Origin of the sequence: Acinetobacter sp. ANC 4805, from assembly GCF_022549495.1 — a bacterium.
Classification (GTDB): Bacteria; Pseudomonadota; Gammaproteobacteria; order Pseudomonadales; family Moraxellaceae; genus Acinetobacter.
Genome location: NZ_JAKZGD010000013.1, coordinates 1 through 104,499, shown reverse-complemented (window position 1 = coordinate 104,499; position 104,499 = coordinate 1). Strand labels below are relative to the sequence as shown.

92 protein-coding genes and 1 pseudogene are annotated in these 104,499 nt (G+C 38.7%); 55 read left to right on the top strand and 38 right to left on the bottom strand.

The features are described 5' to 3' along the window. The first annotated feature begins 121 nt into the window (after positions 1-121). Positions 122-922: a DUF6119 family protein gene (locus MMP60_RS15345; protein ID WP_241337204.1), complete on the top strand. Its 801-nt coding sequence runs from the start codon at positions 122-124 to the stop codon at positions 920-922. Positions 923-980: 58 nt separating this feature from the next. Here the strand turns inward: MMP60_RS15345 and metG are convergent, their stop codons facing one another. Then, the gene (gene metG, locus MMP60_RS15340; RefSeq protein ID WP_241337203.1) at positions 981-3,038 is read right to left on the bottom strand and encodes a methionine--tRNA ligase; all 2,058 of its coding nucleotides are present in this window, start codon (positions 3,036-3,038) and stop codon (positions 981-983) included. A gap of 202 nt (positions 3,039-3,240) precedes the next feature. Here metG and MMP60_RS15335 point away from each other — a divergent pair, with 202 nt between their 5' ends. Both MMP60_RS15335 and MMP60_RS15330 read left to right on the top strand, forming a co-directional pair. Continuing rightward, a complete protein-coding gene (locus MMP60_RS15335) occupies positions 3,241-3,684 on the top strand; it encodes a hypothetical protein (RefSeq protein WP_241337202.1) in 444 nt (147 codons plus the stop codon). A 169-nt stretch (positions 3,685-3,853) separates the two neighbouring features. After that, on the top strand, positions 3,854-4,447 hold the full coding sequence (locus MMP60_RS15330) for a hypothetical protein (RefSeq protein ID WP_241337201.1): 594 nt from the start codon (positions 3,854-3,856) through the stop codon (positions 4,445-4,447). Positions 4,448-4,506: 59 nt separating this feature from the next. On the opposite strand, the gene MMP60_RS15325 is transcribed toward MMP60_RS15330, so the two are convergent. Beyond that, positions 4,507-4,995 carry a hypothetical protein gene (locus MMP60_RS15325; RefSeq protein WP_241337200.1) on the bottom strand — a complete coding sequence of 163 codons (489 nt, stop codon included), beginning with the start codon at positions 4,993-4,995 and terminating at the stop codon, positions 4,507-4,509. Positions 4,996-5,102: 107 nt separating this feature from the next. Between MMP60_RS15325 and MMP60_RS15320 the strand changes: the two are divergent. The 3 genes and pseudogenes from MMP60_RS15320 (at position 5,103) to apbC (ending at position 7,755) form a co-directional block, all read left to right on the top strand. Then, a pseudogene (locus MMP60_RS15320) lies at positions 5,103-5,639 on the top strand (GNAT family N-acetyltransferase). Positions 5,640-5,830: 191 nt separating this feature from the next. After that, positions 5,831-6,367: a hypothetical protein gene (locus MMP60_RS15315; RefSeq protein WP_241337199.1), complete on the top strand. Its 537-nt coding sequence runs from the start codon at positions 5,831-5,833 to the stop codon at positions 6,365-6,367. A gap of 158 nt (positions 6,368-6,525) precedes the next feature. Then, on the top strand, positions 6,526-7,755 hold the full coding sequence (gene apbC, locus MMP60_RS15310; protein ID WP_241337198.1) for an iron-sulfur cluster carrier protein ApbC: 1,230 nt from the start codon (positions 6,526-6,528) through the stop codon (positions 7,753-7,755). A 29-nt stretch (positions 7,756-7,784) separates the two neighbouring features. Here the strand turns inward: apbC and MMP60_RS15305 are convergent, their stop codons facing one another. Further along, the gene (locus MMP60_RS15305; protein WP_241337197.1) at positions 7,785-8,357 is read right to left on the bottom strand and encodes a DUF2062 domain-containing protein; all 573 of its coding nucleotides are present in this window, start codon (positions 8,355-8,357) and stop codon (positions 7,785-7,787) included. Positions 8,358-8,667: 310 nt separating this feature from the next. Between MMP60_RS15305 and MMP60_RS15300 the strand changes: the two genes are divergently transcribed. The 7 genes from MMP60_RS15300 (at position 8,668) to MMP60_RS15270 (ending at position 18,996) form a co-directional block, all read left to right on the top strand. Next, on the top strand, positions 8,668-9,261 hold the full coding sequence (locus MMP60_RS15300; RefSeq protein WP_241337196.1) for a LysE family transporter: 594 nt from the start codon (positions 8,668-8,670) through the stop codon (positions 9,259-9,261). 113 nt (positions 9,262-9,374) lie between these two features. Beyond that, positions 9,375-9,944, top strand: a complete 570-nt coding sequence (gene dcd, locus MMP60_RS15295; RefSeq protein ID WP_241337195.1) for a dCTP deaminase — start codon at positions 9,375-9,377, stop codon at positions 9,942-9,944. Positions 9,945-10,270: 326 nt separating this feature from the next. Continuing rightward, positions 10,271-12,832: a hypothetical protein gene (locus MMP60_RS15290; RefSeq protein WP_241337194.1), complete on the top strand. Its 2,562-nt coding sequence runs from the start codon at positions 10,271-10,273 to the stop codon at positions 12,830-12,832. A gap of 13 nt (positions 12,833-12,845) precedes the next feature. Next, positions 12,846-14,339 (top strand): hypothetical protein, encoded by a 1,494-nt coding sequence (locus MMP60_RS15285; protein ID WP_241337193.1) that lies wholly within the window; start codon positions 12,846-12,848, stop codon positions 14,337-14,339. Positions 14,340-14,416: 77 nt separating this feature from the next. Further along, the gene (locus tag MMP60_RS15280; RefSeq protein ID WP_241337192.1) at positions 14,417-15,175 is read left to right on the top strand and encodes a hypothetical protein; all 759 of its coding nucleotides are present in this window, start codon (positions 14,417-14,419) and stop codon (positions 15,173-15,175) included. Positions 15,176-15,205: 30 nt separating this feature from the next. After that, positions 15,206-17,863: a DUF6160 family protein gene (locus MMP60_RS15275; protein ID WP_241337191.1), complete on the top strand. Its 2,658-nt coding sequence runs from the start codon at positions 15,206-15,208 to the stop codon at positions 17,861-17,863. Between the two features lie 98 nt (positions 17,864-17,961). Beyond that, entirely contained in the window at positions 17,962-18,996 is a 1,035-nt protein-coding gene (locus MMP60_RS15270) for a DUF6160 family protein (protein ID WP_241337190.1), read from the top strand. 41 nt (positions 18,997-19,037) lie between these two features. On the opposite strand, the gene MMP60_RS15265 is transcribed toward MMP60_RS15270, so the two are convergent. Both MMP60_RS15265 and ccsA read right to left on the bottom strand, forming a co-directional pair. Next, a complete protein-coding gene (locus tag MMP60_RS15265; RefSeq protein ID WP_241337189.1) occupies positions 19,038-19,961 on the bottom strand; it encodes a tRNA-dihydrouridine synthase in 924 nt (307 codons plus the stop codon). A 600-nt stretch (positions 19,962-20,561) separates the two neighbouring features. Next, positions 20,562-21,371 carry a cytochrome c biogenesis protein CcsA gene (gene ccsA, locus MMP60_RS15260; RefSeq protein WP_241337188.1) on the bottom strand — a complete coding sequence of 270 codons (810 nt, stop codon included), beginning with the start codon at positions 21,369-21,371 and terminating at the stop codon, positions 20,562-20,564. A gap of 147 nt (positions 21,372-21,518) precedes the next feature. On the opposite strand from ccsA, the gene ffh reads away from it, so the two are divergent. Both ffh and MMP60_RS15250 read left to right on the top strand, forming a co-directional pair. Further along, the gene (ffh, locus tag MMP60_RS15255) at positions 21,519-22,925 is read left to right on the top strand and encodes a signal recognition particle protein (RefSeq protein WP_241337187.1); all 1,407 of its coding nucleotides are present in this window, start codon (positions 21,519-21,521) and stop codon (positions 22,923-22,925) included. 157 nt (positions 22,926-23,082) lie between these two features. Beyond that, positions 23,083-23,670 carry an alpha/beta hydrolase gene (locus tag MMP60_RS15250; protein ID WP_241337186.1) on the top strand — a complete coding sequence of 196 codons (588 nt, stop codon included), beginning with the start codon at positions 23,083-23,085 and terminating at the stop codon, positions 23,668-23,670. Here MMP60_RS15250 and MMP60_RS15245 read toward each other — a convergent pair. Together MMP60_RS15245 and MMP60_RS15240 are read right to left on the bottom strand one after the other, a co-directional pair. After that, a complete protein-coding gene (locus MMP60_RS15245) occupies positions 23,640-24,383 on the bottom strand; it encodes a pantothenate kinase (protein WP_241337185.1) in 744 nt (247 codons plus the stop codon). The two genes, MMP60_RS15250 and MMP60_RS15245, sit on opposite strands and share 31 nt — an antisense overlap. Before the next feature lie 15 nt (positions 24,384-24,398). Continuing rightward, positions 24,399-25,151: a biotin--[acetyl-CoA-carboxylase] ligase gene (locus MMP60_RS15240; protein ID WP_241337184.1), complete on the bottom strand. Its 753-nt coding sequence runs from the start codon at positions 25,149-25,151 to the stop codon at positions 24,399-24,401. Positions 25,152-25,180: 29 nt separating this feature from the next. On the opposite strand from MMP60_RS15240, the gene MMP60_RS15235 reads away from it, so the two are divergent. After that, positions 25,181-25,981, top strand: coding sequence for a sulfite exporter TauE/SafE family protein (locus MMP60_RS15235; protein WP_241337183.1), 801 nt, complete (start codon positions 25,181-25,183; stop codon positions 25,979-25,981). 9 nt (positions 25,982-25,990) lie between these two features. Here the strand turns inward: MMP60_RS15235 and MMP60_RS15230 are convergent, their stop codons facing one another. Both MMP60_RS15230 and MMP60_RS15225 read right to left on the bottom strand, forming a co-directional pair. Beyond that, positions 25,991-26,533, bottom strand: a complete 543-nt coding sequence (locus tag MMP60_RS15230) for an ATP/GTP-binding protein (protein ID WP_241337182.1) — start codon at positions 26,531-26,533, stop codon at positions 25,991-25,993. Between the two features lie 14 nt (positions 26,534-26,547). Then, positions 26,548-27,513 carry a hypothetical protein gene (locus tag MMP60_RS15225; protein WP_241337181.1) on the bottom strand — a complete coding sequence of 322 codons (966 nt, stop codon included), beginning with the start codon at positions 27,511-27,513 and terminating at the stop codon, positions 26,548-26,550. Between the two features lie 351 nt (positions 27,514-27,864). Between MMP60_RS15225 and MMP60_RS15220 the strand changes: the two genes are divergently transcribed. The 4 genes from MMP60_RS15220 to ligA all read left to right on the top strand — a co-directional run bounded on the left by MMP60_RS15220 (position 27,865) and on the right by ligA (position 35,102). Next, positions 27,865-28,560: a GntR family transcriptional regulator gene (locus MMP60_RS15220; protein ID WP_241337180.1), complete on the top strand. Its 696-nt coding sequence runs from the start codon at positions 27,865-27,867 to the stop codon at positions 28,558-28,560. Between the two features lie 10 nt (positions 28,561-28,570). Then, positions 28,571-32,017, top strand: coding sequence for a chromosome segregation protein SMC (smc, locus tag MMP60_RS15215; protein ID WP_241337179.1), 3,447 nt, complete (start codon positions 28,571-28,573; stop codon positions 32,015-32,017). A 1-nt stretch (position 32,018) separates the two neighbouring features. Continuing rightward, complete coding sequence (locus MMP60_RS15210; protein WP_241337178.1) at positions 32,019-33,005, top strand: cell division protein ZipA C-terminal FtsZ-binding domain-containing protein; 987 nt, start codon at positions 32,019-32,021, stop codon at positions 33,003-33,005. A 72-nt stretch (positions 33,006-33,077) separates the two neighbouring features. Then, a complete protein-coding gene (gene ligA, locus MMP60_RS15205; protein WP_241337177.1) occupies positions 33,078-35,102 on the top strand; it encodes an NAD-dependent DNA ligase LigA in 2,025 nt (674 codons plus the stop codon). A 33-nt stretch (positions 35,103-35,135) separates the two neighbouring features. Here ligA and MMP60_RS15200 read toward each other — a convergent pair whose 3' ends face one another. After that, a complete protein-coding gene (locus MMP60_RS15200) occupies positions 35,136-35,666 on the bottom strand; it encodes a TetR/AcrR family transcriptional regulator (RefSeq protein WP_241337176.1) in 531 nt (176 codons plus the stop codon). A 149-nt stretch (positions 35,667-35,815) separates the two neighbouring features. Here MMP60_RS15200 and MMP60_RS15195 point away from each other — a divergent pair, with 149 nt between their 5' ends. Next, positions 35,816-36,736 (top strand): alpha/beta hydrolase, encoded by a 921-nt coding sequence (locus MMP60_RS15195; protein ID WP_241337175.1) that lies wholly within the window; start codon positions 35,816-35,818, stop codon positions 36,734-36,736. A gap of 63 nt (positions 36,737-36,799) precedes the next feature. On the opposite strand, the gene MMP60_RS15190 is transcribed toward MMP60_RS15195, so the two are convergent. Continuing rightward, complete coding sequence (locus MMP60_RS15190; protein WP_241337174.1) at positions 36,800-37,855, bottom strand: aldehyde reductase; 1,056 nt, start codon at positions 37,853-37,855, stop codon at positions 36,800-36,802. Between the two features lie 353 nt (positions 37,856-38,208). Here MMP60_RS15190 and bfr point away from each other — a divergent pair, with 353 nt between their 5' ends. Further along, positions 38,209-38,673, top strand: coding sequence for a bacterioferritin (gene bfr, locus MMP60_RS15185; protein ID WP_241337173.1), 465 nt, complete (start codon positions 38,209-38,211; stop codon positions 38,671-38,673). Between the two features lie 59 nt (positions 38,674-38,732). Here the strand turns inward: bfr and MMP60_RS15180 are convergent, their stop codons facing one another. Next, on the bottom strand, positions 38,733-39,920 hold the full coding sequence (locus MMP60_RS15180; RefSeq protein ID WP_241337172.1) for an ammonium transporter: 1,188 nt from the start codon (positions 39,918-39,920) through the stop codon (positions 38,733-38,735). Positions 39,921-40,283: 363 nt separating this feature from the next. On the opposite strand from MMP60_RS15180, the gene MMP60_RS15175 reads away from it, so the two are divergent. From MMP60_RS15175 to MMP60_RS15160, 4 genes are all read left to right on the top strand, one after another. Further along, positions 40,284-41,303, top strand: a complete 1,020-nt coding sequence (locus tag MMP60_RS15175; RefSeq protein ID WP_241337171.1) for a molecular chaperone DnaJ — start codon at positions 40,284-40,286, stop codon at positions 41,301-41,303. Between the two features lie 146 nt (positions 41,304-41,449). Then, positions 41,450-41,818, top strand: coding sequence for an endonuclease domain-containing protein (locus MMP60_RS15170; RefSeq protein WP_241337170.1), 369 nt, complete (start codon positions 41,450-41,452; stop codon positions 41,816-41,818). A gap of 110 nt (positions 41,819-41,928) precedes the next feature. Continuing rightward, positions 41,929-42,417 carry a hypothetical protein gene (locus tag MMP60_RS15165; RefSeq protein ID WP_168154247.1) on the top strand — a complete coding sequence of 163 codons (489 nt, stop codon included), beginning with the start codon at positions 41,929-41,931 and terminating at the stop codon, positions 42,415-42,417. After that, on the top strand, positions 42,417-43,196 hold the full coding sequence (locus tag MMP60_RS15160) for a caspase family protein (RefSeq protein ID WP_241337169.1): 780 nt from the start codon (positions 42,417-42,419) through the stop codon (positions 43,194-43,196). The genes MMP60_RS15165 and MMP60_RS15160 overlap by 1 nt, the downstream gene beginning before the upstream one ends. A gap of 44 nt (positions 43,197-43,240) precedes the next feature. Here the strand turns inward: MMP60_RS15160 and MMP60_RS15155 are convergent, their stop codons facing one another. After that, positions 43,241-46,141 (bottom strand): valine--tRNA ligase, encoded by a 2,901-nt coding sequence (locus MMP60_RS15155; protein ID WP_241337168.1) that lies wholly within the window; start codon positions 46,139-46,141, stop codon positions 43,241-43,243. Positions 46,142-46,545: 404 nt separating this feature from the next. Here MMP60_RS15155 and MMP60_RS15150 point away from each other — a divergent pair, with 404 nt between their 5' ends. From MMP60_RS15150 to MMP60_RS15960, 4 genes are all read left to right on the top strand, one after another. Next, on the top strand, positions 46,546-47,208 hold the full coding sequence (locus tag MMP60_RS15150) for a hypothetical protein (RefSeq protein WP_241337167.1): 663 nt from the start codon (positions 46,546-46,548) through the stop codon (positions 47,206-47,208). 15 nt (positions 47,209-47,223) lie between these two features. Next, positions 47,224-48,030, top strand: coding sequence for an SDR family NAD(P)-dependent oxidoreductase (locus MMP60_RS15145; RefSeq protein WP_241337166.1), 807 nt, complete (start codon positions 47,224-47,226; stop codon positions 48,028-48,030). Beyond that, complete coding sequence (locus MMP60_RS15140) at positions 48,027-48,734, top strand: adenine nucleotide alpha hydrolase (RefSeq protein ID WP_241337165.1); 708 nt, start codon at positions 48,027-48,029, stop codon at positions 48,732-48,734. The genes MMP60_RS15145 and MMP60_RS15140 overlap by 4 nt, the downstream gene beginning before the upstream one ends. Before the next feature lie 83 nt (positions 48,735-48,817). Further along, positions 48,818-49,822 (top strand): DUF4116 domain-containing protein, encoded by a 1,005-nt coding sequence (locus MMP60_RS15960; protein WP_241337164.1) that lies wholly within the window; start codon positions 48,818-48,820, stop codon positions 49,820-49,822. On the opposite strand, the gene MMP60_RS15130 is transcribed toward MMP60_RS15960, so the two are convergent. The 8 genes from MMP60_RS15130 to sdsA all read right to left on the bottom strand — a co-directional run bounded on the left by MMP60_RS15130 (position 49,811) and on the right by sdsA (position 60,456). Beyond that, positions 49,811-50,248 carry a heavy metal-binding domain-containing protein gene (locus MMP60_RS15130; RefSeq protein ID WP_241337163.1) on the bottom strand — a complete coding sequence of 146 codons (438 nt, stop codon included), beginning with the start codon at positions 50,246-50,248 and terminating at the stop codon, positions 49,811-49,813. The two genes, MMP60_RS15960 and MMP60_RS15130, sit on opposite strands and share 12 nt — an antisense overlap. 8 nt (positions 50,249-50,256) lie before the next feature. Continuing rightward, positions 50,257-50,607 carry a YbjQ family protein gene (locus MMP60_RS15125; protein WP_241337162.1) on the bottom strand — a complete coding sequence of 117 codons (351 nt, stop codon included), beginning with the start codon at positions 50,605-50,607 and terminating at the stop codon, positions 50,257-50,259. 108 nt (positions 50,608-50,715) lie between these two features. Continuing rightward, a complete protein-coding gene (gene adeK, locus MMP60_RS15120; RefSeq protein ID WP_241337206.1) occupies positions 50,716-52,176 on the bottom strand; it encodes a multidrug efflux RND transporter AdeIJK outer membrane channel subunit AdeK in 1,461 nt (486 codons plus the stop codon). A gap of 5 nt (positions 52,177-52,181) precedes the next feature. After that, on the bottom strand, positions 52,182-55,355 hold the full coding sequence (gene adeJ, locus MMP60_RS15115) for a multidrug efflux RND transporter permease subunit AdeJ (protein WP_241337161.1): 3,174 nt from the start codon (positions 55,353-55,355) through the stop codon (positions 52,182-52,184). Between the two features lie 12 nt (positions 55,356-55,367). Continuing rightward, a complete protein-coding gene (locus MMP60_RS15110; RefSeq protein WP_241337160.1) occupies positions 55,368-56,624 on the bottom strand; it encodes an efflux RND transporter periplasmic adaptor subunit in 1,257 nt (418 codons plus the stop codon). Further along, positions 56,611-57,261: a phosphatase PAP2 family protein gene (locus MMP60_RS15105; RefSeq protein ID WP_241337159.1), complete on the bottom strand. Its 651-nt coding sequence runs from the start codon at positions 57,259-57,261 to the stop codon at positions 56,611-56,613. Before MMP60_RS15105 ends, MMP60_RS15110 begins: the two co-directional genes overlap by 14 nt. Before the next feature lie 151 nt (positions 57,262-57,412). Further along, a complete protein-coding gene (locus tag MMP60_RS15100) occupies positions 57,413-59,464 on the bottom strand; it encodes a site-specific recombinase (protein ID WP_241337158.1) in 2,052 nt (683 codons plus the stop codon). Positions 59,465-59,478: 14 nt separating this feature from the next. Then, complete coding sequence (sdsA, locus tag MMP60_RS15095; RefSeq protein WP_241337157.1) at positions 59,479-60,456, bottom strand: All-trans-nonaprenyl-diphosphate synthase; 978 nt, start codon at positions 60,454-60,456, stop codon at positions 59,479-59,481. Between the two features lie 447 nt (positions 60,457-60,903). Here sdsA and rplU point away from each other — a divergent pair, with 447 nt between their 5' ends. Both rplU and rpmA read left to right on the top strand, forming a co-directional pair. After that, positions 60,904-61,215, top strand: coding sequence for a 50S ribosomal protein L21 (gene rplU / locus MMP60_RS15090; protein WP_241337156.1), 312 nt, complete (start codon positions 60,904-60,906; stop codon positions 61,213-61,215). A 19-nt stretch (positions 61,216-61,234) separates the two neighbouring features. Then, entirely contained in the window at positions 61,235-61,489 is a 255-nt protein-coding gene (gene rpmA, locus MMP60_RS15085; protein ID WP_005296333.1) for a 50S ribosomal protein L27, read from the top strand. Between the two features lie 76 nt (positions 61,490-61,565). Here rpmA and MMP60_RS15080 read toward each other — a convergent pair whose 3' ends face one another. Continuing rightward, the gene (locus MMP60_RS15080; protein ID WP_241337155.1) at positions 61,566-62,429 is read right to left on the bottom strand and encodes a pirin family protein; all 864 of its coding nucleotides are present in this window, start codon (positions 62,427-62,429) and stop codon (positions 61,566-61,568) included. A gap of 300 nt (positions 62,430-62,729) precedes the next feature. Here MMP60_RS15080 and lolA point away from each other — a divergent pair, with 300 nt between their 5' ends. From lolA to MMP60_RS15055, 5 genes are all read left to right on the top strand, one after another. Then, positions 62,730-63,428: an outer membrane lipoprotein chaperone LolA gene (gene lolA / locus MMP60_RS15075; RefSeq protein ID WP_241337154.1), complete on the top strand. Its 699-nt coding sequence runs from the start codon at positions 62,730-62,732 to the stop codon at positions 63,426-63,428. A 129-nt stretch (positions 63,429-63,557) separates the two neighbouring features. Further along, the gene (locus MMP60_RS15070) at positions 63,558-64,301 is read left to right on the top strand and encodes an RsiV family protein (protein ID WP_241337205.1); all 744 of its coding nucleotides are present in this window, start codon (positions 63,558-63,560) and stop codon (positions 64,299-64,301) included. A 117-nt stretch (positions 64,302-64,418) separates the two neighbouring features. Continuing rightward, the gene (serS, locus tag MMP60_RS15065) at positions 64,419-65,690 is read left to right on the top strand and encodes a serine--tRNA ligase (RefSeq protein ID WP_241337153.1); all 1,272 of its coding nucleotides are present in this window, start codon (positions 64,419-64,421) and stop codon (positions 65,688-65,690) included. Positions 65,691-65,757: 67 nt separating this feature from the next. Beyond that, positions 65,758-67,131 carry a siroheme synthase CysG gene (gene cysG / locus MMP60_RS15060; RefSeq protein WP_241337152.1) on the top strand — a complete coding sequence of 458 codons (1,374 nt, stop codon included), beginning with the start codon at positions 65,758-65,760 and terminating at the stop codon, positions 67,129-67,131. Between the two features lie 122 nt (positions 67,132-67,253). Beyond that, entirely contained in the window at positions 67,254-67,724 is a 471-nt protein-coding gene (locus tag MMP60_RS15055) for a tRNA (cytidine(34)-2'-O)-methyltransferase (RefSeq protein ID WP_241337151.1), read from the top strand. Between the two features lie 354 nt (positions 67,725-68,078). On the opposite strand, the gene MMP60_RS15050 is transcribed toward MMP60_RS15055, so the two are convergent. Further along, the gene (locus MMP60_RS15050) at positions 68,079-68,462 is read right to left on the bottom strand and encodes a helix-turn-helix domain-containing protein (RefSeq protein WP_241337150.1); all 384 of its coding nucleotides are present in this window, start codon (positions 68,460-68,462) and stop codon (positions 68,079-68,081) included. Positions 68,463-68,579: 117 nt separating this feature from the next. Between MMP60_RS15050 and MMP60_RS15045 the strand changes: the two genes are divergently transcribed. Then, on the top strand, positions 68,580-69,134 hold the full coding sequence (locus MMP60_RS15045; RefSeq protein ID WP_241337149.1) for a flavodoxin family protein: 555 nt from the start codon (positions 68,580-68,582) through the stop codon (positions 69,132-69,134). A gap of 55 nt (positions 69,135-69,189) precedes the next feature. Here MMP60_RS15045 and MMP60_RS15040 read toward each other — a convergent pair whose 3' ends face one another. The 7 genes from MMP60_RS15040 to rpoD form a co-directional block, all read right to left on the bottom strand. Next, positions 69,190-70,593 (bottom strand): APC family permease, encoded by a 1,404-nt coding sequence (locus MMP60_RS15040; protein WP_241337148.1) that lies wholly within the window; start codon positions 70,591-70,593, stop codon positions 69,190-69,192. Positions 70,594-70,845: 252 nt separating this feature from the next. Beyond that, positions 70,846-72,030 carry an iron-containing alcohol dehydrogenase gene (locus MMP60_RS15035; protein ID WP_241337147.1) on the bottom strand — a complete coding sequence of 395 codons (1,185 nt, stop codon included), beginning with the start codon at positions 72,028-72,030 and terminating at the stop codon, positions 70,846-70,848. 1 nt (position 72,031) lies between these two features. Next, a complete protein-coding gene (locus MMP60_RS15030) occupies positions 72,032-72,565 on the bottom strand; it encodes a hypothetical protein (protein ID WP_005161783.1) in 534 nt (177 codons plus the stop codon). A gap of 81 nt (positions 72,566-72,646) precedes the next feature. Next, complete coding sequence (gene lipB, locus MMP60_RS15025) at positions 72,647-73,297, bottom strand: lipoyl(octanoyl) transferase LipB (RefSeq protein WP_241337146.1); 651 nt, start codon at positions 73,295-73,297, stop codon at positions 72,647-72,649. After that, a complete protein-coding gene (locus tag MMP60_RS15020) occupies positions 73,287-73,487 on the bottom strand; it encodes a hypothetical protein (protein WP_241337145.1) in 201 nt (66 codons plus the stop codon). Before MMP60_RS15020 ends, lipB begins: the two co-directional genes overlap by 11 nt. Before the next feature lie 139 nt (positions 73,488-73,626). Continuing rightward, on the bottom strand, positions 73,627-73,914 hold the full coding sequence (locus tag MMP60_RS15015) for a DUF493 domain-containing protein (protein WP_005269633.1): 288 nt from the start codon (positions 73,912-73,914) through the stop codon (positions 73,627-73,629). 129 nt (positions 73,915-74,043) lie between these two features. Then, on the bottom strand, positions 74,044-75,927 hold the full coding sequence (gene rpoD, locus MMP60_RS15010) for an RNA polymerase sigma factor RpoD (protein WP_241337144.1): 1,884 nt from the start codon (positions 75,925-75,927) through the stop codon (positions 74,044-74,046). A gap of 351 nt (positions 75,928-76,278) precedes the next feature. Between rpoD and MMP60_RS15005 the strand changes: the two genes are divergently transcribed. Both MMP60_RS15005 and MMP60_RS15000 read left to right on the top strand, forming a co-directional pair. Further along, positions 76,279-76,485, top strand: a complete 207-nt coding sequence (locus tag MMP60_RS15005; RefSeq protein ID WP_241337143.1) for a hypothetical protein — start codon at positions 76,279-76,281, stop codon at positions 76,483-76,485. Between the two features lie 72 nt (positions 76,486-76,557). Next, the gene (locus MMP60_RS15000; RefSeq protein WP_241337142.1) at positions 76,558-77,082 is read left to right on the top strand and encodes a YecA family protein; all 525 of its coding nucleotides are present in this window, start codon (positions 76,558-76,560) and stop codon (positions 77,080-77,082) included. A 170-nt stretch (positions 77,083-77,252) separates the two neighbouring features. On the opposite strand, the gene tmpT is transcribed toward MMP60_RS15000, so the two are convergent. The 3 genes from tmpT to MMP60_RS14985 form a co-directional block, all read right to left on the bottom strand. Then, complete coding sequence (gene tmpT, locus MMP60_RS14995; protein ID WP_241337141.1) at positions 77,253-77,897, bottom strand: thiopurine S-methyltransferase; 645 nt, start codon at positions 77,895-77,897, stop codon at positions 77,253-77,255. 46 nt (positions 77,898-77,943) lie between these two features. Continuing rightward, positions 77,944-78,555: a DedA family protein gene (locus MMP60_RS14990; protein ID WP_241337140.1), complete on the bottom strand. Its 612-nt coding sequence runs from the start codon at positions 78,553-78,555 to the stop codon at positions 77,944-77,946. Positions 78,556-78,698: 143 nt separating this feature from the next. Next, complete coding sequence (locus MMP60_RS14985; protein ID WP_241337139.1) at positions 78,699-79,631, bottom strand: rhodanese-related sulfurtransferase; 933 nt, start codon at positions 79,629-79,631, stop codon at positions 78,699-78,701. Positions 79,632-79,740: 109 nt separating this feature from the next. On the opposite strand from MMP60_RS14985, the gene MMP60_RS14980 reads away from it, so the two are divergent. Further along, a complete protein-coding gene (locus MMP60_RS14980) occupies positions 79,741-80,232 on the top strand; it encodes a DUF1289 domain-containing protein (protein ID WP_241337138.1) in 492 nt (163 codons plus the stop codon). On the opposite strand, the gene MMP60_RS14975 is transcribed toward MMP60_RS14980, so the two are convergent. Further along, positions 80,229-80,885 (bottom strand): DUF2306 domain-containing protein, encoded by a 657-nt coding sequence (locus MMP60_RS14975; RefSeq protein ID WP_241337137.1) that lies wholly within the window; start codon positions 80,883-80,885, stop codon positions 80,229-80,231. The genes MMP60_RS14980 and MMP60_RS14975 overlap by 4 nt on opposite strands. A gap of 70 nt (positions 80,886-80,955) precedes the next feature. On the opposite strand from MMP60_RS14975, the gene MMP60_RS14970 reads away from it, so the two are divergent. Further along, positions 80,956-81,621, top strand: a complete 666-nt coding sequence (locus MMP60_RS14970; protein WP_241337136.1) for a YARHG domain-containing protein — start codon at positions 80,956-80,958, stop codon at positions 81,619-81,621. Between the two features lie 80 nt (positions 81,622-81,701). On the opposite strand, the gene gltA is transcribed toward MMP60_RS14970, so the two are convergent. Further along, a complete protein-coding gene (gene gltA, locus MMP60_RS14965) occupies positions 81,702-82,976 on the bottom strand; it encodes a citrate synthase (RefSeq protein WP_241337135.1) in 1,275 nt (424 codons plus the stop codon). 901 nt (positions 82,977-83,877) lie between these two features. Between gltA and sdhC the strand changes: the two genes are divergently transcribed. The 10 genes from sdhC to MMP60_RS14910 all read left to right on the top strand — a co-directional run bounded on the left by sdhC (position 83,878) and on the right by MMP60_RS14910 (position 96,548). After that, positions 83,878-84,279, top strand: a complete 402-nt coding sequence (sdhC, locus tag MMP60_RS14960; protein WP_241337134.1) for a succinate dehydrogenase, cytochrome b556 subunit — start codon at positions 83,878-83,880, stop codon at positions 84,277-84,279. Beyond that, positions 84,279-84,644 carry a succinate dehydrogenase, hydrophobic membrane anchor protein gene (sdhD, locus tag MMP60_RS14955; RefSeq protein WP_004908359.1) on the top strand — a complete coding sequence of 122 codons (366 nt, stop codon included), beginning with the start codon at positions 84,279-84,281 and terminating at the stop codon, positions 84,642-84,644. Before sdhC ends, sdhD begins: the two co-directional genes overlap by 1 nt. A gap of 12 nt (positions 84,645-84,656) precedes the next feature. Further along, the gene (gene sdhA / locus MMP60_RS14950) at positions 84,657-86,549 is read left to right on the top strand and encodes a succinate dehydrogenase flavoprotein subunit (RefSeq protein WP_241337133.1); all 1,893 of its coding nucleotides are present in this window, start codon (positions 84,657-84,659) and stop codon (positions 86,547-86,549) included. Positions 86,550-86,563: 14 nt separating this feature from the next. Further along, on the top strand, positions 86,564-87,274 hold the full coding sequence (locus MMP60_RS14945) for a succinate dehydrogenase iron-sulfur subunit (protein WP_023274479.1): 711 nt from the start codon (positions 86,564-86,566) through the stop codon (positions 87,272-87,274). A gap of 754 nt (positions 87,275-88,028) precedes the next feature. After that, entirely contained in the window at positions 88,029-90,869 is a 2,841-nt protein-coding gene (locus tag MMP60_RS14935) for a 2-oxoglutarate dehydrogenase E1 component (protein ID WP_241337132.1), read from the top strand. Further along, complete coding sequence (gene odhB, locus MMP60_RS14930; protein WP_241337131.1) at positions 90,869-92,065, top strand: 2-oxoglutarate dehydrogenase complex dihydrolipoyllysine-residue succinyltransferase; 1,197 nt, start codon at positions 90,869-90,871, stop codon at positions 92,063-92,065. The genes MMP60_RS14935 and odhB overlap by 1 nt, the downstream gene beginning before the upstream one ends. Positions 92,066-92,197: 132 nt before the next feature. Next, positions 92,198-93,631, top strand: a complete 1,434-nt coding sequence (gene lpdA, locus MMP60_RS14925) for a dihydrolipoyl dehydrogenase (protein WP_241337130.1) — start codon at positions 92,198-92,200, stop codon at positions 93,629-93,631. A gap of 146 nt (positions 93,632-93,777) precedes the next feature. Next, positions 93,778-94,944: an ADP-forming succinate--CoA ligase subunit beta gene (sucC, locus tag MMP60_RS14920; protein ID WP_018676968.1), complete on the top strand. Its 1,167-nt coding sequence runs from the start codon at positions 93,778-93,780 to the stop codon at positions 94,942-94,944. A gap of 12 nt (positions 94,945-94,956) precedes the next feature. Continuing rightward, positions 94,957-95,847, top strand: coding sequence for a succinate--CoA ligase subunit alpha (gene sucD / locus MMP60_RS14915; RefSeq protein ID WP_018676967.1), 891 nt, complete (start codon positions 94,957-94,959; stop codon positions 95,845-95,847). A gap of 302 nt (positions 95,848-96,149) precedes the next feature. Continuing rightward, a complete protein-coding gene (locus MMP60_RS14910) occupies positions 96,150-96,548 on the top strand; it encodes an immunity protein YezG family protein (protein WP_241337129.1) in 399 nt (132 codons plus the stop codon). Positions 96,549-96,665: 117 nt separating this feature from the next. Here MMP60_RS14910 and MMP60_RS14905 read toward each other — a convergent pair whose 3' ends face one another. From MMP60_RS14905 to trpS, 3 genes are all read right to left on the bottom strand, one after another. After that, positions 96,666-98,375, bottom strand: a complete 1,710-nt coding sequence (locus tag MMP60_RS14905) for a flotillin family protein (protein ID WP_241337128.1) — start codon at positions 98,373-98,375, stop codon at positions 96,666-96,668. A gap of 32 nt (positions 98,376-98,407) precedes the next feature. Continuing rightward, positions 98,408-99,052 (bottom strand): YqiJ family protein, encoded by a 645-nt coding sequence (locus MMP60_RS14900; protein ID WP_241337127.1) that lies wholly within the window; start codon positions 99,050-99,052, stop codon positions 98,408-98,410. Positions 99,053-99,469: 417 nt separating this feature from the next. Continuing rightward, entirely contained in the window at positions 99,470-100,483 is a 1,014-nt protein-coding gene (trpS, locus tag MMP60_RS14895) for a tryptophan--tRNA ligase (RefSeq protein ID WP_018676945.1), read from the bottom strand. A 189-nt stretch (positions 100,484-100,672) separates the two neighbouring features. Here trpS and MMP60_RS14890 point away from each other — a divergent pair, with 189 nt between their 5' ends. From MMP60_RS14890 to MMP60_RS14880, 3 genes are all read left to right on the top strand, one after another. Further along, positions 100,673-101,596: a DUF808 domain-containing protein gene (locus MMP60_RS14890; RefSeq protein ID WP_241337126.1), complete on the top strand. Its 924-nt coding sequence runs from the start codon at positions 100,673-100,675 to the stop codon at positions 101,594-101,596. 38 nt (positions 101,597-101,634) lie between these two features. Further along, positions 101,635-102,528 (top strand): neutral zinc metallopeptidase, encoded by an 894-nt coding sequence (locus tag MMP60_RS14885; RefSeq protein ID WP_241337125.1) that lies wholly within the window; start codon positions 101,635-101,637, stop codon positions 102,526-102,528. A gap of 261 nt (positions 102,529-102,789) precedes the next feature. Next, positions 102,790-104,289 carry a cation:proton antiporter gene (locus tag MMP60_RS14880; protein ID WP_241337124.1) on the top strand — a complete coding sequence of 500 codons (1,500 nt, stop codon included), beginning with the start codon at positions 102,790-102,792 and terminating at the stop codon, positions 104,287-104,289. Positions 104,290-104,499: the final 210 nt, after the last annotated feature.

Genomic DNA, 104,499 nt, shown 5'->3' with positions numbered 1-104,499 from the left:
TCGTTTGAATTCCTTATCATTAAATCGTGTTAAATTTTCATATCTCATCTGATCAGTATAAAACATTTCTTACTTTCGCAAGAGATCTATTATTTTTAGATTTAATGAATATAATTATGAGTTGATTTTTAAACAAGGACGAAAAGAAGTTGCAAAACTTGATATAGGAAATAGTTTAGATATTGTAAAAATTTCAAACTTTTTGAAAGAAAATAAAATAAATAATCTTGATGATGTAAAAGTAAAACTCAAGCGCGAAGAAACTAGTAGATTAACTAAAGACTTAAAAGAACTTTTAGATTTTTATACAGAATATGAGGGATATAATTATTTTCTAAAAAATGGAAAATGGTTTAAGTTTAATCAAACATTTATGGATTATTTAAAAAGATCATTGGTAGGGATTGAAATGGTTCGCAGTGATGATCTAATTGAGAAAGAATATTTAGATTGGAAATCACAAAAAGAAAAAGAAATAGCTGATGACACTGGTTCTGATAAGTTAAAATATCGTGAATATTACTTTAATAAAAAAATGAGCGATGTTAATGGATATGAGTTGTTAGATCGTCAATTGGAAATAATACGATCATTAGATCCAGATGGTAAAAAATATAAAATAGAAGTAGCTGATTTGCTTAAGGATGAGGAAATAATTTCTGTGAAAATTCCAAGTACTACTCAGGATTTAATTTATAATATTGAGCAATCAAAAAGCTCACTCGAGTTAATTAAACAAAATATAATTTCACTTCATTGTGAATTAAAAGCAGTGGCATTATGGATTGTTTATGAGAAATCTATTTCATCTATCATTGAAATAAATTCTATTCAATTTTTGTTAGCTCTTGATTCATGGAAAAAACGTGTAGAGTTTTTTGGCTTAAAACCTAGAATATATATTTCTAGACATATTAAATAGTGGAATTAATTAAAAGCCCCTACAACGTAGAGGCTCTTTCTTATTTAAGAACTAAATCTTAAGACACTTTATCGCCAGCTTTAGCACCAGATTCAGGTGAAATCACCCACACACCTTCGCCATTACCCGCTGCAAGTACCATACCATTAGAAATACCAAAACGCATTTTACGAGGTGCAAGGTTAGCAACCATCACCACCAATTTGCCTTTTAAGTCTTCTGGTTGATAATACTCACGAATACCACTAAACACATTGCGTGGTTCAACTTCACCTACATTTAAAGTGAGTTGAAGTAATTTATCAGAACCTTCTACAGTTGAAGCTTCTAAAACTTCAGCTACACGTAGGTCAACTTTCATAAAGTCTTCAATACCAATTATTTCAGCTTCACCTACTTTTGGTTCAGGCTTCTTCTCGGCTTTCTTCTCTTTTTTCTTTTCTACTTTTGGCGCTTCTGCCGCAGCGGCTAAAGAATCTTTCGATGCATCTACCATTGCTGCAACTGCTTTAGGATCAACACGCTGCATAAGTGGTTGGAATTGAGCAATTTCATGTGCAACTAAGATTTGCTGACGTGATGCAAAATCAAAGCTTTCAAGTTGTAAGAAAGTCTGAACTTGAGTCGCAAGTGTTGGAAGAACAGGAGCCAAGTAAATCGCAAGTTGACGGAATAAGTTAATACCGACTGAGCAAACATCATGAACTTGTTGCTCTTGACCTTCTTGCTTCGCAAGTGCCCACGGTTTTTTCTCATCAATATATTGATTCGCTTTATCCGCAAGTGCCATGATTTCACGAACAGCAGCAGAGAATTCACGTGATTCATAAGCTTGAGCAATCGAATCACCTGCATCAATAAAGCTTTGAACCAATTCAGGCTCAGCACAAGTGTTGGAAAGCGTATTATTGAAATTGCTGTTAATGAATTTTGCACAACGGCTGGCAATATTCACGACTTTACCAACAAGGTCAGAATTCACTTTTTGAACAAAGTCATCCAAATTCAAATCTGAATCTTCAACTTTGTCAGAAAGCTTAGAAGCAAAGTAATAACGTAAATATTCAGGATTCAAGTGCTGTAAATAAGTTTCAGCTTTAATGAATGTACCGCGAGACTTCGACATCTTCTGACCATTCACGGTTAAGAAACCATTCACGAATAAACCTGATGGGGTACGGTAGTTAGCACCTTCAAGCATTGCAGGCCAGAACAGCGCGTGGAAATAAACGATGTCTTTACCAATGAAGTGATAAACCTCTTTATCGCTATCTTTTTTCCAGAAGTCATCAAAGCTTAAATCAGGACGTTTGGTTTTGATGTAGTTTTCAAAACTCGACATATAACCAATCGGTGCATCGACCCAAACATAGAAATATTTGTTTGGTGCATCTGGAATTTCAAAACCGAAATAAGGTGCATCACGCGAAATATCCCAATCGGATAAACCTGCTTCAAACCATTCATCTAGCTTATTGGCGATCGAAACGGGTAAACGACCTTGATCACGCGTCCATTTCTGTAAGTATTCTGAGAAATTCGGAAGTTTAAAGAAATAGTGATCTGATGATTTCTCAACAGGTGTTGCACCACTTAAGGTTGAACGTGGATTTTCTAATTCTGTTGCATTATAAGTTGTACCACAGACTTCACAGGCATCGCCGTATTGATCTTCTGATTTACATTTCGGGCATGTGCCTTTAATGAAACGGTCAGACAGGAACATGCCTTTTTCAGGATCAAAAAGCTGATTTACAGGGCGAATTGCAATATTGCCTGCTTCACGGTTCTTAATATAAATTTCTTCTGAACGCGCTTTGTTTTCGTCACTATTGGTTGAATCATAGTGATCGAAATGTACGCCAAAACCATCAAAATCACGAATGTGTTCTTTCTGAACATTGGCGATTTGTGCTTCAGGGCTGATGCCATTAGCTTCGGCACGTAACATGATCGCTGTACCATGAGCATCATCCGCACATACGTAAGTCACGTCATGACCCATTGCACGCATCGCACGAACCCAAATATCTGCTTGGATATAACCGAGTAAGTGACCCATATGGATAGGACCATTGGCATAAGGAAGGGCATTGGTGACTAAAATTTTACGCACGGATATTGTTCTCTCATTCGTATTTACAAGGCAGATGATTTTACATGACTTAAGAGCGACTTGCACAAGGGAATCGGTGAAATCTTTTTAGCCTGATGGGGAATTATTATTTTCAAACTTCATACAAGCTTCACTTTGGCTTCAACCAAAACACATTTCATTTGTTAATAATAAGTACAATTTCAAAAATAAAGGAATAGAAATGAGGTCTTGGTCTTTAGTCTGTGCATCGTTCTCAGCCAGTTTAGTCTCTGTTTTTAGTTTTGTGATTCCATTCTGTTTGTTCTTAAATTTTCGACAGAATCATCTTATTCATGTGGTCAGTGATGGGATGGAAGTCATGATGTATCTGACCCCAATCCTGATTGTTTTGGCTTTTATCTTTTACTTGATTGTTTTAGTAGTATTGAAATTACCCATGCAGATTTTTGATTTATTGCAGTTTTTAAAAATAAGCCTTGTCATTTTAATTGCTTGGACATTCCTCGTTGCAATGATTCTATTCGAAGATCAGGTGAATCAGATTGATTTCTCAGCTTTAAAGATCGGTATTGTGATGTATTTCATCATGCTACCGATTCTGGCCTTAGGATGTATGAGTGCGAATAGTTGCTATTTTCTGATGTGTAAAAAGCAGTATGTTTGAATTATTCCTAAAAATTATTATTTAAAATTTCACTCAAGCTTCACTTTGGCTTCAATCAAAACACATCGCTGTTCTTGAAAATAGGGTCAAGATTAATTGTTGAGATGATAAGCGTGTTAGAACAAATACACCATTTTTTGAATATTTTTTTAAACTGATTCTTTATATCATGGCTTCTATGCTATTTGGGGTTGTTATTTTCGCTCTTATATTTTTGATCAGGAATGGTCAAACTCGAGATGAGACTAACGAGACGCGCTTGATTGAGAGTCATTCATACGATCAAGAAGTGTTTCCATATTTATTGGATTCTATCTTTTTTTATAAACGAATGCATGTAGGGGATAACGGAAATTGGGTTGTTGTTTATCCTTTAGATACGGCGACGAAACATGAATTTTTAATCAGATATCAACTCGATATAGCGGCTAAAAACAAATTTTTAGCTAAATACCGAGCACAGATAAGTCCTGATAAAACACAAAATATTGAATGTATCCAACCTACGCTAAAAAAACGTTGGAGATCATGGCATTCAAATATTCATTATGTGCAACCAAGTGAATGGGCAAAAGGTCATGATGACTATAAAGTTCATGATTCATTTATTGTGTATGGTTCTGAAAAACATATTAAAATAGTCGAGAAATCATGTGCAGATGCTAAGTTTAAAGTACTTGCTGATCCTGAAAAATTTCCGCATCGCTATTGGGCAATTTCTGAAAAGGAAAATTTACTCTTTAGCGTGTACGATATAAATTAAATGATTCGTCTTTCTTGTATTGGGTTTTCACTATTCAAGAGAATACCCAATATCTATCTTTAAAACTGTTTTACTGTAATGCTTTGCTTAGAGTTCTTTCTTAAAGAGATGATTTTTCCTTTAGACAAGAAATGAATGTGATAGCTCTTTAAGCTGTTGGTTTTTGGGTCAACTGTGATTTCGGCAAAAAGTGGCGTTTGCCAAAGTTCATCACTTCCTAAAGTTCCCAACCAAGCTTGAGCTTTAATTACAGTGGTAAATTCATCTTTAACTTGTAAGTCGCTAATGCTCATTTCGCTGCACCAATGAACAGTTTTCGGAAATTCAACTTTTGAAAATTTCCAACAGATCGAAAGTGCTAGGCTTGATGCAATTCCAGCATAATCATTTTTTTCATGATGAATAGCAGGAAGGAGTTGCTCTGCTAAATCACCTTCAAAAGAATCAATCATGTTCTGGATTCTTTTCTTGCTTGAAAGGATATAGTTCAAACGTTTTTCTTGGGCTTGAAGTTCATTTTGGATGTCTAAGAGTTCATTTTCATTCATATATAAAGCTTTATAAATAAGGTATGGATTCTGATAGCGCAAAAGTATATCTGAACTATTTCTGTATATTGTGAATAGTTTTTAATGAATGACTAATGGTTTTAAAAATGATCGAAACAGCACGACTGACTTTAAGGCAATGGTTGCCCGAAGATTATTCTTATTTCGCCCAAATGAGTACAAATCCCCAAGTGATGCAATATTTCCCTAAATTACTGACCCGAACCGAAAGTGATGCTTTTATTGATAAAGTTAGAGCGATCATTGAGTTACAAGGTTGGGGCTTTTGGGCAGTTGAATTAAAGTCAAATCATCAATTTATTGGTTTTGTTGGCTTACATTCGCAGCCGACACAGTTTTCATTTTCGCCTTGCGTTGAAATTGGTTGGCGTTTAGATCAGGTTTATTGGGGGAAAGGATATGCAACAGAAGCTGCTCAAGCAGTTTTACACCTTGCTTTTAGACGGCTAAAGCTTCAAAAGGTCGTATCATTTACGACTTTGGAAAATTCAAAGTCAGAATGATTGATGCGGAAAATAGGTATGCGAAAAGTGAACGAATTTCAACATCCTGCTTTAGCAAAAGATCATCCACTCAGTTGGCATGTACTTTACGAAATATTAGAAACGAATTTTGTTGAGTAAATGAGAGGTCATTCATTTATATGATTTTTATGGCTGAAAGTTAAAAGCTTTATCAATCCGCAAACATTTTAATCAGACTGTATCCCATTTGTTTCAATTTGCAGAAATTTCGCCAATTTTGAGAATAACCCTGTATAAATAAAGTAGAAAAAGCATCTATCTTTCACAACATAACAATGAGGAATAATACGATGATTAACGATAAAATTGATCAATTAAAAGATTTGGTCGCTAAAGACCTTGCGCAAACTAAAGCTGATTTACAGCAAGCGAAAGATAAAGTCAGCGAGCTTGGAAATGAAATTAAACAAAAAGGTCAGGAAACTGTCGAAGATGTAAAAAACTTTGCAGCAAAAGATCTTGAGCAAACTAAAGCAGATTTGCAACAAGCAAAAGAAAAAGCCAATGAACTGAAACAGAAAGGTGAACAGGCTTTTGATGAAGTCAAAACCAGTGTTGCTGAAAAACACAGTGAAAGTAAAGCTGCATTGGCTGCCAAGACTGATGAAATCAAAGATAAATTGGCTGAGACACAACAATCAGCGAAAGAGAAAATTGAGCATTTAAAAGATGAAGCAAGCAACAAGCTTGATGATGCAAAAGCAAAAGCGACCGAATTAAAAGAAGAAGCTGCTGCAAAGTTTGAGGATATTAAGGTTCAAGCGAGTAGTAAATTGGACGAGTTAAAAAAAGCAGCAACGGATACATTTAACAAATTCAAAGGTTGATTTTTGAATTCGTTTTAACAATTCACGCTTATATTGAGAGAAGAAAATTGCTATAAAAATGAGTAATTATCTTCTCTGATATGAGCGTCGTATCTTCAATACTGATAAACTAGCCAAATTCAGTGATATGTTGATCATCTGTTTTTGGAGTAAATAAAATGTCGTGGCTTTCTTCCTTAAAATCTGTTTTTTCACCAGCACAAGAAGTGAAGGAAGACGAGATTCAAACCGTTTTACAAAATTATGTACTGCCACACTCTGAAAATGGTTTGAAAGATCGTATCAGTCAAGTCAATGTGCAAGGTCGAATTTTACAACTCACGATCAATACGTTCCCTCAAGAAAAAGACCATTTACAACAGATTCACGATGAACTCGCTGAAGCTCTGGAAAAATGCGGTATCCAAGAGTTAAATTTACATATTATTCAACAAAAACATGCAGCGCATGGTGAAGCAGGTCATAGCTGTTCATCTAAACCCAAAGCTGAAAATAGCAATTTACCCCCAGTGATGGATGCATCGCCTAAAGCTGAAGTTGACCCCAATAATCCACCTATTCAAAAAGCTGCGCCACAACAACGTGATGTTGCTGCACACCCTCGTATTCAGAATGTAATTTTGGTGTCGTCAGGTAAAGGTGGCGTTGGTAAATCAACGACAACAGTGAACCTTGCACTTGCTTTACAACAACTTGGTTTAAAGGTTGGTGTTTTAGACGCAGATATTTATGGACCCAGTATTCCAACGATGTTGGGTAATGCAGGCCGTACGCCACAAATTGAAAATGAAAATTTTGTACCTTTAGATGCCTATGGTATGGCGGTACTTTCAATTGGGCATTTAATTGGTGCGCACAATACACCTGTTGCTTGGCGTGGGCCGAAAGCAACGGGTGCTTTGATGCAACTGTTTAATCAAACCTTATGGCCAGATTTAGATGTATTAGTGATTGATATGCCACCAGGTACAGGCGATATTCAATTGACTTTGGCGCAGCGTATTCCTGTGACAGGTGCAGTGATCGTGACGACACCTCAAAATGTTGCACTCATGGATGCTGTAAAAGGAATTGAGCTTTTTAATAGAGTGAATATTCCTGTGTTGGGTGTCATTGAAAATATGTCGACACATATTTGTTCTAATTGTGGTTATGAAGAACAGATTTTTGGTATTGGTGGTGGAGATCAATTGTCTGAGCAATACGATATTCCACTTTTGGGACGTCTACCTTTGGATGCGAAGATTCGTGAGCATGCGGATAATGGAAAACCGAGTGTGATTGCTCAAGATGCAGCGGCAGAAAGTTATCTCAATATTGCCCAAGCTGTGTTGCAACAAATGGGTAAGCTGCCAAAACGTCAACGAGATGAAAATCGTATTTTCTAACTCTAAATGCAAAAGCCTCTAAATAAATTTTAGAGGCTTTTATTAATTTCGTGATTTGAGAGCTGAGCTTGTTTTCTTTTTTTCCACGCGTTCACCACGCTCCAGCGCCAAAGTAAATGTGTAATTAAATAAAAGCTAATCGCAAATAATACCGCTTCAATGACAAGTCCTGACACTAAAATCTTTGCAAGACTAAAATCAATATGACCATGCCCCAAATTTTTAAGCCAATTCAATATTTGATGTAGAACACCCAATAACATGTCTGTATTGATCATATTTACATGATAAATTTTAGTGCCAAACCAAAAGCCTAAGTAAAGAATTGGAACGACAGTTAGGGGATTGGTTAACCATGCCATACATAGTCCAATCGGTAAGTTCACTTCAAACCATAACACCGTCAGAATAATAAATAGGCTATGAAAGGGTACAGGTAATATGCCCCAAAATGTTCCAATAAACATGGCTTTAGCGATCGAACGACGGTTCACATACCAAAGCAAAGGATTTAAGGTACGTTCACCAAAAATTCTCATAAATTTTAGACGAGCGACTTTCTCTGATGAAGGCAGCCACTTATTAAAAAATTTCTTAGGCATAAGCGAAGAAGCACATTGAAAGAAAAAGTGAACGAATGTATATAAAATAACATTATTTACTTATTGAAAACTTAAAATAGCACCAAAGTTTATTTCGGCTCAAAATAGAATATTGCAAATACGTTACATTTCTTCTATTTAAGCCCCTATATTTTGCACTATGACTCTAGAGTAGAATGGGCTTGTAATTGATAAACTATAGAGAAAACATTTGCTTAAATATTCTTTGGTCATAAGTGTTTACAGTTAATTTTTTGCTATCAATACACAATTAGATTAATCTGAGAGTATCTTTTAGTGAGGTCATTCGATGATTTCATGGTTCTTTATTGGTTTAGTCATAACCATTCTGCTGACTCCTGGTCCAACAAATACCTTACTGGCATCTTCTGGTATTCAGGTTGGATTGCGTAAGTCTCTGTTACTGATTCCAGCAGAAGCGATTGGTTATATTCTTGCAATTAGTGCTTGGGGAATGCTGATTGGTAAAGTTTCAGCAACGCTACCTTTGCTACCCACATTTTTGAAATTATTAAGTGCAGGCTATATTGTTTTCCTTGCAATTAAACTATGGCGTACAGCAAACCAAGAAGTTGTTTTAAATCAACCTACAATTCGCCCTAGAGAATTGCTATGTGCAACATTATTAAATCCTAAAGCATTATTATTTGCTTCAGCAATTTTTCCAACAGCAGCATGGAAAAGTCAAGAAATATACATTGTTCATATGAGTAGTTTTGTGGGAATGATTCTTCCGATTGCTTTATTTTGGATTTCTGTCGGTGCAGTATTAGCAACTAATAAAGTCAAATGGTTATCTCAGGCTAAACTACAACGAACAGCATCTGTTGTACTTGTCAGCTTTGCTATTCCGATCAGCTATTCAGCTTTGATTAATTTATAACTATAGCCTTGTTGGCTCAAGATCATTTTGCTAGCAGGGTGCTGTTGTTTCTATTCATGTCATTTTGGGTTAAAGTACTCGTCAATCATTAACTTAGATTTTGGATAAAAGTCATGGCAATAAAATCTGATCGTTGGATTCGTGAAATGAGCGAAAAACACGGCATGATTGAACCTTATGCAGAAAATCAAGTCCGTTTTGATGAAAACGGGGAAAAATTGATTTCTTATGGGGTATCTAGCTATGGCTATGATGTTCGTTGTGCACGTGAATTTAAAGTTTTTACCAATGTTCACTCTGCAATTGTTGATCCGAAAAATTTTGATGATAAAAGCTTTATTGATATTGAATCAGATGTTTGTATTATTCCACCTAACTCGTTTGCTCTAGCACGTACCATTGAATACTTCCGCATTCCTCGTAATGTCCTAACGGTATGTTTGGGTAAATCAACCTATGCACGTTGTGGCATTATTGTGAATGTGACGCCATTAGAACCAGAATGGGAAGGTCATGTCACACTTGAATTTTCGAATACAACAAATTTACCAGCGCGTATCTATGCTGGTGAAGGCGTAGCACAAATGCTATTTTTTGAAAGTGATGAAGTGTGTGAAACCTCTTATAAAGATCGTGGTGGTAAATATCAAGGACAAACTGGCGTTACTTTACCAAGAACATAATTTTTATCTTACATTTTGCAACAATCATAATAAATTTTGATTGTTGCAATGCAAATTATGTATTTAAAATTAACAATATAATATTCATAGATATATTTAAAAAAAAATTGTGCTAGAAATTTGATTCATTCATCGGAAAATAATCCATTTACCTAATATATTTTGCATTTGTGTAAATAATCGGCATAATAAAGAATGAATTTATGTGGGTAAAATTACCTACGTTTGAGTGATGTTTGGATAGCAGTTTCTCGTTTAGGGAATCACTCAAAAGGAAGTTAGAAAAATAACGATGGTGCGGAGCATCGCGTAATGGGAAGGTCAAGATGACTACACTTCATACGGTATCATTTCAAAAAACTGTATTAGCAACTTTGATTGGTTTATGCTTAAGTCAATCAGTTTTTGCATTGCAGGAATTATCTGATGATGGTTTAAGTGAAACCACAGGTGAGGGGATTGCATTACTCCCCCAAGATACTTATATGATTTTCCGTGGCGCAGGTGCTAACGAAGCTACGCCTTTAGCTGGAACTGATGGAATTGCAGGCAATGCGGATGATCGTTTAAATGATACGGGTTATATTCGTTATATTCCTGTTGGTCCATTAACTTCAGAAGCAAGTACAGCTGGCGCTGGTAAAGCCGATTTATTCCTATATGGCTTGGCTGTTTCTAAATCAGATAATAATACCAATACTAGAATAGCAAGTACGGCTGCGAATGCAAGCATCAAAAGTTGGGGAACAGCAAGTAACCCTTGGTTGTTAAAAGCAAGTACTGCTTATAATGTGCCTGATTTTTATGTAAGTGGTACAAATGGCGGTACATCAAAAAGTTCGGTGACCTATCTCTCTGTAGAAGCACCTCTTTATAATGAAAATATTGCAGCATTGACGTCTGATACAGGCTTAGATGCTTATAAACTCAAATTAGGTTTATGGGCTGATGCTTTTGTGCGAGATCCAAGTAAAATTGAAGGGGATGCCAATCAATTCTGTTTGAATGGTTGTACGCGCAATACAAGTTCAGTCAATACAACCCAAATTCCACGTGAAAATCGTTTACGTTTACAAGCGATTTGGAATAATTTTAGTGTAAATGGTAGTAACCTTCAGCTCTTTCAAACTTTAGGCGGAGTTGGATTATCTGGTGATACTGGTATAAATAATGGAATGAGTAAATTCTATAATAATACATTAGGTGCTTCTGGAATATTGCGTTTTAATAGTGGTGATGCAGCGAATGTAAAAGCAACCTATAATGCGGGTGTGTCTTCAAGAACATATAATACCGATCGAAATGCAACAGCTGGATCGGCTGGTTGGTCGAGTACAGATGTATGGAATACGTATGCCAATACCAGTATTTTGGGCGGAGATAATGGTTCTGCTGGTGGCTGTAATGCAGGTGGTGTGCAATTTGGTTCGGTGGCTTGTCAATTCCGTTATAGAGATCGAGCTGTTAAAGACACAGTTTCTGGCGCATCATGGACTGCACCAGATCCAAATGGAAGTAATGTTTTACGATTGAGTACAAGAGAAACTACAAATACTGGTTTATTGTCAACACCTGCTTTGGGTGGTGGAAATGCGCCAACTTTCGCTGCTGATGATGGTATTTTTATTTATAACCCAAATATAAACTTGGTCTTAGGTTCGCTTTATCAACCTGTTGTTTTTGGTTCCGATGGGAAGAATTTTAGTTTAGAAATAGCTCGGATTCCAAATAAACAAGAAATTTATACCAAAATTTATACTCGCTATGCAGGTGATACGGGCGATGCAGGTGTAACTTACTATGGCTCAACCTGTAATGTTTACCAATGTGGTAGTTCAACTGTTGCAGGGTATCAGGGTGGATCAGCTCTGAATGATTATTCATCTACAGCTTTAGCCGGTAAAAAACTTGCAACACATAGTAGTATTAGTTTTGGTACGGTGAAGAGTAATGATGGCGGGCAAACTCTAGTTGCGGATAGTAGTGTTGAAGCATTGGGGATATTTTTTGGAACACCACAAAATAGAACAAATATTTCAGGGACTCAGATTTTCAAAGAAGCTCAATATCAACAACGTCAGCAACGTGTTGATACCAGTTATATTGTGACAGATCGTTATAGACTCACGGTTTCTAATGGTGCTGGTGGGTTTGGCGGCGGTGGAACAGCGACTAGAGCCGATCCATATGGTCAAGCTTCAATTTCTTGTAATTATACTTGGATTAGTGGTTGTTCATCGTCTACAGATCGTTGGTATAACACTTCTGGTAATCATGTTGATTGGGTTTATTTAACCAACGTTGATGCCAGTGGCAATAAAATTTTCGGTAATGATGATGGTACTTATGCTCGTTATTGTACTAATACTACAACAGACTGTTTAACTTGGTATAACGGAGCAGCATTGGGTACTGGTGGTACAGGAAACGGTTATCCTGCGACTGTTACCAATGTGAATCAGATTGTGGGGAATAGCATGGCTAACCCTGGCAGTGGTCAGCGTGGTGCCGATGACTGTTGGCCTGGTGAATCTGGTGGTGCATGTAATGGTAGTTCTGGTAGTACCACAACAGGTGGGTTATATGGATTGTCTCGTTTAAGTGCGGTAAATAATGGTGGGAGTTCTAATACACCAACGCCAACACATGTAAATAATACAAACTGGACGTATGGAACACGTGCAAATGCACCTTGGTTTAGAGTTGCGGGTGGACAGGCAGCTGTCGCATATGGTTCTGGTTTAGGATCTTCAACTGCTATCTCTTCTGATATTGTGCCAACGGCTGTGACAGGTGGTGTGAATCCATCGGCATTAAATAACTTTGGTTCAGCTGTGATTGACGGTTTATTAATACAGCATTTAAAAATTACAACGAAGGGATTATAAGACAGGAGTCATTATGTTTAATTTTAATGTTTTGGGCTTTAGTATTGTTACTGTTTTAGTTAGTCAAGGGCTATACGCATCTTCAATGGTTGATTTGACTGACGATGAGTTATCAAAAGTACAGGGTCAAGCATTGATGAGTCTGTCTTATATTTCACCTGTCGATACTAAGAACTTGGAATCGAACCGTTCAGGAAGTAGCAAAGATATTGGTTTCTATAAATTAGGTATGGAAGCTGAAATTGAATTAAATGCCAATATTAAAAGATTGCAATTAGGTTGTGGTGGTGTGAATGGTATTGGCGATTGTGATATTGATATTGAGAATTTAAGTCTAAGTGGTTTAAAAGTAGATAGTAATGGTAAGCCTGTTGCTATGACGAATGAAGAGCGAGCTGCTTCTTCGGCAAAAATAACCAATCCATTTATTGAATTTGCAGTTAAAAATCCTGAGTCTGCTTCTATGCGTCAAGTTGTTGGATTCCGTTTAAGTGCGGAGAAAGCGATAGGTTTATTAACCGCAGGTACAGAGAACTCAAGTTCTCCCAATGGTATTAATACCATTTCAGGCTATATGAAAGTTCAATCCGATAGTTCAGGAATTATTAAGGGATATGCAACGACAGCCGCTACCAGAGATAATTTGTATGGTACCTATTTAAATCCAAATGATTTGGTGATTACAGGTGCTTTAACTGCATTAGGTTTGAATGGTGCTGACTTTAAAACCTCTGCTGGTGGTTTTAATATCCCACAGATTAATAATAACTACTTTGAAATTCCTGCAATTTTGGTGAATGAAACTCGAGCAAAATCTAAAGTTTTATCAGCTCCAGTAAAGGTTCCAAATATCTATGTAGGTGGACCTGGTGATGCAAACTACCCTGTGAATGGGTCTGTGCAATATAACTCAAGTGGTCCACACGATTCTACTTATCAAGAGCCGACAGGGATTTATACACAGGGCGGTCGAGTTGAAGCAACGGTAACAAGATGTTATGGAATTTCCTGTCTTATTGCTCAGGAGGGAGATGTTTTCCAAAATGTGTATATGAATGGACAAATTTCAAACATCACTGCAAATTTAAATTTAAATCAGTCTTTAGGCTTAATTCATAATTTACCAATTAACTCACCGTTTTCTTTGTCTTTACAGCAGCAAGCATTACAGTGGCCAGGGGCGAAATCGGATGATGTAGCGCAGAAAGGATGGTGGATGTCATTTGCTGACCCTGTGAATATTGGTTATGTAATTCCGCAAGATCCAATTGATATTTCTCCACTTTTTCCACAAATTGCGAGTTCTGTTTCTTATTACCTACGTCGTGGTGGTGGCAATGAAGCAAATACCAGTGATCTTGGAGGTTTATTAGGGTCGGGAGATTTAACGGTGAATATCGGTAATATTGACTTAAAAGATAGTGCTTTAAATTTAAATATTAGTAACCTTAAATTAACCAACCAAAATTTCTCATTCAACTGTTGGGGTGGGTTAAACGCTTGTTGATGTCTATTTTCGGGAAGGAAATCGTAGATTACTAAGTAATAGCTGTTTTGGGATGCTATAAATTAAAGGATATTATAATGAAGAAAATGATGGTTTTGCTCTTATTCAGTACAAGTATTGCTCATGCTGAATTAAAAACTTTAGACAGTCAGGCTCTAAGAGAAGTTGAAGGCCAGGCTGGAGCGGATTTGTCATTAAAATTTTCATTAAATCATACGAGTACTTATCAATTTGATGATGGTGTTGGTGGTGCTTGCGATAAAACAGCGAACGGTAATACTGGTTTAGGTTTTTGTCATTTAGGTATTTCGGTGAATAAGCGGTTTGTTAATAGTCGTGTTCAAGGGGGGAATACTTTTTGGGATGTACCTGAAAGTGATCCAACTGCTGGAAATCCTGCTCGAAAATTATGGTTAGTTTTTAAAGGCATTCAAGGTACTGTCGATATTCAAAAATTAGGATTAGACGGTGTTGATTTAGTTTATAAAAATGATGGCGGTCTTGATCAAATTAAACCTGCTATTCAACTGAGTCTTGATGCAAGCTTACCAATTTTAGTGAGAAATTTTGGTTACAACGCACTTGCGATTGAACAAGATGACTTTACAAGTTATATCGATGCAAGTGGTAAAGTAGTTGAAGGGACACCGAGTACGCCACCAACTAGTGGATATGGATATTTAAAAGCAACAACATATGATGCAACTACTGCCCCTAATTCTTTATATGATCAAGGGAAAGAAACAGGATTTGTTGGAATGCGGATGAATGGTAATCTTGCCTTACAAGGTAAAATTATGATGTTTGGTTGTGATAGTAGTCACCCACGTTGCTAGAGATGATTAAGATATCAAAGGATTGAAGTGATGAAAAAAAATAATCAAAATCACAAGATGGTATGGTTTGCGCTAAATACATTAGCAACAAGTATGCTTCTGATTAATTCTGCATATGCCCTACAAAGTTTAGATGATAGTGCATTGCGTAGTGTCAATGGTCAAGATGGTGTCTATATTTCAACATCTTATGATGAAGTGAATGTTGATAAATTCTATTGGCAAGATAATGCAGGAATAGGTAGTTCAAGCAGAACAAACAATAATTTACAAGCGACTGCTGAGAATTTTAAAATTCAGTCGACCAATGCGAATGTTTCAAGTTTACCTGTTGCGAATCGAACTCCTGGTACTGATTATAAAATTAATATCGGAAGTGGACTTGGTGCTGATGCAGGTAAAACAGGTTTAGACTTGGCAATCTCTACAAATCCATCTTTAATTACAATTGATAAATTTCAAATTTGTGATACTGAGTCAACACAACGTTGTAGTGCTCCGATTGGAAATATGGCAATCCAAACGAGTTCAGTGATTGATATCAGCTTTAAGACCCGTGATGGATTATTTAGCAAAGATAAGCAAGCAATATTAGATTTAGGGCTGAAAAATGCAAATATCTATTTAGGGCAAAAAGATGTCAATAATGAGTTAAACCAATTAATATTTAAAAACTTTAATTTTAACTTTTTAGGTAAAGGCGTCATGTTTGTTGATGCCGTTGGTGGTTTTAGATTGCAAACGAATGCTGATGGCGTAGGTAAGGCAACGATTGCATATAATTCAAATGGCACAATAAACTTAGCATCGAGTACTCAACCAGATGCAACACATGGCTATGTTGATTTTAGAAGAACCACGGATTCTGCTTCTAGTAATTTAAGAAATACTGGGAGTTATGGTAATGGTATTGTCGGTGCTGGTGGTGATACGACAAATGCTGGTTTGAACCTAGAGATTTTATTAAATAAAAATGTAAATCAAAGTTCACCTTATGCACTTGATAATACGAATAGCCCGAGTAATGCTAAGGGGTTAATACGTGTAGGTGCAAGTGGTCGAATGGTTAATGGCTATTTACAGTTACGTGGTTTAAATACAACCAATAAAAATAACCCAGATTATACTGGGGTCAATTACGGTAAATCAGATCAAAGTAATATTGTTGGTAAAACGAATAATTTGAGTACTGATTTATCTATAGCTGCAAATAATCCGATTACCACAACATCTGGCAATAATATTATGGGAAGCACAGGTATTGCTTTCCGTATGGCTGCAGAATTTACAAAAGATAATGACCCAATGCTTGGAGCTGACGGTCAAGCAACAACCTTAGAAATTGGAAGTGCTGGCTTAAATACTTATGGCTTTGAATTTGGGAATTTAACAGGTTTGGTATCAACTGATCGAGGTTCATTCGACAGTGGTAATATTTATATTAACCTTGCTGATACTCGAACAGTCTTATTACCTGCAAATAAGTTATTTCAAACGAGTCGATTTGGTAATGGTAGTTTTCTAACCAATAATAATGACTACATTCAATATATTTATATAGATACTCCAAATGGTATTGGTGCAAATCAAAACCCTTATAGTTTATTAGTTGCAGTTCGTGGTGCTGAGTTCCAAGCAATTTCTCGACGTGGTCGTTTTACCAATAGTGCTCGAACAAATGATGCGACTGGTGCAGCAGTTCCAAATATTGCAGAGCATAATGGGACGAATGAATGGGGGCTTGCATTACCGTTCTATAACCTGAATGCCAATATGGCAATTTTTGGTACTAATGTTGATGCTTCAACAGCTTATGCATATACATCTGATTATAAAGGCTACAATAAATCAAGTACAAATAAGGTTGTTGTAGGTTCTGGTCTAACGCCACGTTTAGGTTTTTCAATGGCGATGAGCACAGAGGGGGTAAGCTCTGATGGTAGCAAAACGACATCTATTATGGTTATTGATGGTAAAAAAATAGGTGCGAATAATCAGCCTGTTGATTACTATATGGGACTACGTAATATTGACTTGTTGTTAAAAGGAACGGGTAATATTGGTGTAGAAAAAGGCAGTCTGAATGTTAGTTTAAAAGATTTGTTAATTGTGGCTGCTGCGCAAGTGGCTGCTGGTTATTTACCAGGAACAACATATCAAAGTTGTGTAGCATCGATTTCGAATGCTGGATGTAGTGCAACCCCAGCAAATAATAAAGTAGCATTGAATAACTTTGCGACTTCGAATGATGTGTTATTCGGTATAAAACTACGTGCTGGTGGTAGCATGGACTTTTCACTTATTCCGAATAGCGAATATCAGTCAGATGGTACGGGTAGTAGTTTGAATATTGTTGGTGATTTTACCTTAGATCCAAAACAAGGGAATACCATTCAAATTAGTGATCCTCTTGATGGTTCTACAATTGGTTTAGATAATTTAACGGGTAAAATGGCATTTAATAATGCAATTGTTATTGCGCCAAAAGCCAATCAAAATGGTGCTGAAGGGATGGTTAGCTTCAACTCATCATTTACATTTAACCCAGATCGAACAACCGATGGCGTATTTCGTGCCAGAGATATAAATCTGTATCCACCGAATACTGGTGCAGGTGCTCGTTTGGGAGAGTTAGCAATCACTGGTGGTCGCTTAACGAGTCAATTTGGTATTATGCCGCGTAATTAATATGTGCTTCATCTGTTTGGTCTAAAAAGAGTTGAATAGATGATTAGCTATGTTAATCTACTGAATATATTTTAAACATTTGTCTACGGATTAGGGCAATGAAAAAAAATAAAAAGCTAGGATGTCTATCTTTATTGCTATTAAGTCCATGTACTATGGCGATGCAACCTATGGATGACCAAAGTCTTGCTACAATGACTGGGCAGGATGGTTTGACTATTCAAGCGCAGGCAAATGTTGAATTCAAACAACTTTCTATGATAGATAATGATGGTTTATCTTATGGAAGTGGCTCTACTTTATATACATCTCCAGACTATACGAAACGAGCAGGTTTAGTGATTGCAGGGCAAACATCTTCTAGCCCTATTAGAATTGTCGGCTTGAATGGTTCTACTGAGACGATTCTTGGTCTTCAAGCTGTAATTGATTCAGATGCTGGAACAGTCGCCAATAAAGGTGCTTTCACAAATATTGCTTTATCTTTTAATAATAATATTACAGGTATTCGTATTTCTCCTTTCTCGGTATATACAGCGAGTGAAAATACGCTTTCTGATATTGTGAGTAATGTATATACAAGAGGAACAATTTTTGATTCTGCAACATTAAAACCTAAAAGTGGTTTAGTCAAAGAATTACTTCGAGTAGGTGGTGCGAGTGGGATTGATATTGCTTTTGCTGCAAATAAACCCACAATGAATATCCAGCTTGGTGCAGCATCACAAGGGCATATGGTTATGTTTGGTGGTGCAATTAATTCTATTTGTGGTACTGGTTCAGGTTGTAATATCGTCGTAGTTTCTGATTATGATGTGAGTAACAATCCTTATGGCGTAAGTTTTGATTTTCAATTCACTGGTTATAATGGTGCTGCATTTGGGCTTACTGGTTTTTATGCAGGAATTGAAGGGAAAAATGGTACAGATACTGGTGGTTTAGTTTTTGGAAATGTTGGAACTTCAGATAAATTTAACTTAAGTTTAAATAACTTGATGATTGGGCAAGCAGGAAGTTCTTCAACAGTATATCCATCAGCTACCTTTAATGGATTACCTAATGCTTCTATTGGAAGTATGGGAGCTATAGGAACATCAGTGACGAATCTAAAAATGAAAGTGAGTGGGATGTAATCTGCTATAAACTGATAAATAGGGAGTTAAACTCCCTATTTTTATTTTAGGTATTGAAGAATAAGTTCGAGTTGTTTTTCTCTTTTTACTTTAGTCCAAAGCTCCTGAGCCTCAGGATAGGCTTTCGTCATCATTCCCAGCCATTGTTTATAACGACCAATCATTCCAATTTCAGTTTTAAATTGACCACTTAAAAACCGTTGTTGGAGTTCAACTAAATCTTGCCAAGAAAGGATTGAATTATCATTATTTTCACGAATACACAAGGTTAAATCTGGTGTAGTCACCGCACCACGACCAATCATAATATCTTGACAGTTTGATTGTTGTAGACATGCCTTAGCATCAGCATTATTCCAAATCTCACCATTCGCAATCACATTGATTTTTAATGCTTCGGTAATCGGTTGAATTTTTTCCCAATATGCAGGTGGAGTATAACCATCTGCTTTGGTACGCGCATGTACGGTAAGCCAATTTGCGCCAGCATCTTCTATCGCATGTGCATTATCTAAAGTGTGGTTTTCATCCAAATAACCCAAACGCATTTTTGCTGAAACAGGAATATGACTAGGAACAGCGTCACGAACTGCTTTGACCAATTGATGTACTGTTTCAGGCTCATCAAGCAATACAGAACCACCACGATGACGATTCACTGTTTTGGCAGGACAACCGAAATTAAGATCAATCGCTGGAGCGCCAAGCTCGACTACTTTAGCTGCATTTGCTGCTAACATTTCTGGGTTATTACCAAGAAATTGAACATGAACTGGTGTGCCAGCCGCGGTCTTTCCCTCATTTTTTAATTCAGGACAAAAACTGTAGTAAATGTGGTCGGGAAGAATGCTGTCAGTAATACGGATAAACTCAGTGACACACCAATCAAAACTGCCAACATGAGTGAGCACATCACGCATAATTGGATCAGTTAAGCCTTCCATTGGAGCGAGCACAAGTTTCACGATGATTATTACCTAATGAAGCGAATACTGCGTTATACGCATTTTCATATAGGCTGTCTACTAATGTTGGAAAAGTGTTTAAACAGATTTAATTGAAAAATTAACCCATAAGTTGTCATCATCAAAATTTTCAACAAAAAGTTTAATTTTTTGTTGAGGGTACATATTTGATGCACCTAGAACAGATTTACAATCTTTGTAGTCAATGAAACCAAAAAATTCTTCATTATATTGAACGTTACTCCTTGAGGATAAAAACAAACAATTTCGGTTTCGATCATTTCCCCGATTTTGAATTTGTTTTTTAATTCGTTCCACCGCTTTAAATATTTAGATATCGACTGATCCCAGAAATTTAAAAATTCTTCTTTTTTTATTGGAGTCAACATATCTAAGCTTTCGGAGAAATTATCTTCGGGTAAGAAGAAATTAGTTTGCTCTATGCTTAAATTTGTATTTATACATTCTGATGAGTTAACAAATATCGACCTTAAACAATAATATTCCTGATCAAATTCATATAAAGTTATCTCCCCATCTGTATCTATATATTTGTAATATGAATACAAAGTTATTCCTCAAATGGCTGAGTAGTATTGTTTAACGTCCCAAAATCATTTCTAAAACAAACTTACTCCCGATAAAACCAATTGCGAGCAAGATAAAACCTGTAATGGTAAAGCGAATCGCTTTACGTCCGCGCCAACCAAACTTGTAATGTCCAATTAGTAGTGCGCCATATAAGAACCATGAAATAATACTAAAGGCAGTTTTGTGAGCAAGGTGTTGTGCGAAGAAGTTATCAATGGTAAAGAAACCAAAGAGCAGGGCTGCGGTAAGTAGACCAAAACCTGTAATAATTAAATCAAAAAGTACTGATTCCATGACCTGAAATGGAGGAAGTAAATTCACCCAAATACGTCGTTTTTGCTTCTTTTTTAATTCACGATCTTGGAACCAAAGTAATACGGCATGAATCGTTGCCATTAACAGCACTGCATAAGAAGATAATGACAGAATAATATGTAAGTCTAAGCCCAAGCTATGTTGTTCAATCACTTGGTTTGGTTGGCTAAAGCCATAGCCTAAAATTAAGCCAAATGCAGCGACAGGTGTTCCAATTAAATTTAAAGGCAAAATAGGGCGAATTAAGCTCAAGATGAGGCTAAGTGCTAACATGAGTCCTGAAGTAAAGGACATCAGGTTAAATACGTCATAATTGATGCCGATTGGTGTCATCATATCTTGATAGAGTACGGTGCTATGTAACACCAACCCTAAAGTAATTAAAAGACCATAACACCAAAGATTTGGAGTACGTTTTGACATCAAACGTATAAACAAATACCAAAAAGAACTGGTATAGGCTACAAGTGCCAAAATTGTGTAAACCAAGGGGAGACTGATCATGTCAAACCTTTTTCAGGGGGTTGAATAATATTCACTATATAAGATGTAAATTCGCTTCGAACTACAGTATCCTATAGCATCTTACGCATAAATTTTCTATTTTAAGAAAGATTTTTTTGCAACTAGCCATTTTAAGCGGATTTCGCAATGTTTGATACCTTAACAGAACGACTCACACAGAGTTTAAGAAATGTTACTGGCTCAGGGCAGCTGACCGAAGACAATATTAAAGATACCTTACGTGAAGTACGTATGGCACTTCTTGAAGCCGATGTGGCATTACCTGTAACTCGTGAATTCATCGCGAAGGTTAAGGAAGAAGCCCTTGGGCAGGAAGTGATGACTCAGCTTTCTCCTGGTCAGGCATTTGTAAAAATTGTCTATGATGAACTCACCAAAATGATGGGTGAGGCAAATGAGACTCTAGATTTAAGTGCAAAGCCACCTGTCGTGGTTTTACTTGCAGGTTTGCAAGGTGCGGGTAAAACAACAACGGCCGCAAAATTAGCGCGTTTTTTGAAAGAGCGCCAAAAGAAAAAAGTGATGACTGTTTCTGCTGACGTATATCGTCCAGCGGCAATTAAACAGTTAGAAACAGTATCCAATGAAGTGGGTGTTGGTTTCATTGCTTCAGAAGCCACTGAAAAGCCAATTGATATTGTTAATCGTGCGATTGAACAAGCCAAAATCCAGTTTGCTGATGTTTTGATTGTCGATACCGCAGGTCGTCTCCATGTCGATGAAGACATGATGGATGAAATTAAAGAATTACACGCTGCTGTTAAGCCAACTGAAACCTTGTTTGTCGTTGATGCAATGACAGGTCAGGATGCTGCCAATACAGCAAAAGCGTTTAATGATGCTTTAGCGTTGACAGGCGTCATTCTGACCAAGACTGATGGTGATGCACGTGGTGGTGCAGCACTTTCTGTTCGTGCGATCACAGGTAAACCAATCAAGTTCTTGGGTATCGGTGAGAAGTTAGATGCATTAGAGCCATTCCATCCAGATCGTGTTGCGCAACGTATCTTAGGTATGGGTGACGTACTTTCTTTAGTCGAAGAAGTTGAACGCAAAATCGACAAAGAAAAAGCCGAAAAAATGGCGAAGAAATTGCAGAAAGGCGGAACCTTCAACTTTGAAGATATGCTGATGCAATTTGAGCAAATGAGCAAGATGGGCGGTATGATGGGCTTCTTGGATAAGTTGCCTGGCATGAGTAATTCGGGTATCCAAGATGCAATTGCACAAGCGAATCCTGAAAAGCAAGTGAAAAAAATGGAAGCGATTATTCAATCGATGACCATTAAAGAACGCCGTAACCCAGATTTGATGAATCCAAGCCGTAAAAAACGTATTGCTGCGGGTTGTGGGATGGACGTTGCTGAAGTGAATAAATTAATTAAGCAACAAGCTCAAATGGCGAAAATGATGAAGAAATTTGCGAATCCATCTGGAATGAGCAAAATGTTGAAGTCATTAGGTAATATGCAAAAACAATTTGGTGGCGGTAACATGGGGCCTTTATTTGGTAGTAATGAACCAAAGAAATAACCTAAAGCTATCTAGAAAAGGCGCAAATTGCGCCTTTTTTGTTAAATTTTTCTTGTGCATCTAAGTATAAATTTAATACAGAAAATCAATATAAAAATAAATTAATAAGGAGGATAATGATATTAAGTATATGTTTTATATCTATAAAGTGTTATATATGTCACATAATTTGAACGGTAAAGTATTTATTTTGCATTGTGAGAATGCGGATCCTGAGCAACATTGGTATTTATGGTTAGAGCAACAATTAAAATCTGAAGGAATTGCAGCTGAACGTATATTCCTTGCGGACTCGAATCATCCAGAAGCTGAAATTTGGCAAACTTGTTTAGAAACACAACTACAAGATTTAAATGAACAGAGTATTGTTGTTGCCCATGGACTGTCTTGTATTGCTGCGGCTCACTTTCTAGCAAAGCATCTGCAACAAACTCAATTGAAAGCATGCTTATTTATTGCGGCTTTTAATGAGCCTATACCTAAATTTTCTGAATATGATGAATTTATTCAGCATTCAAATTTTATGAGTGGCGTAATACGAGCTAATGTTAAAAGACGTCTCGTTTTCTTTTCTACGAATGATCCTATTGTCCCAGTGCCTTTGACTTTTAAATTTTCAAATTTACTGAATGCCCAACTGATTGAAGCTGTTCAGGCAGGGCATTTCCGTACTGAAGATGGATATACAATGTTTCCTCAGCTGTTTAAGATACTTCAAACTTTAGTTAAAGCTGAATTGAGCTGAACATAATTTTTTAATCCTTTCAGCAGTAAGTCAGGTTCAACTTGAGGTTGATAATGGCTGAGAAATTTAGCAAATAAATCAGCATCACCGCCTGTCAAAATTAGACTTTTGGGTGATTGTTGCATAATCTGATCAATGGTACTGATTAGACCAAGTAAAATACCATGATGTACCGCATCGACGGTGTTGTGCCCAGGTTTTAAATTATCAAAAGCTGAATCTGGAATTTTAATGCCCTTGGTATTTTGAATCAGGGAATCACGTTGTAGATATAGATTTGGCAGGATATAGCCACCTAAATGTTGTAAACCTTCGACTAAATCAATAGTTAGGGCTGTACCACAACCAATCACACAAAAGTTTTCATTGGGTTTTGCCATAGCTAACACTTGTAACCAACGATCAATCCCAAGTTGACTCGGTACAGCATAACCACAGTGCAGTCCTGCATATTCGGCATGTACCTTGGCAAAGATAATTGGAATTTCCAAAATATCTAGAATCATTTGAATACGTTGGTTGTTCTCAGCATCTAAAACAGATGAGATCCCCACCTGACTTAAATGCTGATGGCGGAAATGCTGAATCAAGCCCAGTAATAAATCGGCTGGAGACTGTAAGTGTAATTCAGCAGCATGCTCAATCACATGATCATGTTCAGTGATCCAGTATTTTAAGCGAGTATTGCCAATATCTAGCCATAAACTTTTCATCGGATGGTCATTTCCTCAAAGTGAAGCAAGTCGTAAACGTCCTTGATAATATTTTTCTGTTTGTTCGGTTTTGATGAGCACTGCACCATCATTGGAAATGCCTTGAAAGTATCCCTGAATTTTACCTTGGGCATGTTCAAATTCAACGTATTGATTGAGCCATATTGCATGGTGATTAAAGCGTTCTGCTAAATTATAGCTACCATGTTCAAACCATTGAGCCGCTTGTTGAATTGCAGTATAGAGTTCAGCAATAAGTGCCAAACGATCAAGGTGGTTTAGACCTAGCATGTTTAATGAGGTAATGGCTTGATCTGCATTTTCTACAGGTGGGGTATTTAAATTGATCCCGACACCGACAATCGCTTGATGTGCTGAAAGAGGCTCAACCAAAATTCCCCCCCATTTACCTTGTGGACTATATAAATCATTGGGCCATTTGACTTGTAGGCTTAAACCTTGCAAGCTCGGCATTTGCAGAATATTTAAAGCAACTTCAAGTGCAAGGCGACCATCTAAGGCAGTCTTAGTGTGAATCAGCGTACTTAAATAAATATTCCCTTCAGGAGATGCCCATTGTCGTTGATGTTGACCACGACCTTGAGTTTGTTGGGCGCTGCATACCAATCCTGTGGTCATGCCTTTTTGTGCAATTTCACGCATATCATCATTGGTCGATGTTGTCGTGGTTTTGAGCAAGACGATTTCAGGAAATTGATTTTTTGCATTCAGTAATTGCTGAAGTTGGCGAGTTGCTAAATCTTCCATTGTTTTACAAATAGAGTGGTCATGTGTTTATGGAGTTAATCATATATTTGCTGATTGGTGCAATTGCTGGATTTACTGCGGGGTTATTTGGGGTTGGCGGTGGTTTAATTATTGTACCGATTTTATATATTGTCTTTACTCAAATGAATTATGACCCTAATGTCATTATGCATATTGCAGTGGGAACGTCTTTAGCCACCATTATTGTGACTTCAATTAGCTCAGTCACTGCACACCATAAAAAGGGAGCAGTGCTGTGGCAGGTCTTTCGTAATTTAGCGCCTGGATTGGTTTTAGGCTCATTTTTAGGTGCAGGCCTAGCTGATCTGATGTCGGGGCAACATTTGCAATTGCTTATAGGTGTTTTTGCAGTTTGGATGGCATACAAGATGTTTAGGGGAGCGCATGCAGTGATTGACCCAAATCGCCATTTACCATCGGCAGCATTACAGTTTGCAGCGGGTGGAGGAATCGGTATTGCTTCTGCGATTTTTGGGATAGGTGGTGGTAGTTTGACTGTGCCATTTTTAAATCGTCATGGTGTGGTAATGCAAAAGGCAGTAGCAACATCTGCTGCATGTGGTTTACCTATTGCAGTAGCAGGTGCAATTGGTTTTATGTGGTTTGGTGCTAGAGAACACATTGATGTACCGAATACCATTGGCTACGTGCATATTTATGCTTTTCTTGGTATTAGTACGATGAGCTTTATCACAGCCAAGTTCGGGGCAAAAGTGGCTCATCGTTTATCAGCAGCGATGTTGAAAAAATGTTTTGCTGGGTTACTTGTCGTCGTGGGCTGTTATTTTATTTATAAAGGGCTGCTCTAAATCAGCCCTTTAATTTATAAGTCCATAATGTACTTCAATTGTCGCAATTAGTGTTTCAACTAAAAGTAAGACATCATCTTGTTGGCGTGCATCGACAAAGAATAGTGGGTAATTCATGCCTTGTGCTGCCAGCCAATCTCGGTACATCGAAAGCGTTCTTTCTGGTTTGCGGTCAATATGAGTAATTGCAATCACAATATTATTGCCAAAGGGTTTGAACGCTTGTACATACTGTACTAGATCAAGCAGTGGATTTTCAGCAGCATGATCAATCATGACAATCGTCCCAATAGCGCCTTTGCAAATGACAGCCCAAATAAAATCAAAACGATCTTGACCGGGTGTGCCATACAACCCAACTTTGACACCATCGTCTAAAGTAATTTCACCATAATCAATCCCAACGGTTGTAAGCAGTTTCTCGTGCGATTCAATATCCGTATTGAATGCTTCTGTACTAACAACATCAACTTCCGAAAGGGCATTTATGGCAGTGGATTTACCTGAGCCCATGGTTCCACCAAAGACAATTTTATATTGTTGTAAAATCATAGAATTATCCTTGATTAAAAGCCTAAACGGTTACGTAATCGACCAAACAGTTTTTTCATAAAGTTTTGTTCTGTTTCAGTCTGAGGGGTTTGAGGATGGTAATTGGCTTGATGATCTTTGATCACTCTGCCGTACTGTGTACCTAAACTTGCAGCAACAAATTGTTTGACGCGCTGTTCAGGTAACTTTAACTGAGCTGCGACAACTGAAATTTGAGCGCCTTTGGCAAAGCATGCAGCCATACGTAGAATTTGTTGTCGTTCTACTTTGTGATGAGGTTGTGGCCAAATGTCTAGATAAAAACTTGATGCTGATGATGGACAGAGTTCGTCGAAGTCGGTTGAAATCCATAACAGATTCCATAACCATTGCTTTAAATCTTGCTGAGGGGTGTCTGTAATCCAAAGTTGATCATTTTGGGTCGCATAAGTGTAATTCAAACTTGAATCTGTTTGTAATGATCGAAGACTAGGATTCTGCCAGACCCATTCATTGCGAGGATCTGCAATAGCAATTAAACCATTATTGTCGAATAACTGAATTTTTCCATTTCTAGGATTTTGGATTTCTTGCAAAACGTCTTTGATTTGCTTCCGATGTATTATTGTATTTGTGGGTTCAGAAGGAGCAGTATTATTTATTTCTTGGGTTTGTGCTAAGCGTTCATTCAACCAATCATGGAGTGAGTGAAGGTGGTTAAGTGGTAAATACAGAGTATCATTTTCAATAGAACTATTCTTGTCTAGATCATTTGCGATTTGTAATACATTGATATTACTATTTTTAATTAAACTTTTGATATTAGGTGAATCAAAAAACACTTGGTTAATCATTAAAATATCAAGTTGCGGCTCAGCAATATTACTCCACTTCACTTGGATGTGGTTTGGAACAGCAGTTTGGACATGCTCTTTTAATTCATTCAATGTTCTGAGACTAAGCCCAAAAATTGCGATATTAACAGCTTGATGAACACTCATAATGCTACTCATATATGCTTACTGAGTGATTCAGTAAAGTTGATTTAAAAATGTGTTTGTTTTATTAAAAATATTATTTTATGTGATTTATATCAATAAAAATATAGTTGATGGATCTATTTTCAGATATTTGGTTAGCCTGATTAAATTAAGTTAACTCTTTGATCTTAAACGTTGCTAATTGAGATTTTTGTTTTAAATTTAAGCATAAGTTTTAGTTTTTTATCTGAGTTGGCTTAAAAAGCAATAAAATTGTTAGACAATGATATAGAATTTATGAGGTAAGATCAGTTAAAACAAAAAGCGCAAACAGCATTGGAATATGCGTATAACAACGATAGCGAGGGGATTATGAATCTCGAAGAGGCTGATAGTCTTTCTGAACAGATTGCAAAATATATTAGTGAACAAATTATTAGTGGTGAGCTAGTTGAGGGAGAGCGTATTCAAGAATTACGCATTGCGAAGGAATTAGATGTCAGTCGCGGTTCTGTCCGTGAAGCGCTGTTATTGCTAGAACGTACTTATTTGATTGAAATTTTTCCACGCCGTGGTGCGATTGTTTCTGAAATGTCAGCTCAGCAAGTCAAAGCATTATTTGACACCAATGTCATGGTACTTGGGCATATCGTGCAACGGATTAGTGAAACTTGGCGTGCGAATGAGGCCGAACAGTTACAGGCTCTATTGGATCAATTGGTTGAGTTTGTTCGTGCAGGGGATATTGAAAAATTTTACGATGCGATCTTTAAATACTTAGCAGAACAGCATGATATGGTGGCAAATCCCTACCTTATGCAATTCTATAAAGAACTTTTACCGTCATTACGTCGTAGCTATTTTTTAACCTTGAATACTTCACGTCGTGAGCTGCAAGAATCCTTTACCCTGTTTAAACTGGTGATTGATGCTATTTTGATCCGAAAATCACAACAAGCTGCTTTATTTATGGAAGATTTTTGTCGACACTTGCGCAACCTTGTGTTGGAATCTCTGACACGTATGAAACAGATTGAATTGGCTTGGGCTAGACGCTCACGCCGCTAGTTAGGGCAGTATGCGTTTAAGCAGTTTAAAACTTTCAGGCTTTAAATCTTTTGCCGATAGTACCACATTAAATTTTAAGGCAAACCGTACCGCAGTAGTGGGTCCAAACGGTTGTGGTAAATCGAATGTCATTGATGCAATTCGCTGGGTGATGGGCGAGTCCAATGCACGCCAATTGCGTGGTGGTAGTATGCAGGATGTCATCTTTACAGGGACAGCCAAGCGTAAACCTGTCGGTGTCGCAAGTGTAGAACTGCGTTTTGATAATACTTATGGCAAATTAGGTGGGGCTTATAATGCCTATAACGAGCTTGCTGTTCGTCGCCAAGTGACACGTGAAGGTAAGTCTGAATATTTCTTGAATGGCACACGTTGTCGCCGTCGTGATATTACCGATATTTTCTTGGGTACAGGTCTAGGACCTCGTTCTTATGCGGTGATTGAACAGGGTATGATTAACCGTTTGGTCGATGCCAAACCTGAAGAAATGCGAGTATTCATTGAGGAAGCCGCAGGGGTATCTCGTTATCAAGCACGTCGCCGTGAGACCTTGCAACATTTAGAACATACTGAGCAAAATCTTGCACGTTTAGATGATATTGCAGCTGAGTTGAAGTCACAGCTAAAAACTTTAAAGCGTCAGTCAGAAGCAGCAATCCAATATAAAACCTTAGAAGGTCAGATTCGGACTTTTAAAATCGAAATTCTTTCTTTCCAAGCCAATCAAAGTCAAAAGCTACAACAAGAATATACGGTTGAAATGACGGCGCTTGGGGAACGTTTTAAACTGGTTCGTTCTGAATCAAATACTATTGAACATGATCTTGAAGCAACTAGTGCTTTATTTCAGCGTTTAATTCAGCAGTCTTCACCTTTGCAGCATGAATGGCAACAGGCAGAGAAAAAGCTATCTGAATTAAAAATGACTTTGGAACAAAAACAAAGTTTATTCCAGCAAAACAGCAGTAGCTTACTGCAACTTGAGCAGCAAAAGTTACAGACCAAAGAGCGTTTGCAATTATCTGAATTACAGGTTGAGACTTTAACCACTCAATTTGATGAACAAAATGAAGTATTACTTGCTTTAGAGCAGCAGACACAAACGGCTGAGCAAAACTTTACGGATATTCAGACACAACAAAAACAAGCACAGCAGCAATTTGAGCAACTCAAGGTACAAGTCGATCAGCAACAACAGAAAAAGTTGCAGATGGCAGCACAAATTGAACAGCTTGGTAAAAGTGTACAGCGCATAGAGCAGCAAAAGCAGACTTTACACACACAAAGTAGCCAGATTCGTGCGCAAGTTCAAGATGATGAACAAGCTCAATTAGAACAATTACAGCAACAACTTCAACAACAGATTATTGTATTAGAAACCACGATAGAACAGTTACAGCAAGATGTACAAACACAGCAAGATCAGCAACAATGCTATAAGACTGATGTACAGAACTTGAAAACTGAGATTCAGGTTTTATTGGCTGAACAAAAGAATTTAAATCAATTGGTGGCGAAGCAGAGTCCGAAGCATGACCAAAATGCGGCTCGACTGATGCAAAGCCTACGTTTAACTGCTCAAGGTAAAACGCGTGCAGCTATTATTGAAAAATTCTTAGCCAAGTGGCTGCAAGCACATTTGTTGGATGGTGAACAATCCTTTCAAGAAGGTATCGCACGACAGTTAAAATCATCACAACAGCCGTCTGTTCAAGTTGCAGGATGCGCTTTAAGTGATTGGATCGAAGCACCAAAATCTTCGCTTTGGGCTAATGTCGCCGTTGCAGAAGATTTAGCCACAGCTTTGCGATATCAAGCGGATCTCCAGCAAGCACAATCTATTTTGACGCTTGATGGTTATCATGTCGGAACAGATTGGGTGATTGGTCTGCATTATGATGAAGACAGCCAAACTGCGCAGGGGATGCTTAGCCATCAAGTCCGTTTAGAAGAAATTGAACAGCAGTTTGCGGAGAAGCAAGCACAATTGCTTGATTTGGAAAATCAATTTTCACAACAGCAGCAAGGGCTGCAACAGCAACAGCAAAACTTACAGCAACAACAGCAAACCCTGAAACAAAAGCAGAAAGAGCAGCAACAGCTTGATGTACAAATTGCCAAACTACAAAGTACGGCACAGGCATTTGTATTGCAGCAGATGCAATTGGCAGATCAACTTAAACAGCTCGATGTGCAACTTGAAGAAGATGCCATGCAGCGTGATGATTTGGACATTGATTTACATGCACTTGCACTCAAATTAGAAGCAGTATTACCGAATTATAAGACTTTACAGTTTCAGGTCGAAAATCTGAATGAACAGCTGGATGAGCAACAACAACAGCTTACGCAACAGCAGCAGCAACGTGAAGCTTTGCGCCGTCAGACTTCACAAGCCAATCAACAAATTGAGTTGCTCGAAAAAGATATTTCATTTCTGAAAACACAATATCGACAAATCATTGAACAGATTGAGCAAGCGAAGAAGTTTGTTGATCCGATTCAGCTTGAATTACCGAACTTAGAGTCGCAATTCCAAGAGCAATTTCAGCAAACAGAAAAGCTGCAAAAAAATTGGAATGAGTGGCAACTTGAACTGAATCAAGTCCAAGAGAAACAGCAGCAATTGACAGAACAACGTCATCAAGCACAGCAAAAAGATGAGCAGGTGCGTGAGCAGTTAGAGCAAAAGCGTTTGGCTTGGCAAGCTGCTAAATCAGATCGTGAGCATTATCTGGAACAGCTCAAAGAACTCAATGCCGATGCCTTATCTGATCTCTCGATTGAAATAAAAGATCATCAACAAAAATTAGAAAGAGCATTGCAACAATTTGATAAAATTGGTGCGGTAAACTTGGCAGCTTCACAAGAATATGCAGACGTGTCACAGCGTTTTGATGAGCTGAGTCATCAGATGCAAGATCTACAAAATACGGTTGATCAGCTCAAAGATGCGATGAAAAGTATTGATCAAGAAACACGTAAATTATTTATGACCACCTTTGATCAGGTGAATCAAGAGCTGCAAGTGTTGTTTCCAAAGGTGTTTGGTGGTGGTGAAGCGACCTTAAGTCTTGAGGATGATTGGCAGTCAGGGGTGAAATTGATGGCGCGTCCACCAGGCAAGCGCAACAGTTCTTTGGCACTACTTTCAGGTGGTGAAAAGACCTTAACGGCTTTGGCATTGGTATTTGCGATCTTTAGATTGAATCCTGCACCTTTCTGTGTATTAGATGAAGTTGATGCACCACTTGATGATGCCAATGTACAACGGTATTGTAATTTGGTAAAAGAGCTTTCTGAGCAAGTGCAATTCATTTACATTACTCATAATAAATTGGCGATGACAATGGCAACTGATTTACTGGGAGTGACCATGCCAGAGCCAGGCACATCAAAATTAGTGACTGTCGATTTAGAACAGGCAAAAGAATACGGGTTAGTTTCGGAGTCCTAGTATGGAAATGAATACAATAATAGGCATTGTTATCGCCGTTGTGATTATGCTCGTTGGTTTAGCAATGGTTTTGAGAAAACCAAAAACAGTTGAGCCATCATTAGACGCTGATTTACATATTAATTCTGACAGCAATCAGCCTGTGATCCCGCGTAATGTACGAGAGCAGCTTCTACAAAAAGACACTGTAATCTCAACAACTGAACGGGTTGAACCAAGTTTTAAAGCAGAAACCATTCAAGTAGATACTCAAGCAGCACCAGTACAAACTGTTGCAGAAGAGAAAGCTGAAGAAACGGTAAAAGTTGCGGCTGAGCCTGTCATTCATACTGAAATCAATACAAGCATTGAACGATCAGAAGATCAACCACGAGTAGTGGACGTATCTGATGATGAAGACTTGTTAGATAAAGCTGATGAAACGAAAGTTGAGCCAGAACTGAGTTTAAATCCAAATATTGCAACTGTTGAAATTGAAGAATTTGATGGTGAGAGTAATATTTTGGATGTGCATTTACATGAACAGCAACGTTATGATGATGAAAGTGCATTAGCAACAGCTGAGCAGATTATTGCGCTGAATGTTTTTCCAAATCCACGTCGTGCGTTGTCGGGCGATAAAGCATTAAAAGTATTGCTGAAATATGGTCTCCGCTTTGGTGAAATGTCGTGTTTCCACCGTTATGAAAATACAGAAGAGCCAAGCACATTGATGTTCTCTGTATTGCGAATGACGGACAATGGTCCTGCTGGCTTTGATTTAGAAAGTTTATCGGGTGAGCAAGTACAAGGTTTAGCATTCTTCCTTGCACTGCCAAATAGCAAAGCTGTGACTGGGTATGACATGATGACCAGTATTGCAGGCTTAATTGCGCGTGAAGTCGATGGCAAAGTCTATGATGAAAATAATTTAGAATTTACGCCACAATTGAAAGAACATTGGCGTCATCATGTGATTGATTACCGTCCAAATCAAGCAACCGTCTAATGAATCTTTTATAATAAATTCAGTAAAAAATTATAGGGCGGTTTTTCCGCCCTTTTATATGGTGAAATTTAAATGGAACACAACTCAGTTATTGAGCAAATGCGTCAGTTAATTCAACTGATTGCAAAACATAACCATGCTTACTATGTGATGGATGAGCCATCCATTTCTGATAGTGAATATGACCATTTATTTCATCAGCTTAAAGCTTTAGAACAACAATATCCTGATCTGATTCAGACAGATACGCCGACCAATAAAGTTGGTGGTCAAGCCCTATCAAAGTTTGAAAGCGTGACACATACTGTTCCAATGTTATCTTTGAATAATGTATTCGAAGAAGATGAACTTCTTGCATTTGCTAATCGTGTTGAAGAACGATTACCCAATCAAAGAATTCAATATGATGTTGAACTTAAGTTCGATGGGTTAGCAATTTCGCTATGGTATGAAAATGGTGTACTGGTTCGTGGTGTAACACGTGGTGATGGTGAAACAGGTGAAGACATAACTCAAAATGTTAAGACCATTCGTAATTTACCTAAAATATTATCTTCCAGAGATCAGCCTATCCCACAATTATTAGAAGTCCGTGGTGAAGTGTTAATGCCCAAAGCTGGATTTAAAAAGTTGAATAGACATCTAAAGAAACGTGGTGAAAAAGAATTTGCTAATCCTCGAAATGCTGCTGCGGGTAGTTTAAGGCAACTAGACTCTCAGATTACAAAAACTCGTCCATTAGCATTCTATGCGTATGGTGTTGCACAATGTATTCCTGATAATAATGTTGGCACTATTGGTGATAATTTAGAATGGTTAAAGCATTTTGGTTTTGAAAATTATGATCATTGGGTTGTGGATAGTATTCAAGATGCACAGAAAAAATATGAACAGTTAATTGCTGAAAGACCAAATTTAACTGTAGAAATTGATGGAATGGTTATTAAAGTAAATAGCCTTGAACAGCAAAAGCAACTAGGTTTTATTAGTAGAGCACCTAGATGGGCTGTTGCTTATAAATTTCCAGCTGAAATAGCTTTAACAAATGTTGAAAATATTGAATGGCAAGTTGGTCGAACAGGTACTTTAACCCCTGTTGCTCGATTGATTCCTGTAAATGTTGGTGGTGTGACAGTCTCTAATGTGACTTTACACAACATTGGTGAAATTCATCGTCTTGATATTCGAATAGGGGATAAAGTTGGAATTTATCGAAGTGGTGATGTAATTCCTAAAGTAGATAAAGTCTGGGCTGAATTTCGACCTGCTGATGCGGAGATGGTGCATCTTCCGACGAATTGCCCTGTATGTGAATCGCCTGTGGTGATGCCAGAAGGTGAAGCATTAGCACGTTGTTCTGGTGGCTTATATTGTGCAGCACAACGGATTGAAGCCATTCGTCACTTTGTTTCGCGTAAAGCCTTGGATATTGAAGGTTTGGGAGATCGTTGGGTAGAGTCGTTATTACATCTCGATTTACTCAAAGATGTGGCTGATATTTATCATTTGCATGAGCATCGTGACACCTTATTGACCATCGAGAAAATGGGTGAAAAATCCGTTCAAAACCTGATTGAGGCGATTGAGGCGAGTAAGAAAACGACTTTGGCACGTTTTATTTATGGCTTAGGTATTCGTGGTGTTGGTGAAACTACAGCACGGATGTTAGCGAATACCTTCCAGACGCTTGAAGCATTGAAAGCGGCGGATATTGAAGCACTCAAGAAAACCCCTGATGTGGGTGAAATTACAGCAGAATGGATTGCAGACTTTTTCCAAGCACCGCATAACCTTGAGGTCTTAGATCGGTTGTTGGCGGCAGGGATTCATTGGGATGCACCGACTGCACCAACACGTCAACCATTGAATGGTGAAAGCTGGGTAGTAACAGGCACACTGGAAACCATGGGGCGTGATGAGGCGACACAAAAGTTACAAGCTTTGGGTGCACGTGTCAGTGGCAGTGTTTCCAGTAAAACCAAATGTGTCGTTGCAGGTGAAAAAGCAGGAAGCAAATTGGATAAAGCACAAAAATTAGAAATTCGAGTAATGAATGAACAAGAGTTTTTAGACTTTTTGGCGCAATATTCAGTGTGATGAAATCAATAGTGTGGACTTCTGGATGAATTTTTACATCAGAAGTTCACAGATTTGATATTTAGCTTCATCTGTTAGCTGATGGGACAAAATACCTTCTATAGTAAAAACAATAATTTGAGTGGTTGCATCTATTTTTGCTGCGGATAAGCCCATTTTTTGTAATTCTATACACAATAGACTTTCGACAATTCTATGAAAATTTTCATGTAATACGCGAATTTCCTCAGAATAATTCAAACGGTTATGTACCGTCGTAATCAGGTGTTTGACACTTTCCAGTTGTTGAATGACCCACAATAAGCGTTGAGTGTGGTTGGCAAAAGACTGATTGTGATATTCATTTAGGCGATCAATAAGCTCTGAACTAAGAACTTGTGTTAACACTTCATCTTTATCTTTAAAGTACCAATAAATCGTATTGGGAGTAATTTTTGCAGTTGTTGCTAACTTTGACATTGATGTTGCATCGTAGCCGATCTCAAGAAATAACATCCGTGCAGCGGCAATAATTTCTGCTTTCTTTTCATCCGTGTTTTGAATAATACGTTTATTGCGCGCCATTGTGTGGACTCAAAATATTTCAAAACTGATTTTACAGCGATTCGATCATTTTTAAAAATTTGCAGATAATTTTATTCTTATCTTGAATGGTATTTAAGAATTGCGTATATTTCTTGAATGGTATTTAAGATAAATTGGGAAATAAGGTAATGGGAACATTTCAACATGTGCTTGATCAAAGTGTAGAGGCAAGCTTTTATTCACCTAATGGCAATCAATGTGCTGCAAAAATATATTATCCAAATGTCGAAACTTCACAAAAACATCCAGTCATTTTGATGGTGCATGGCTGGGGTGGAACACAAGATTTGTTGACGTTGCCTTTTGTTCAAGCATTTATGCAAATCGGTTACGCCGTCATGACTTTTGATTACTCGACTTGGGGTAAAAGTGAGGGGATGCCTCGAAATCAAATTTCACCGTGGCTACGTGTCCGTGAAGCTGAGCAAGCAATTCAATATTTACAAAATTTAGAAAAGATTGATGCGAATAAAATTGTGGTTTGGGGGACTTCTTTTGGTGGAGGGCATGCCATTGATCTCGCAGCAAAATATCCTCATCTCTTGGGGGCGATTGCCCATGTTCCAATGCTAGACGGGGTACAAGCCGTTCTTGCCAATCCTGTTAAAGATATGTTGAAAATTGGCTTAAAAGTGGTTCAGGATTATTTACCATCTCAGTCACGGACTTATATTCCTGTAATCGCACCTGAACATCAATTTGCCACGATGAATCGTGATCAAGCTTATGACTTTTTTATGAAAAATTATCAGGAATCAGGAAAGTCTATTGATGATTATGATAATCGTGTCACTGCACGTTCAGTGCTGACAATTGGCATGTATCGACCGATTCGCCATTTAAAAACCATTAAAATACCGACTTTATTGATTGGTGCGACTCAAGATTCTGTTGCACCTTTTGATCCTGAGAAAATCAAAAAAATAAATAATCCTCATATTGAATATCAGCTATTGAATGCGAATCATTTTGAGCCATATTTTGAACCGATTTTTCAACAAAACATTCAGTATCAACTTGAGTTCTTAAAGAAATTAATTTGCTGTTAAACAGCACTGATCGTAAAGAGTATTAGAACCGTTCAAGCGATTAAACTTGAACGGTTCTTGGTTTTAAGCACGTTTTTTAACAATGCCATCATCGATTAATTGCTGGAAATGTTCGCAAACACTGCCACGGATATCTCGATAGTGAATGCCTAACTCATTCACACTACGCTGTGAATTAAAGTAGATCGGATAGCCCATATTGAGTTTTACAAATTGACGTGAATGACCAAACACAGGAGCAATCAAAGAAAAGGCAGTTTTAGGTACGGTGAAATGAGGGAATGGGTATCTATAACCAAATTTTTGCGTTAAGGCTTTGCCCATTTCTAGCAAACTTAATGTTCCACCACAAATGATATAGCGACCTTGTGCTTTGGGATTGAGTACCGCAGCAACATGCGCATCTGCAACATCACGGACATCTACGATTCCATTCCACATCGGCGGTACACCAAATAATGTTGTGCCATTGCCGAACTGTTGTAAAACTTCAATACTGCCAGATTGACTTGCATCAGTGAGTGAAGGCCCCATCACCAATGCTGGGTTAATACAGACTAGACTCCAACGATTTTGTTGTTCTGCGATTTCCCATGCTTTACGTTCCGCAGCAACTTTTGAATAAGGGTAAGGCTGGTGGCTTTCATTACTGGTGTTATTCCAGTGGCTTTCATCAAATTGATTATTGGCAGTTTTCTGAATCTCAACTGCATCGCCATAGGTTGAGGCAATACTGGAAGTGAGAACCACACGTTTGACTGATTCAGTGCGATTCACACTATCCAAGACATTTTCTGTTCCTTTAACCGCAGGTTCAATAATGTCTTTGACAGCATCTTTATAATTGGTCACAACGAAAGGAGAAGCGGTATGAATGACGACTTCACATCCTTGCATGGATTCATCAAAAGAATGTGCTTCGAGTAAATCTGCTTTGAAAAATTGAATTTTTCCAGATGACTTTTCTGCAATATCATATAAATGCTGAATTTTATTTTTCTTTGATGGGTCTCGAACTGTTGCATGAACGTTATAGCCTTGATTGAGCAGTCGTTCGATAATCCAGCCAGCAATATAACCTGTTGCGCCAGTGACTAATATTGGTTTACTTTTGTCCATTGTTATTTCCGCATAATGTTTTTGTGATTGATGTTATTTAACGAATTTTGCTCAAACAAACAACGGCTGAACAGTCATTTTTTTATAATTTTTGCTTAAAAGCCGAACTGAATAAGAAGCATTGCGAATCGTTACAAAAATTCAAACAACAGATTTTTCCTAAAATTATGGTTTAGAAGGTTTTTGAATCGTATGCAAAGGCTTATTTTACTTGGATAAATTAAGCTAATTAGAACTGTAAATGCGTATGTTTCTCATTTTAATTTGATAAAAATCATAAACTTACACATAATATTTTTGCAATTGCTGTCCAATTTCACCATAATAGACTTATTCGATAGGGAGTAAGTATTATGCGTGGCAATCCAGAAGTCATCGACTATTTAAATATGCTCATTGGCGGTGAGTTGGCTGCTCGTGATCAATATTTAATTCATTCAAGAATGTATGAAGATTGGGGCTTAAGCAAGATTTATGAACGGATTGACCATGAAATGCAGGAAGAAGCATCTCATGCAGATTCAATTATTCGTCGTGTTTTGTTCTTAGGTGCTCAGCCGAACATGAACCGTGAAGGGATTAATGTCGGTACAGATGTTGTGAGTTGTTTAAAAGCTGATTTAGCACTTGAATATCATGTTCGTGAGAAACTTGCGACAGGTATTAAATTGTGTGAAGAAAAAGGCGATTATATTAGCCGTGATATGTTGCGTCAGCAGTTATCTGATACAGAAGAAGATCATACGTATTGGTTAGAAAAACAATTACGTTTAATTGAATTGATCGGTTTGCAAAATTATATTCAATCGCAAATCTAATCAAAAATGAAAAGCCAACTGAGAAGTTGGCTTTTTTAACACTCATTTACACCAAATGATTAGAACATTGATTCTTCTGAATTGGCTGAAATCTTGTGAATCGAAAGGTCTGCACCACGATATTCATCTTCTTGAGAGAGGCGAATACCAATTGTGGCTTTCAAAATACCATAGATCACAAAACCACCAACAAGCGCAATGATAATACCTAAGCCAGTTCCAATGATTTGCGAAATAATAGATACACCGCCTAAACCACCTAATGCTTGTTGACCAAAAATACCTGCTGCGATACCCCCGAAAGCACCACACACACCATGCAAAGGCCATACACCAAGCACATCGTCGATTTTGAGTTTGTTCTGAGTGTAAGTAAATAGATAAACAAACATACCACCTGCGGCACTACCAATTAGTAATGCACCAATTGGATGCACAATATCCGAGCCTGCACAGATTGCAACTAAACCTGCAAGTGGGCCATTGTGTAAGAAACCAGGGTCATCTTTACCCATAAAGTTTGCAGTCAATGTACCGCCGACCATTGCCATGAGTGAGTTAATCGCAACTAATCCTGAAATGGCATCGACACGCTGTGCGCTCATGACATTAAAACCAAACCAACCGACAATCAGAATCCATGAACCTAAAGCAAGAAATGGAATCGATGATGGAGGATGAGCGCTAATACGACCATCTTGTTTATAACGACCATGACGCGCACCGAGTAAAATAACTGCCGCTAAAGCAATCCAACCACCCATTGCGTGTACGACAACTGAGCCTGCAAAGTCATGGAAGCTTGCGCCAAAAGAAGTTTCTAGCCACTTTTGAAAACCGTAGTTACCATTCCAAATCATACCTTCAAAGAAAGGATAGATCAGCGCAACCAAGATCAATGTTGCAATGGCTTGTGAACGCATTTTGGCACGTTCCGCAATACCACCAGAAATAATTGCTGGGATCGCTGCTGCAAAGGTGAGTAAGAAGAAACAGCGCATCAAGTTATAACCATGATCTGCTGTTAAAGCACTGCCTGCATGGAAAAAGTTTTGTCCATAGGCAATCCAGTAACCCACAAAAAAGTAAGCGATTGCTGAAATTGCAAAATCAGTAAGGATTTTACTGAGCGCATTCACTTGGTTTTTGTGGCGTACGGTGCCAAGCTCTAAAAATGCAAAGCCTGCATGCATTGCTAATACGAGTACTGCACCGAGCAGTAAGAAAAATAGATCTACGTTTTGCATATTAATGCTCAAAAAAAGTGCTAAACCATATTTTTATGCAAACAATTGATTCGTTTTTTGCACCAAAATAGATTTAGTAAATCTAAAACCCCAAGCTATTCTGAAATAGCTCAATTTAATGAAAAATATAATGCAAAAAATGCACCAATTTAGAAATTAAATTGTAATTTTGGTTATAAGTAGTGCATTTTGCGTAAAAATAGGACGTTTTGATTGTCACTAAGAGCTAAATCGCACGATCTTGGCATATTGGTGTAAATCTGAGCGACAACACGATGCCCCTACGTGATCATATTCAAAGGGTGATTTACTACCTTCCTTATCTGATTATTGCTACACTTTTTATTTTTCAGGCAGATGAGCATGTCCTTTGATCTCAAAGTTAGCTTACAGCAAAGGGCTGAACAGTCACCACAGCAAAAAAAGCTGAATCACTTGATTGATAAAATAGAACAACAAAAAGTTAGTCTTGCGACATGGCAAAATGCCCAAGCTGAAATTCAACAACATACTCGCCAAAAGCTGCTGCCTGTATATAGTGAATTACATGAAATCTTGTTTCAGCAGTTGGATCAACTTTGGAATATGTTACACAGCCATGAGTTTTCCAAAGCGGATATGCAGCAACTCGATGAAAAGATTACTCAACTTGCACAAATGTTAAAGCGTTCTAAAATGTTGGATGAAGAACGATTAGAGCTAGTGAAGCAGATCGATACCTTTTATCAGCAACATGCACAGCAATCAGTGAAACAGAATAAAAAAGTACAGTCCGTTCAGTTCGAACTTAATGAAAATTTTGATCAAAATATAGAATTAGAAGAAGATGATTTTGAGCAATATGCTGCCGAGCAGCAACAGGCACGAGAACAAGCCAAGCAACTGAGACAACAGCAGAAACGTGAACAAGCTGAGCAGATGGCAGCCCAATCGTTGAAAACAGTCTATTTGAAAATTGCCGCAATGATTCATCCAGACCGTGAGCAAGATGAGTCGAAGAAAGCAGAAAAAACTGAATTGTTCCAACAGGCGAGTCAGGCGTATGAACAACAGGATTTGTTTTATTTACTCAAACTCCAGTTACAGTTGGAACAAAATAAAGGTGTAGGGGCTAAAGAGTTATCTGTGGAACAAGTAAAATTTTATAAACTGGCTTTGGATGCGCAAAGTCAGCAGTTAGAAAGTCAAATTGATGAGATTTTGGATTCTTTTCAGTTGGCGAAAAAAGTGAAAGCCGAGCATCTGCATATTGGTGATGTGTATAAAGCTATAGATGCGGATTGTGCGGAGTTAAAGCAGCAATTGAAGTGGGAAAAAGAGCGTTTAAAGCATATGAAAAAGCTGAGTGGGGTAGAGATGTTGTTGGGGCATGGGGCATTGTAAGCTTTTTTAAAAATACCTCTCCCTAGCCCTCTCCTGAAAGGAGAGGGAACTTTATTGCGTATCGAATAACTATCAAATTCACAAAGGACGCTCCCTCTCCCTTAGGGAGAGGGCTGGGGTGAGGGAAATTAAAAATAGGAGAAAAAATGAAACTAGACCCACAATTATTAGAATTCGCCAAGGCTATGCGGACTAATGCCACTGATGCAGAACACTTAATATGGCAATTGCTTCGTGCTAAGCGATTTATGAATCTTAAATTTCGCAGACAACATGTGATTGCGCCGTATATTGTGGATTTTTACTGTCATGAAATTGGTTTAGTGATTGAGTTGGATGGCAGCCAGCATGGAACGGATGATGCCATTGAGTATGATGCTGAACGGACGAAGTTTTTGGAGGTTTTGGGTTTAACGGTTGTTCGATATTGGAATCATGATGTGTTGAGTCGGACTGATGTAGTGTTGGAGGATTTGTGGCAGAGATGTTCTGAATTGAAAAATATCTCTCCTTAATCTATTGGGAAATTATCATAAAAATTATTTTTATCAGTTGCTTGAAATTTTTAATTTAATCCCAATTTAGGGTTCTTATTAACTTAAAAATTATAATTTGAGGGGGGAATATGGCAGAGCCAGTATCAGTAGCAAACGAATTTATAAAGTATATACCAGTAGGCATAGGTACTTTGGTGTCAGTCATTATTTCATCACTATGGGTAACATTTCTACATTTTCGCGAGAAAAAACAAGATAAGTTGAGTGAACTCAATCAGGAGCTTAATGAAATTCTTCAAATTTCTATTCAATATCCATATTTAGAGTCAAAAGCGTATTGTGATAATTGGAACCATTTGGATCCAAACATACATAGCGATGAAAAAGCTTTACGTTATTATAACTTTACAACTTTAGTTTTTAATTATTTATCTAAATTAAGTGCTCACTGTAAGTATGATGATGAATGCATACAAAAAAATCATATTAATATGAAGTCTTGGATTCGTTTGCATAAAAAAGCTTGGGAAAATCCATTGAACGATCCGAATGAAAATATCGATAGTTATGATGCAAAATTTGTATCTTTGGTTAATAAATGCTTGGGGAAAAATTAATGAAAAGAAAAGCCATAATTCTTGTAAACGATGATGGGAAACTTCCAGGTCTATCAAAAGATTCAGACAACATTGTAAGTTTTTTAAAGAGCTTAGCTGGTGGTTCTTGGTATGATTCAGAAATTGAAATTATAAAGAATCCAACCTTAAATAATTTAAAGTTAAAGTTAGCTATTCAACGCTTGACACCAGTTGATTTTTGCCTTGTCTTCTTTAGTGGACATGGTGGGAACGATGGGAGAAAAACTCACATACAGATAAACAATCAAAAAGAAACCATTGAAGAAAGTGCTTTATTTGGATTTGCAGATAAACAGATTAATTTTTTTGATTGTTGCAGAAGTTTTTCAGAAGACTTAGTACAAAAATCCCAACGTTCTACGACATTTGCAATGGAAGATAGTCAAACAAATTATCTCAGTATTGCTGAGAGTCGAAGAATATATTCTGAATTAATAACAAAAGCTGTTAATCAAAGAGCTGTGTTTTATTCATGTGAATTAAATGAAGTTTCATACGATAGCTCTGAAGGAGCTGTTTATTTGAGCTCATTTTTAAAAAATGCTAGTGAATATTCTAAACACACTACCGATAAATCGAAGTTGGCGATACTAGTACATACTCAAGCAGAGAAATACGTTAAAAGTTTGAATCCTCGATCAGATGGTAATCAAAATCCAACATATGTTTACCCTAAAATTGGTGGGAATGTTCAGGATTATTTACCAATTAGTATAAATCCTTATAGTGCAGCACATTACCGTCCTATGTTTGGATAATAAAAACCCCCTCAATAGAGGGGATTTTTTATTCAAACTACTGCTTAAAGCGCAGCAATCTGCTCCATATTCGCTTTAATCTTCGCTAACTGGTCAGCAAACTCAGCCAATTTCGCTTTTTCACCTTCAACTACAGCAGCAGGTGCTTTCGCCACAAACCCTTCATTTGCAAGTTTAGTTGCAATTTGGTCATGTTGCTTTTGCACTTTGTCTAAGTCTTTTTGTAGGCGACCCAATTCCGCTTTCGGGTCAATTAAACCTTTCATTGGAACAAATACAGACACATGACCCACAACAGAAGATGAAGACAATGGTGGTTGTTCAGCATCCGCCAAGAACGTAATGCTTTCAACTTTTGCTAAAGCTTTAAACAACGCTTCAATACGGGTGATCTGTGCTTTTTCCGCTTCAGTGGTGTTTTGAAGTAGAACTGGTAATAAACGTGCATTACCTAAGCCCATTTCACCACGGATGTTACGTACCGCACCAATCAAACCTTGTAACCATTGCATATCCGCTTCAGCTTGCTCATTGATTTTCTCTTGAGCAGGCACAGGATATGCCGCAGTCATAATCGTTTTGCCTTCAATACCGAGCATTGGCGCAAGGGTTTGCCAGATTTCTTCTGTCAAATACGGCATCAACGGATGAGCCAAACGTAAAGATGCTTCCATCACGGCAAGTAGTACACGGCGAACTTCAGCTTTACGCTCTTCAGACACTTCAGCATCGTTCAGTACTGGCTTGGTCAACTCTACATACCAGTCGCAGTATTCATTCCAGATGAAGTCATAAATCGCTTGTGCAGCCAAGTCCAAACGATAGGTTGCAAAGGCTTGTTGAACCGCAGCTTCCGCTTTTTGTAAACGGCTGATGATCCACTGCTCAGGCAATTCCCAAAGATCAGGACGAGCAGTTTGCCCCACGGTTTGACCTTCAACATTCATCAATACGAAACGGGTTGCGTTCCAAATCTTGTTACAGAAGTTACGGTAACCTTCAACACGCTTCATATCGAACTTGATGTCACGACCTGTGTTGGCAAGCGCACAGAAAGTGAAACGCACTGCATCTGTACCGTAAGCTTGAATGCCTTCTGGGAATTCTTTACGGGTTGATTTTTCAATCTTCGCCGCTTGTTTCGGATTCATCAAACCAGTCGTACGTTTTTGTACCAAGGTTTCAAGGTCTACACCGTCAATCAGGTCTAATGGGTCAAGTACGTTACCTTTCGACTTAGACATCTTCTGACCTTCGCCATCACGAACTAAACCATGTACATAGACAGTTTTGAACGGAACTTGAGACGTACCATCTTCATTTTTCATGAAGTGCATGGTCATCATGATCATGCGCGCAACCCAGAAGAAGATAATGTCAAAACCAGTCACTAACACATCAGTCGGGTGGAAGGTATTGAGGAAATAGTTTTCAGCATCTTTTGCTTTGTCGCCAGTCCAACCTAAAGTTGAGAATGTCCAAAGCGCAGAAGAGAACCATGTATCCAATACATCTTCATCTTGACTCAATGCAACATCAGCAGGGATGTTGTTATTGGCACGAACTTCTGCTTCGTCACGACCAACGAATACATTACCTTCAGCATCGTACCAAGCGGGAATACGATGACCCCACCAAAGTTGACGAGAGATACACCAGTCTTGAATGTTGTTCATCCATGCCATGTACATGTTGCTGTACTGCTCAGGTACAAATTTGATGTCACCATCTTTCACTGCTTTAATCGCTGGCTCAGCAAGCGGTGCAATTTTGACATACCATTGGTCAGTCAATAATGGCTCAACGATCACACCTGAACGGTCACCGCGAGGTGGTTTAAGCGTATAAGGTTGAATTTGATCTAACCAGTCTTCCGCTTCAGCTTGTTCAACCAATTTCTTACGTGCAGCAAAACGCTCTAAACCAATGTAGTCTGCTGGTGCAGCGATGGTTTTAGAAATTTGCTCACCTGCTTTGGCGATGTATTCAAACTCAGCCAACACTTCCGCATTTTTGTTAAAGATGTTGATAATCGGCAATTCACAACGCTTACCGACTTCATAGTCATTGAAGTCATGTGCAGGCGTAATTTTTACGCAGCCTGTACCGAATTCTTTATCTACATATTCATCTTTAACGATTGGAACTGCACGACCTGTAATTGGCAGGATAATGTTCTGACCAACAAGGTGTGAATAACGCTCATCATCAAGTGCAACAGCAACGGCAGTATCACCTAACAATGTTTCAGGACGAGTCGTAGCGACAACAATGTGATCTTTACCATCGTGTGTACGAAGCGATTTGTCTTCAAAGAAGTATTTGAAGTGCCACAATGAACCTGCTTCTTCTTTGTCTGACTCAACTTCAAGATCAGAAAGGGCAGTTTGCAGTTTCGGATCCCAGTTTACGAGGCGTTTACCGCGGTAAATTAAGCCATCTTCATGTAGTTTAACGAAGACTTCTTTCACCGCATTCGATAAACCTTCATCCATGGTGAAACGTTCACGCGACCAGTCCACTGAAGAACCTAAACGGCGGATCTGACGAGTAATCGTACCACCAGATTGTTCTTTCCATTCCCAAATCTTTTCAATGAACTTTTCACGACCTAAGTCATGACGGCTGATGTTTTGTGCGCCAAGCTGACGTTCTACGACCATTTGTGTTGCAATACCGGCATGGTCAGTACCTGGTTGCCATAAGGTATTTTTACCAGACATACGGTTGTAGCGAGTCAAGGCATCCATGATGGCATTGTTAAAACCATGACCCATGTGCAAGCTGCCCGTGACGTTTGGTGGTGGAATCATGATACAGAATGATTCACCTTGACCTGAGGGTTTGAAATAACCTTGTTGTTCCCAGATTTGATACCATTTCTTTTCGATCTCGGTTGGATCGTAAGTAGTTGCAATATTTTGAGCAGATTGAGCGTCAGTCATAGTATAGAAGATTAAAATTGAATAAAAAATTAGATCTATTGTAGCAAAAAAATGATGAATATTTTCATCAAAAAAAGTCGATGAAAACAGTTGGTTTTTTTCTTGAAAAAGTTAGATTTATGTATGTTACATCACACAATTAAAAATGTTTAAGCATAAAACAAAGATATAAAAATATTAAAACTTAAAAAAGGACGGTTACGATGAGTTATTCAATTCTATTAAAAATTAATGAAGCAACACACGGTCAACCATTTTTGGCATTTATGCATGTTGATCGTGAATAGAATGTGGTAAATTCAGCATTTGAAAAGCCAAAAATGAAAGAAAAACAGAATCTAAGGATGAATAAGGGCTTATTTAATAAGCCCTTATTTTATGGAATCTAGAATAGGGTGATTAGAATGAACACTGCCGTTTTTTTAAATATTCAAGCCGATACATACGCGCGATTTGCTCATATCCGTACGCAGCTCTTACAGGGTAGTAAAGAAAGCCAAGCAAATGCTTTGGGGGCAGTTTTATCTGAAATTGCATGTGAAGTGATAGAACAAGTTTTTATGGTGCTATTGCAAGACAATCAACATCACTCACTCACAGGTGAATCTGAAAAAGTGATTCAGCAGATTTTAGAAGCAATCCGAAAATATATGCCATGGTCAGTGTCATTCTTTGGGAATGATCGTCTAGTTCCGTTGGTTGAACATTTATCTAAAACAATTCGAGTTGAAGATGAGTCGGTATATATGACTTATCCGATTGAGCAACAGTTGACTCAACAGGTTAAAGCTTCGAGTCAAAAATTAGCTGAAGGGGAAAGTCGGGAAATTGCCAATTCACTGAAGTTGCTCACAGAAGTGATTGATGTAGGTGTCACTCATTTAATTCGTGAGCCGAAAAAGAGCCTAAAATTTAATTTTGTAGTCGATAAAACCTTAAATGGCGTCATTAATATGACGACACATTTAGGGTATAAGCGTTTAGAAAAATTAGGCACTCAACTTGATCAACAAGTTGCGGCAACTTATGTTGATTATTTCCTTAAATTTATGCGTCATCCAACGTAGATAGAGGGTATAGACATGGCAAAACTTAAAAGTCTTGATAATAAAGTCGTATGGATTACAGGGGCATCCTCGGGCTTAGGCAAGGCGTTAGCACGTGAATGTGCTTTGCAGGGCGCTCAAGTGGTGCTGACATCACGCCGTTATGATGAATTAGAAGCAGTTCGAGTTGGCCTGCTTAAACCTGAACAACATCTCTCAATTGCTGCGGATATTACCGATGAATCTCAAGTTCGCCATGCACATGAACAGGTTTTGGCATGTAAAGGACGTATTGATTGGTTGATTAATAATGCAGGTTTGAGTCAACGTGCTTTGATTCAAGAGACGAGCATGCACACTGAACGTGCCATTATGGAAGTGGATTATTTCTCACAAGTCTTCTTTACTAAAACAGTATTACCAACGCTCATCAAACAAAAGTCAGGTCGGGTGGTGTTTGTCTCCAGTGTTGCAGGTTTGTTAGGTACACAATATCGTGCCACGTATTCTGCGGCGAAAGCAGCGATTCACATGTGGGCAAACAGTTTACGTGCGGAAGTCGCTAAAGATGGAATAGCAGTTTCAGTGGTTTTCCCTGGTTTTGTTAAAACCAATGTTTCATTTAATGCTTTAAACGGGGAAGGCAAACCACAAGGGCATCAGGATGAAGCGATTGAAAATGGTTTAGACGTCGATGTATTTGCCGAACGTGTGGTGGAATCATTGATGGCAGGGGATGAATATATTGTTGTTGGTGGGAAAAAAGAACAACTGGGTGTGTTGGTCTCTCGCTTATCACCAAGCTTGTTGTATAAAATGATTCGTAAAATGAAAGTGAAATGAGTGTGGATAATCGTAAGAAAGCCGTTTTTAATTGGAGCGGTGGTAAAGATTCAGCCTTAGCACTGTATACGGTGCTACAGCAAAATGAGTTCGAAGTGGTCGCTTTACTAACCACTGTGAATGAAGAAACAGAATTGTCTTCCATGCATGCCATTCCGCATGCATTACTTGAAAAGCAAGCTGAGAGTATTGGGATTCCACTGTATCCTGTGTTTCTTCCTAAAAATCTCCCTGTCTATGAACAACGCATGCTAGATGCTGCCAATCATTTTAAAGCGCAGGGGGGTGAACACTTTATTTTTGGTGATATTTACCTGAGCGATGTACGCAAATATCGAGAAGACCGTTTGCATCCTCTTGGGATCGAAGTGGTTGAACCCATCTGGAATCTGAACTCAAGTGAAGTGATGCAAGATTTTTTAGATTCAGGTATTAAAACCAAAATTATCGTGACTGATGCTAGTAAATTGGATGAGTCCTTTGTTGGTCAAGATATTGATGCTGCACTAATTGCAAGAATGCCAAGCGAAGTCGATGTCTGTGGCGAAAACGGTGAATATCATACCTTTGCCTATGCAGGTGCGTTGTTTAAATATCCTGTCGATTTTAAGATCATTGAAACTCGTAAAATGTCTTATGAGTTTAAATTAGATGATGGTGAGGAAAAAATCTATCACTATTGGCAAGCGATTTTTGCGGAGTGAATATTTTAAAAGGTTTATTAATGTCTCAAAAACGTAATGAAATTATTAACCAGTTATAATTAGACGGTAGAGCAATACAATTTGTGGCGCAGCCAGACTTAGAGATGCAAATTATAGCAGTTCAACAGAATTACTTAGCTTTACAATTTCTATATGATCCAACCAATGACGTTTTATATGCTGCTGTAAAAGCAGACGGTTATGCTTTGGGTTTGATCCCAGTAGAGCAAAGAACTGAAGCGCTTAGTTTAGTTGCAGTTCAGCAAAATGGTATGGCTTTACAATTTGTTTCATATCAAACAAATGGTATTTGTAAAGTTGCACTTGCACAAACAGGCTATGCGATTAAATATGTAAAAAATATTAGTCCTGAAATGTTATTGCTTGCAGTCCAACAAAATGGTTTGGTTTTAGAACATATAGATCAACAGACCAATGCGCTTGTACGTGAAGCAGTTGCTAATGATGGGTTGGCATTAGAGTTTGTCAAAATACAAAGTTTAGATATCTGTCGAATTGCGATTTTACAAAATCCAGAAGCTATATGTTTTGCCCAATTTATTGATGATGAAATGGCACTCACAGCAGTTAAGTATGATGGTCATTTATTACAGTTTATCCCTAATCGTACTGAGCAGCTTTGTCTAATTGCCGTAAAAAAATCAGGTAGTGCACTTGAGTTTGTGCCTGAACAGACTGAAGAAATTTGTTATGCAGCTGTTGAATGTTTTGGTCTAGCTTTATATTTTGTTAAACAGCAAACGCCCGATCTATGTCGAATAGCAGTTGCTCAAGATGAATTTTACTTGCAATATGTCCATGAGCAAACTGAAGAAATTTGTTTGTTTTGTATACAAAATCATTATGGTAATGGTTTTGAATATGTTCGTGAGCAAACAGACTTAATTTGTTTGGAAGCAGTTTCTCTAAATGGTTTGTTACTCTCTTGTGTGAAAGAACAAACTCAAGAAATTTGTTTAAAAGCAGTGCAACAAAATGGTATGGCTCTAGAGTTTGTCCGATACAAAACAGCAGATATTATTGAGCAAGCATTAGCACAGAATCCTGAAGCCAGTTTATTTATCTAAAATCGCCGTACCATAAGCAAATACTTCAACCATACCACCTTGCATACCTAATTCTGTGGTACTGAGACGAACCCCCATAATATGGTTTGCGCCTATTCGATCTGCTTCTTGCTTGAGGCGAAGCATGGCTTCACGGCGTGCGCGATCTACTACACTTTCATAACTGGTGAGGCGACCACCGAAAAAGTTCTGAATATTGGCAAGTACATATTTAAAGTAATCATGTGAAATCACAACATTGCTACTCACCAACTGTCCATTTGCTGATGTTTCAGTAAAGCGATTGGTATCAATCCGAATATGGGCAAATAGTTTTTCTTTTTCATCCAGTTCACGCAAATGTTTTTGTTCGATATGTCGACCAAAAGTCCAACCGACTGAAAATAGAATCAGAAAAAGAATAATCTGAAAAATTAATCCACTCATAGAAATGCCTAAGCGCTAAATGGATCAGGAAGTTTCGGTGTGATCGGTTGAACCACCACTGCCGTACCATAGACAAAAAGTTCAGATGCACCTTGAGCAATATTTGAGGTCGAGAAACGAATCCCTACAATTGCATTCGCACCTAAACTATGTGCTTTATCAATCATTCGTTGGGTCGCTTCTTGGCGAGATTCTTCAAGCAACTCAGTATAACCCGTCAATTCACCACCCACGATGTTTTTCAAGCCAGCCATCAAGTCACGCCCAACGTGTTTACTACGTACAGTACTGCCATAAACCACATCAAGTTGGCGTAAAATAGTGTGACCGGGTACAGATTCTAAACTGCTTAGTAACATAGTATTTGTCTAAATCATTCATCGTTAGTCTTTGAAGATAAGAAATATTTGCATTTGTTGCAATAAAAAAGCTCACTGAAGTGAGCTTTTATTTGTAAATTATTTCAACTATTTAGCAGCCTGAATCTGTGCGCTAGATGCTTGTTGCGTTACAGTATCACTCGAGTTGGTTTTTAGACCACCCCCCAGTGTTTTATATAACTCCACTTGGCTATTTAGATTTGCTTGCTGTAATAACAATAAACCTTGCTCAGCTGAATATGCTGAACGTTGCGCATCTAATACCGTTAAATAGCTATCAATGCCTGCACGGAAGCGAGCATTAGAAAGTTTATAAGTGGTATTGGTTGCTTCAACTAAACGACGCTGAGCAGTTAAACGATCACCGATATTGGCACGAGTCGCCAAAGCATCATTGACTTCACGGAAAGCTGACTGTACTGACTTTTCATAGTTAGCAAGTGCAATTTTCTGATCTGTTTCAGAAATTTTAATATTGGCTTTACGTGTACCCCAATCGAAGATGGGTAAGCTAATATTTGGGCCAATTGACCATGCTGCATTGCCTGCTTTAAAAAGATTACTCAAATCTGTTGAAGCATAACCTGCTGAACCTGTCAGACTAATCGTCGGATATAGCTGTGCTTTAGCTGCACCGATATTTGCACCAGCCGCACTCAATTGATATTCCGCAGCTTTGACATCCGGACGGTTATTTAACAAATCACTTGGTAAGCCTGCACTTAACGCATTTTGCTGAGTGATGCGAGTCACTTGTTGTTGAGGCAATAAGTTCTGAGGAACTTGTTGCCCTACAAGTAAATTCAACAAGTTTTGTGCTTGAGCAATTTGTGTTTTGTAGTTCGCCACATCATTACGCGCAGTTTCAACCGAAATTTGTGCTTGACGCACAGGAATTTCACTATCGATGCCCACATCAAAACGTTTTTTGTTTAAATTAAACGAATCTTGTTGTGCTTTGAGCGTTTGATCTGCAAGCTTAAGTTGCGCACTTGCAAATGAATAATTTAACCAAGCTTGAGTCACTTGGCTAATTAAGCTGATTTGCGTTGCATCACGTGAGCTTTGCGTTGCTAAATAGCTGTCCAAAGCAGCATCTTTTAAGCTTGCAACACGACCCCAAAAATCTAATTCATACGTTGTCTGTGGGATACCCACTTGATACGTTGAATATGGATTGTTTGGGTTTTGACTCGGGGATACTTGTCGAGCTGTGCTACCACCGATCCCAATCGTTGGTAATCTATTATTTTCCGAGATTTGATATTGCTGCTGTGCTTTTTGAATATTGAGAACAGCAGTACGTAAATCACGGTTGTTGGCAATCGCCAAATCAATAACTTCTAATAAACGTTGGTCAGCAAAGAAGTCTTTGTAACCTTGTTCAGCAATTGATGTTCCAGAAGCATTACCATAAGACGCGTAGCTTTCAGGCGTATTTGTGCTCACAACAGGCTCTGGCCCACGCATACTTTGGCAGGCAGCCAAAGAGAGCGCGAGTGCAGAGATTGCAATGCCACGACTGGAAATAGACCAAACAGTTTGCATCACGATCAATGCTCCTGAGTATTTAAAGTTTTAGGTTTGTACTTAAAGATACTACGAATCCACACGAAGAACACTGGGATGAAGAAGATACCTAAAAGTGTTGAAGAAATTACACCACCAAGTACACCATAACCTACAGAGTGTTGGCTACCTGCACCCGCACCACTTGCAAGTGCTAATGGTAAAACACCAAAACCAAAAGCAAGTGTGGTCATGATAATTGGGCGTAAACGCATTTTTGCAGCATGTAAGGTTGCATCAAATAGACCTTCACCTTGTTCCTGCAATTCTTTTGCAAATTCTACAATTAAAATTGCATTTTTGGCAGAAAGACCTATGACTGCCACGATCGCGACTTGGAAGTAAATATTAAAGGATAAGTTTGGATCGCCTTTAATGACCATACCTAACCATGTCAATGTAAATGCACCAATAATACCTAAAGGTACAACTAACAATACAGAAATTGGAATTGCCCAACTTTCATATAATGCAGAAAGACATAGGAAGACGATCAATAACGAAAGAATTAGCAAAGGAAGCGTCTGATTACCAGAATCACGTTCTTCTAAAGATAAACCTGTCCATTCATAGTCGAAACCTTGTAAGCCCATTGATGGTAACTTTCCAATGATTTCTTCCATTGCCAACATTGCATCACCAGAGCTGACACCTGGGGCAGGCGTACCTTGGATATTTACGGATGAAACGCCGTTATAACGCTCTAAACGAGGTGAACCATACGTCCATTCACCTTTGGCAAATGCTGAGAATGGAACCATTTCGCCTTTGTTATTACGCACATACCATTTGTTTAAGTCTTCAGGCATCATGCGTGTATCTGCTTCACCTTGGACATAAACTTTTTTGACACGACCACGATCGACGAAGTCATTGATATAAGAACCACCCCAAGCCATGCTCATGGTGCTGTTAATATCGCTGATGCTGATACCCATTGCACCAGCTTGTGCTTGATCAACCATAATTTGATACTGTGGAGTATCTTCCTGACCATTTGGACGAACACCTGCAAGGCGTTTATCTTGTGCAGCCATACCTAAAATTGCATTACGTGCAGCAATCAGTTTTTCATGACCTTGACCACTCACATCTTTTAATTGAATGTCAAAACCTGATGAAACACCTAACTCAGGCATTGCGGGTAACTGCAATGGCATGATGTAAGAAGCATCTTTTACAATCATATTGAGTGCCATACCACGTTGAATGATGGCACCAATTTGTGATTCAGGTGTGGTACGTTCGCTCCAGTCTTTCAATTTAATAAATGCAAGACCTGCGTTTTGACCGACTCCTGTAAATGAGAAGCCTGAGACCGTAAAGATTGATTCTACGTGTTCTTTTTCCTTATTTAAGAAGTAACCCGTCATTGTTGTAATGACTTTATCCGTACGTTCAAGACTTGCACTTGGTGGTAACTGAACTAAAGTCATGACCACGCCCTGATCTTCTTCGGGTAAGAAAGAAGATGGCAGCATCTTGTATAAACCAACCAAGCTTGCAATGACGGCAATATAAACAACACCAGAGAAAATCTTATGATGGGTCATACGATTGACACCACCTTGATATTTCACTGATAGTTTATCGAAGCTGCGGTTAAACCAACGGAAGAAACGTGCAAAAATATTGTTGCTTTCTGGCTTGTTTGGATCGTGTTGTTTTAACAGTGTTGCACAAAGGGCAGGGGTAAAGGTTAATGCAACAATTAAAGATAAAATCATTGCTGTGACTAAGGTGATGGAGAACTGACGGTAAATGACTCCAGTTGTTCCACCAAAAAATGCCATTGGTACGAATACCGCTGTTAATACACTGGTAATACCAATCAAAGCACCAGAAATCTGACTCATTGACTTTTCAGTTGCAGGTACAGGCTCTAAATGCTCTTCTTGCATCACGCGTTCGACGTTCTCGACGACGACAATCGCATCATCAACTAATAGACCGATGGCAAGTACCATGGCGAACATGGTGAGAGTATTGATCGAAAAGCCAAAGATATTAATTACGGCAAATGTTCCCAATACCACCACGGGTACAGCAAGTGTTGGAATAATGGTTGCGCGCCAGTTCTGTAAGAACAGGAACATCACAATAAATACAAGGATAACTGCTTCAATCAGCGTATGAACTACACTTTCAATCGAAAGTTTAACAAACGGTGTTGTGTCATAAGCAAGTTTGTCTTTTAAACCTGTTGGATAGTTATTACGAAGCTCTGATAAACGTTTCTCAACAGCTTTTGCTGTATCAAGCGCATTTGCTCCTGTTGCAAGTTTGATTGCAACACCACCCGCAGGATTACCATTAAACTTAGAATCGAATTGATAATTATCCGAACCTAATTCAACACGTGCGACATCACTCAAGCGAACTTGTGCGCCAGCAGCCGTATTTTTCAGGAAAATGTTTTTAAACTGTTCAGGTGTTTGTAGCATGCTTTGAGCATTGACTGTTGCATTGAGTACCTGACCCGATGTTGCAGGTGCGCCACCTAATTGACCTACAGCAACTTGTGAGTTCTGCGCACGAATGGCTGCTGCAACATCTGCTGGCGTTAGATTGAAACTGGTCAGTTTTGCTGGGTCTAGCCAAATACGCATTGCATATGAACCACCAAAGACTTGAACCTCACCAACACCTGCCACACGACTCAGTGGCTCAGAGATATTTGAGTTTACATAGTCTTTAATGTCTGAAGCAGAAAGGCTGTTATCTGGTGAGTAGAATGCAATAACTTGCATAAAACTTGCGCCAGATTTGGTTACTCTTACCCCTTGACGTTGTACATCTTCAGGTAAAAGTGCTGTTGCAGACTGTAGTTTATTTTGAACTTGAACTTGAGCAATATCAGGGTCAATCCCTTGTTCAAAGTTTAAGTTAATTGATGCTTGACCGTTTCCTGCACTGTTTGAAGAAATATAACGTAAGCCATCTAAACCATTCATTTGTTGTTCAATGATTTGGGTAACTGTATTTTCTACAGTTTTAGCAGAAGCACCAGGATAGGTTGCAGAAATTGTCACCGTAGGGGGGGCAATTGTTGGATATTGTGCAACTGGCATTTTAGTGAGCGTGAGAATACCCGCCAACATAATGACCAGTGCAATCACCCATGCAAAAATTGGACGATGGATAAAAAATTGAGCCATGCAATCTACCCCTTAAGCTTGTGAAGTTGCTTTTTGTTCAGCTTTTGGTGAATTGACTTGCTTTTGTTCAGTTGCTTGAGGCGTCGCATTTTGACCTTGTGGTGCTTTTGCCTGCGGTTGATAAGGTTTAGCAGAGACCTCTTGTCCCTCTTTGACCTTCGCAACACCATCAACAACAACTTTATCACCCGCTTTTAAGCCATCAGTAACAATCCAGTCTTGACCTTTCACGCCTACGGTTGTGATTGGTCGAGTTTCAATTGCACCTTTCGCATTTACAATTAAAGCAATCGCTTGCCCAGTTGGTAAACGTGTTACGGCTGCTTGTGGAATCAAGTAAGCATTTGGTAAAACTGCTTGAGAAATCTTTGCAGTTGCATACATACCTGGTAATAACAAGTGGTTTGGATTTGGGAATACCGCACGTAAAGTGACTGTACCTGTTTCAGGATTTACACTTGCACCAGAAAATGCCAATTGTCCTTCGAGTGGGTAATCTGAACCATCTTCAAGGGTAATTTTGACACGCGTATTATTGCTGTTGTCTAAGCTACCTTTATTGAGTTGTTGGCGCAGACGTAATAACTCAGCACTTGACTGATTAATATCGACATAAATCGGATCAAGTTGTTGGATTGTCACTAAAGGATCTGCTTGGTTTGCTGTGACTAAAGCACCAGACGTCACAGAAGAGCGACTCGATTGCCCTGAAATAGGTGCGCGTACAGTTGAGTAACCCAACGTAATTTCAGCATTTTTCAGTGCTGCTTGTGATGCTGCGACGTCAGCTTCAGCCAGTTGCACTTGTGCATTAATATCATCATATTCTTGTTTGGAAACAGCATTTGTTCCCACAAGTTGACGATAACGACCTTCTTTGACACGTAGCGCATTTAAGTTCGCTTGCTGACGGAGTAAGGTTGCACGCGCGCTGTCTACAGTTGCACGATTGGTATTTGCATCAATTTCATAAAGCGCCTGACCTGCTTGAACATAACTGCCTTCAGCAAATAAACGTTTTAAGATAACACCACCAGTTTGTGGTCGAACTTCTGAAATCTGATATGCAGATGTTCGACCTGAAAGTTCAACGTTTTGTTCAACGCTTTGTGGTTGTGCAACGATGACACCGACTTCTGGAGGTGGCATTTTTTGTGCAGCAGCAGTTTGCTGTGCATCTTTAGGGTCTTTGCTACAACCAACAAGCGCAATGCTTGTTGCTAATGCGCAAGCAGTCAGGGCAGGTGCCCAAAGCTTAGCCGACATCATTATTCCACCTCAATTTAGATTTCTTGTCTAAAAACAAATTGTTGCTGAAATTGCTTTGATACAGCCAAAACCAAAGCAATGAAGTCCAAATCAACCCAATTCCCCAACCTGCGAATACATCAGTTGGAAAGTGAACCCCTGCATAAACTCTAGATATCCCCATGAAAATAAACCACAAAGTAGATACTAAAATGACACTCGTGCGGTACTTATGTTGCTGAAGCAATAACATCATTAAACTCGCAAGGGTTGCGGCGTAAAGGCTATGGGCACTTGGGAATGATGCGCCATAGCTTTGAACCAAGTGATAAAACTCCAATGGTCTTGGTCGATCAATACTCCATTTCAGAAGCCAACCAATCACAATACTTCCGCTTATACTTAAAGTGATAAAAATCACATTCTTATAGTTTTTAATCCAAGTTTGATACATACACAAAAATGTAGTTAAAAATAATAAAAATGGCATTCCACCGATGAGAGAAAGCAGAACTGTTACATGGTTAAGCATTAATGAACGATGTTCAAAAAAAGCTTGAACACTCAAAAGGTCTAAATTTGATGTGTTGGAAAAAATGAACCCAATCACACCGAATCCTAAAAAAAAGCAACCAATACAAAGCAATAGGTACGGCATGCGAACCTCTTATTTGCTTAACCATTGTTCAGGGTTATCGAATATTTTAAAGTGTACTCGCGAGTACACTTCTGGTCAAGTCTTGAAATTTTATGATAATTTCATTTTCATCTTTTTATAAGGTTCAGTAAAAAAACATAACAAAATTCGATTAGTGTCTTACTTTTTGCTCTGTTTTATTACGTTCTTCCAACTGAACAGGTTGATTCGGTGGCCAGAAAAAGTCACTTGGTCTGGTTAAAAAGTGTGTCATGACCAGTTTGGCTAACGGTTTCCACTGAGCGAAACGAACACGGCGGGCACGAAGAGCCACGATGACTGTCAGCGTAAAACTCACAAATAAATTGGTTAAGCCGATCAGCATAACTCCGAAGAATGACACAACAATTAAACCAATATCAGGACTGTCAATGGTCATGAGGCCCTGAATAAAATTAGCAGAAGCAAAGGCGATATGACGAATATCTAAAGGTAAGCCGAGAATAAAGCCAATCGTTCCCATGCTGCCCAACATAATGCCAAAAAGGAAATTACCAGCCAAAGCACCTAGATTGGTTTCAATATAATTGGCAAATTTATCTAAGCGTTGTTGTCCCATCCAACGTTTCAAATGCCGATGCTGTTTTAAACGAGGACCAACTTTTCGGTAAATGGCTAAATTATCGAAGTAACCTGCCAGCAACCCTGAAAAAAATAAACAGACGCCTGCAATCGCGGCATGAGGAACGGCTAAAGAAGTGAAGGGGTTTAGATCATGTAACGTTTTAGCTGCTTTTGTTGCTGAAAGTAAAGGTTCGTGCAGATTGTATTGCCATAAAAAAGTAATTAAAGCCGCGACAGGAATCGCAATTGAGATATTACCGAGAATGGCAATAAATTGAGTACGGATAATATTAATAATTAATGCGGCTAATTCAGCAATCTGAGCTGTTTTACTGCCTTTTTGATGTTGCACAGTTGCTGCAAGTGCTGCGGCTGTCATGGCGGGTTGCTTGGTCGCAACGGTAAAATGTAAGACATGAATGAACATGAAGCCTAAGGCATAGTTCATGCTGTATAAAAATGCATGTGTAAAAGGTGCTAACACCAAACGAGCAGTCAAAATCTTCAAGGTCGCCATGGTTGCAATAACCGCACCTGCACCTGCGGCAGCCTTATACATACCCCAAAAACCAGCTTTATCAGTACTGACATAGTGTTCGCCTGTTTTACTAGCATTCTCTGTCACTTGTAATGCAATTAACTCGCTGGTTGAGCTCAATAAATGGCGGACACTTTTTTCATCATAATGTGCTTTGGTAAAGTCGCTAAGAAGTTCACCAAGCGCAAGGTAGCGTATGTCGTTTTTACTTACTAATAAACTGAGCAAGAGTTCAATACGATCGATTGCCTGTCCAAGTAAAGACAATAAATAGGTCAAACTTACACTGACACCAATGCGTTTGGTTGCGCGGCGAATTTTGAGTACCACTTCACGGCACTGATCTAGCATCACAAATGCTTGAGATGCATCGGGTGGAGGCAGTACGATGACTGTATTGGGGTCATCAATTTGTTTTTTATACTTTTCGATGAATTCTACAATTTCTCGATTTTGAACCAAAAAAGGAGATTCATATTCAGTGAGGTCGGGTTGAGCATCAATAAATTCGGGATATAAACCAATACCACTGATGCGATAAGACAAAACGGTAATGGCTTTGACTAATTCATTTTTAGAAATCTGTTTTTCGATGCTGTTACTTTGACTTGCACCCAATAAGTTAAATAAGGTGATCCAATCCTGATTGTCGATGAGATCTAGCCATTCACTATCTGTCTCTTGATGAAAGACTTTTCCTACCAGTGTTTTGAGTTGATGGCTATCCTCAACCAAAGGCAGAAAATGTGCGCCGATGCGTTGGCTGAATTGATTCCAGAAACCATCCAGTGAAAGAATACCACTATCAGCATATAAGCTAATTTGTTTGTATTGGCTGATTAATTTAAGTAAGAAATTTTGTAATAAACTTATTGAATTTGGTGTCAATAATAATATTTTAATCAAGCTTTGAACTTGCTGTTTGATTTGCTCCGCATCCTTTGGATGTTTTGGTCTCAAGCGGTTAACCAATTCGATGAGAAGGTTTTCATCAAGAACAGCTTGGTTTTGATCAAGCTGTTCCTGCATTTTTAAAAATAAATCAGATAAAGTTAGATGCATAGGCGCTCATAAAATTATTGAAGTCGATGTAAGGCCATTAAAGTCAAATTAATCAATGCTTGGCGATATTCATTATCTGGTAGCGCTTTTAACGCTTCTAAAGCGGCATCCGTTTCTTGTTGAGCACGTTTTTGACAGTAGTCTAAGCCACCTGAGTGATGAACAATTTCAATGACTTTGTCCAAATGCTCGATACCACCTGTTGCGATGCTGCGACGAATAATCGCATGGTCATCACCAGTTGAGTGAGCTAAGGCTGAAATTAATGGTAAAGTGGGTTTACCTTCCATTAAATCATCACCAATATTTTTACCTAATGTTTCCGCATCGGAGGTATAGTCTAAAATATCATCAATAATTTGGAAAGCATTGCCAAAATGACCTGCAAAGCGGCGTAGTGGTTCTCGATATTCTTCAGCACCTGCTAAAATGGCAGCGCCTTCAGTGGCAAGTTCAAATAGACGTGATGTCTTACCATGAATAATTCTCAAATAAATTTCTTCAGTGGTCTCTGGTTGGTGCTGCGATTGTAATTGAAGGACTTCACCTTCAGCGATTTCACATGTTCCAGCTGAGAAATCTTTCAATAAAGTCATGTTGTTGAGATCGACTAATAAATCAAAAGCACGTGCAATTAAAAAGTCACCGACTAAAACAGCAGTTTGGTTATTCCAAGTCGCATTTGCGGTTGGACGACCACGACGCAAGTTCGATTCATCAACCACATCGTCATGCACCAAGGTCGCTGTATGCAGCATTTCGATAATGGCAGCTAAGTGTTGAGCTTGTTCCATATTTGCGATATTACAAGCACGAGCAGCAAGTAAGCACATGATTGGGCGCATGCGTTTACCACCTGCTTCAACCACATGTTTGCTGACTGACATGACAAGACCAACTTTAGAACTGATTCCTTCATTGATCAGGTGATCCATCGCAGCAAAATCTGTCGCAACAGGGGAGAGAATGTCTTGCTTAAAATCGATAACCATCTGAAGGAAAACCTCGTATAGGTGGATAATGTTGCTAAGTGTATCAATTAATCTACTGCTAAACAGTTATACAGGCTGTGTAATCCGTCATTTAAAACATGATGATGAGTTTTTTGGTTTTAATTTAGGCAAAAAAAGAAATTCTCTACCAACCGTTATCACTCTACTTATGACTTTGTAAAAACACAGTTTGTTATTGTCGCAATTTGTTTTAAAAAATGTATTTCAAATTCTGATCAGAATCAATCAAAACACGCGCCATCAATCTAATTGATTTCATTCAAAAATCCAAGCAACTTAGCAATATGTTTGCATTTATGCAAAATGACTTGTTGTTTGATCAATTTTCACTTAAAATTTGTCCCCTTGTATAACCCCAGTGGCGATCGTCTTAAGAACGATATATCCCTTTATCGGCACGACGACACGGGCATGTTGGAGTACATTATGTACGCAGTAATCCAAAGCGGTGGTAAACAGCACCGTGTTGTTGAGGGTGAAACCCTTAAAGTAGAATTATTGAAAGCAGAAACTGGTTCAACGATTACGTTTGATGACGTATTAATGGTTGTAAGCGGTGACAGCATTCAAATCGGTGCTCCAGTTGTAGCTGGCGCAAAAGTAACTGCAGAAGTAGTTAGCCATGGTCGTCACGACAAAATTCGCATCATCAAAATGCGTCGTCGTAAGCACTATCGTAAGCAACAAGGTCACCGTCAATGGTTTACTGAGTTGAAAATTACAGCTATTTCAGGCTAATCACGAGGAGTAATGAGACATGGCAACTAAAAAAGCCGGTGGTTCGACGAAGAACGGTCGTGATTCGAACCCTAAAATGCTTGGTGTTAAAATTTACGGTGGTCAAACTGTAACTGCTGGTAACATCATCGTTCGTCAACGTGGTACTGAGTTCCACGCTGGTGCAAATGTTGGTATGGGTCGTGACCATACTTTATTTGCTACTGCTGACGGCGTAGTAAAATTTGAAGTGAAAGGTCAATTTGGCCGTCGCTATGTAACTGTTGAAGCTTAAGCTTTAATCGTTCAGAAAAACCCGCTTTTTAGCGGGTTTTTTTATGAGTATTTAATTTTGAAATTGGTGAGTGATTTTAGTATTTGCCAAACCTATCCGTTTTCAAGTCTTCATAAGCTTGTAAAATTTCATCATAGTGATTCATCACGAAAAAACCATGCCCATTAATTGGTTCTTGTAAGGGTGGGGCAGATAAAAATAATAAATCACAATTTTCCAAAGCTGTAATAGCAACATCAGTATCGAAACTAGACATCATTGCCATTGCTTGTTCTTCTAAAATGTCTTCATCCGCAGAAAATTGAATTTTGCCTCGACGCAAATAAATTAAAGTTGTGTCACCATGATTGGCAGGAAGTGTAATTTGATAACCTTTTTTTAGATGCACATCCAAGACATTCATTGGGCTAAATGTTTGGGCAATACCACGGGTATTTTGAAACTGTCCAGCTACGATACGGACATAACCTACATCATTTTTTAACAAGATTTTTGGGATCGTGTTGTTTAATAAACTCTGGTAGTGAGGTGTGGACATTTTATCTTTTGCGGGTAAGTTGACCCACAGTTGCACCATTTCAAAATAGCCACCTTGCTCTCTAAATTTAGGGCTAAATTGTTCAATATGTTGTATACCTGATGCGGCAGTCATCCATTGCACATCACCTTGTCCGATAATACCACCATTGCCGATAGAATCCTGATGTTCCAATTCACCTGCAAAAACAAAGGTCACTGTTTCAAACCCACGATGAGGATGTTGATTAACTCCCTTTTTATTGCTTTTAGGTTCTAAACGACCTGGCCCAAGATGATCTAAGAGTAAAAATGGTGAAGTGGTGTTGCCTAGTTCCTGATAGGAAAATACAGAAAGTGCAGGATAGAAGTCACCGATAGCAAAGTGGGTATCATTACGGTGGATAAAGGCAAGGCTTTTCATGATTTATACTTTTTGAGGTCGCTCATCTTTAGACTAGCAAAATTTAGTCTTTCGTCTAGTCCATTCTTTAGGCATCATTTCTGTGATTGGAAATGAATGATTGAGCTGGGTGATACACAGAGATTGGTCAAAAAGTAAATTCCTAGTATTACAATTTCTACATAAAGGCTGCAACTTCATACATAATGCAGAACTTTGCGACACGAACTACACAAAACCGATGCTTTTCTTCATTCTTTTAATGATCAAAAACAGTAAGATGTCGCCATAACAGTAGAAATCTGATTAAAGGTTGTTTTTATGAATTTCGTAAAAAAAATTGCTTATGCTACAACTTTAAGTGTAATGACACTTGCTCCTGTTGTGGGTACTCAGGTATTTGCTGCACCTGTCGCTGCATCGGCTCAACAAGCAACAACCAGTCTGGTTCAGCAGTTATCAGGTTTGCAGCGATTCACAGCAGATTTTGAACAAACCACTAAAGTCGACTCTAATAACAAAGCATTACCAAAAAAAGGCTTAACAGCACAACATATGAATCAGACCTTTAAGGGAACGATGAAAGTTGAACGCCCTGGGAAATTTTATTGGGAAACCATTAGCCCTGCGAAGCAAACCATTGTGACGACAGGTAAGGTGGTTTGGATTTATGATCCTGATTTACAGCAAGCGGTACGTCAAAGTTTAGATGATCAGATTGCCAATACGCCTGCTTTATTGTTATCGGGCAATACCAATCAGATCATGCAGTCTTATCGAGTGACTCAGCCTGATCGTAGCAAGCTGTATTACACCTTGTACCCAAAACAACAGGATGGTGCATTTCAAAGCTTGACCATTAGTTTTGGTGCAAATAAAGCGCCGAATTTGATGGTATTACAGGACTCTTTGGGTCAAACCACTTATGTACGTTTTAGTAATATTAAAGTGAATCAAGCGATTCCAGCCTCGGTGTTTAGTTTCACACCGCCTAAGGGTACGGATATTATTGATCAGTGATTTATTCTTTCATTCCAAAAGCCGCAGTATTGTGGCTTTTGGAATTTGGGAAAGTTAGATACATTTCTTAATTTCATCTGAGTGCAAGGCTTTGTATAGTGAAGAAAAACATTCGAGACTTACACCGTGATGCATACAATAAAACGATCAACCCTTATTCCACTTTTTTCGATTCTTACTGTTATGACATTCGTTGGTTGTCAGCCTGCAAATGAGAGCAAAATAGACATTCCGTTGATCCAAGCCAAAGTCGTTGCAGTCAAAATTCCAAAACAAAAAGTCTGTTTGGAGGATGGTTGTACCCAATATGACTTACAAACGGTGGAAACCAATCAGAAATGGATTGATGATTATTTTGTCAATCGGATGAAAAAAGCAGAGCCAAATGCATTTTCTAATCTTGCTGATCAAAAAGTAAAAGTGCCTGCTGATCAACCATCGCTTAGTGAGAGCAGCACCTATGTGCGTTTCGTGGGGCAGAATTATAATTTAGCGACTTTTGCGATGCAGACCTATTCCTATTCTGCGGGTGCAGCCCATGGTATGTCGCATCAAGAGTTTGTAAATTTTGATTTATCCAATAAGAAGCACATTACCGTGAGTGAGCTCATCAAAGCGAATATGAATCAAAAACTGCGTGATGAGTTATATGTATCCAATCAAAATTGGTTGGAAGAGCATCATATTAAAAAAGAGCAATTACAGGTCAGTGATAACTATTACTATGGCGTGAATGGAATTGTATTTGTTTATCCGCTGTATGAGTTGGCTTCTTATGCAGAAGGCATGAGTGAGTTGACCTTGCCATATTATGCAGCGAAGCAATTCATTAAAGCTGAATATTTGCCAAGCTTGCCGAAAGAACCAAATTAGTTTGTATTCAGCATCTGCATCTTGTTTGTCGATGCTGATACTTTATTGCCAATCGCTGTATTTTTTTAGGTTAAAGCCTTACACTATAGCCAGTTTTTTCTCTATTCATGATTGATTATGATCGACCCAAAATTACTCAGAAATAATATTGAAGCAGTCAATGCTGCTTTAGCAAAACGTGGTATTCAGCTTAATGCACAAGAGTGGGCTGATTTAGAAGTTCGCCGTAAAGATTTGCAATCCAAAGCTGAGAACTTACAAGCAGAGCGTAATGCTGGTGCAAAACAAGTCGGTCAAATCAAAAAATCAGGTGGTGATGCTTCTGAGATCATGGCACGTATGGCTGCTATTGGTGATGAAATCAAAACTGCTGAAGTCGCTTTGGCTGAGTTGCAAACAGAGCTTGAGCAAAAATCGCTTGCGATTCCGAACTTACCTGATGAATCTGTTCCAGAAGGTAAAGATGAAAGTGACAATCTTGAAATCTTAAAGTGGGGCACGCCACGTCAATTTGATTTTGAAATTAAAGACCATACCGATCTTGGTGAGTGGATGGGCGGTCTTGAGTTCGAAACAGCGACTAAATTAACAGGTTCACGTTTCAGCGTACTTAAAGGTCCTTTGGCACGTTTACAACGTGCTTTGACGCAGTTTATGTTAGATACACATACGCTTAAAAATGGTTATACCGAAGCGTATGTACCCTATTTGGTCAATGCGGATAGCTTGCGTGGTACAGGTCAATTACCAAAGTTCGAAGAAGATTTATTCAAGCTCCAAGGTGAAAAAGAATATTACCTGATTCCGACCGCAGAAGTGCCAGTCACCAACTTTGTGCGTGATGAAATTTTAGATGCAGATCGTTTGCCGCTGAAATACGCAGCACATACACCGTGTTTCCGTAGTGAAGCAGGTTCTTATGGTCGTGATACGCGTGGTTTGATTCGCCAACATCAGTTCGATAAGGTCGAAATGGTGCAAATTTCAAAACCAGAGCACTCAATGCAGGCACTTGAAGACCTAACTGCACATGCAGAGGGCATTTTGCAGGCATTAGGCTTACCGTATCGCAAAATTTTGCTCTGTGGTGGTGACATGGGCTTCGGTGCAACCAAGACTTATGACTTAGAAGTGTGGGTGCCAAGCCAAAATACCTATCGTGAAATCTCAAGTTGCTCAAATATGGGCGATTTCCAAGCACGTCGTATGAAAGCACGCTACCGTGTCGATCAAAAGAAGATCGAATTGGTGCATACTTTGAATGGTTCTGGTTTGGCAGTCGGTCGTACCTTGCTTGCGGTGATGGAAAACTATCAACGTGTTGATGGTTCGATTGAAATTCCTGAAGTTTTACGTCCATATATGGGCGGTATTAGCTATATCGACTAAAATGCATCGAATTTGTGCATAGTTTTTGCTTTAGCTCAATCAGATCTAAGAAATATAGAGGCGTATCGTGGAAATTTTCCCAATCTCTTTAAAGTTGCAACAGCAACGTTGTCTGATTGTTGGTGGTGGGCATATTGCCTACCGCAAAGCAAATTTATTAGTCAAAGCGGGTGCAATCGTTGATGTGATTGCACCAGAGATTGAGCCTGATCTACAACGATTAGTTGAAAAGTCATTAGGTCAGTACATCAAAGCGCCTTTTTCTGAACGTATTCTGACAACGCCTTATCGCTTAGTGATTGCTGCGACAGATCAGCCTGATGTCAATAAAACGGTCTTTGAGCAATGTGAAGCGCGCAATCTTCTCGTCAATAGCGTGGATGATATTCCACATTGCCGCTTTATGGTGCCTGCAATTATTGACCGTTCGCCTTTGGTCATTTCGGTTGCTTCAAATGGCGCATCACCAGTTTTGTCACGCCAAATTCGTACTCAGTTAGAAACGACGATTCCACATGGTATGGGGAAACTGGCTGAGTTTTCGGGTCAATGGCGTAAAAAGGTGAAAGAAAAAATTGAGAACCCAGACGAGCGCCGTATTTTTTGGGAAAATTTATATGCCAGCCCGCTAAAAGAACAGGTCTTTAATGACAACCTTGAAGTGGCAAATGGTCTGATTCAACAAGCATTAACTGAATGGACTGCACCGAAAGGTGAGGTGTATTTGGTTGGGGCTGGACCAGGTGATCCTGAACTTTTAACTTTAAAAGCATTACGCTTGATGCAACAAGCTGATGTAGTGATTTATGATCGTTTGGTCTCTGCACCGATCTTGGAGTTGTGTCGCCGTGATGCTGAAAAGATTTATGTAGGTAAGGCACGTTCTAATCACTCCGTTCCACAAGATGGTATTAATGCGCTGCTGGTTGAATATGCTCAACAAGGGAAGCGTGTTTGTCGCTTAAAAGGCGGTGATCCATTTATCTTTGGGCGTGGCGGTGAGGAAATTCAAGAATTAGTTGAAGCTGATGTGACTTTCCAAGTTGTACCAGGGATTACCGCGGCATCGGGTTGTTCTGCTTATGCTGGGATTCCATTGACACATCGGGATTATGCACAAAGTGTACGATTCTTAACAGGGCATTTAAAGGAAGGTTCACCAGAGCTACCTTGGAATGAATTGGTTTATGAAAACCAAACACTCGTGTTATACATGGGCTTGGTGGGTTTAGAACGTATTTGTGAGCAATTGATTGCACATGGTCAACGTCCAAGTATGCCTGTTGCTTTGATCTCAAAAGGAACAACGCCTGAGCAAAATGTCGTGGTTGGGACTTTAGCGGATATTGCAAGCAAAGTATCTGAACATCATATCGTAGCACCAACTTTAACCATTATTGGTGAAGTGGTGAGCCTACGCGAACAGTTAAAATGGCAATAAAATCTCTCCTTGTGGAGCACAGCTCCTCACCTTTTAAAAAAGGGAGAAATTCCCCTCTTTGTAAAAGAGGTGAGGAGCGTTTATAGCTCCGCAAGGGAGATTATGAACAGTAGAGAAAATTTGTGATTCATGTCGTCTTATACGAGCCTGAGATTCCTGCCAATACAGGTAATATCATTCGTTTATGTGCCAATACAGGCGCTCAATTACATTTGGTCAAACCTTTGGGTTTTGAACTGGATGATAAGAAATTGAAACGTGCAGGTTTGGATTACCATGAATGGGCAAGAATGCAGATTTGGGACAATATCGAATTATGCCTTGCTGATTTAAAAGCGAAGGGTGTAGAACATATTTTTCCACTGACCACTAAAGGCACAGCAACACCGCACACGGTTGATTTGAATCGTCCTATCGCTTTGTTAATGGGACCTGAAACACGGGGTTTGCCTGAGCAAGTCCGTCTCATGTTTCCGCAAGAGCAATGGATTCGTTTGCCGATGGCTGAGAACTCAAGAAGCTTAAATCTCTCTAACGCGACTGCGGTAATCGTCTATGAAGCTTGGAGGCAACAGGGTTTTAAACAACTCTAATATGCGATGGTTCATTCATCAATATCCTCATGGAATGTTGCAAGATGCCTATCGTCTTTAACGGAATCTTCTGATGATGCATATTAGGATTGTATTTAGCTTCTGCTGAAATCTTGAGATGATGAGTTTGTGATTTATTCACAATCTCATCAATCTAAGTGCTTTCAAATCGCAATAAAACGATATATTTCATCATTTAGCTTGAATTGTTAATGGGGTGAAGCCCGTACGATCTATTTTAAACACTCATCATTGTCTTTACTGCCGTGACTGGTTGTTAAGCAGAGAACAGACGGGCTTTCCTGCTCTTTGTAATGCTTATCAATGCTCATTGAGGAATTTAAGCTTCTGAGATTATTCAGTTTCCTCTTGTTGAATTGCATCAAAGCGCTGTTGCGCATAAATGACTTGTTCAATGTTACTTTCAGCCCAATCTTTCAATTGATATGCCATTTTTGCGACTTCTAAACCCAATGGGGTCAATGAATAATCAACACGAATGGGAGAGGTGTTTTGCACCTGTCGCTCGATAAAACCATCTCGTTCAAGCATTTTTAATTTTTGCGAAAGCACTTTCGGTGAAATACCCTGAATGCTCTTTTTGAGTAAATTGAAGTGCTGAATTTCTCTCGCAAGTACATTAATAATCAATAGAACCCATTTATCTGCAATTTTTTCAAAAAATAATCGAGCAGGGCAATGTTGTTGATAAATATTATATTTTAATTCCTGATTCATGTTTTTAACCCTCGATTTATTCATTTAGCACACCTAGTTACCAGTTGGTAACTAATTGACACCTAGTTTCTAAAATATATCATTAAATCGAACTTTTTAAAAATTTTGGATCATCTCATGACAAAAATTGCAGTGGTTTATTTCTCTGGTTATGGTCACACCAAAGTGATTGCGGAAACTTTTGCACAACCGATTGATGCTGCACTGATTGAAATTGATCAGAATGGCGAGATTACAGAGCAAGATTGGCAAACTTTAAATGAGGCTCAAGCCATTGTATTTGGTGCACCTACATATATGGGAACAGCACCTTGGCAATTTAAGAAATTTGCCGATGCTTCTTCAAAACTATGGTACACACGTGGTTGGCAAGATAAGGTTTTTGCAGGTTTTACCAATAGTGCAAGTCTGAATGGTGATAAGCAAGTGACGCTGATTCAATTGCAGACTCTAGCATCTCAGCATGGTGGTCTTTGGGTGAGCTTAGGTTTACTCCCAGCGAATACTAAAGCAGCCAAACGTGAGGATGTGAATAATCTAGGTGGTTCAGTTGGCTTGTTGGTTCAATCTCCTGCTGATGCAAGCGTTGATGAGATTCCAACGGGAGACTTAGAAACAGCGAAGCTGTATGCGCAACGTGTTCAATCGATTGTTGAAAGACTACATGGTTAAACTCTAGAGTTAATAGAAAAGGCGCATTCAGCGCCTTTTCTATATTTAGGTATTTTTATTCATGTTCATTATGTTGAGGTGCATTATATTTAAAGCCTTTGGTTTTATAGCCAAGATATAAAACACCAAACATTGCCCACCATAAACCATATTTTAGCGCCGTTTCTTCGATTTCTAACCACATTGCAAAGACACTCAAAAAGCCAAGCAATGGAATAATGACAAAGTTGAAGATATCTTTGATATTTTTGGTGCGACCATCACGTAAGGCATAACGAGAAATCACTGAGAGATTCACAAAAGTAAATGCAATCAACGCACCAAAGCTAATCATTGAAATCACAATATCAAGACTCATGAGTCCAGCAGCTAAGGCGACAATACCGACAATGATAATGTTATAAGAAGGGGTGAAGTTCTTTGGATTAATGTGACCGAAGATTTTCTTATTAATCACCCCATCTCGTCCCATGACATACATTAAACGAGATACCCCTGCATGTGCAGAAATCCCTGAAGCCATCACGGTCACGATTGCAAATGCCAATACATAGGACTGGAACAATGAACCACCGACCAATAATAAAATGTCAGGTTGCGTTGCAGCAACATCTTGGAAATAGCTCTTTGGATCATTTGGGAAATAGATTTGCATAAAGTAGGTGCTGATAATAAAGATCACACCCGCAAATAAAGCCGTCAAGAAAATCGCTTTCGGTAAGGTTTTTTCTGTATCTTTAGTTTCTTCAGCAAGTGAGCTCAGTGAATCAAAACCTGTAAATGAGAAGCACAATAATGTTGCTCCTGTAATCAATGCACCTACAGAAGTTAATTCATTCCAGAACGGCTGTAAGCTCCAAAGTTGATAACGCGTTTCTGCGGTAATTGGACCTTCAGCATTATAGCCCATTTGTAATTTGCTATAGACTAAGTACGTAAACACCCCAATGACGATTAGTTGCACTAAAACAATCATACTATTAAAGTTTGCAACGAAACGAGCGCCACGTAAATTTACACCAGTCATAAAGGCTGTTAGTACAATAACCCAAACCCAATGGTTTACACTTGGAAATAAGGCATCTAGATAAATTCCTGCCAAGATAATATTCACCATTGGCGATAGTAAATAATCAAGCCAAGAAGACCAGCCCACCATAAAGCCAACATTGGGATGGATTGATTTTTGTGCGTACGTATAAGCCGATCCTGAAGACGGATAGCGGCGAATCATGTGCCCATAGCTTAGTGATGTAAATAAAATCGCAATCAATGCCACAATATAAGAGGTTGGAACATGATGATAGCTTTCTTCTGATACCAGACCGAAAGTATCAAACAAGGTCATCGGTTGAATATAGGCCAAGCCAATAATGATAATGTGCCAGAGACCAAGCGTTTTTTGTAGTTTAGCTACCGATGGAGTCCCAGAAGTATTTGTCAACGGCGTTATCCTCATAATCGTTGATCAAGGATCAGCTATGGTTTAAGGATCATTTGAGACGAAAATGATCCCTGCTACAGAAAATAGAAGTGCGCCAATTTATCGTAGTTTGTTATAAATTGTCAGTACTTTTATGCTTGTTTTAGCAATTTTTTTGCCAAATAGGTAGACAAAAAGATGAATAAAGATTCACCTAAAATATAAAAACCCCGATAACAGGTTGATATCGGGGTTTGATGCGTTAAATTATCTATTTAACGAATTGAATTACCAAGCTTTTTGTAGGATAGCGCGGAGATCTTGTAAACTTGCTTCTTTTGGATTATAGATGATTGAGCCATCATTTAATGCTTTTTCAGCAACTTCATCTAACTGAGCTTCAGTCACTTTACCTGTTTCACGTAAAGTACGAGGAAGTTTAGTAAGCGTGAATAGACGATCACGCATGGTTAAGATCGTTGCAATGGCTTTATCTGCACGTAAGTTTGCAGGCGTTTGTGCATAAATATCTGCACCAGCAAGTGGCAATAATAATTCACCAATCTTAGCGCCATTGACTTCTTTGTTATATTCAAGCACATATGGCAGGAATAAGTTCATGCAAAGACCATGAGGCAGGTGAGCAACAGCACCTAAGGCATGACCGAGAGAGTGTACCAAGCCAACCATTGAGTTCGAGAACGCAATCCCTGCCATTGTTGATGCTTGAGCAAGTTCTAAGCGACCTTGGGCATCACTTGGGTTGTCTAAAACTTTGAATAGGTTTTCACTGATTTTCTTGATACCCGCACTTGCATACGCATCGCTTAACGGATTCGCTGCTAAGCAGGTATAAGCTTCAACACAGTGAGTCAGTGCATCCATGCCTGTCATTGCGGTTAGGTGTGGCGGCAATGTTTGTGTCATGCGCGGATCAAGAATTGCAGCATGTGGCATGAGGTAGTAAGAAGCAAATGCAAGTTTGACATTCTTTTGCGTATCAGAAACGACAGCAACCATTGTTGCTTCAGAACCTGTACCAGAGGTTGTCGGAATGACAAAGAATGGCTTTAATGGTTTTGGTAGGTTATGCGCACCTGAGTATTGCAATAAATCATCGCCACCTTCTGAAACTAAAATATTAGTTGCTTTCGATGTATCAATAACCGAACCACCGCCAATCGCAATAATCGCATCACATTTTTTTTCACGATACAGTTGTGCTGCTGCACGTACCACTTCCAAGCTTGAATCGGGTGGAACATCATCAAAAATTGCACCAATTACAGCATCTGTTGTGCTAAAAGCAGCTTCAATTGGGCTGAGTAGACCATTTGCGCGTACGCCTTTATCGGTAATGATCATTGGACGTTTTGCGCCTAAAGTCGCAAGTTCAAAAGGGATGTGCTCTAACGCAGCGTTACCAGCAATTACTTTTACAGGACAGAAAAATTCGTAATAAGGCTTAGCCATGTTATGCGCTCCGTTTGAAGTATGATTGTGCGACTTTGAGGTAGATATTTTTTGCGCCAGTGAATTTTTCTTTGAATGTTAATTCAGCTGGATAGCGTTTCACAGCAAGTGAGGCAATCAATTTAGGTAGAATTAACGCTTCCATTTTATTCAAACAACGCACTAAGCGAATGGCGCTTGACACATCACCATCAGCAATCATACGGTCATTGGCAAATGCTTGAGCAGTACTTTCTTGGAAAGAAAATACCAGAAAAGCATGAGTTAAATGTTTGAAGGTAATTGTTAAATCAGGTTTGCCTTTATAGTTGGATAAAAGCTCTAATTGTTTTTCTTCAGTCACTCGTGCAATAAATGCAGGACCATTTGGGAAAACATTCATTGAAAGTATAAAGCCAACTGGAAATTTAGAGACTTCCTGTTGTACTTCGTCATCCACTTGGCTTGCCATTACTAAACCACGACCGACGACATCCATCATGAGTTTTACGTAGGCAAATTGCAAAGTGGGCTTCACTGCTTTGGTCGAAATCACTCGCGTATCCCTTGTTAAAATTATGCAAAAGCAAATTTAGAGTAATTACTCTAATTTATTTCTTTGGAATTTAAAAGTAGTTTATTCAGATTTGACTACAAGGTCATGAAAGAAATTTGTATTTTGTAAATAGCTAATAAAATCATGACAAAGTTGCTCAAAGCTTGGGTAATCTTCTAGCATGTCTTGTAAGCGTACCATTTCTAAACCTGCGTATCCACAAGGATTAATGGTTTGAAAGCCTGTTAATGCACAATCAATATTGAGTGCTAAGCCGTGATAACTACGACCACGACGAATTTTAAAGCCTAGAGAGCCAATTTTCCGTCCATCGACATAGACACCTGGCGCATCTGGTTTGGCATAGGCATTGATATGGTATTGCTTGAGCAAGTCAATCATGGCTTGTTCAGCAAAGCTGACTAGAGTTCGGACATGCCATTTCAAACGATTTAGATCTAATAGGAAATAAGCAACGAGTTGCCCCTTGCCATGCCAAGTGACTTGTCCACCACGATCAGTATGCACGATCGGAAGGTTACTCGGTATAAGGATGTGTTCAGCTTTACCTGCTTGCCCTTGAGTCAAAACATCTTGATGTTGTAATAACCAAACTTCATCTGGTGTGGTTTCATCACGATTGGTTGTGAAATCTTTCATTGCTTCAAAACGAGTTGTGTAATCTTGTAGATCATTGAAACAACGAATGATTAAGGAGGGTTTAGAACTCATTTTTAACGCCTTGCTTTACATGCTCAAGTATTTCTGCACAGTTTGATTCGTATCCAGCAATAGGAAGGTTATGAATAAACTTAGCCCATTTTATAAATATTATTGGGTCGCCTGAATTTGATATTTTTATAGAATTTTCACCTAAGATAGATAGCGTTTCGCTATAACATAAATTTTGATGAAACTGCATACTGAAAGAACCAGCATAGAAGCAAGCAAAACTCCAAATTAAAATGATGAAAAAAATTAGGATTAGCTTCATGTATTATTGATTTAGTATTTGAAATGAAATTTTATGAGTGGGCGTAGCATTGTACGCCCTTAATCTTTTAAAGCGCTGTCTTAATTAAAGGGCAGGCTGCAAGATCAGCATATAGCGCATGAACTTGTTCCAATTCTTCGAAGCGTAATTGTGCGGTCAAAGAATGGTATTTACCTGTACGTGAAGGTTGTACCTTGACTGTACCACCATCGAATTCAGGGAAGTGCTTCTGCAAAATATCAACAACAGCCACTCGAAGTTCATCCCCAGCATCACCAATCAATTTGATTGGATAGTCCATTGGGAAAACCCAAAGATGTTCTTGTAATTCACGAGAAGGAGTGCGGTCTAACATGAGCAACCTCTTAATTTGAAACGCCTGCATCAGTGCAGGCGCTTATGATCTAATAACTAAATGGGGATGAAGTGCTTAACTTCAAGTCATGAGCGAGGGCTTTAACCATCGCTCAAACTTTCCCAATAATTAGTCATTTTCCAAGAAAGAACGTAAGTGTTCTGAGCGAGAAGGGTGGCGAAGCTTACGCAATGCTTTTGCTTCGATCTGACGAATACGTTCACGTGTTACGTCAAATTGTTTACCTACTTCTTCTAAAGTATGATCGGTTGGCATGTCGATACCAAAACGCATTTTCAATACTTTTGCTTCACGTTCAGTTAAGTTTTCAAGTACTTCACGCGTTGCTTCTTTTAAGCCTTCTGAAGTTGCCGCATCAATTGGAGAAGTGATGTTGCCATCTTCAATGAAGTCGCCAAGATGTGAATCTTCATCATCACCGATCGGTGTTTCCATTGAAATCGGTTCTTTTGCGATTTTAAGTACTTTACGAACTTTAACTTCGTCCATTTCCAGACGTTCGCCCAATTCTTCAGGCGTTGGTTCACGTCCCATTTCTTGAAGCAGTTGGCGTGAAACACGATTGATCTTGTTGATGGTTTCAATCATGTGAACTGGAATACGAATGGTGCGGGCTTGGTCTGCAATCGAACGTGTAATCGCCTGACGAATCCACCAAGTTGCATAAGTCGAGAATTTATAACCACGACGATATTCAAACTTGTCGACCGCTTTCATCAAACCGATGTTACCTTCCTGAATAAGATCAAGGAATTGTAAGCCACGGTTGGTGTATTTTTTTGCAATCGAGATCACTAAACGTAAGTTTGCTTCAACCATCTCTTTCTTGGCACGACGTGCTTTTGCTTCGCCAACGGCCATACGTTTAGAGATATCTTTGATATCTTTAACTTTTAAATCTAAATCTTTTTCGATATCCGCAATTTTTTGTTGGAATGCCAAGACATCAGGGCGTACTTTTTCCAAATGTGCTTTGGTTTCAGCAGGCGCTTTGGCAATCTGTTCGTCTAACCAAGCTGGATTTGACTCTTGCTCTGGAAAGGTCATGCGGAATTGATTGCGGTCCATACGACCACGACGTACGGCATAACGCATAATTTCACGTTCGTTGGTACGAATTTGATCATGTGTGCCACGAATCATTTCTGAGATGATGTCAAATAAACGTGGTGTGAATTTAAACATCATGAAGACAGCAGCCAAAGCCTCTAATGCAGCTTTTGCTTCATCACTATTACGACCATGTTTTGCTACAATTGCTTTTGTATCATTCCAAGCTGTTTCTAGTTCAGAAAAACGGACTTTGGCAATTTCAGGATCAGGTCCAGATTCACCTTCAGAATCATCATCACCTTCAGATTCTTCATCTTCGTCATCATCATCAAGTTTTACATCTTTTGTTGCAGGTGAAGCGCTTTCGTCTTCTCCAAGCTCTGCTTCTTCTTCGAGAACTTCTGGAATATCTTCATCTGTTTCTGGGTCTAAATAACCAGAAAGAATATCGGCAAGACGACGCTCACCTGTTAAAAAGTCATTGTATTCTTGTAAAACGACTTCAACAGCATTAGGCCAGTAAGCAATTGAATGTAAAACGTCACGAATACCTTCTTCGATGCGTTTTGCAATGCTAATCTCGCCTTCACGTGTCAAAAGTTCAACTGTACCCATTTCACGCATATACATACGTACAGGGTCAGTGGTACGACCAGGCTCACTTTCAACCGATGCGAGTACGGCAGCAGCTTCTTCTTCAGCTACTTCATCCGCAGCTTCAGTTGATTCACCAAACATGGTGTCGTCAGTTTCTGGCGCACGTTCATGCACTGGAATACCAACGTCTTGAAGCATCTGAATGATGTCTTCAATTTGCTCACTTTCCGTAATTGAGTCTGGTAGATGATCGTTAACCTCAGCGTAAGTTAAGTAACCTTGTTCTTTGCCTCGGCTAATCAGAGCCGCTACTTGCGAAGTAGGGGAATTCATATCGCTCATCTTTGCTTACTCTTTTGTTGAATCTGTGGCGGTGAAAAACCGTGCATGATAGCACAATTCACGAGGAATGTTTTGGATTTGATCCGCTTGCTTTAAATAAAAAATAGGTTCAATTGAACTGTAGTTTGTTAAATATGGGGGTGTGTCGTAATTTTTCAAGCAGGGTATTCCTATTCAAGAAATTTTTTCATTTATAAAGTTGTTTGAATATAAATACACAAAAAAACTGACGAAAAAAAGTACAAAACAACGTTTTATAGCAAAAAAATCAAATAAAACTTGACAAGGCTGGTTAAGACCGATAAATAGCGCCTAGACCCATTTATATTTTTCATTTCAGAGGTGCTGTTAGTGTCTTCTACAGATTTTGAATTAGATGATGATAACTACGGTGAAGATGATGTTGGTTTTGATGAGTCATCAGGAAAAATCAGCGCCAAAGAATCATTAGAAAAGCGCCGTTTAATTGATGATCTACTCGCTCAACGCCGTTTAGAACGAGAATTAAAAGATTTTGATTATGATTTCGACGACGATGACCTCGGTGACGAAGACTAAGCAAAATTGCTAAGACTTTATGTCTGAAAATGTTATGCTGTTGCCGATGTAATTCTATAGCTGGATAAAGAAATGAGTACTTTAGATTTAGACTTATTAAGTAATTATCTTGACGGTGATCAAAACGAATACGGTCTGGATTTTGCAGCGACTCATGGCTTTTTATGTGCTATTGCCGTTGGTCCAAAATTTGATCGTTGGTTGGATGAGCTTTTTGAGAGTAATCAGAAGAAGCTTCCAAGCGGAGTTCTTGAACAGATTAATCTTTGGTTGGAATCAATTCGCCAAGATTTAGCCAATGAAAATGGAATTGAATTTCCATTTGAAATCGAAGAAGCAGATGTTGAATCTAGCTTAGGCGATTGGAGTGTTGGTTTTGTGGATGCAATGTTCTTAAATGAAGATGCATGGTTTACACCTGAGTTTGAAGAACAGCTTATCGATTTAACCTTACCAATTATGGTATTTAGTGGAATTGATGAGGAAGATCCTCAAATGGAATCTTTCCGCCGCAATGGTCAGTTGATGGATGAATTGGCAGAAGAAATTCCTGATAATTTAAACGAACTTTACCTCATGTACCACACGCCAGCGTGATGCTACATCTTATGTAGTTACAAAAGTAATGCATAATTAGACACCAAATTAAATATTAAACGTCCTTTAGAGGACGTTTTTTATATCTCGTTTGGGAGTTAAGGCTTTTGTGATTGAGGAAGCATCAAGTAGAGATCACTATTCAATGCTTTTATATGTCTCTTCGCTATTTAATCTATTTGTGGTGATTTGCTCAGAGACCAAACATTTTCATGGGCGATTACTTTACCCTTAAGATTCTCTGTCATCGTTTCCAATAATTTAATTTGGTAATGCGTTGCATAATGCTCAGTTAATTCATGTTCAGGAACGGAAAATGGCGGTCCTTGAAGTAGGTTTTGATCATATTCAAGGCTAATTAATAGCTGTGGTGCTTGTTTTGTAATGTCTAACAAATGTTGCGTGTATTGGCTTCGCATTTGTGATGGGAGGGCGATTAATGCAGCTCGATCATAAACAGCATCTACATCACCAAGTTGTTGTGCTGTTAACTGAAAAAAATCACCTACAAATAATTCAATTTGGGGATGTTGATAGTGAGTCAATTCACCTGATTGCGTCTCTTTAAAGCTTAAACCTAAATCTATAATAAGAGCTTGAATGGCGATGGGACTAAGATCAATACCAACCACATGATAACCTTGCTTGATCAACCAAGCTAAATCTAGGCTTTTGCCGCAGAGTGGAACAAAGAGACGAGCATTTGAATTCAGATTGAGTGATTGTAAGTGTTGAGTGAGTAAAGGGTAGGGCTGATCTTGATGAAAACCGATGTTATTGGTTTGCCATTTGTCATGCCAAAAATCATGTTGCATTATTTGAGTCTCGGTATTGATTTAAAGAAATTGGAAATGCCATTTACTATTTTTTCAATAAATAAAATTTCTTTACTAAGTAGTAAAGTATGTAAATCATTGTAATAAATAAAATTATATAGCCGATGCGCTGTGTAATTGCACTTATCAATGCTGGATTTTCACCAAAATGATAGCCGATATAAGCGAGAAATGTTGTCCAAATAATCGTACCTGCAGCACTATAAGCCATGAATTTACGAAAGGGCATGTTGCTCATTCCTGCTGGAATGCTAATTAGGGAACGAACAGCAGGTATCATGCGACCAAAAAATACAATCCGATGTCCATATTTTTCAAACCAAGTGAGTGATTTTTCAAGATCAGTAACGCTGATATGTATGTACTTCCCGTAGCGTTCTATCAGGCTAAATAGGTGGTGTTGCGGAATTTTCCTGCCAAGCCAGTATAAAAGTGCCGCAGCTAGGAGTGAGCCGATACTGCCAGCAATAATTACTCCAATTAAGGTAAGTTCACCTTTTGCCGCAGTATAGCCTGCCGAAGGCATAATGATTTCGGATGGAATTGGCGGAAAAACATTATCGAGGAACATTAGAAATGCAATTCCTAGATATCCAAGTTTTTCCATGATGGATAAGACCCAATCTTCAAGTCCCATAGTACTTTTATCATATTCATTTGATTATTATTTTTAGCATAGTTGTTGTTGCGATAATGCTCAATGGCTGAATCGTTACACTATTTTATGATGTAATAAAAAAGCCATAGTTTGACTATGGCTTTCAAGTTGTCTGTTAAGTCTTATAAACGTTTACGTTTAGCTGCTGCAATTTGTGATTGGCGCATACGGAAGCCGGCTTTTTGTTTATCTGTGGTTTTATCAATACAGTACACACAAGACACGCCGTGTTCATAGCTTGGTTGCTCAGCTTCAACTTTTGTGAGTGGCCAACCACATGCGTGACATTTGATGTTTTCACCTTCTTCAACACCGTGTGTAACAGCAGTACGACCATCAAAAACGAAACATTCACCTTCCCACATACTTTCTTCGGCAGGAGTTTCTTCTAGATATTTTAAGATACCGCCTTTGAGGTGATAAACTTCATTGAAGCCTTCTTGTAGAAGTAGGGAAGTTGATTTCTCACAACGAATACCACCTGTACAGAACATCGCAATTTTCTTGTCTTTGTGTTGTTCAAGGTTTTGTTTTACATATTCAGGAAATTCACGGAAAGTTTCAGTTTTCGGATCAATTGCACCTTTGAACGTTCCTGCCTTGAACTCATAGTCATTACGTGTGTCAATTAAGATCACGTCATCACGACTAATTAAATCGTTCCATTCTTTAGGATCAAGATAGTGACCCACTAAATCACGTGGCTTAACTTCAACACCTAAAGTGACAATTTCTTTTTTAAGTTTAATTTTCATTTTACGAAACGGTTTGTCTGAGCTTTCAGACTCTTTATATTCCATTCCGTTAAAACCTTCATTCAAAAGGAATTGATGAATCGCATCAACTGCTGCACGGTCGCCTGCAACCGTACCGTTAATTCCTTCAGAAGCGACAATTAGAGTTCCACATAAATTGATGCGATTCACTAAGTCCAAAAGACGCTGTTGCAGATCGGCTGCATCAGAAACTTCTTTAAATTGATATAGTGCCGCAACAACCCAATTATTGGTCGCTTGCTGTTCTACAGGTGCAAGCTGTTCTACAGTAGCGTTCATGGATAACTCCAAATGTATTAAGATAGAAAAATAAGGTGCACATTTTAGCGCGAAATCTGAAAATAAGCGAGAAAGCCATAAATTAAATATGGTTTTAGAGGAGTTGATTTTGAATAACGATCGTCGAATTCCATCATTGACCCCCTGTGCGGGACGTTGTTCAACGGTATTTGGTGATTTAGTTTGTCGTGGTTGTCGCCGTTTCAATCATGAAGTGATTCAATGGAATACTTATACTCCAGAGCAAAGACTCATGGTGTGGAAGCGTTTAGATGCGCAACTGAACCAAATTTTGGTGCCTTTGCTACCTCACGCCAATCTTCAACATATTGAAGGTTTTATTCATAGCAAACATGTCCGTATATTAGACACGGCAAGTACTGGACGTAAGCTTTATCATGCTTTGAAAATTTGTGAAAAGAATAAACATTTGGCACATGAAAGTGGATTGGGAATCAAAGATGCCGAAGTTAAGCCAATTTGGAGTGAGTTTGAGCGTCGTGTACTTGCCTTAGCGAAGGCAAGTTATGAGTTAGCGTGGCTACGTGCCGATGGAATTAGCACAACTTTATTGCGTGCTTTAGAGGAAGATGAAATCTAAAACGATTTTTTCTTGATACTGAGCCAATAAATAATGAGTTCAGCAATTAATAAATTGATTGTCCAGCCTAACCATGCTTCGAGCTGATAGATGTGGATTGGTGTAAGCCAATCCCAATACGGTTGGATTTGGTAAAGCGCAAGCTTCCATGTTCTTAAACTTAATGCAGATAACGCTAAAGCAAAGCTCCGAATCATCCAGTTACGGTGTTTAAGCCATTTTTTTTCAAGAGCATAATAAAGTGCAAATAGGGTACTTGTTCCCCAAAATGAACCAAGAATCACAAAGCAAGTTTGTGTACTAAGACCGCCATTTGCAGAAAAGGCTAGAATAAAACCGCTAGGCAAAGCTAGACCTAATGTTGCAACAATATAAAGCCAGCCTGCACGGCGATGTAAACGAGGTGTGTTTCTGCGAATTGAAGGTGAGAATTGGGTAAAACCTGCCAATAATACCAAACTACTGGTGATGACATGGATCTGAAAAGCGAAGCGCCACGGTTGCGTGTTGACCACATCCTGTTTTAAAACTAAAAAATTAGTGCTATCCGACCATGGGAAATAGTTGAGGCAAATTTCCAACATTAACCAACACAGATAGCCAAATATCAACATGATGATCAATTGAGAGAATTGATTGAGCATTTTCCACATAAATATTGATCACTGTTATGATGTAGGATGAAAATAATCTGAATAATGTCTTTTACATGAGAATAGAGAAATGAATCCGTTTAAACAATTATTAATCGTCGCCAGTACCTTCGTGAGTAGTACCTTGAGTTTTGCACAAATTCCTCAAGTGGCAGCTACATGGACAGGTTTATATAACGATGAGCAAAAAATTTCTTTGTTTATGCAGCAAAAAGGCAGTGATATTACAGGCTATAGTCTGTTAAATGGCAAGCAGACCAATTTTAAAGGGAAAATTCAGCAAACTGACTTGAACCACACTTTGACTTTAAATGAAATTGGACAGGGTGCAAGTGTTGGTCGGTTTATTTTAGAATATAAGGGTAATACTTCGCCGATTGAAGCTCAGTGGTTGCCTACAACGAAAACGGTGAAACCGAAATTTTTTAGTTTAAATGCACAGCAATGTAAATATGCAAAAGGGCAAGGTGAATTTCCTGATGCTTCGGTGCGTTTGTTGAAAGATGCTGATTTACAAGTGCCTCTAGGGCAGTTGCAATATATGCGTAATGAAATTTATGCACGTCATGGTTATGCTTTTCAGAACAAAAATTGGGCAACTACATTTTCGCAATATGATTGGTATATGCCTTGCTATACCAATGTGGATACACGTCTAACTCAAATTGAGAAAGAAAATGTGAAGCGACTTAAAATGGTTGAGCCGTATGCAAAAGAAGTTGATTGGGGGCGTTAATTGGTGTTGATCAGTAAAATGTACCAATAAAAAAAAGCTGCCAAGAGGCAGCTTTTTTCACATCAATTTTACGAAGAAAATTAACGTTGGATGTCGCGTTTAGCCGAGCCTGTGTAAAGCTGACGTGGACGACCGATCTTGTATGGACCGCTGTGCATTTCTAACCAGTGGCTGATCCAACCAACTGTACGTGCAAGCGCGAAGATCACAGTAAACATTTCTGTTGGGATACCAATCGCTTTTAAGATGATACCTGAGTAGAAGTCTACGTTTGGATACAAGTTACGTTTGATGAAGTATTCATCAGAAAGCGCAATTCTTTCAAGTTCCATTGCAAGTGCAAGTTGTGGATCTTGGATGCCTAACGCTTCAAGTACTTCGTCACAAGTTTGTTTCATGACTTTCGCACGTGGGTCGAAGTTTTTGTACACACGGTGACCGAAGCCCATGAGTTTAACTTCTTTGCGTTTTACTTTTTCCATGAATTCAGCAACGTTTTCTACGCTACCAATTTCATCTAACATTTTAAGTACAGCTTCGTTTGCACCACCGTGAGCAGGTCCCCAAAGCGCAGAGATACCAGCAGAGATACATGCATACGGGTTCGCACCAGTAGAACCAGCAAGACGAACTGTAGAAGTAGACGCATTTTGCTCGTGATCAGCATGAAGCGTAAAGATACGATCCATTGCACGTGCAAGAACAGGATTTACTTTATAATCACGATCAGCAGGAGTAGCAAACATCATGTGCAAGAAGTTTTCTGCGTAACCTAAGTCATTACGTGGGTAAATGAATGGTTGACCTACAGTGTACTTGTAGCTCCACGCTGCAAGCGTAGGAATTTTCGCGATTAAACGAATTGCAGTAATTTCACGGTGGTTAACGTCTTCAATGTCTAAACCGTTGTGATAAAACGCAGATAATGCACCAACTACACCAACCATTATAGCCATAGGGTGAGCATCACGACGGAAACCGTTGAAGAAACGGCTTACTTGGTCATGAACCATAGTGTGGTTACGAACTTTAGCATCAAATTCTGCTTTCTGTTCAGCATTTGGAAGCTCGCCATTTAATAGTAAGTAGCAAGTTTCTAAATAGTCTGCTTGAGTCGCTAATTGATCAATCGGATAGCCACGGTGTAATAATACACCTTTGTCACCATCAATGAATGTGATCTTAGATTCGCAAGCAGCCGTCGCCATAAAACCAGGATCGAAAGTAAAATGACCAGATGCCAATACATCTTTAACGTCAATTACATCTGGGCCCAATGTACCGCTGTAAATTGGTAATTCAATTTCTTTGCCATCAAGCTGTAATACGGCTTTTTTGCCAGTTGCTGCAGACATTCAATAGATCTCCTGTCCTGGTGAATGATTATCTGACTCGAAATCCTAATCTTGTCATGTGCGAATCAGACGGTGTCAAAATTTGCTATAAGATTAGTGGCTACTAAAATTTTGTCAATTATACTTAGGGATAAAAAATAACGTTATTGCAGTCAATTGGTCATTCAGTATCAAAGAAAAAATTGAGTAAAATCACAGCATCGGTCGAGTATAATATGTCAAATCAGGTTTAAGGTGCATAAAAAAAATGAAGCATCAGTACAATTGTAAGTAAATTTTTACGCTGGCAATATTTTGGTGCTTAAAAAATAAATACTTAGCTTGGTTTAAAAGCCTATATATCTCATGGTTTAGAATTAAATATTGATTCAAAAAAGAGCATTTAGAGTTTGTTTTTTATTTTATTAATGTTTCATTATGGTGCGATTAATTGTATAAAAAATAGCTCATTTATTTTGTGGAATGGTATGCAAGAACAGATTATTGATTATTGATATTTAATATATAAATGAGGGGTATTATTTCTACCTATATTTATAATTGGTAAATTTAAGGCATTTTTGTCACTTAAAAGCGGGTTTTGTGAAATAAATTGGAAATAATTTAAACAGGTGAGTCCGCATGGTAAAAAAAATGAAAACAGTTTTTATTGTTTTATAACAGTTAGATAGGTATTTTTTTAGAGGTGGAGTGGTTTGATTGTTTTGGTTGGTTTATGTTAATGATTCTTATTCCAATGCCTTTTCGACTAAAGCGAAAACTGATTGTTTGTATTTTGATATTTCACGTTTTATAATTCGGTGTCGTTATATAGGTTGGGCATGCATTGTGCTTGCCTAACAATGCCAGCTTTCCTTTGAATTAATTCAAACAAACTCCGGATGGAGTTTCTACCTACAGGATGCCCGCTGTGAAAAGCAACAGACCTGTCAATTTGTCCATGGGTCAGGTGTTAGCGGTAAATTTACGCTCACCCGTGGCTATTGCATCAATTCTACACCGTCTATCAGGTGTAATCGTTTTCGTATTAGTCGCTGTTCTTTTATGGATTTTGGATAAATCTTTATCTTCACCAGAAGGATTTGACTACGTTAAAAATGTCGTTTTTGGAAATATCTGTGTACGTTTCATCGTCTGGGTATTTGTAGCTGGCCTGATTTTTCACTTTATTGCAGGGATTAAGCATTTACTTGCTGACCTTGGTTTTGCTGAGGAACTTCAAAGTGGTCGTATTGCAGCTACTATTTCATTGATCTTGTCTGCGATTGGTATTCTCGCGGCATTCGTATGGATTATGTTCTGATGAAAAGTGCTACAGGTTTAACAGGTTCAGGTTCTCGCGATTGGTATATCCAGCGCGTCAGTGCTGTAGTTCTGGCTGCATACACTGTTGTAATGTTTGGTTGGATCCTTTGCAATAGCGGATTCGGTTACGAACAGTGGGCTGGTTTTATGCTGACTTTACCAATGAAGATTTTCTCTTTGTTGGCGGTATTGTCGCTAGTTGCCCATGCTTGGATTGGTATGTGGCAAGTCTTTACTGATTATGTAACGACTCGTCAAATGGGGCCTTCGGCTTCAGGTTTACGCCTTGTATTGACTTCTGCTGTCATTATTTCAGTGTTTGTGTACGCAATCTGGGGTATCCAGATTTTCTGGGCAAATTGATAGGAATAGAACATGGCGATTATCTCTAAAGAAAATTATTCGAATATTCAGACCTTATCATTTGACGCTGTGATCGTTGGTGGTGGTGGTTCTGGTATGCGTGCTTCTTACCAACTTGCTCAAGCTGGTTTAAAAGTTGCTGTATTGACCAAAGTATTCCCAACACGTTCGCACACAGTTGCTGCCCAGGGTGGTATCGGTGCGTCGTTAGGTAACATGCAAGAAGATAACTGGCATTATCACTTCTATGACACGGTTAAAGGTTCTGACTGGTTAGGCGATCAGGACGCAATCGAGTTTATGACCCGTGAAGCGCCAAAAGTTGTTTATGAGCTTGAACACTTAGGTATGCCGTTTGACCGTAACGAAGATGGTACGATTTATCAACGTCCATTTGGTGGTCACTCAGCAAACTATGGTGAAAAAGCAGTTCCACGTGCGTGTGCTGCTGCTGACCGTACAGGTCATGCGCTACTTCATACTTTGTATCAAAGCAACGTAAAAATGGGTACTCAGTTTTACGTTGAATGGATTGCTTTGGACTTGATCCGTAACGAAGCGGGTGATGTGCTTGGTGTGACCGCAATTGACCAAGAAACAGGTAATATTGCAGTATTCCAAGCAAAAGCGACTCTATTTGCTACAGGTGGTGCGGGTCGTGTTTACCGTGCATCTACCAATGCGTATATCAATACGGGTGATGGTCTTGGTATGGCTGCTCGTGCAGGTATTCCATTACAAGATATGGAATTCTGGCAATTCCACCCAACGGGTGTTGCAGGCGCAGGCGTATTGTTAACTGAAGGTTGTCGTGGTGAAGGTGGTATCCTTCGTAACAAAGACGGCGAACCATTCATGGAACGTTATGCACCAACTTTAAAAGACTTGGCACCACGTGACTTCGTATCACGTTCAATGGACCAAGAAATTAAAGAAGGTCGTGGTTGTGGTCCTAAAGCAGATTATATCTTGTTAGATATGACGCATTTGGGTGCTGAAACGATTATGAAACGTCTACCATCTGTATTTGAGATTGGTAAGAAGTTTGCAAACGTTGACTGTACGAAAGAGCCAATTCCAGTTGTACCAACAATCCATTATCAAATGGGTGGTATTCCAACGAATATTCATGGTCAAGTGGTTGTACCACATGGTGTGGAAGAGGGTGAATTCTCTGCACATTATGATAAAGAGACGAAAGAATATACCTATAAAGGTACGCGTGATTACGTAAAACCTGTGAAAGGTTTCTATGCAATTGGTGAATGTTCTTGTGTATCTGTACATGGTGCAAACCGTTTAGGTACTAACTCATTGCTTGACCTTGTAGTATTTGGTAAAGCTGCTGGTGAACACATCATTGATTACGTGACTAAACATCACGGTGATGATTACCAACCGCTTCCAACTGATGTATTAGCAAATACTTTAGGGCGTATTCGTAAGTTAGATGATTCAACTACGGGTGAGAATGCACAAGAAGTTGCTGATGTAATCCGTGACATCGTACAGGATCACGCAGGTGTATTCCGTACTCAAGCATTGCTTGACAAAGGTGTAAAAGAAATTCTTGCGATTGAACCACGTGTTCGTAACATTCATTTAAAAGACAAATCTAAAGTATTTAACACGGCACGTGTTGAAGCATTAGAAGTTGAAAACTTATATGAAGTTGCGAAGGCGACTTTGATTTCTGCTGCTGCACGTAAAGAATGTCGTGGTGCGCATACCGTTGTTGACTATGAGTTAGCACCTGATCACCCGACTTATTCTTACGGTCGCCGTGATGATGAGTGGATGAAACATACATTATGGTATTCATCAGACAACCGTCTTGAATATAAGCCAGTACGTTTTAGCCCATTAACGGTTGAAGCAATTGAACCTAAACCACGTACATTCTAATCGGGAGAACAAAGATGAGTAGAGGCACTCGTACATTCGAAATCTACCGCTATGATCCTGATAAGGATAAAGCGCCGTACATGCAAACTTTTAAACTTGAGTTAACTGACAAGCATCGTATGTTGCTTGATGCGTTACTTGCGTTGAAAGTGCAAGATGAATCATTAACATTCCGTCGCTCTTGCCGTGAAGGTATTTGTGGTTCGGATGGTGTGAACATCAATGGTAAAAATGGTTTAGCGTGCTTGTGGAACTTGAACGATTTACCAGAGAAGATTGTGATCCGTCCTTTACCTGGTTTGCCAGTGGTAAAAGATTTGGTTGTAGACATGAACCAGTTCTACGATCAATATGACAAGATTCAACCGTTCTTGATTAACAATCAACCGGCGCCAGCGAAAGAACGTTTACAGTCTCAAGCAGAACGTGAACATTTAGATGGCCTGTATGAATGTATTCTGTGTGCATGTTGTTCAACTTCATGCCCATCATTCTGGTGGAACCCTGATAAGTTCCTTGGGCCATCTGCATTGTTAAATGCATACCGCTTTATCATCGATTCTCGTGATACGGCAACACAAGATCGTTTGGCTCGTTTAGATGATCCATTCTCTTTGTTCCGTTGTAAAGGGATCATGAACTGTGTATCTGTATGTCCTAAAGGGTTAAACCCAACCAAGGCAATTGGTCACATTCGTAATATGTTGTTAGATCAAGCTGGTTAATACAGTTTTCTAACTCTGAACGGGAATTTCGAAAGAGATTCCCGTTTTTGTTTTTTGGTAATTTTGAGTTCGATACACTAGGGTTTGTTGATATTTCACCAATGATCATCTAACTGTTGAAAATACATTTTTGTGGGTGAAATGTTTATTGGTTTTATAAATAAGTTAAATTATTTAAATAAATGAAAAAATGGAGTGGTCTGTTTTTAAGCACTCTGCATAGTCTTTGTGCAAAAAATGTAGCGAATCTTTAACTTTGGTCGATAAGGGTGCAACTATCATAAAAAGGGCGGTATAGTAGAATATAATTTAAAGTGTGTATTTCGCTGCTTTATAGATGGTATGTGTCAAAAAAATCAATTTGAGTATGAGAACATGTTAGGATTTCTGCCACAGCCAAAAGTAAAAAATAAGCATATTCTTGATGTTATATGATCATAATATCTCAAAAAGATATGCAAACGGTTTAGGAAAAAGTCAATTTAGAAAAGTTAATCGTTGAGTTAATTTTTCTAAAATGATTTGCAAAAAATTGCTCGATTTCATCGAGTATAAGGATGAGTTATGTGCTTTGAATTGAAAGTGCATGGCTCATTTATTACATCAAAAGGAATACTCCTGATGTGTAGTGATAATGTCTCAAGGTTGGATGATCTTGAGTAGTAGTGTCATGTTACCAATTTGATACTATGAATCATGGGTCTGCTTAAAAAGCAACCTGTATTATTTTTTGCAATAGGAAATGGGTCCAAAAATGCAAGAAGTTGCTGGCGCGCTGCGTCTTGACACTGAACTTTCCGCTGATAGTGCGGCATATATTGAAGAGCTTTACGAACAGTATCTAACTTCTCCAACCTCAGTGTCAGAGGATTGGCGTGAATATTTCGATAAATATCCTAAAGGTGATCAACCACATAGTAATGTGCGCGAGCAATTCCTCCTCTTAGGTCGTAATTCAAACCGAGTTCAACCTGTCGTACAAAGCGCTGTAAGTACAGAGCATGAGCGTCGCCAAATTGGTGTCTTACAACTCATTGCTGCTTATCGTAACCGTGGCCATCAAAAAGCTAAACTCGATCCATTAGGTCTCGCGAAACGTGAAGAAGTTCCAGACCTTGATTTATCTGCACATAGTTTAACGAAATCTGACCTTGATACTGTATTTAATACAGGTAATCTCGCGATTGGAAAAGCAGAAGCAACATTGTCTGAAATGATTGAAGCAATGGAAGCAATTTACTGCTCTTCAATTGGTGCAGAATATATGCATATCGTTGACACGAAAGAAAAACGTTGGATTCAACAGCGTTTGGAAAGTGTGCGCGGTAAATTTAATTTTACGAGTGATCAGAAAAAAGGTTTCTTGGAGCGTTTAACTGCTGCTGAAGGCTTAGAAAAGTATCTTGGTAATAAATTCGTTGGTGCGAAACGTTTTGGTGTAGAAGGCGGTGAGTCTTTTATCCCAATGATGAACGAAATTATCCAACGTGCAGGAAGTGTCGGTTGTAAAGAAGTTGTGATTGGTATGCCACACCGTGGTCGTCTCAACCTTCTTGTCAACATTATGGGTAAAAACCCTGCTGATCTTTTTGGTGAGTTCGAAGGAAAGAGTCTGCATAAAAAAGGCTCTGGTGACGTTAAATATCACCAAGGTTTTTCTTCAAATGTCATGACAACAGGTGGCGAAGTTCACTTGGCATTAGCATTTAACCCATCGCACTTAGAAATCGTTGGTCCAGTGGTTGAAGGTTCAGTCCGCGCGCGTCAAGTTCGTCGTAAAGACATTGGCGGTGATGATGTACTTCCTGTCATTGTTCATGGTGATGCTGCATTTGCTGGTCAAGGTGTAAACCAAGAAACCTTCCAAATGTCACAAACGCGTGGTTATACCGTTGGTGGTACAGTTCATATTGTCATCAATAACCAAGTGGGCTTCACAACATCTGATCCACGTGACACACGCTCTACAGAATACTGTACTGACGTTGCGAAAATGATCCAATCACCAATTTTCCATGTCAATGGTGATGATCCTGAAGCTGTGATTTTTGTAACGCAGCTTGCACATGATTTCCGTCATACTTTCCGTAAAGACGTGATCTTAGATTTGTTCTGTTACCGTCGTCGTGGTCATAATGAAGCGGATGAGCCATCAGCAACTCAGCCTTTGATGTATCAAGTGATCAACAAGAAAGCGACAACGCGTACCTTGTATGCAGATCAATTGGTTCAAGAAAAAGTACTTGACCGTGCTAGTGCAGATGCAATGGTAGAAGGTTATCGTTCTGATTTAGAAGCAGGTAATCACGTTGCAAATGCTTTGGTGACTGAACCAAACAAAAAGATGTTTGTGGATTGGACACCATACTTAGGTCATGAATATACCGATATTTGGGATACGACTGTTGATATCGAACGTTTGAAAGAACTTGGTAAAACGATGAATACATTACCAGAAGGTTTTGTATTACAGCGTCAAGTTCAAAAAGTGATCGATGATCGCGTTAAAATGCAAACGGGTGAAATGCCACTTAACTGGGGTGCAGCTGAAACTTTAGCTTATGCAACTTTGCTTGATGATGGTTTCCTAGTCCGTATCACAGGTGAAGACGTGGGTCGTGGTACGTTCTCACATCGTCATGCTAAATTGCACAACCAAGTTGATGGTTCTGTTTATATTCCACTTTGCCACATTAAAGAAAATCAACCACGTACTGCGGTCTATGATTCTTTATTGTCAGAAGAAGCAGTGCTTGCATTTGAATATGGTTATTCAACTACTTTGCCGAAAAGCTTAATTGTTTGGGAAGCGCAATTTGGTGACTTTGCAAACTGTGCGCAAGTCGTGATTGACCAATTCATCGCTTCGGGTGAAACCAAGTGGGAGCGTGTTTGTGGTCTCACTATGTTGTTACCACATGGTTATGAAGGCCAAGGTCCAGAACACTCATCTGCTCGTTTAGAACGTTTCTTACAGCTATGTGCTGAAGACAATATGCAAGTGATGACACCTACGACGCCTGCACAAATTTTCCATGCGTTGCGTCGTCAAGCGGTTCGTCCGATTCGTAAGCCAATGATCGTAATGTCACCAAAATCGTTATTACGTCATAAACTTGCAACTTCAAGCTTAGATGAATTAGCAAACGGTTCATTCCAAACTGTGATCGATGAAATTGATCAAATTAACAAAGCTGATGTAACTCGCTTAGTGCTTTGTGGTGGTAAGGTTTATTATGATTTACTCGAAAAACGTCGTGAGCTTGGTTTAAACCATATTGCGATCGTTCGTATCGAACAATTGTATCCGTACCCAGAACAACGCTTAGCTGAAGTTATGGCGGCTTATCCAAACATTCAAGAACTTGTTTGGACACAAGAAGAACCGAAAAACCAAGGTGCTTGGTTATTCCTTGTTCCTCGTTTATATGAAGACGTTCTTAAAACTGGTAAACAAATTCGTATTAGCTATGCTGGTCGTGAAGCATCAGCCGCACCTGCTTGTGGCTCACCGTACTTGCATGCAAAACAACAAGCTCAGCTCGTCAATGACGCACTTGCAATTGAAGCTGAACAATCAGGAGATTCTAAATAATGGCAACCGAAATTAAAGCACCGGTATTTCCAGAGTCAGTTGCTGACGGTACGATTGCAACTTGGCATAAGAAAGTAGGTGAGCCTGTATCACGTGATGAAGTGATCTGTGACATTGAAACCGATAAAGTTGTTTTAGAAGTGGTTGCTCCTGCTGATGGTAGCTTAGTTGCAATCATCAAAGGTGAAGGCGATACCGTTCTTTCTGACGAAGTGATTGCTCAATTCGAAACGGGTACTGTTTCTGCGGCTCCTGAAGCTGCTGCACCAGCCGCGGCTGCTCCTGTTGCAACTGCACCAGTCGCTGCTGCATCAACTCAAGCAGTTGATCAAAACCAAGCACCTGCGGTTCGTAAAGCATTGTCTGAAACTGGTATCAATGCTGCTGACGTACAAGGTACAGGTCGTGGTGGTCGTATCACTAAAGAAGATGTTGCAACTCACCAAACCAAACCAGCTGCTGCATCAGTTCAACCATTAAGCGTTGCTGTCGGTGAGCGTATTGAGAAACGTGTTCCAATGACACGTTTACGTAAGCGTGTTGCTGAGCGTTTATTGGCAGCTACACAACAGACTGCAATGTTAACAACGTTCAACGAAGTTAACATGAAGCCAATCATGGAAATGCGTAAGCAATATAAAGATGCTTTCGAAAAACGTCATGGTGCGCGTTTAGGCTTTATGTCTTTCTTCGTTAAAGCGGCAACTGAAGCATTAAAACGCTATCCAGCTGTAAACGCATCTATTGATGGTGATGATATTGTTTATCACGGTTTCTATGACATCGGTGTAGCAGTTTCTTCTGACCGTGGTTTAGTTGTACCAATTCTTCGTGATACAGATCGTATGAACTACGCTGAAGTTGAAAACGGTATTGGGGCTTATGCTGCTAAAGCGCGTGAAGGTAAATTGTCGATTGAAGAAATGTCTGGCGGTACGTTCACGATTACTAATGGTGGTACTTTCGGTTCATTGTTATCTACACCGATTTTAAATACACCACAAACGGCAATTTTGGGTATGCACAAAATCCAAGAGCGCCCTATGGCAGTAAATGGTCAAGTTGAAATCTTGCCAATGATGTATTTAGCGCTTTCTTATGACCATCGTTTAATTGATGGTAAAGAAGCTGTAGGTTTCTTGGTAACAATCAAAGAATTGTTAGAAGAACCAGCTAAACTTATTCTTGACCTATAACTTATTATTTAAGAATCCCCCTAAATCCCCCTTTATAAAAGGGGGGATTTCACGAGTCATATACATTTTAAGATTTGTGGAAATTCCTCGTCTTTTTCAAAGAAAGGTTAGGGGGATTAATTGGAGATAAAAATGTCTCAACAGTTTGATCTTGTTGTTATTGGCGGTGGACCAGGTGGTTATGAAGCGGCGATTCGTGCAGCTCAACTTGGTTTCAAAGTCGCTTGTATCGAAAAACGTATTCACAATGGTAAACCATCTTTAGGCGGAACTTGCTTAAACGTAGGTTGTATCCCATCTAAAGCATTGCTTGACTCTTCTCACCGTTATGAAGCAACGGTTCATGATCTTGCTGAACACGGGATCACGACAGGTGAAGTTAAATTTGATTTAGACACTTTGTTGGCACGTAAAGACAAAGTTGTAGATCAATTGACGGGTGGTGTTGCTCAATTACTGAAAGGTAATGGTATCGAGTGGTTACAAGGTACTGGTAAATTACTTGCAGGTAAAAAAGTAGAATTCACGCCGTTTGAAGGTGATGTACAGGTTTTAGAACCAAAGTACGTCATCCTTGCGACTGGTTCTGTACCTGTAAATATTCCAGTAGCACCTGTTGATGAAGACTTAATTGTTGATTCTACTGGCGCATTGAAATTCCCAGAAGTTCCTAAACGTCTTGGTGTGATTGGTGCAGGCGTTATCGGTTTAGAACTTGGTTCGGTATGGCGTCGTCTTGGTTCAGAAGTTGTTGTGTTTGAAGCATTAGATGCATTCTTACCAATGGCAGACAAAGCATTGGCGAAGGAATATCAAAAAATCTTGAAGAAACAAGGTTTAGAGATCCGTATCGGTGCAAAAGTTTCTGGTAGTGAAATTAATGGTCGTGAAGTGACTGTTAAATACAACCAAGCTGGTGAAGACAAAGAACAAGTTTTTGATAAGTTAATCGTTTGTGTAGGCCGTAAAGCGTATGCAGAAGGTTTATTGGCAGAAGATTCTGGCATTAAATTGACTGAACGTGGTTTGGTTGATGTAAATGACCAATGTCAAACATCTGTAGAAGGTGTTTACGCAATTGGTGACTTAGTACGCGGTCCAATGCTTGCGCATAAAGCAATGGAAGAGGGCGTAATGGCTGTTGAACGTATTCACGGTCATGCTGCTCAAGTGAACTATGACACCATCATCAGCGTTATTTACACACACCCAGAAGCAGCTTGGGTTGGTTTAACTGAAGAACAAGCCGCTGAAAAAGGTCACGAAGTTAAAGCAGGTCAATTCCCATTTGCGGTGAATGGTCGTGCGTTGGCTGCTGGTGATACTGCTGGTTTTGTGAAATTCGTTGCTGATGCGAAAACAGATCGTCTTTTAGGCATGCACGTTGTAGGTCCTAATGCATCTGATATCGTACACCAAGGTATGATCGCACTTGAGTTTGTTTCTTCTGTTGAAGATTTACAATTGATGACTTTCGGTCATCCAACATTCTCAGAAGTTGTACATGAAGCAGCGCTTGCTGTTGATGGTCGTGCCATCCACGCGATTCAACGTAAACGTAAATAATAAAAAAATAAGTGTGGTTCGCCACACTTTTTAACTAATAATGGTTGATATAAGAACCATCATTTAATATAACTTATAACAGTCTATAATTAATAATATTTCTAGACTATATGAATGACACTATAAACAACATGGTAGGTAACTGAATGAACTTACATGAATATCAAGCTAAAACATTATTGAAAAAATATGGTATGCCAGTACAAGAAGGTATCTTGGCAACAAATGCAGATGAAGCAGTTGCTGCATTTGAACAGCTTGGTGGTAAATTTGCTGTAATGAAAGCACAGGTTCATGCTGGTGGTCGTGGTAAGGCTGGTGGTGTAAAAGTTGCAAAATCTAAAGAAGATGTTATCGAATTTGCAAACAATATTATTGGTACACGTCTTGTAACATATCAAACAGATGCAAATGGTCAGCCAGTAAATAGTATTATTGTTGCAGAAGATGTTTATCCCGTTGAGCGTGAGTTGTATTTAGGTGCAGTGGTAGATCGTTCTAGTCGTCGTATTACGTTCATGGCTTCTACCGAAGGTGGTGTAGAAATTGAAAAAGTTGCAGAAGAAACACCTGAAAAAATTATTAAAGTTGAAGTTGATCCGTTAGTTGGTTTACAACCGTTCCAAGCTCGTGAAGTTGCATTTGCATTAGCATTAAAAGATAAACAAATTGGTCAATTTGTGAAAATCATGACGGCTGCTTATGACGCTTTCGTCGAAAATGATTTTGCCTTATTTGAAATTAACCCACTTTCTGTTCGTGAGAATGGCGAAATCTTATGTGTTGATGCCAAAGTAGGGATCGACTCGAATGCGCTATACCGTTTACCTGAAGTTGCAGCGTTACGTGATAAATCTCAAGAGAACGAGCGTGAATTAAAAGCATCTGAATTTGACCTTAACTATGTTGCTTTAGAAGGTAACATTGGTTGTATGGTGAATGGTGCGGGTCTTGCAATGGCAACCATGGACATCATTAAACTTTATGGTGGTCAGCCTGCAAACTTCCTAGATGTTGGTGGCGGTGCAACCAAAGAGCGTGTAATTGAAGCGTTCAAAATCATCCTTGCGGATACGTCTGTACAAGGTGTTTTAATCAATATCTTCGGTGGTATTGTACGTTGTGACATGATTGCTGAAGCAATTATTGCAGCGGTTCAAGAAGTAAACGTTACTGTACCAGTTGTTGTTCGTTTAGAAGGGAACAATGCTGAATTAGGTGCGAAGTTACTTGATGAATCTGGTTTGAAATTAATTTCTGCGAATGGTTTATCTGATGCCGCAGAAAAAGTTGTAGCTGCAGTGAAAGCGTAAGGAGTATCAATCATGAGCGTATTAATTAATAAAGACACTAAAGTATTGGTACAAGGTTTTACTGGTAAAAACGGTACTTTCCACTCTGCACAAGCTTTAGACTACGGTACTAAAGTTGTTGGTGGTGTGACTCCAGGTAAGGGTGGCACGACTCATCTTGAACTGCCTGTATTCAACACGATGAAAGATGCTGTTCGTGAAACACATGCTGATGCAACTGTGATCTACGTACCAGCTCCATTTGTTTTAGATTCAATCATTGAAGCGGTTGATTCTGGTGTTAGCTTAATTGTTGTGATCACTGAAGGTGTTCCAACTATCGACATGCTGAAAGCAAAACGCTACTTAGAAACCAACGGGAATGGTACGCGTTTAGTTGGTCCTAACTGCCCAGGCGTAATCACGCCAGGTGAATGTAAGATTGGTATTATGCCGGGTCACATCCACCAACCGGGTCGTATTGGGATTATCTCACGTTCAGGTACTTTGACTTATGAAGCAGTTGCTCAAACAACGAAGCTTGGTTTAGGTCAGTCGACTTGTATCGGTATTGGTGGTGACCCAATTCCGGGTATGAACCAAATCGAAGCGCTACAATTGTTCCAAGACGATCCAGATACTGATGCTATCATCATGATCGGTGAGATCGGTGGTACAGCAGAAGAAGAAGCTGCTGAATTTATCAAATCTAACGTGACTAAGCCTGTCGTAGGTTACATCGCTGGTGTAACTGCGCCGAAAGGTAAGCGTATGGGTCATGCAGGTGCGATCATTTCTGGTGGTCAAGGTACTGCTGAAGAGAAATTCGCTGCATTTGAACGTGCGGGAATGGCTTATACGCGTAGCCCAGCTGAACTTGGTTCTACTATGTTGCAAGTTTTAAAAGAGAAAGGTTTAGCGTAGTACGTTAGATTTTAATCTTAAAAACCCTGATGGAAACATTGGGGTTTTTTTGTTGGGAGATTATTGGCATATCGCTGTGTTGAGTAATACTTGTTATGAATTAAAATGTTATATTGTCGCAACTTAAAAGATCATGAGTTTGATCTTCCAATTTATGATGATGATTTAACTGTTACGGCTATAGAGGGATAAAGGAATGCGTGGTAGTTGCTAAAAATGACTCTTACTCCAATTTATTGAGCAACAGTGGAAAGAGGAAAATGGGAAGATACGTCATTTGGAAATAGAGTGGTGGGTAAATTGTGAATTTATTATATCAAGCAGATTTTTTGAACCAAATTGTTCAAGAGATTGCATATGTAGCTCCCAAAAATTGGGAAAGAATAGTCTATTACACAGAAAGATTAGAAAATAAAGATATTGGAATAAGAAATAAGTCTACGGCTGAATGTTGGATTGGTCGAGAGATGAAACCTTATAATAATTCAAAAGTTGCTCCATTAAGGGGTTCTATGGAATTATTTGATGCAATCAATAATTTGTATAAAGAATCTAAACGCTCTGGAAATGTTTGGTGTGGTTTGCTTATAGCTATTAATAATAATGGCAAATATTCTAGTAAGTTTTATTATGAAGGTACACATTTACTAGATGGAAATGATGCTGAATTAGATAAAAGATTAGCAGAAATAACTCCTTAAAATATTTGCCTCATTGTACCGTTTCATATATGGAGCAAAACAACTAGCCCAACAATAAATAAATTTTTGATGAAAAAAAGAGCCTTATTACTAAGACTCTTTATAGATCAACAATGTTTATTCAGCTTTTGGTTTTAACCCTTGCGTTAAACCATTGATATCTCCACCTTGTAGGCCAAGTTCATTCATTAAGCTATCAATGAGTGGTGCTTGTGAACGATAGCGTAGGGCGCTATTCACTACTTGATCAGACAAAGACGTTTGACCATTTTCAGTGCCATCACTACCGACAGTACCGCCACCTGCAAAGTTACTTAAACCATTAACCTGTAAAATCTTGATGTCATCAATATTTTCCATTGGTTTAACGCTTTCACGAATGATCTCTGGTAAATGTTTAAGCAATGCCAAGCGAACTTGCATTTCAACCTGTTCAGCAGAAAGAGTATTGGCGGCTTCATTCACTGCACGAGCACCTTCCGCATCAACCTGATATTGTTTCTCTAAAGCTTGGGCAAGCAAGATTTTTGCATCCGCCTCACCTTTCGCTTTTAAGCGGATTTTTTCAGCATCCGCTTCGGCAGCGATACGTACAGCTTCTGCTTCATCGGCAGCGGCTTTTTTACCTGCCTCTGCAGCAACGGTAATCGCAATTGCCTCTTTCTCAGCAGTTTGTTTAGCAGCAACCAGTTCAACCGCTTTTTGACGTTCGGCACGTTGAGTTTCGCGTACAGTCACAACTTCTTCTTCTGCTTTTACTGCTTCTGCACGTGCTTTGTCGGCTTGTGCTTTGGCTTCTGATTCTGCACGAGATTTTTCAGCAATCGCAATGGCACGATCTTGCTCAGCCAGCTCAATGGTTTTCTTTTGTTCAACTTGTGCTTTCTGAATCAATTGGGCTTTTAAAATATTTTCATTTTCTACATCACGAGCAGAGGCGATGCGTTTGATTTCAACTTCACGTTCCGCAGCAATGCGTGCTTCTTCAGCTTCACGTTTTTTACCTGCTTCTTGCGATGCGATTTCAGCAGTTTGTTCTGCTTTACGAATTGAAATCTCACGCTCTTGTTGTAACTTGGCATATTCTTCTTCACGAGAGATTTCTAAACGTGCGCGCTCAGCTTGTAAGTTTTTTGCACGAATCGCCAAGTCAGCATCTTGTTCAATGTCGTTACGTTTTTTACGACGATCTTCAATGGTTTCAGTGAGTTTGGTTAAGCCTTCCGCATCAAAGGCATTTTGAGGGTTAAAGAATTTAAAACTCGTTTGGTCTAAACCTGTCAAAGAAACAGTTTCAAGTTCTAAACCATTTTTAGATAAGTCTTCTGATACGACTTGTTGAACTTTTTGAACAAAATCAACACGTTTCTCATGCAGTTCTTCCATTGCCATTTCGGCAGCAACGGCACGTAAAGAGTCGACGAACTTACCTTCAACCAAATCTTTGAGTTCTGGTGGAGACATGGTTTTACGCCCAAGCGTTTGGGCTGCTGTGGCAATTGACTCAGCAATCGGCTTTACACGAACATAAAACTCAGCCATGACATCGACACGCATACGATCACGTGTAATCAAGGCTTGATCGGCTGCACGTTTGACTTCTAAACGTAAGGTATTCATGTTTACTGGAATAATTTCATGTAAAACAGGGAGGACAATTGCCCCACCATTTAAAATCACTTTTTCGCCACCAAAGCCTGTTCGTACAAAAGAAACTTCTTTACTTGAACGTGTGTATAGGCGGGCAATGACAACACCAATAAAAACAAGCGCTGCAAAAATAATACCTGTAATAATTAAAATTTCAGTCAATGCTGAATTCAACATTTAAAGTCCCTCATATCATAAATATATAAAAATTAAGTGGTAATCGCTTGGAATCCAATTTTGGTTCTTTGCGTTAAAATCACATCTTGTCCTTGATGGAAAACAATATCTAGCTCTGGCTCAACCAAAACATAATGGGTTTGACCAAATTGATCTTTGACTTTGGCTTGGGCAGGAGAGTTTGGTTTTGCTTCTCCTAAAATGATTTGTGCAGTGCGACCAAGCAGATCATCACTGTGGATTGCTGTGGTTTCATCTTTTGGAATAATTTTAGCAATCAGGGCTGCACTCGCCCTCACCATCGGCATACATAGAAATAAGCAAATAGGTGAAATAATCCATGCGGATAAATAATGTTCAGTGAGATGAAAAAAAATATCCTGAACAATTAGCCCAGTAAGTGCATAAATCGTTAAAAAAATAATTAACCAAATAAGCAGAGGAACTTTCCCTAGGTACAACCATTCTAGGAATTGCGTGAAAGATCCATCAGTGTGTTCAATAGACACATCAGCATGATCAACATCTATGAGGCTATCTGGCAAGAACTGGTCAATAAAACTAGAACTTCCACCAAGTAATAATAAAATTAATTCAAGCACACCAATAAATAGACATAATGCTAAGGAAATGCCAAAAACAATATTCGATGGATGTGTTAATAAATCCCATATCATGATTATCTACTCTTATATATTTTAGAGATAATTTAAGAAAATTTTTATAAAAATAAATTAGTTATCAGATTAAATCTAAGTTGGCTTAATTTCAACCTAAATCGCTCATATTCTTTTAGACAAAAAAAACGCAATGATTGGGGTAGTCATTGCGTTGAACTACGAATCTGTAAAAACAGTTTCGGTTAAAAGGAGAAATGTCATGAGATTAGTGTTTTCTAATCTACTTCGCCATAATATAAAAAAGTATGACGAAGTTCATGGGTATTCCTGTAATGTACTGTTAATAGATGTTAATAAGTGACAAAAAATGTTAGTTTTACGATGGGTTTTAAAAGTTCTTAAATTGAACTCAAATCAAATACTTAAATAAAAAAAGCCTAATAAATAGGCTTTTTAATGTAAAAGTAACGTAAATTAGAATTTAAATAAGCCTAAACCCGCTTTTACTTCATCCAATGTCTGTTGGGTAATATCGCGACATTTATCTGTGCCGTGTTTTAAAATATCCATAATGTAGTCAGGATCTTTTTCTAATTCGGCTCTACGCTCACGAATTGGAGTGATGAGTTCTTTAAGCACACCTTCTAAACGTTTTTTCACCGTGCCATCGCCTAAACCACCACGACGATAGTGCGCTTTTAATTCCTCAACTTCTTCTTTGTTCGTATCGAAAGCATCGAGATAGGTAAATACAATATTGCCTTCAACTTGACCTGGATCTTCAATGCGCAAGTGATTTGGATCGGTATACATGGCATTGACTGCTTTTTTAATGTCTTTATCAGAAGCATTCAGCACAATAGTATTGCCTAAAGATTTAGACATTTTTGCTTTACCATCGAAACCAGGTAAGCGTCCCATATTTGATAATAAGGCTTTGCATTCTGGCAATAAGTCATGACCGATTTGACGGTTAATACGACGCACGATTTCATTGGTTTGTTCGATCATTGGGATTTGATCTTCACCAACAGGTACTACAGTTGCTTTAAATGCCGTGATATCTGCGGCTTGAGCAACGGGATAGCATAAAAATCCTGCTGGAATATCTCGTTCAAAACCACGCATTTGAATTTCAGATTTAATCGTTGGATTACGCTCTAAACGTGCAACAGTCACGAAGTTTAGATATAGCATTGTGAGTTCATTGAGTGCAGGCAAACATGACTGTACACAAATCGTGGTTTTTGTTGGATCAATACCAACCGCTAAATAATCTAATGCAACTTGAAGAATATTATTGCGAACTTTATCTGGATTATCGGCATTATCTGTAAGTGCTTGAGCATCAGCGAGCAAGAGATGTTGATGGTGGCTGTCTTGTAAACCTACACGAGAACGCAATGAACCAACAAAATGCCCAAGGTGAAGTTGTCCAGTAGGGCGGTCGCCCGTCAAAATAATTGGACGTTGATCAATATTACTCATGATATGTTCCAAAATTTAATCATTTAATGAATATACAATGCGCTATATTGTACGGCATATTGTTATGATTCGGGTAAACCTAATAAAACGTGCCTACAAAAAATAATCAAAGAAATTTCTGTTTTTGAATATAAAAAATACTTAAATGCACCTTACAATACGCCGATAAATACAAACTAGGAAATAAAAATGGCGAGTGGTTTATTATTATTACTCGATGATATCGCAACGATTTTAGATGATGTTGCGGTCATGAGTAAAATGGCAGCCAAAAAAACCGCAGGGGTATTGGGTGATGATTTAGCACTGAATGCCCAGCAGGTTAGTGGCGTTCGTGCAGATCGAGAGCTCTCCGTTGTTTGGAGTGTTGCCAAAGGTTCTTTTGTTAATAAATTAATTTTGGTTCCATTAGCACTACTGATCAGTGTAGTTGCACCTTGGTTAATTAACCCATTGCTTATGATTGGTGGTTTATTTTTATGTTATGAAGGCGTGGAAAAAGTTGTACACATGCTACATCATAAAAAAGCGAAAACTGCTGAAGAAGCTAGCGCAAGTTTGCAACAAATTGAAATTGATTTAGACAAGTTCGAAAAAGAAAAAATCAAAGGTGCGATTCGTACTGATTTTATTTTGTCTGCTGAAATTGTGGTGATTTCATTGGGTACTGTTGCTACAGCAGCGTTTATGACCAAAGTATCTGTATTAAGTGTGATTGCCATAGCGATGACGATTGGTGTTTATGGTTTTGTTGCAATGATTGTGAAAATTGATGATTTAGGCTTATATTTAACACAACAAGCATCTGAATTTAAAAATAGAGTTGGTCGCGCTTTACTTGCATTTGCTCCAGTGCTGATGAAAACATTATCAATTGTTGGAACAATTGCTATGTTCTTGGTCGGTGGTGGAATTATTTCGCATACCATCCCTTTCTTACATCATTTTACAGAAGAAACAGTTGATCATTTAGAGTTAATCCCAAGTTTTGGTTCAATTATTGGTGCATTGACTCCGACATTACTGAATTTAGGAATTGGTTTTATTGCAGGTGCAATCGTGTTAATGATTGTTATGTTGATTCAGAAAGTGTGGTCAAAAGCATCTGCTTAATTCAAAAATTGTCATCATCATAATGATATGAGGTAGCTATGCGTTGGAAAGGTCGTCGTGTCAGTACCAATGTTGAAGATCGTCGTGGTGGTGGCGGAGCAAAAGCAGGTGGTATTAGCATTTTAGGTTTAGTTGTGGCTTTTATTGCATGGAAATTCTTTGGCGTTGATCCACAACAGGCCTATCAAGCAACTCAAGCGGTCACTAGTGCGCAATCTTCACAGCAAGGTACTGCACCACAAAATTTAACGGCTGAGCAGAAAGAGGCGAGTGATTTTGTTGGAACTATTCTTGCTGATACCGAGGATACGTGGACACCGATTTTCCAACAACTGGGTGTGACTTATAAAGCACCGCATTTGGTTTTATTTAGTGGTGTCGTTAAATCAGGGTGTGGCACAGCACAAGCAGCGATGGGACCATTTTATTGCCCAGCAGATCAGAAAATTTATATTGATACAGCTTTCTTTCAAGAGATGCGTCAGCAAATGGGTATTTCAGGTGAGCAGAATCAAACTGAACTTGCTCGTCAAGATCAAGCTGGAGATTTTGCTCAAGCTTATGTGATTGCCCATGAAGTCGGACATCATGTTCAAAATTTATTGGGCATTTCTGGTCAAATTCAACAAGCCAGATCAAAATCTAGTCAAAAACAAGGAAATCAGCTGTCTGTCCGTTTGGAATTACAAGCAGATTGTTTTGCTGGTGTTTGGGCACATCAAAATCAGCAGCGCACCCAATTTTTAGAGCAAGGAGATATTGTGGAAGCGATGGATGCTGCGGAGAAAATTGGCGATGATTACTTACAACGCCGAGCTACAGGGCAAGTTGTACCAGATAGCTTTACACATGGTAGTAGTGAACAGCGCATGCATTGGTTTGAATCAGGTTTAAAATCGGGTGATATCAATCAATGTGATACTTTTAAATAAAAGTGATTGATATTTATCCTTGATTTTTATACGGAAGATATACGAATGACAAGAAAAAATAACGTAAAATTATTTGGTCTATACTGAACTGAGGATGATGAGTCTATTATTACTGTATCTCAATCATTTATTGCTCAATAACGATAAATGAATTGCCGTATAGATGTTTATTTTCCATTCAACTATAGAATCATTCACGCATAAATTTTATGAATACTAAATTTTAGTAAAGTAATTTATTGAGAGTAAACAAGATGTTGTATGGGTAATTATTTTCTATTACAGGCACTCACCGTAATTTTTGCATTATCCATTGCAACCACCATTTTTAATAAACGGATTTTAGGATTTCCTCAAGCAATTGGTGTTCCAATTGTATCTGCAATTTTTGTTTTTATTTTGCAGTGGGGCGCGAGTTTATTAAATAGTAATGAATTTGTGACGATTAATATTCATAATATTGAAGCTGCAGTACGTGAAATAGATTTTTATGATTTTTTAATTAATGGTGTTATTTGCTTTATTTTAACTTCATCGGCATTAAAATTTAAAATTTCAGATTTACGTAATTATTGGAAGCCAATCAGTATATTGGCGACGATTGCATTGGTATTATGTGCTGGTTTTTATGCAGGAATATTGTATTTATTCCAATGGGCTGTAGGTTATCCTGTTCCAATTTCTGTTTTATTATTATTAGGTGCAGCTTTAGGGGCAACAGATCCGATTGGAATTAAAGGTGTATTAAGTTCTATTCGGGCACCGCATCATCTGATTGTAAAACTTGAGGGTGAATCCTTATTTAATGATGCGATGTGTATTGCCTTATTTATGACTTTATTGAAAGTTTTACAAGGTGAACACTTTTCATTAGTGGCAACAGTTGAAACATTATTATATGAAATTTTTGTTGCGGTCATTATTGGTTTTGCTTTCGGTTTTGGTATTTTGCGTTTGTTACGTGGTAAGCATGAGATGGAGTCGTTAATTTTAACGACAGCATTGCTTGCTAGTGGTTCGTATTTAGTTGCCTTATTTGCACATGCTTCTGCACCAATTGCTTGTGTGATTGGTGGTTTAATTGTGGGTAATAAATGGCAAGAAATCCGTGAACAACGAGAAATTCGTGAGGTCAATCATTTCTGGCATACAGTAGAAGGAATTATTAATTCATTTCTTTTCACATTGATTGGTTTAGAGCTTTTTATTCTAGATTTAAGTATAAATTTGATTATTGGCGGGATTATTTCCTTCTTGATTCTTCATCTATCTAGATTTGCAGCAAACTTTTCAGCTTTTGCCTTATTTCCGTCATTTCGTAATAAAAGCTACAACGGAAGCTTAACTATTTTGTCATGGGGAGGTGTTCGTGGTGGAATTTCACTGGCATTGATCTTAGCCGTTGCAAACATTCCTGAGTTGAATGCATATAGTAGCATTCTGATTGGATATACATTCATTACTGTGCTGTTATCTGGTGTTGTATGTGGCTTGGGGCTGCCAGCAGTGATGAATACTTTTTATTATAACCCTGATGAGCAAAAAGAAGGGTTTAAGGGGTTTTATCAACAGCTGTGTAATAAGATGAATCGACGAGGTTTTAAGTACATTGTTGGTGAGGATGCATTCGGTAAAGAAACCATAACAATCTATAATCCTGAGATTCTATTAGATAAAAAATCTGATGATGGTGTAGCAACTGTACATCATCCTAATAAACGAGAAGAAGTACGACGTTTGGAAAATCCTGATAATTTTTAGATTTTTATTTTGTTTAATTGGTATAAAGATTTTGATGTTAATCAAGTTGTTTTCTTTCTATTGATTAGGGATTTTGAAAATAACTATTAAGCCATCCTAAAAAATATTTAATTTCTAATAGATCTCTTGCGAAAGTAAGAAATGTTTTATACTGATCAGATGAGATATGAAAATTTAACACGATTTAATGATAAGGAATTCAAACGATTA

What these genes read in the sequence shown, in the direction of transcription:
- MMP60_RS15335 (WP_241337202.1), top strand. Translation starts at nt 3,241, where the DNA reads ATGAGGTCTTGGTCTTTAGTCTGTGCATCGTTCTCAGCCAGTTTAGTC.
- MMP60_RS15330 (WP_241337201.1), top strand. Translation starts at nt 3,854, where the DNA reads ATGGCTTCTATGCTATTTGGGGTTGTTATTTTCGCTCTTATATTTTTG.
- MMP60_RS15325 (WP_241337200.1), bottom strand. Translation starts at nt 4,995, where the DNA reads ATGAATGAAAATGAACTCTTAGACATCCAAAATGAACTTCAAGCCCAA.
- MMP60_RS15315 (WP_241337199.1), top strand. Translation starts at nt 5,831, where the DNA reads ATGATTAACGATAAAATTGATCAATTAAAAGATTTGGTCGCTAAAGAC.
- apbC (WP_241337198.1), top strand. Translation starts at nt 6,526, where the DNA reads ATGTCGTGGCTTTCTTCCTTAAAATCTGTTTTTTCACCAGCACAAGAA.
- MMP60_RS15305 (WP_241337197.1), bottom strand. Translation starts at nt 8,357, where the DNA reads ATGCCTAAGAAATTTTTTAATAAGTGGCTGCCTTCATCAGAGAAAGTC.
- MMP60_RS15300 (WP_241337196.1), top strand. Translation starts at nt 8,668, where the DNA reads ATGATTTCATGGTTCTTTATTGGTTTAGTCATAACCATTCTGCTGACT.
- dcd (WP_241337195.1), top strand. Translation starts at nt 9,375, where the DNA reads ATGGCAATAAAATCTGATCGTTGGATTCGTGAAATGAGCGAAAAACAC.
- MMP60_RS15290 (WP_241337194.1), top strand. Translation starts at nt 10,271, where the DNA reads ATGACTACACTTCATACGGTATCATTTCAAAAAACTGTATTAGCAACT.
- MMP60_RS15285 (WP_241337193.1), top strand. Translation starts at nt 12,846, where the DNA reads ATGTTTAATTTTAATGTTTTGGGCTTTAGTATTGTTACTGTTTTAGTT.
- MMP60_RS15280 (WP_241337192.1), top strand. Translation starts at nt 14,417, where the DNA reads ATGAAGAAAATGATGGTTTTGCTCTTATTCAGTACAAGTATTGCTCAT.
- MMP60_RS15275 (WP_241337191.1), top strand. Translation starts at nt 15,206, where the DNA reads ATGAAAAAAAATAATCAAAATCACAAGATGGTATGGTTTGCGCTAAAT.
- MMP60_RS15270 (WP_241337190.1), top strand. Translation starts at nt 17,962, where the DNA reads ATGAAAAAAAATAAAAAGCTAGGATGTCTATCTTTATTGCTATTAAGT.
- ccsA (WP_241337188.1), bottom strand. Translation starts at nt 21,371, where the DNA reads ATGATCAGTCTCCCCTTGGTTTACACAATTTTGGCACTTGTAGCCTAT.
- ffh (WP_241337187.1), top strand. Translation starts at nt 21,519, where the DNA reads ATGTTTGATACCTTAACAGAACGACTCACACAGAGTTTAAGAAATGTT.
- MMP60_RS15250 (WP_241337186.1), top strand. Translation starts at nt 23,083, where the DNA reads ATGTCACATAATTTGAACGGTAAAGTATTTATTTTGCATTGTGAGAAT.
- MMP60_RS15245 (WP_241337185.1), bottom strand. Translation starts at nt 24,383, where the DNA reads ATGAAAAGTTTATGGCTAGATATTGGCAATACTCGCTTAAAATACTGG.
- MMP60_RS15240 (WP_241337184.1), bottom strand. Translation starts at nt 25,151, where the DNA reads ATGGAAGATTTAGCAACTCGCCAACTTCAGCAATTACTGAATGCAAAA.
- MMP60_RS15235 (WP_241337183.1), top strand. Translation starts at nt 25,181, where the DNA reads ATGGAGTTAATCATATATTTGCTGATTGGTGCAATTGCTGGATTTACT.
- MMP60_RS15230 (WP_241337182.1), bottom strand. Translation starts at nt 26,533, where the DNA reads ATGATTTTACAACAATATAAAATTGTCTTTGGTGGAACCATGGGCTCA.
- MMP60_RS15225 (WP_241337181.1), bottom strand. Translation starts at nt 27,513, where the DNA reads ATGAGTGTTCATCAAGCTGTTAATATCGCAATTTTTGGGCTTAGTCTC.
- MMP60_RS15220 (WP_241337180.1), top strand. Translation starts at nt 27,865, where the DNA reads ATGAATCTCGAAGAGGCTGATAGTCTTTCTGAACAGATTGCAAAATAT.
- smc (WP_241337179.1), top strand. Translation starts at nt 28,571, where the DNA reads ATGCGTTTAAGCAGTTTAAAACTTTCAGGCTTTAAATCTTTTGCCGAT.
- MMP60_RS15210 (WP_241337178.1), top strand. Translation starts at nt 32,019, where the DNA reads ATGGAAATGAATACAATAATAGGCATTGTTATCGCCGTTGTGATTATG.
- ligA (WP_241337177.1), top strand. Translation starts at nt 33,078, where the DNA reads ATGGAACACAACTCAGTTATTGAGCAAATGCGTCAGTTAATTCAACTG.
- MMP60_RS15200 (WP_241337176.1), bottom strand. Translation starts at nt 35,666, where the DNA reads ATGGCGCGCAATAAACGTATTATTCAAAACACGGATGAAAAGAAAGCA.
- MMP60_RS15195 (WP_241337175.1), top strand. Translation starts at nt 35,816, where the DNA reads ATGGGAACATTTCAACATGTGCTTGATCAAAGTGTAGAGGCAAGCTTT.
- MMP60_RS15190 (WP_241337174.1), bottom strand. Translation starts at nt 37,855, where the DNA reads ATGGACAAAAGTAAACCAATATTAGTCACTGGCGCAACAGGTTATATT.
- bfr (WP_241337173.1), top strand. Translation starts at nt 38,209, where the DNA reads ATGCGTGGCAATCCAGAAGTCATCGACTATTTAAATATGCTCATTGGC.
- MMP60_RS15180 (WP_241337172.1), bottom strand. Translation starts at nt 39,920, where the DNA reads ATGCAAAACGTAGATCTATTTTTCTTACTGCTCGGTGCAGTACTCGTA.
- MMP60_RS15175 (WP_241337171.1), top strand. Translation starts at nt 40,284, where the DNA reads ATGTCCTTTGATCTCAAAGTTAGCTTACAGCAAAGGGCTGAACAGTCA.
- MMP60_RS15170 (WP_241337170.1), top strand. Translation starts at nt 41,450, where the DNA reads ATGAAACTAGACCCACAATTATTAGAATTCGCCAAGGCTATGCGGACT.
- MMP60_RS15165 (WP_168154247.1), top strand. Translation starts at nt 41,929, where the DNA reads ATGGCAGAGCCAGTATCAGTAGCAAACGAATTTATAAAGTATATACCA.
- MMP60_RS15160 (WP_241337169.1), top strand. Translation starts at nt 42,417, where the DNA reads ATGAAAAGAAAAGCCATAATTCTTGTAAACGATGATGGGAAACTTCCA.
- MMP60_RS15155 (WP_241337168.1), bottom strand. Translation starts at nt 46,141, where the DNA reads ATGACTGACGCTCAATCTGCTCAAAATATTGCAACTACTTACGATCCA.
- MMP60_RS15150 (WP_241337167.1), top strand. Translation starts at nt 46,546, where the DNA reads ATGAACACTGCCGTTTTTTTAAATATTCAAGCCGATACATACGCGCGA.
- MMP60_RS15145 (WP_241337166.1), top strand. Translation starts at nt 47,224, where the DNA reads ATGGCAAAACTTAAAAGTCTTGATAATAAAGTCGTATGGATTACAGGG.
- MMP60_RS15140 (WP_241337165.1), top strand. Translation starts at nt 48,027, where the DNA reads ATGAGTGTGGATAATCGTAAGAAAGCCGTTTTTAATTGGAGCGGTGGT.
- MMP60_RS15130 (WP_241337163.1), bottom strand. Translation starts at nt 50,248, where the DNA reads ATGAGTGGATTAATTTTTCAGATTATTCTTTTTCTGATTCTATTTTCA.
- MMP60_RS15125 (WP_241337162.1), bottom strand. Translation starts at nt 50,607, where the DNA reads ATGTTACTAAGCAGTTTAGAATCTGTACCCGGTCACACTATTTTACGC.
- adeK (WP_241337206.1), bottom strand. Translation starts at nt 52,176, where the DNA reads ATGCAAACTGTTTGGTCTATTTCCAGTCGTGGCATTGCAATCTCTGCA.
- adeJ (WP_241337161.1), bottom strand. Translation starts at nt 55,355, where the DNA reads ATGGCTCAATTTTTTATCCATCGTCCAATTTTTGCATGGGTGATTGCA.
- MMP60_RS15110 (WP_241337160.1), bottom strand. Translation starts at nt 56,624, where the DNA reads ATGATGTCGGCTAAGCTTTGGGCACCTGCCCTGACTGCTTGCGCATTA.
- MMP60_RS15105 (WP_241337159.1), bottom strand. Translation starts at nt 57,261, where the DNA reads ATGCCGTACCTATTGCTTTGTATTGGTTGCTTTTTTTTAGGATTCGGT.
- MMP60_RS15100 (WP_241337158.1), bottom strand. Translation starts at nt 59,464, where the DNA reads ATGCATCTAACTTTATCTGATTTATTTTTAAAAATGCAGGAACAGCTT.
- sdsA (WP_241337157.1), bottom strand. Translation starts at nt 60,456, where the DNA reads ATGGTTATCGATTTTAAGCAAGACATTCTCTCCCCTGTTGCGACAGAT.
- rplU (WP_241337156.1), top strand. Translation starts at nt 60,904, where the DNA reads ATGTACGCAGTAATCCAAAGCGGTGGTAAACAGCACCGTGTTGTTGAG.
- rpmA (WP_005296333.1), top strand. Translation starts at nt 61,235, where the DNA reads ATGGCAACTAAAAAAGCCGGTGGTTCGACGAAGAACGGTCGTGATTCG.
- MMP60_RS15080 (WP_241337155.1), bottom strand. Translation starts at nt 62,429, where the DNA reads ATGAAAAGCCTTGCCTTTATCCACCGTAATGATACCCACTTTGCTATC.
- lolA (WP_241337154.1), top strand. Translation starts at nt 62,730, where the DNA reads ATGAATTTCGTAAAAAAAATTGCTTATGCTACAACTTTAAGTGTAATG.
- MMP60_RS15070 (WP_241337205.1), top strand. Translation starts at nt 63,558, where the DNA reads ATGCATACAATAAAACGATCAACCCTTATTCCACTTTTTTCGATTCTT.
- serS (WP_241337153.1), top strand. Translation starts at nt 64,419, where the DNA reads ATGATCGACCCAAAATTACTCAGAAATAATATTGAAGCAGTCAATGCT.
- MMP60_RS15050 (WP_241337150.1), bottom strand. Translation starts at nt 68,462, where the DNA reads ATGAATCAGGAATTAAAATATAATATTTATCAACAACATTGCCCTGCT.
- MMP60_RS15045 (WP_241337149.1), top strand. Translation starts at nt 68,580, where the DNA reads ATGACAAAAATTGCAGTGGTTTATTTCTCTGGTTATGGTCACACCAAA.
- MMP60_RS15040 (WP_241337148.1), bottom strand. Translation starts at nt 70,593, where the DNA reads ATGAGGATAACGCCGTTGACAAATACTTCTGGGACTCCATCGGTAGCT.
- MMP60_RS15035 (WP_241337147.1), bottom strand. Translation starts at nt 72,030, where the DNA reads ATGGCTAAGCCTTATTACGAATTTTTCTGTCCTGTAAAAGTAATTGCT.
- lipB (WP_241337146.1), bottom strand. Translation starts at nt 73,297, where the DNA reads ATGAGTTCTAAACCCTCCTTAATCATTCGTTGTTTCAATGATCTACAA.
- MMP60_RS15020 (WP_241337145.1), bottom strand. Translation starts at nt 73,487, where the DNA reads ATGCAGTTTCATCAAAATTTATGTTATAGCGAAACGCTATCTATCTTA.
- MMP60_RS15015 (WP_005269633.1), bottom strand. Translation starts at nt 73,914, where the DNA reads ATGTTAGACCGCACTCCTTCTCGTGAATTACAAGAACATCTTTGGGTT.
- rpoD (WP_241337144.1), bottom strand. Translation starts at nt 75,927, where the DNA reads ATGAGCGATATGAATTCCCCTACTTCGCAAGTAGCGGCTCTGATTAGC.
- MMP60_RS15000 (WP_241337142.1), top strand. Translation starts at nt 76,558, where the DNA reads ATGAGTACTTTAGATTTAGACTTATTAAGTAATTATCTTGACGGTGAT.
- tmpT (WP_241337141.1), bottom strand. Translation starts at nt 77,897, where the DNA reads ATGCAACATGATTTTTGGCATGACAAATGGCAAACCAATAACATCGGT.
- MMP60_RS14990 (WP_241337140.1), bottom strand. Translation starts at nt 78,555, where the DNA reads ATGGGACTTGAAGATTGGGTCTTATCCATCATGGAAAAACTTGGATAT.
- MMP60_RS14985 (WP_241337139.1), bottom strand. Translation starts at nt 79,631, where the DNA reads ATGAACGCTACTGTAGAACAGCTTGCACCTGTAGAACAGCAAGCGACC.
- MMP60_RS14975 (WP_241337137.1), bottom strand. Translation starts at nt 80,885, where the DNA reads ATGTGGAAAATGCTCAATCAATTCTCTCAATTGATCATCATGTTGATA.
- MMP60_RS14970 (WP_241337136.1), top strand. Translation starts at nt 80,956, where the DNA reads ATGAATCCGTTTAAACAATTATTAATCGTCGCCAGTACCTTCGTGAGT.
- gltA (WP_241337135.1), bottom strand. Translation starts at nt 82,976, where the DNA reads ATGTCTGCAGCAACTGGCAAAAAAGCCGTATTACAGCTTGATGGCAAA.
- sdhC (WP_241337134.1), top strand. Translation starts at nt 83,878, where the DNA reads ATGCCCGCTGTGAAAAGCAACAGACCTGTCAATTTGTCCATGGGTCAG.
- sdhD (WP_004908359.1), top strand. Translation starts at nt 84,279, where the DNA reads ATGAAAAGTGCTACAGGTTTAACAGGTTCAGGTTCTCGCGATTGGTAT.
- sdhA (WP_241337133.1), top strand. Translation starts at nt 84,657, where the DNA reads ATGGCGATTATCTCTAAAGAAAATTATTCGAATATTCAGACCTTATCA.
- MMP60_RS14945 (WP_023274479.1), top strand. Translation starts at nt 86,564, where the DNA reads ATGAGTAGAGGCACTCGTACATTCGAAATCTACCGCTATGATCCTGAT.
- MMP60_RS14935 (WP_241337132.1), top strand. Translation starts at nt 88,029, where the DNA reads ATGCAAGAAGTTGCTGGCGCGCTGCGTCTTGACACTGAACTTTCCGCT.
- odhB (WP_241337131.1), top strand. Translation starts at nt 90,869, where the DNA reads ATGGCAACCGAAATTAAAGCACCGGTATTTCCAGAGTCAGTTGCTGAC.
- lpdA (WP_241337130.1), top strand. Translation starts at nt 92,198, where the DNA reads ATGTCTCAACAGTTTGATCTTGTTGTTATTGGCGGTGGACCAGGTGGT.
- sucC (WP_018676968.1), top strand. Translation starts at nt 93,778, where the DNA reads ATGAACTTACATGAATATCAAGCTAAAACATTATTGAAAAAATATGGT.
- sucD (WP_018676967.1), top strand. Translation starts at nt 94,957, where the DNA reads ATGAGCGTATTAATTAATAAAGACACTAAAGTATTGGTACAAGGTTTT.
- MMP60_RS14905 (WP_241337128.1), bottom strand. Translation starts at nt 98,375, where the DNA reads ATGTTGAATTCAGCATTGACTGAAATTTTAATTATTACAGGTATTATT.
- MMP60_RS14900 (WP_241337127.1), bottom strand. Translation starts at nt 99,052, where the DNA reads ATGATATGGGATTTATTAACACATCCATCGAATATTGTTTTTGGCATT.
- trpS (WP_018676945.1), bottom strand. Translation starts at nt 100,483, where the DNA reads ATGAGTAATATTGATCAACGTCCAATTATTTTGACGGGCGACCGCCCT.
- MMP60_RS14890 (WP_241337126.1), top strand. Translation starts at nt 100,673, where the DNA reads ATGGCGAGTGGTTTATTATTATTACTCGATGATATCGCAACGATTTTA.
- MMP60_RS14885 (WP_241337125.1), top strand. Translation starts at nt 101,635, where the DNA reads ATGCGTTGGAAAGGTCGTCGTGTCAGTACCAATGTTGAAGATCGTCGT.
- MMP60_RS14880 (WP_241337124.1), top strand. Translation starts at nt 102,790, where the DNA reads ATGGGTAATTATTTTCTATTACAGGCACTCACCGTAATTTTTGCATTA.